The sequence below is a fragment of the Streptomyces lavendulae subsp. lavendulae genome (genome assembly GCF_002803845.1).
GTDB classification, from domain to species: domain Bacteria; phylum Actinomycetota; class Actinomycetes; order Streptomycetales; family Streptomycetaceae; genus Streptomyces; species Streptomyces lavendulae.
Map to the genome: position 1 here is coordinate 4,329,828 of NZ_CP024985.1, position 114,060 is coordinate 4,443,887.

Annotated in this window: 104 protein-coding genes, 3 tRNA genes and 1 pseudogene (1 of these 108 cut by a window edge); 58 read left to right on the plus strand and 50 right to left on the minus strand. The window is 71.5% G+C overall.

The window, feature by feature from the left end:
- Positions 1-35: 35 nt before the first annotated feature.
- Together SLAV_RS18940 and dnaB are read right to left on the minus strand one after the other, a co-directional pair.
- The gene (locus SLAV_RS18940; RefSeq protein WP_030225244.1) at positions 36-1,421 is read right to left on the minus strand and encodes a serine hydrolase domain-containing protein; all 1,386 of its coding nucleotides are present in this window, start codon (positions 1,419-1,421) and stop codon (positions 36-38) included.
- A 10-nt stretch (positions 1,422-1,431) separates the two neighbouring features.
- Positions 1,432-2,895, minus strand: a complete 1,464-nt coding sequence (gene dnaB / locus SLAV_RS18945) for a replicative DNA helicase (protein WP_030225242.1) — start codon at positions 2,893-2,895, stop codon at positions 1,432-1,434.
- A 452-nt stretch (positions 2,896-3,347) separates the two neighbouring features.
- On the opposite strand from dnaB, the gene SLAV_RS18950 reads away from it, so the two are divergent.
- Positions 3,348-4,685, plus strand: a complete 1,338-nt coding sequence (locus tag SLAV_RS18950) for an MATE family efflux transporter (RefSeq protein WP_030225240.1) — start codon at positions 3,348-3,350, stop codon at positions 4,683-4,685.
- A 128-nt stretch (positions 4,686-4,813) separates the two neighbouring features.
- Here SLAV_RS18950 and rplI read toward each other — a convergent pair whose 3' ends face one another.
- From rplI to rpsF, 4 genes are all read right to left on the minus strand, one after another.
- Complete coding sequence (gene rplI, locus SLAV_RS18955; RefSeq protein ID WP_030225238.1) at positions 4,814-5,260, minus strand: 50S ribosomal protein L9; 447 nt, start codon at positions 5,258-5,260, stop codon at positions 4,814-4,816.
- Positions 5,261-5,278: 18 nt separating this feature from the next.
- Entirely contained in the window at positions 5,279-5,515 is a 237-nt protein-coding gene (gene rpsR, locus SLAV_RS18960; protein ID WP_005315025.1) for a 30S ribosomal protein S18, read from the minus strand.
- A 43-nt stretch (positions 5,516-5,558) separates the two neighbouring features.
- Entirely contained in the window at positions 5,559-6,149 is a 591-nt protein-coding gene (locus SLAV_RS18965; protein ID WP_030225236.1) for a single-stranded DNA-binding protein, read from the minus strand.
- A 72-nt stretch (positions 6,150-6,221) separates the two neighbouring features.
- Positions 6,222-6,512: a 30S ribosomal protein S6 gene (rpsF, locus tag SLAV_RS18970; RefSeq protein WP_007265254.1), complete on the minus strand. Its 291-nt coding sequence runs from the start codon at positions 6,510-6,512 to the stop codon at positions 6,222-6,224.
- A gap of 253 nt (positions 6,513-6,765) precedes the next feature.
- Here rpsF and SLAV_RS18975 point away from each other — a divergent pair, with 253 nt between their 5' ends.
- The 3 genes from SLAV_RS18975 to SLAV_RS18985 all read left to right on the plus strand — a co-directional run bounded on the left by SLAV_RS18975 (position 6,766) and on the right by SLAV_RS18985 (position 9,435).
- A complete protein-coding gene (locus tag SLAV_RS18975) occupies positions 6,766-7,086 on the plus strand; it encodes a hypothetical protein (RefSeq protein ID WP_030225231.1) in 321 nt (106 codons plus the stop codon).
- Positions 7,087-7,218: 132 nt separating this feature from the next.
- Complete coding sequence (locus SLAV_RS18980) at positions 7,219-8,337, plus strand: lipid II:glycine glycyltransferase FemX (RefSeq protein ID WP_030225229.1); 1,119 nt, start codon at positions 7,219-7,221, stop codon at positions 8,335-8,337.
- A gap of 66 nt (positions 8,338-8,403) precedes the next feature.
- Positions 8,404-9,435, plus strand: coding sequence for an alanine racemase (locus tag SLAV_RS18985; protein ID WP_030225227.1), 1,032 nt, complete (start codon positions 8,404-8,406; stop codon positions 9,433-9,435).
- A 37-nt stretch (positions 9,436-9,472) separates the two neighbouring features.
- Here SLAV_RS18985 and SLAV_RS18990 read toward each other — a convergent pair whose 3' ends face one another.
- Together SLAV_RS18990 and SLAV_RS18995 are read right to left on the minus strand one after the other, a co-directional pair.
- Complete coding sequence (locus SLAV_RS18990; RefSeq protein WP_030225225.1) at positions 9,473-10,957, minus strand: glycosyltransferase family 87 protein; 1,485 nt, start codon at positions 10,955-10,957, stop codon at positions 9,473-9,475.
- Positions 10,958-11,044: 87 nt separating this feature from the next.
- On the minus strand, positions 11,045-13,651 hold the full coding sequence (locus SLAV_RS18995) for a transglycosylase domain-containing protein (protein ID WP_030225223.1): 2,607 nt from the start codon (positions 13,649-13,651) through the stop codon (positions 11,045-11,047).
- Between the two features lie 270 nt (positions 13,652-13,921).
- Between SLAV_RS18995 and SLAV_RS19000 the strand changes: the two genes are divergently transcribed.
- The 3 genes from SLAV_RS19000 to SLAV_RS19010 all read left to right on the plus strand — a co-directional run bounded on the left by SLAV_RS19000 (position 13,922) and on the right by SLAV_RS19010 (position 17,038).
- Positions 13,922-14,524, plus strand: a complete 603-nt coding sequence (locus tag SLAV_RS19000; RefSeq protein WP_030225222.1) for a PadR family transcriptional regulator — start codon at positions 13,922-13,924, stop codon at positions 14,522-14,524.
- Between the two features lie 50 nt (positions 14,525-14,574).
- Positions 14,575-15,657 carry an inositol-3-phosphate synthase gene (locus SLAV_RS19005; RefSeq protein WP_030225220.1) on the plus strand — a complete coding sequence of 361 codons (1,083 nt, stop codon included), beginning with the start codon at positions 14,575-14,577 and terminating at the stop codon, positions 15,655-15,657.
- Positions 15,658-15,763: 106 nt separating this feature from the next.
- The gene (locus SLAV_RS19010) at positions 15,764-17,038 is read left to right on the plus strand and encodes an MFS transporter (protein WP_030225218.1); all 1,275 of its coding nucleotides are present in this window, start codon (positions 15,764-15,766) and stop codon (positions 17,036-17,038) included.
- 92 nt (positions 17,039-17,130) lie between these two features.
- Here the strand turns inward: SLAV_RS19010 and SLAV_RS19015 are convergent, their stop codons facing one another.
- Positions 17,131-18,591: a CCA tRNA nucleotidyltransferase gene (locus SLAV_RS19015; RefSeq protein WP_030225216.1), complete on the minus strand. Its 1,461-nt coding sequence runs from the start codon at positions 18,589-18,591 to the stop codon at positions 17,131-17,133.
- Between the two features lie 185 nt (positions 18,592-18,776).
- Here SLAV_RS19015 and SLAV_RS19020 point away from each other — a divergent pair, with 185 nt between their 5' ends.
- The 7 genes from SLAV_RS19020 to trxA all read left to right on the plus strand — a co-directional run bounded on the left by SLAV_RS19020 (position 18,777) and on the right by trxA (position 28,315).
- Positions 18,777-21,044, plus strand: a complete 2,268-nt coding sequence (locus tag SLAV_RS19020; protein WP_030225214.1) for a DUF6049 family protein — start codon at positions 18,777-18,779, stop codon at positions 21,042-21,044.
- 46 nt (positions 21,045-21,090) lie between these two features.
- Positions 21,091-23,265 carry a murein biosynthesis integral membrane protein MurJ gene (gene murJ / locus SLAV_RS19025; protein ID WP_030225212.1) on the plus strand — a complete coding sequence of 725 codons (2,175 nt, stop codon included), beginning with the start codon at positions 21,091-21,093 and terminating at the stop codon, positions 23,263-23,265.
- 126 nt (positions 23,266-23,391) lie between these two features.
- Positions 23,392-25,110, plus strand: a complete 1,719-nt coding sequence (locus SLAV_RS19030; protein ID WP_030225210.1) for a protein kinase family protein — start codon at positions 23,392-23,394, stop codon at positions 25,108-25,110.
- Between the two features lie 26 nt (positions 25,111-25,136).
- Positions 25,137-25,847 carry an RNA polymerase sigma factor SigM gene (sigM, locus tag SLAV_RS19035; RefSeq protein WP_030225208.1) on the plus strand — a complete coding sequence of 237 codons (711 nt, stop codon included), beginning with the start codon at positions 25,137-25,139 and terminating at the stop codon, positions 25,845-25,847.
- Complete coding sequence (locus tag SLAV_RS19040) at positions 25,844-26,824, plus strand: anti-sigma factor family protein (RefSeq protein ID WP_030225206.1); 981 nt, start codon at positions 25,844-25,846, stop codon at positions 26,822-26,824. The genes sigM and SLAV_RS19040 overlap by 4 nt, the downstream gene beginning before the upstream one ends.
- A 146-nt stretch (positions 26,825-26,970) precedes the next feature.
- Positions 26,971-27,930, plus strand: a complete 960-nt coding sequence (gene trxB / locus SLAV_RS19045) for a thioredoxin-disulfide reductase (RefSeq protein WP_030225204.1) — start codon at positions 26,971-26,973, stop codon at positions 27,928-27,930.
- 49 nt (positions 27,931-27,979) lie between these two features.
- Entirely contained in the window at positions 27,980-28,315 is a 336-nt protein-coding gene (trxA, locus tag SLAV_RS19050; RefSeq protein ID WP_030225203.1) for a thioredoxin, read from the plus strand.
- 90 nt (positions 28,316-28,405) lie between these two features.
- Here trxA and SLAV_RS19055 read toward each other — a convergent pair whose 3' ends face one another.
- The 9 genes from SLAV_RS19055 to rpmH all read right to left on the minus strand — a co-directional run bounded on the left by SLAV_RS19055 (position 28,406) and on the right by rpmH (position 34,857).
- The gene (locus tag SLAV_RS19055; RefSeq protein ID WP_030225201.1) at positions 28,406-29,029 is read right to left on the minus strand and encodes a GNAT family N-acetyltransferase; all 624 of its coding nucleotides are present in this window, start codon (positions 29,027-29,029) and stop codon (positions 28,406-28,408) included.
- Between the two features lie 78 nt (positions 29,030-29,107).
- Positions 29,108-30,208, minus strand: coding sequence for a ParB/RepB/Spo0J family partition protein (locus SLAV_RS19060; RefSeq protein ID WP_030225199.1), 1,101 nt, complete (start codon positions 30,206-30,208; stop codon positions 29,108-29,110).
- Positions 30,205-31,332: a ParA family protein gene (locus SLAV_RS19065; RefSeq protein ID WP_078950078.1), complete on the minus strand. Its 1,128-nt coding sequence runs from the start codon at positions 31,330-31,332 to the stop codon at positions 30,205-30,207. The genes SLAV_RS19060 and SLAV_RS19065 overlap by 4 nt, the downstream gene beginning before the upstream one ends.
- Before the next feature lie 243 nt (positions 31,333-31,575).
- Positions 31,576-32,292 (minus strand): 16S rRNA (guanine(527)-N(7))-methyltransferase RsmG, encoded by a 717-nt coding sequence (gene rsmG / locus SLAV_RS19070; protein ID WP_030225196.1) that lies wholly within the window; start codon positions 32,290-32,292, stop codon positions 31,576-31,578.
- A gap of 115 nt (positions 32,293-32,407) precedes the next feature.
- Positions 32,408-32,920 (minus strand): Jag family protein, encoded by a 513-nt coding sequence (locus SLAV_RS19075; RefSeq protein WP_030225194.1) that lies wholly within the window; start codon positions 32,918-32,920, stop codon positions 32,408-32,410.
- 15 nt (positions 32,921-32,935) lie between these two features.
- Entirely contained in the window at positions 32,936-34,042 is a 1,107-nt protein-coding gene (yidC, locus tag SLAV_RS19080) for a membrane protein insertase YidC (protein ID WP_030225192.1), read from the minus strand.
- 3 nt (positions 34,043-34,045) lie between these two features.
- Positions 34,046-34,327 (minus strand): membrane protein insertion efficiency factor YidD, encoded by a 282-nt coding sequence (yidD, locus tag SLAV_RS19085; RefSeq protein WP_078950077.1) that lies wholly within the window; start codon positions 34,325-34,327, stop codon positions 34,046-34,048.
- On the minus strand, positions 34,324-34,698 hold the full coding sequence (gene rnpA / locus SLAV_RS19090; protein ID WP_078950076.1) for a ribonuclease P protein component: 375 nt from the start codon (positions 34,696-34,698) through the stop codon (positions 34,324-34,326). The genes yidD and rnpA overlap by 4 nt, the downstream gene beginning before the upstream one ends.
- Before the next feature lie 21 nt (positions 34,699-34,719).
- On the minus strand, positions 34,720-34,857 hold the full coding sequence (gene rpmH, locus SLAV_RS19095; RefSeq protein ID WP_018547628.1) for a 50S ribosomal protein L34: 138 nt from the start codon (positions 34,855-34,857) through the stop codon (positions 34,720-34,722).
- A 401-nt stretch (positions 34,858-35,258) separates the two neighbouring features.
- Here rpmH and dnaA point away from each other — a divergent pair, with 401 nt between their 5' ends.
- From dnaA to SLAV_RS19155, 11 genes are all read left to right on the plus strand, one after another.
- Positions 35,259-37,007, plus strand: a complete 1,749-nt coding sequence (dnaA, locus tag SLAV_RS19100) for a chromosomal replication initiator protein DnaA (RefSeq protein WP_030225191.1) — start codon at positions 35,259-35,261, stop codon at positions 37,005-37,007.
- A gap of 875 nt (positions 37,008-37,882) precedes the next feature.
- The gene (gene dnaN, locus SLAV_RS19110; protein ID WP_030225190.1) at positions 37,883-39,013 is read left to right on the plus strand and encodes a DNA polymerase III subunit beta; all 1,131 of its coding nucleotides are present in this window, start codon (positions 37,883-37,885) and stop codon (positions 39,011-39,013) included.
- A gap of 176 nt (positions 39,014-39,189) precedes the next feature.
- Positions 39,190-40,065 (plus strand): phosphogluconate dehydrogenase (NAD(+)-dependent, decarboxylating), encoded by an 876-nt coding sequence (gene gnd, locus SLAV_RS19115; RefSeq protein WP_030225189.1) that lies wholly within the window; start codon positions 39,190-39,192, stop codon positions 40,063-40,065.
- 85 nt (positions 40,066-40,150) lie between these two features.
- Positions 40,151-41,287 (plus strand): DNA replication/repair protein RecF, encoded by a 1,137-nt coding sequence (gene recF, locus SLAV_RS19120; protein ID WP_030225188.1) that lies wholly within the window; start codon positions 40,151-40,153, stop codon positions 41,285-41,287.
- A complete protein-coding gene (locus SLAV_RS19125) occupies positions 41,284-41,817 on the plus strand; it encodes a DciA family protein (RefSeq protein WP_030225187.1) in 534 nt (177 codons plus the stop codon). The genes recF and SLAV_RS19125 overlap by 4 nt, the downstream gene beginning before the upstream one ends.
- A 454-nt stretch (positions 41,818-42,271) precedes the next feature.
- Positions 42,272-44,293: a DNA topoisomerase (ATP-hydrolyzing) subunit B gene (gene gyrB, locus SLAV_RS19130; RefSeq protein ID WP_030225186.1), complete on the plus strand. Its 2,022-nt coding sequence runs from the start codon at positions 42,272-42,274 to the stop codon at positions 44,291-44,293.
- Positions 44,294-44,334: 41 nt separating this feature from the next.
- Positions 44,335-46,947, plus strand: a complete 2,613-nt coding sequence (gene gyrA, locus SLAV_RS19135; protein ID WP_030225178.1) for a DNA gyrase subunit A — start codon at positions 44,335-44,337, stop codon at positions 46,945-46,947.
- Between the two features lie 2 nt (positions 46,948-46,949).
- The gene (locus tag SLAV_RS19140) at positions 46,950-47,618 is read left to right on the plus strand and encodes a DUF3566 domain-containing protein (protein WP_037686163.1); all 669 of its coding nucleotides are present in this window, start codon (positions 46,950-46,952) and stop codon (positions 47,616-47,618) included.
- 83 nt (positions 47,619-47,701) lie between these two features.
- Positions 47,702-47,775: transfer RNA gene (locus tag SLAV_RS19145), tRNA-Ile, on the plus strand.
- 145 nt (positions 47,776-47,920) lie between these two features.
- Positions 47,921-48,055, plus strand: a complete 135-nt coding sequence (locus tag SLAV_RS42500) for a DLW-39 family protein (protein WP_208809277.1) — start codon at positions 47,921-47,923, stop codon at positions 48,053-48,055.
- A 137-nt stretch (positions 48,056-48,192) separates the two neighbouring features.
- Positions 48,193-49,533 carry a hypothetical protein gene (locus tag SLAV_RS19155; protein ID WP_234333375.1) on the plus strand — a complete coding sequence of 447 codons (1,341 nt, stop codon included), beginning with the start codon at positions 48,193-48,195 and terminating at the stop codon, positions 49,531-49,533.
- Here the strand turns inward: SLAV_RS19155 and SLAV_RS19160 are convergent.
- Both SLAV_RS19160 and SLAV_RS19165 read right to left on the minus strand, forming a co-directional pair.
- Positions 49,530-50,738, minus strand: a complete 1,209-nt coding sequence (locus SLAV_RS19160; protein WP_030225175.1) for a serine/threonine-protein kinase — start codon at positions 50,736-50,738, stop codon at positions 49,530-49,532. The genes SLAV_RS19155 and SLAV_RS19160 overlap by 4 nt on opposite strands.
- Positions 50,739-50,776: 38 nt before the next feature.
- On the minus strand, positions 50,777-51,325 hold the full coding sequence (locus SLAV_RS19165; RefSeq protein ID WP_030225168.1) for a helix-turn-helix domain-containing protein: 549 nt from the start codon (positions 51,323-51,325) through the stop codon (positions 50,777-50,779).
- A gap of 161 nt (positions 51,326-51,486) precedes the next feature.
- On the opposite strand from SLAV_RS19165, the gene SLAV_RS19170 reads away from it, so the two are divergent.
- A tRNA-Ala gene (locus SLAV_RS19170) sits at positions 51,487-51,559 on the plus strand.
- 60 nt (positions 51,560-51,619) lie between these two features.
- Here the strand turns inward: SLAV_RS19170 and SLAV_RS19175 are convergent.
- Entirely contained in the window at positions 51,620-53,071 is a 1,452-nt protein-coding gene (locus SLAV_RS19175; protein WP_030225166.1) for an MFS transporter, read from the minus strand.
- 115 nt (positions 53,072-53,186) lie between these two features.
- Here SLAV_RS19175 and SLAV_RS19180 point away from each other — a divergent pair, with 115 nt between their 5' ends.
- A complete protein-coding gene (locus SLAV_RS19180; RefSeq protein WP_030225164.1) occupies positions 53,187-53,669 on the plus strand; it encodes a MarR family winged helix-turn-helix transcriptional regulator in 483 nt (160 codons plus the stop codon).
- A 153-nt stretch (positions 53,670-53,822) separates the two neighbouring features.
- Positions 53,823-54,395 carry a LysM peptidoglycan-binding domain-containing protein gene (locus tag SLAV_RS19185; protein ID WP_037686160.1) on the plus strand — a complete coding sequence of 191 codons (573 nt, stop codon included), beginning with the start codon at positions 53,823-53,825 and terminating at the stop codon, positions 54,393-54,395.
- A 75-nt stretch (positions 54,396-54,470) separates the two neighbouring features.
- Here SLAV_RS19185 and SLAV_RS19190 read toward each other — a convergent pair whose 3' ends face one another.
- Positions 54,471-55,187: a DUF5324 family protein gene (locus SLAV_RS19190; RefSeq protein ID WP_030225162.1), complete on the minus strand. Its 717-nt coding sequence runs from the start codon at positions 55,185-55,187 to the stop codon at positions 54,471-54,473.
- A gap of 174 nt (positions 55,188-55,361) precedes the next feature.
- On the opposite strand from SLAV_RS19190, the gene SLAV_RS19195 reads away from it, so the two are divergent.
- The gene (locus tag SLAV_RS19195; protein ID WP_030225161.1) at positions 55,362-55,889 is read left to right on the plus strand and encodes a peptidylprolyl isomerase; all 528 of its coding nucleotides are present in this window, start codon (positions 55,362-55,364) and stop codon (positions 55,887-55,889) included.
- Positions 55,890-56,040: 151 nt separating this feature from the next.
- Positions 56,041-56,916, plus strand: a complete 876-nt coding sequence (locus tag SLAV_RS19200) for a rhomboid family intramembrane serine protease (RefSeq protein WP_030225159.1) — start codon at positions 56,041-56,043, stop codon at positions 56,914-56,916.
- 117 nt (positions 56,917-57,033) lie between these two features.
- On the opposite strand, the gene crgA is transcribed toward SLAV_RS19200, so the two are convergent.
- A complete protein-coding gene (gene crgA / locus SLAV_RS19205) occupies positions 57,034-57,288 on the minus strand; it encodes a cell division protein CrgA (protein WP_030225155.1) in 255 nt (84 codons plus the stop codon).
- 91 nt (positions 57,289-57,379) lie between these two features.
- Between crgA and SLAV_RS19210 the strand changes: the two genes are divergently transcribed.
- The 6 genes from SLAV_RS19210 (at position 57,380) to SLAV_RS19230 (ending at position 61,389) form a co-directional block, all read left to right on the plus strand.
- Positions 57,380-58,156 (plus strand): DUF881 domain-containing protein, encoded by a 777-nt coding sequence (locus tag SLAV_RS19210; protein WP_030225153.1) that lies wholly within the window; start codon positions 57,380-57,382, stop codon positions 58,154-58,156.
- Positions 58,125-58,889 carry a class E sortase gene (locus SLAV_RS19215; protein ID WP_030225151.1) on the plus strand — a complete coding sequence of 255 codons (765 nt, stop codon included), beginning with the start codon at positions 58,125-58,127 and terminating at the stop codon, positions 58,887-58,889. Before SLAV_RS19210 ends, SLAV_RS19215 begins: the two co-directional genes overlap by 32 nt.
- Before the next feature lie 111 nt (positions 58,890-59,000).
- Complete coding sequence (locus SLAV_RS41550) at positions 59,001-59,177, plus strand: hypothetical protein (RefSeq protein ID WP_030225149.1); 177 nt, start codon at positions 59,001-59,003, stop codon at positions 59,175-59,177.
- The gene (locus SLAV_RS19220; RefSeq protein ID WP_030225147.1) at positions 59,174-59,812 is read left to right on the plus strand and encodes an aminodeoxychorismate/anthranilate synthase component II; all 639 of its coding nucleotides are present in this window, start codon (positions 59,174-59,176) and stop codon (positions 59,810-59,812) included. Before SLAV_RS41550 ends, SLAV_RS19220 begins: the two co-directional genes overlap by 4 nt.
- Positions 59,809-60,642: a class E sortase gene (locus SLAV_RS19225; protein WP_391384750.1), complete on the plus strand. Its 834-nt coding sequence runs from the start codon at positions 59,809-59,811 to the stop codon at positions 60,640-60,642. Before SLAV_RS19220 ends, SLAV_RS19225 begins: the two co-directional genes overlap by 4 nt.
- A gap of 12 nt (positions 60,643-60,654) precedes the next feature.
- On the plus strand, positions 60,655-61,389 hold the full coding sequence (locus SLAV_RS19230; protein WP_030225143.1) for a class E sortase: 735 nt from the start codon (positions 60,655-60,657) through the stop codon (positions 61,387-61,389).
- A gap of 89 nt (positions 61,390-61,478) precedes the next feature.
- On the opposite strand, the gene pknB is transcribed toward SLAV_RS19230, so the two are convergent.
- The 6 genes from pknB to SLAV_RS19265 form a co-directional block, all read right to left on the minus strand.
- Positions 61,479-63,518 (minus strand): Stk1 family PASTA domain-containing Ser/Thr kinase, encoded by a 2,040-nt coding sequence (gene pknB, locus SLAV_RS19235; protein ID WP_030225142.1) that lies wholly within the window; start codon positions 63,516-63,518, stop codon positions 61,479-61,481.
- 157 nt (positions 63,519-63,675) lie between these two features.
- Complete coding sequence (locus tag SLAV_RS19245) at positions 63,676-65,139, minus strand: peptidoglycan D,D-transpeptidase FtsI family protein (protein ID WP_030225140.1); 1,464 nt, start codon at positions 65,137-65,139, stop codon at positions 63,676-63,678.
- Positions 65,136-66,560 carry an FtsW/RodA/SpoVE family cell cycle protein gene (locus SLAV_RS19250; RefSeq protein WP_030225138.1) on the minus strand — a complete coding sequence of 475 codons (1,425 nt, stop codon included), beginning with the start codon at positions 66,558-66,560 and terminating at the stop codon, positions 65,136-65,138. The genes SLAV_RS19245 and SLAV_RS19250 overlap by 4 nt, the downstream gene beginning before the upstream one ends.
- Before the next feature lie 31 nt (positions 66,561-66,591).
- On the minus strand, positions 66,592-68,052 hold the full coding sequence (locus tag SLAV_RS19255) for a PP2C family protein-serine/threonine phosphatase (RefSeq protein ID WP_030225136.1): 1,461 nt from the start codon (positions 68,050-68,052) through the stop codon (positions 66,592-66,594).
- Between the two features lie 147 nt (positions 68,053-68,199).
- Positions 68,200-68,697, minus strand: coding sequence for an FHA domain-containing protein FhaB/FipA (locus tag SLAV_RS19260; protein ID WP_030225135.1), 498 nt, complete (start codon positions 68,695-68,697; stop codon positions 68,200-68,202).
- Between the two features lie 10 nt (positions 68,698-68,707).
- Positions 68,708-69,517, minus strand: coding sequence for an FHA domain-containing protein (locus tag SLAV_RS19265; protein ID WP_030225134.1), 810 nt, complete (start codon positions 69,515-69,517; stop codon positions 68,708-68,710).
- Between the two features lie 294 nt (positions 69,518-69,811).
- Here SLAV_RS19265 and SLAV_RS19270 point away from each other — a divergent pair.
- From SLAV_RS19270 to SLAV_RS19295, 6 genes are all read left to right on the plus strand, one after another.
- Positions 69,812-69,894 (plus strand) — tRNA-Leu (locus tag SLAV_RS19270).
- Between the two features lie 144 nt (positions 69,895-70,038).
- Complete coding sequence (locus SLAV_RS19275) at positions 70,039-71,733, plus strand: sensor histidine kinase (RefSeq protein WP_030225133.1); 1,695 nt, start codon at positions 70,039-70,041, stop codon at positions 71,731-71,733.
- Positions 71,734-71,753: 20 nt separating this feature from the next.
- Complete coding sequence (locus SLAV_RS19280; RefSeq protein WP_030225131.1) at positions 71,754-72,401, plus strand: response regulator; 648 nt, start codon at positions 71,754-71,756, stop codon at positions 72,399-72,401.
- A gap of 68 nt (positions 72,402-72,469) precedes the next feature.
- Positions 72,470-73,942: a DUF2252 domain-containing protein gene (locus tag SLAV_RS19285; protein WP_030225129.1), complete on the plus strand. Its 1,473-nt coding sequence runs from the start codon at positions 72,470-72,472 to the stop codon at positions 73,940-73,942.
- Positions 73,943-74,086: 144 nt separating this feature from the next.
- Positions 74,087-74,917 (plus strand): J domain-containing protein, encoded by an 831-nt coding sequence (locus SLAV_RS19290; protein ID WP_030225128.1) that lies wholly within the window; start codon positions 74,087-74,089, stop codon positions 74,915-74,917.
- A gap of 59 nt (positions 74,918-74,976) precedes the next feature.
- On the plus strand, positions 74,977-75,321 hold the full coding sequence (locus SLAV_RS19295) for a rhodanese-like domain-containing protein (RefSeq protein WP_030225118.1): 345 nt from the start codon (positions 74,977-74,979) through the stop codon (positions 75,319-75,321).
- Positions 75,322-75,327: 6 nt separating this feature from the next.
- Here SLAV_RS19295 and SLAV_RS19300 read toward each other — a convergent pair whose 3' ends face one another.
- The 6 genes from SLAV_RS19300 to paaA all read right to left on the minus strand — a co-directional run bounded on the left by SLAV_RS19300 (position 75,328) and on the right by paaA (position 80,246).
- Positions 75,328-76,470, minus strand: coding sequence for an acyl-CoA dehydrogenase family protein (locus SLAV_RS19300; protein WP_030225116.1), 1,143 nt, complete (start codon positions 76,468-76,470; stop codon positions 75,328-75,330).
- Between the two features lie 125 nt (positions 76,471-76,595).
- Complete coding sequence (locus SLAV_RS19305; protein WP_051840228.1) at positions 76,596-77,732, minus strand: 2Fe-2S iron-sulfur cluster-binding protein; 1,137 nt, start codon at positions 77,730-77,732, stop codon at positions 76,596-76,598.
- Positions 77,733-78,236 carry a 1,2-phenylacetyl-CoA epoxidase subunit PaaD gene (paaD, locus tag SLAV_RS19310; RefSeq protein ID WP_030225112.1) on the minus strand — a complete coding sequence of 168 codons (504 nt, stop codon included), beginning with the start codon at positions 78,234-78,236 and terminating at the stop codon, positions 77,733-77,735.
- Positions 78,230-78,964 (minus strand): 1,2-phenylacetyl-CoA epoxidase subunit PaaC, encoded by a 735-nt coding sequence (gene paaC / locus SLAV_RS19315; protein ID WP_030225110.1) that lies wholly within the window; start codon positions 78,962-78,964, stop codon positions 78,230-78,232. Before paaC ends, paaD begins: the two co-directional genes overlap by 7 nt.
- Positions 78,961-79,245, minus strand: a complete 285-nt coding sequence (gene paaB, locus SLAV_RS19320) for a 1,2-phenylacetyl-CoA epoxidase subunit PaaB (protein ID WP_030225109.1) — start codon at positions 79,243-79,245, stop codon at positions 78,961-78,963. Before paaB ends, paaC begins: the two co-directional genes overlap by 4 nt.
- A complete protein-coding gene (paaA, locus tag SLAV_RS19325; RefSeq protein ID WP_030225107.1) occupies positions 79,242-80,246 on the minus strand; it encodes a 1,2-phenylacetyl-CoA epoxidase subunit PaaA in 1,005 nt (334 codons plus the stop codon). Before paaA ends, paaB begins: the two co-directional genes overlap by 4 nt.
- A gap of 135 nt (positions 80,247-80,381) precedes the next feature.
- Here paaA and SLAV_RS19330 point away from each other — a divergent pair, with 135 nt between their 5' ends.
- From SLAV_RS19330 to SLAV_RS19350, 5 genes are all read left to right on the plus strand, one after another.
- Positions 80,382-81,056, plus strand: coding sequence for a DUF5819 family protein (locus SLAV_RS19330; protein WP_030225105.1), 675 nt, complete (start codon positions 80,382-80,384; stop codon positions 81,054-81,056).
- Entirely contained in the window at positions 81,044-82,339 is a 1,296-nt protein-coding gene (locus SLAV_RS19335; protein ID WP_051840282.1) for an HTTM domain-containing protein, read from the plus strand. Before SLAV_RS19330 ends, SLAV_RS19335 begins: the two co-directional genes overlap by 13 nt.
- A 10-nt stretch (positions 82,340-82,349) precedes the next feature.
- A complete protein-coding gene (locus SLAV_RS19340) occupies positions 82,350-83,120 on the plus strand; it encodes a TrmH family RNA methyltransferase (RefSeq protein ID WP_030225102.1) in 771 nt (256 codons plus the stop codon).
- A 557-nt stretch (positions 83,121-83,677) separates the two neighbouring features.
- Entirely contained in the window at positions 83,678-83,968 is a 291-nt protein-coding gene (locus SLAV_RS19345; protein ID WP_100660914.1) for a hypothetical protein, read from the plus strand.
- Entirely contained in the window at positions 83,965-84,717 is a 753-nt protein-coding gene (locus tag SLAV_RS19350) for a Crp/Fnr family transcriptional regulator (protein WP_051840227.1), read from the plus strand. Before SLAV_RS19345 ends, SLAV_RS19350 begins: the two co-directional genes overlap by 4 nt.
- 80 nt (positions 84,718-84,797) lie before the next feature.
- Here the strand turns inward: SLAV_RS19350 and paaN are convergent, their stop codons facing one another.
- Positions 84,798-86,480 carry a phenylacetic acid degradation protein PaaN gene (gene paaN, locus SLAV_RS19355; RefSeq protein ID WP_030225096.1) on the minus strand — a complete coding sequence of 561 codons (1,683 nt, stop codon included), beginning with the start codon at positions 86,478-86,480 and terminating at the stop codon, positions 84,798-84,800.
- A gap of 168 nt (positions 86,481-86,648) precedes the next feature.
- On the opposite strand from paaN, the gene SLAV_RS19360 reads away from it, so the two are divergent.
- The 3 genes and pseudogenes from SLAV_RS19360 to SLAV_RS43675 form a co-directional block, all read left to right on the plus strand.
- Complete coding sequence (locus tag SLAV_RS19360) at positions 86,649-88,187, plus strand: 3-hydroxyacyl-CoA dehydrogenase (protein ID WP_037686231.1); 1,539 nt, start codon at positions 86,649-86,651, stop codon at positions 88,185-88,187.
- The gene (locus SLAV_RS19365; protein WP_030225091.1) at positions 88,184-88,771 is read left to right on the plus strand and encodes a TetR/AcrR family transcriptional regulator; all 588 of its coding nucleotides are present in this window, start codon (positions 88,184-88,186) and stop codon (positions 88,769-88,771) included. The genes SLAV_RS19360 and SLAV_RS19365 overlap by 4 nt, the downstream gene beginning before the upstream one ends.
- Before the next feature lie 33 nt (positions 88,772-88,804).
- Positions 88,805-89,041 (plus strand): annotated as a pseudogene (locus SLAV_RS43675) (hypothetical protein); the annotation flags it as partial.
- Positions 89,042-89,103: 62 nt separating this feature from the next.
- Here SLAV_RS43675 and SLAV_RS19375 read toward each other — a convergent pair.
- On the minus strand, positions 89,104-89,685 hold the full coding sequence (locus SLAV_RS19375) for an Lrp/AsnC family transcriptional regulator (RefSeq protein ID WP_078950073.1): 582 nt from the start codon (positions 89,683-89,685) through the stop codon (positions 89,104-89,106).
- Between the two features lie 177 nt (positions 89,686-89,862).
- Here SLAV_RS19375 and pdhA (SLAV_RS19380) point away from each other — a divergent pair, with 177 nt between their 5' ends.
- Genes pdhA (SLAV_RS19380) through SLAV_RS19390 form a run of 3 tightly spaced genes read left to right on the plus strand, consistent with a single transcriptional unit; the run spans position 89,863 to position 93,301 of the window.
- Positions 89,863-90,999: a pyruvate dehydrogenase (acetyl-transferring) E1 component subunit alpha gene (pdhA, locus tag SLAV_RS19380; protein WP_030225088.1), complete on the plus strand. Its 1,137-nt coding sequence runs from the start codon at positions 89,863-89,865 to the stop codon at positions 90,997-90,999.
- Positions 90,996-92,003: an alpha-ketoacid dehydrogenase subunit beta gene (locus tag SLAV_RS19385; protein WP_030225086.1), complete on the plus strand. Its 1,008-nt coding sequence runs from the start codon at positions 90,996-90,998 to the stop codon at positions 92,001-92,003. Before pdhA (SLAV_RS19380) ends, SLAV_RS19385 begins: the two co-directional genes overlap by 4 nt.
- The gene (locus SLAV_RS19390; RefSeq protein ID WP_030225085.1) at positions 92,003-93,301 is read left to right on the plus strand and encodes a dihydrolipoamide acetyltransferase family protein; all 1,299 of its coding nucleotides are present in this window, start codon (positions 92,003-92,005) and stop codon (positions 93,299-93,301) included. The genes SLAV_RS19385 and SLAV_RS19390 overlap by 1 nt, the downstream gene beginning before the upstream one ends.
- A 61-nt stretch (positions 93,302-93,362) precedes the next feature.
- On the opposite strand, the gene SLAV_RS19395 is transcribed toward SLAV_RS19390, so the two are convergent.
- From SLAV_RS19395 to SLAV_RS19445, 11 genes are all read right to left on the minus strand, one after another.
- A complete protein-coding gene (locus SLAV_RS19395) occupies positions 93,363-94,340 on the minus strand; it encodes an NAD(P)H-quinone oxidoreductase (protein WP_030225083.1) in 978 nt (325 codons plus the stop codon).
- 60 nt (positions 94,341-94,400) lie between these two features.
- Positions 94,401-95,498, minus strand: a complete 1,098-nt coding sequence (locus SLAV_RS19400; protein ID WP_051840225.1) for a potassium channel family protein — start codon at positions 95,496-95,498, stop codon at positions 94,401-94,403.
- Positions 95,486-96,769 carry a molybdopterin molybdotransferase MoeA gene (locus SLAV_RS19405; RefSeq protein ID WP_030225079.1) on the minus strand — a complete coding sequence of 428 codons (1,284 nt, stop codon included), beginning with the start codon at positions 96,767-96,769 and terminating at the stop codon, positions 95,486-95,488. Before SLAV_RS19405 ends, SLAV_RS19400 begins: the two co-directional genes overlap by 13 nt.
- The gene (locus SLAV_RS19410) at positions 96,766-97,641 is read right to left on the minus strand and encodes an NTP transferase domain-containing protein (protein ID WP_030225073.1); all 876 of its coding nucleotides are present in this window, start codon (positions 97,639-97,641) and stop codon (positions 96,766-96,768) included. The genes SLAV_RS19405 and SLAV_RS19410 overlap by 4 nt, the downstream gene beginning before the upstream one ends.
- A 264-nt stretch (positions 97,642-97,905) precedes the next feature.
- A complete protein-coding gene (locus SLAV_RS19415; RefSeq protein ID WP_030225071.1) occupies positions 97,906-98,445 on the minus strand; it encodes a bacterial proteasome activator family protein in 540 nt (179 codons plus the stop codon).
- A gap of 82 nt (positions 98,446-98,527) precedes the next feature.
- Positions 98,528-101,389: an FtsX-like permease family protein gene (locus tag SLAV_RS19420; protein WP_455907104.1), complete on the minus strand. Its 2,862-nt coding sequence runs from the start codon at positions 101,387-101,389 to the stop codon at positions 98,528-98,530.
- Positions 101,386-102,177: an ABC transporter ATP-binding protein gene (locus tag SLAV_RS19425; protein ID WP_234333373.1), complete on the minus strand. Its 792-nt coding sequence runs from the start codon at positions 102,175-102,177 to the stop codon at positions 101,386-101,388. The genes SLAV_RS19420 and SLAV_RS19425 overlap by 4 nt, the downstream gene beginning before the upstream one ends.
- Before the next feature lie 26 nt (positions 102,178-102,203).
- Complete coding sequence (locus SLAV_RS19430) at positions 102,204-102,860, minus strand: PadR family transcriptional regulator (protein ID WP_030225063.1); 657 nt, start codon at positions 102,858-102,860, stop codon at positions 102,204-102,206.
- Between the two features lie 72 nt (positions 102,861-102,932).
- Complete coding sequence (locus tag SLAV_RS19435) at positions 102,933-103,520, minus strand: hypothetical protein (protein ID WP_030225061.1); 588 nt, start codon at positions 103,518-103,520, stop codon at positions 102,933-102,935.
- Between the two features lie 189 nt (positions 103,521-103,709).
- Positions 103,710-104,135: a hypothetical protein gene (locus SLAV_RS19440; protein ID WP_030225059.1), complete on the minus strand. Its 426-nt coding sequence runs from the start codon at positions 104,133-104,135 to the stop codon at positions 103,710-103,712.
- 162 nt (positions 104,136-104,297) lie between these two features.
- A complete protein-coding gene (locus SLAV_RS19445) occupies positions 104,298-105,965 on the minus strand; it encodes a protein kinase domain-containing protein (RefSeq protein WP_030225057.1) in 1,668 nt (555 codons plus the stop codon).
- Between the two features lie 226 nt (positions 105,966-106,191).
- On the opposite strand from SLAV_RS19445, the gene SLAV_RS19450 reads away from it, so the two are divergent.
- Complete coding sequence (locus SLAV_RS19450) at positions 106,192-107,805, plus strand: protein kinase domain-containing protein (RefSeq protein ID WP_037686156.1); 1,614 nt, start codon at positions 106,192-106,194, stop codon at positions 107,803-107,805.
- Positions 107,806-107,880: 75 nt separating this feature from the next.
- Here the strand turns inward: SLAV_RS19450 and SLAV_RS19455 are convergent, their stop codons facing one another.
- Complete coding sequence (locus tag SLAV_RS19455) at positions 107,881-108,297, minus strand: pyridoxamine 5'-phosphate oxidase family protein (protein ID WP_030225054.1); 417 nt, start codon at positions 108,295-108,297, stop codon at positions 107,881-107,883.
- Positions 108,298-108,460: 163 nt separating this feature from the next.
- Positions 108,461-109,120, minus strand: coding sequence for a response regulator (locus SLAV_RS19460; protein ID WP_100660916.1), 660 nt, complete (start codon positions 109,118-109,120; stop codon positions 108,461-108,463).
- A gap of 325 nt (positions 109,121-109,445) precedes the next feature.
- Between SLAV_RS19460 and pdhA (SLAV_RS19465) the strand changes: the two genes are divergently transcribed.
- The 4 genes from pdhA (SLAV_RS19465) to SLAV_RS19480 all read left to right on the plus strand — a co-directional run.
- Positions 109,446-110,654, plus strand: a complete 1,209-nt coding sequence (pdhA, locus tag SLAV_RS19465) for a pyruvate dehydrogenase (acetyl-transferring) E1 component subunit alpha (RefSeq protein ID WP_030225051.1) — start codon at positions 109,446-109,448, stop codon at positions 110,652-110,654.
- A 5-nt stretch (positions 110,655-110,659) separates the two neighbouring features.
- Positions 110,660-111,640: an alpha-ketoacid dehydrogenase subunit beta gene (locus tag SLAV_RS19470; protein ID WP_030225049.1), complete on the plus strand. Its 981-nt coding sequence runs from the start codon at positions 110,660-110,662 to the stop codon at positions 111,638-111,640.
- A 13-nt stretch (positions 111,641-111,653) separates the two neighbouring features.
- Positions 111,654-113,132, plus strand: coding sequence for a dihydrolipoamide acetyltransferase family protein (locus SLAV_RS19475; RefSeq protein ID WP_030225047.1), 1,479 nt, complete (start codon positions 111,654-111,656; stop codon positions 113,130-113,132).
- 129 nt (positions 113,133-113,261) lie between these two features.
- Positions 113,262-114,060 carry the 5' portion of a GNAT family N-acetyltransferase gene (locus SLAV_RS19480; protein ID WP_030225045.1) on the plus strand. The gene runs 140 nt beyond the window's last position, so the window shows 799 of its 939 coding nt (coding positions 1-799); its start codon is at positions 113,262-113,264; its stop codon lies off the right edge, out of view.

A 114,060-nucleotide genomic window follows, 5' to 3' on the forward strand; every position in this document is an offset into this window, starting at 1 on the left:
CCGGCCCCGGCCGGCCCCGGACGGCCCCGGTCCCGTCAGCCGATGCCGCGCCAGCCCTGCGGGTCCACCCCGCCGGGCACCGGGGCCTCGGGGTCGTAGGGCTCCCGCGTGAACACGAACGACCCGAGGTCGAGGTGGCTGGGCGATCCGTCGTCCCGCCGGACGGCCCGCAGGGTCTCCCCCGCGTAATAGCCCGTCAGACCCGTCCAGCTGCCGTCGGGTTCTCCGCGGAACCGCGCCGCGCGGCCGGTGACGCCGGCCGGGCCCAGCTCCAGCGAGCCGTCCGCGCGCAGCCGCAGCACGTGCGCCGCCGTGCCCCAGTACCAGATCCCGGCCAGCTCCAGCGGCACCCGGTCGGTCTCCCGGAAGGGCCGCCACGGCTCGGGGAAGCGCGGCTCCGCCTCCGCCACGATCGCGATCAGGTCCATGGCCACGGCCGAAGCGAGCACCCCCGAGGTGCAGTTCGCCAGGACGACCGCCGTCAGGTCCTCCTCCTCGCTCAGCCACAGCCCCGCCACGAATCCCGGCAGCGAGCCGCCGTGGCCGACGAGCCGGCGCCCGTCGCTCACGTTCACCTGGAGGCCCAGCGCGTAGCCGCCGTCGGAGCTGCCGGGGGCGGCGGGGGCGGCCTGGGCACGCATCTCCCGTACGCTCTCCGCGCTCAGCACCCGCTCGTCACCGCGCAGCAGGAAGGCGGCGAACCTCGTCAAGTCCCCGGTGGTGGACCACAGCTGACCGGCCGCGGCCATCACCCCGAGGTCCTCCGCGGGCTCGGGCATCATCAGGTCCGCCCACGGGTGCACCGCCCAGCCGCCGGCGTGCGGTGCGCGCGGTGCGCCGCTCGTCCGGTCCAGCCCCAGCGGCTCCAGCACCTCGGCGCGCAGCACGTCCTCCCACGGCTTCCCGCGGAGCGCCTCGACCAGGGAACCCAGCAGCGTGTAACCGGGGTTCGAGTAGTGGTGGACGCGTCCGGGAGCGTGCTTGAAGGGCTCCTCGCCGAGAACCTCGGCCAGCCCCGGCCGCAGTTCGGCGGAGGAACGCTCCCACCACTGGCCCGGGGTCTCGGCCGCCAGTCCGCCCGTGTGGGCGAGCAGTTGGGCCACGGTCACCTCGTCGGCGCCGGTCCCGGGCAGGTGCCGGCCCAACGGGTCCGAGAGGTCCAGCAGGCCCTCGTCACGCAGCCGCATCACCAGAACGGCCGTGAAGGTCTTGGTGATCGACCCGATCCGGTACTGCACGTCCCCGTCCGGGCCGTGGCCCTCGACCGAGGTCCGGGAGCCCTCCCAGAGCACCTCTCCACCGCGCGAGACGGCCGCCACCAGGGACGGTGAGCGCCCCTCGCTCTGCGCGACGGCGAGGCGGTGCCTCAGCGCGCGCCGGGTGGAGGGGAGCAGTTCCAGATCTTCAGCAAGGGCGTCCATGCCCGGGATGCTACGTGTTGGCCATGTCCACGAACCGCGAATAATGACCTTGGAAGGCCACGGTGATGGTGGCCGTCGGGCCGTTACGGTGCTTGGCCACGATCAGGTCGGCCTCGCCCGCGCGCGGGGACTCCTTCTCGTAGGCGTCCTCGCGGTGCAGCAGGATCACCATGTCGGCGTCCTGCTCGATGGAACCCGATTCACGCAGGTCGGAGACCATCGGCTTCTTGTCGGTGCGCTGTTCGGGACCACGGTTCAGCTGGGACAGCGCGATCACCGGCACCTCCAGCTCCTTGGCCAGCAGCTTGAGGTTTCGGGACATGTCCGAGACCTCCTGCTGACGGCTCTCCGGACGGCGGGAGCCGCCCGACTGCATCAGCTGGAGGTAGTCGATGACGACGAGCGAGAGGTCGTTGCGCTGCTTGAGCCGACGGCACTTGGCACGGATCTCCATCATCGACAGGTTGGGCGAGTCGTCGATGTACAGCGGGGCGGCCGAGACGTCGGGCATCCGCCGGGCGAGCCGGGTCCAGTCGTCGTCGGTCATGGTGCCCGAGCGCATGTGGTGCAGCGCCACCCGGGCCTCGGCCGAGAGCAGACGCATGGCGATCTCGTTGCGGCCCATTTCGAGGGAGAAGATGACGCTCGGCAGGTTGCTCTTGATGGAGCAGGCCCTCGCGAAGTCCAGCGCGAGCGTCGACTTGCCCATGGCGGGACGGGCGGCGATGACGATCATCTGGCCCGGGTGCAGGCCGTTGGTCAGGGAGTCGAGGTCGGTGAAGCCCGTGGGCACCCCGGACATCTGGCCGGAGCGCGAGCCGATCGCCTCGATCTCGTCGAGCGCGCCCTCCATGATGTCGCCGAGCGGGAGGTAGTCCTCGGAGGTCCGCTGCTCGGTGACGGCGTAGATCTCGGCCTGGGCGCTGTTGACGATCTCGTCGACGTCGCCGTCGGCCGCGTATCCCATCTGCGTGATCTTCGTACCGGCCGCGACCAGGCGGCGCAGGACGGCCCGCTCGTGGACGATCTCGGCGTAGTACTCGGCGTTGGCCGCGGTGGGCACGGACTGCACCAGGGTGTGCAGGTACGAGGCCCCGCCGACCTTGCTGATCTCTCCTCGCCGGGTGAGCTCCGCACCGACCGTGATGGGGTCGGCCGGCTCGCCCTTGGCGTACAGGTCGAGGATGGCCTGGTAGATCGTCTCGTGCGAGGGACGGTAGAAGTCGTGGCCCTTGAGGACCTCGACCACGTCGGCGATCGCGTCCTTGGAGAGCAGCATGCCGCCGAGCACCGACTGCTCGGCGTCGAGGTCCTGCGGGGGGACGCGCTCGAAGCCGCCGCCGCCACCGTCCCAGGAGCCGCCCTCGCGGCCCCGGTCCTGCTGGTCGTCCCCGCGGCCGCGGCCCTCGGAGTTACGGCGCGTACGGGCGGGCAGACGGTCACTGGGACCGCTGTCGGCCCAGGGGTCGTCCATGGGCTCGGGCATGCTCACCGGGCCGCCTCCTCCCGTCCGCAACGCGGACCTCGCCGTGTCACTCTTTCTACGACACGGCTCTGACATTTGGGACACCCGGATCGGCGTTCGGCGCGTCGGGCAACGCACAACGGTAGGGCCGCGGACGACGTCAGCCAATCTTGTTATCCACAGGCTGTGTGGATGAGATGTGGACGACCGAGCCAATGCTGTGGGTAACTCACCCGAAGCTGTGCACGGACCGGGGGACGACGCTGTGGACAAAATCACCTGACCCACCCAGTCACCCCGCCTGACCTGCACTTTCTCCTTCCGCAGGCTGTGGGGAAGAAAATTCTTGGCCACTGTCTCAAGATCGCCTCCAACGGGGTGGGAAGAACGCCCAAGTCAGCGCGTCAGTAAGGACTCAAAGACCCTTGCATCCATTACCTGTGGAAGATTAGATTGGGCACATGACACAGGCCCCCACCGCTGAGAAGGCTGCCCCGAGACGGCACGACCGCGAGATCCTCACCCTCGCCGTCCCCGCCTTCGGCGCCCTCGTCGCCGAACCCCTCTTCGTGATGGCCGACAGCGCCATCGTGGGGCACCTCGGCACCCCCCAGCTGGCCGGCCTCGGCATCGCCGCCGCACTGCTCACCACCGCGGTGAGCGTCTTCGTCTTCCTCGCCTACGCCACCACCGCGGCCGTGGCCCGCAGGGTCGGCGCGGGCGACCTCCGGGCCGCCATCCGCCAGGGCATGGACGGCATCTGGCTCGCCCTGCTGCTCGGCGCGGCCGTCGTCGCCGCGGTCCTGCCCGGCGCACCCTGGCTCGTCTCGCTCTTCGGCGCCTCGGACACGGTCGCCCCGTACGCGGAAACGTATCTGCGGATCTCCTCGCTCGGCGTCCCGGCCATGCTCGTGGTGCTGGCCGCCACCGGTGTCATACGCGGACTCCAGGACACCCGTACGCCCCTCTACGTGGCCATCGGCGGGTTCGCGCTCAACGGTGCCCTGAACGTGGCCCTGGTCTACGGCGCGGGCTTCGGCATCGCGGGCTCCGCATGGGGCACCGTCATCGCCCAGTGCGCCATGGCCGCCGCGTACCTCCTCGTGGTCGTCCGGGGCGCCCGCCGCCACCGGGCCTCACTGCGCCCCGACGCGGCCGGCATCCGTGCCTGCGCCCGGGCGGGCGTGCCGCTGCTGGTGCGCACCCTGTCCCTGCGCGCCATCCTGTTGATCGCGACCGCCGTGGCGGCCCGGCTGGGGGATGCCGACATCGCCGCCCACCAGATCCTGCTGTCCCTGTGGAGCCTGCTCGCCTTCGCCCTGGACGCCATCGCGATCGCCGGGCAGGCCATCATCGGCCGCTACCTGGGCGCCGGGGACAGCGCGGGCGCCAGGGCCGTGTGCCGCCGCATGGTCCAGTGGGGCATCGGCACGGGCCTCGTCCTGGGGCTCCTGGTCGTCCTGGCCCGCCCGGTGTTCATCCCGCTCTTCACCGGCGACCCGGCGGTCGAGGACGCCCTGCTGCCCGGCCTGCTCGTGGTGGCCCTGGCCCAGCCGGTCTGCGGGATCGTCTTCGTCCTCGACGGGGTCCTGATGGGCGCCGGCGACGGCCGCTACCTCGCCGGGGCGATGCTGCTGACCCTCGCCGTCTTCACCCCGGCCGCCCTGCTCGTCCCGGCCCTCGGTGGCGGTCTGACCGCACTCTGGTGGGCCATGACCCTGATGATGCTGGTCCGGATGGTCACCCTCCAGCTGCGCGCCCGCTCCGGCCGGTGGCTGGTCACCGGAGCCACCCGCTGACCGAGGGCGCACGTTTCACGTGAAACACCGCCGCGAAACCACGGAGCCACGGGACCACGGGACCACGGGACCACCCGGACATGACGAAGGGCCGCACCCCGGAGGGTGCGGCCCTTCATGCGCTGCCCTTAGGCGGCGACGACCTCGACGCCCACGTTCGCGACGACCTCGGCGTGCAGACGCACGGAGACCTGGTACGAACCGAGGGTCTTGATCGGGGAGCCCAGCTCCACGCGACGCTTGTCGACCTTCGGGCCACCGGACGCCTCGATCGCCGTGGCGATGTCGGCCGGGGTGACGGAACCGAAGAGACGGCCGGCGTCACCCGCGCGGGTGGCCAGACGGACCTTCACGCCCTCAAGCTTGGCCTTGACCTCGTTGGCCTGCTCGATGGTCGCGATCTCGTGGATCTTGCGGGCGCGGCGGATCTGCGCCACGTCCTTCTCGCCACCCTTGGTCCAACGGATCGCGAAGTTCCGCGGGACCAGGTAGTTGCGAGCGTAACCGTCCTTGACGTCGACGACATCGCCGGCGGCACCGAGGCCAGAAACCTCGTGGGTCAGGATGATCTTCATTAGTCGGTCACCCTTTCCTTATCGCGCGGTGGACGTGTAGGGCAGCAGCGCCATCTCACGGCTGTTCTTCACGGCCGTGGCGACGTCACGCTGGTGCTGCGTGCAGTTGCCGGTAACGCGGCGGGCACGGATCTTGCCGCGGTCGGAAATGAACTTCCGCAGCATGTTCGTGTCCTTGTAGTCCACGTACGCGGTCTTGTCCTTGCAGAACGCGCAGACCTTCTTCTTAGGCTTGCGCACAGGCGGCTTCGCCATTGTGTCTCTCCTGTGTGATCAAGAAGTGGGGATGGAGCTGCCCTTAGAAGGGCGGCTCGTCCGAGTAGCCGCCGCCGGAGCCGCCGGAGCTTCCGCCCCAGCCGCCCCCGCCGCCGCCCTGCTGCTGGCCACCGGCCGGCGCGCTGGACGCCCACGGGTCGTCGGAGGGAGCTCCGCCGCCCTGCGGGGCGCCACCGCTGGGGGCTCCGCCCCAGCCGCCGCCACCCTGCTGCTGACCGCCGCCGCCGTATCCACCCTGGCCACCGCGACCGGTGGTCTTGGCGACCTTGGCCGTGGCGTTCTTCAGGCTGGGGCCGACTTCCTCGACGTCCAGCTCGTAGACCGTGCGCTTGACACCCTCACGGTCCTCGTACGACCGCTGCCTCAGCCGGCCCTGCACGATGACGCGCATGCCCCGCTGAAGGGACTCGGCGACGTTCTCGGCCGCCTGCCGCCACACCGAGCAGGTCAGGAACAGGCTTTCGCCGTCCTTCCACTCGTTCGTCTGACGGTCGAAGGTGCGGGGAGTGGACGCGACACGGAACTTCGCGACCGCCGCACCCGAGGGGGTGAAGCGCAGCTCGGGGTCGTCGACGAGATTGCCGACGACCGTGATGACGGTCTCGCCTGCCATGGATGAACCTCTCGGCGGGGATTGCTGCTGGGCTGCTGTGCTACTCGGTCCCGATTACCGCTGAACCGAAGTTCAGTGGGTCTCGGGGCGGAGGACCTTGGTCCGGAGAACCGACTCGTTCAGGTTCATCTGGCGGTCGAGCTCCTTGACGACCGCAGGCTCGGCCTGCAGGTCGAGGACCGAGTAGATGCCCTCGGGCTTCTTCTTGATCTCGTAAGCGAGACGACGACGGCCCCAGGTGTCGACCTTCTCGACCTTTCCGTTGCCCTCACGGACGACGGAGAGGAAGTTCTCGATCAGGGGGGCGACAGCGCGCTCCTCCAGATCGGGGTCGAGGATGACCATCACTTCGTAGTGACGCATGTGGAACCCACCTCCTTTGGACTCAGCGGCCACGGTCGTTCCGTGGCAGGAGGGTCGTGATGCGTGCCGCACGGTGTCCGAGAGCAGACACCGCGCAGACCGTACAGACTACCCCGCCGACTCCTTCCGGTTGAAATCCGGCAGGAGAGGGCCACAATCTGTAAGCACCGGGTGTGCTCGGTGCTATGTCCTCCGGCATCCGCCGGGGGCGGCCCCGCAGCACCGCTCTGCTGCAGCCAGGAGGTGCCTTCCGATGGCACAGGCAATGCGACGCCAGTCCACCCAGTCGATCTCCCTCTTCTCGACCGACGGCAAGCCCCACCCGCTCCAGGACACCCTGGTGGCGGTCACCCTGGTCCTCGGCGCCGTGGCGTTCGTCACTGCGTTCTTCCACAATCTGCACCTGCTCACCTCCTGGACCGGGCTGGTCGGGATCGTGACGGGGCTGTACGGACAGTTCATCTCCGCCACGACACGCGAGCGCTTCGCACTGATCATCGGCCTTGGCGCGTCTGCCATCGGCTTCTTCCTCGGCATGGCACACGGCGGCCTCTTCGGCGGCTGGCTGGGCTGACCGGGGGACCTCCGCGACGGGGCGCCGGCCACACGCCGGCCCGGGCTACGGCCCGTCCCCCAGATGGGTGGCGCACCTGTCGCAGTAGGCTTCGCGCCATAGCCAGCGAAGCCGCCGGAGGAGACACCCCGCATGAGCCTGTCCCTGAGCACCATCAGCCGAGAGCAGCATCTGGCCTACCTCCAGAGCCTGCCCTCGGCTAGCCACTGCCAGGTCCCGGCATGGGCCGACGTCAAGAACGAGTGGCGCTCGGAGAACCTCGGATGGTTCGACAAGTCCGGTGAACTCGTCGGTGCCGCACTGGTGTTGTACCGCCAGCTGCCCAAGGTGAAGCGGTACCTCGCGTACCTCCCCGAGGGCCCGGTCATCAACTGGTATGCCCCGAATCTGGAGGAATGGCTCCAGCCGATGCTGGCGCACCTGAAGCACCAGGGCGCCTTCACGGTGAAGATGGGCCCGCCGGTCGTCATCCGCCGCTGGAACTCCGCCGCCATCAAGGCCGGAATCCAGGACCCGGACGTCAAGCGCCTGCGTGACGTGGAGGCCTCGGTCATCGAGCCCCGCGCCTTCGAGGTGTCCGACAAGCTGCGCCGCATGGGCTGGCAGCAGGCCGAGGACGGCGGCGCCGGCTTCGGTGACGTCCAGCCCCGCTACGTCTTCCAGGTGCCGCTGGCGAACCGTTCGCTGGACGATGTCCTCAAGGGCTTCAACCAGCTGTGGCGCCGCAACATCAAGAAGGCCGAGAAGGCCGGCGTCGAGGTCGTCCAGGGCGGCTACGAGGACCTGCCGACCTGGCAGTACCTCTACGAGATCACCGCCGAGCGCGACAAGTTCCGCCCGCGCCCGCTCAGTTACTTCCAGCGCCAGTGGACGGCCCTCAACTCCGAGGACCCCAACCGGATGCGCCTGTACATCGCCAAGCACGAGGGGGAGCCGCTGGCCGCCGCCACGATGCTCACCGTCGGCCAGCACGTCTGGTACTCGTACGGCGCCTCCGCCAACCACAAGCGTGAGGTCCGGCCCTCGAACGCGATGCAGTGGCGCATGCTGCGCGACTCGTACGCACTCGGCGCGAGCATCTACGACCTGCGCGGCATCAGCGACACGCTGGACGAGAACGACCACCTGTTCGGCCTCATCCAGTTCAAGGTCGGCACGGGCGGAGAGGCCGTCGAGTACGTCGGCGAGTGGGACTTCCCGCTCAACAAGATGCTGCACAAGGCGCTCGACATCTACATGTCGCGCCGCTGACCCCGCCGCATCCACACACACCGCACCGCTGCACCACGCAGCTTTCCAGAGAGGCTCCGGACGGGCATGGCGCTCACGCTCTACGTCGACACCGCGCGCTGGCGTGCGCACCAGAAGCAGATCACCGATCAGTTCCCCGGGCTGATCCCCGTCTGCAAGGGCAACGGATACGGCTTCGGCCACGAGCGGCTGTGCGAGGAGGCGACCCGGATGGGCGCCGACATCCTGGCCGTCGGAACGACGTACGAGGCCGCCAGCATCAAGGACCACTTCGGTGGCGACCTGCTCGTCCTCACCCCGTTCCGGCGGGGTGAGGAGCCGGTCCCGCTGCCGGACCGGGTGATCCGTTCGGTCTCCTCGGTGGACGGGGTCCGCGGTCTGGTCGGCGCCCGCGTGGTCATCGAGTGCATGAGCTCGATGCGCCGCCACGGCATCTCCGAGCAGGACCTGGGCCTGCTCCAGTCGGCGATCGAGGACGTCCGGCTGGAGGGCTTCGCCCTGCACCTGCCCCTGGACCGCCCGGACGGCTCGGACGCCGTCGAGGAGGTCATCGGCTGGATGGACCGGCTGCGCGCGGCCCGGCTGCCGCTGCACACCATGTTCGTCAGCCACCTGCGGGCCGAGGAACTGGGGCGGCTCCAGCAGCAGTTCCCGCAGACCCGCTTCCGGGCCCGCATCGGCACCCGGCTGTGGCTGGGCGACCACGACGCGACCCAGTACCGCGGCGCGGTCCTGGACGTCACGCGGGTGGCCAAGGGCGACCGGTTCGGCTACCGGCAGCAGAAGGCCGCCTCCGACGGCTGGCTGGTCGTGGTCGCGGGCGGCACCTCGCACGGGGTGGGCCTGGAGGCCCCCAAGGCCCTGCACGGGGTGATGCCGCGCGCCAAGGGCGTCGCCCGGGCCGGCCTGGCCACCGTCAACCGGAACCTTTCTCCCTTCGTGTGGGCGGGCAAGCAGCGCTGGTTCGCCGAGCCCCCGCACATGCAGGTGTCGATCCTGTTCGTGCCCTCGGACGCGACCGAGCCGAAGGTCGGCGACGAGCTGGTCGCGCACCTGCGGCACACCACCACGCAGTTCGACCGGGTGCTCGACGCCTGATCCGCACCGGACGGTCCGGCCGGTGCGGCCGGACCGCTCAGTGCCCGGGGTCCGTGCCCCAGTCGACCCGCTGTCCCCCGGAAGGCGCCGCGCACTGCGGCGCCTTCGCCCGTTCCGAGAGCACGAACGCGTCCTCGGCGCCGTCCAGGACGCCTCCGGAGGGGTCGTCCGACCCGTCGCGCCGTACGACGTCCCGTTCGGGCAGCAGGATGTCCCGTACGACGACCGCGCACAGGTAGAGCGTGGCCAGCAGGTGGACGACGATCGCCAGCTGGTAGCCCTCCACCGGCAGGCCCTGGTGCTTGTCCCCGCTGGTCGTGTAGGCCAGGTAGAACCAGATCCCGAGGAAGTACACGATCTCGCCGGCCTGCCAGATCAGGAAGTCCCGCCAGCGCGGCCGGGCCAGCGCGGCGAGCGGGATCAGCCACAGCACGTACTGCGGCGAGTAGACCTTGTTGGCCAGGACGAAGGCGGCGACGACCAGGAAGGCCAGCTGGGCGAAGCGGGGCCGCCTGGGGGCCGTCAGCGTGAGCAGCCCGATCGCCAGGCACAGCAGCAGGGTCAGCCCGGTCGCGTAGGTGTTGGCCCCCTCCAGCGGGTTCCCGGTGCGCTGGGAGATCAGCAGCCACACGGAGCCGAAGTCGATGGGCCGCTCCTGGCTGAAGACGTAGAACCGCTTCCAGCCGTCCCAGGCGAAGTACATGACGGGGCCGTTCACCACGAGCCAGGAGACGGCCGCGCCCAGGGCGGTGGCACCGAAGGCGCGCCACTTCCCGGCGCGCCAGCACAGGACGAACAGCGCCCCGAGCAGCAGCACCGGATAGAGCTTGGCCGCGGTCGCGAGGCCGATGAGGACACCGGCGAGCAACGGGCGGCTGCGCGACCACATCAGCATCGCGACGGCGGCCAGGGCGACGGCCGGCAGGTCCCAGTTGACGGTCGCGTTGAGGGCGAGCGCCGGGGCCAGGGCGACGAGCAGGGCGTCCCAAGGACGTCGGCGGTGGGTACGGGCGACGCACACGGCGATCACCACCGCGCAGGCCATCAGCATGCCCGCGTTGACCATCCAGTACATCTGCTCGCGGTGCTGGATGCTCCCCGAGGAGGGGGTCAGCCATGCGGCGACCTGCATGAAGGCACCGGTGAGCACCGGGTACTCCAGGTACTGCATGCCGCCGTACTTCGGGTCGGCCGCGACGTCGGGGAAGCGGTCGAAGTAGGGCACGAGCCCGTCGGCGAAGCCGCGGGCGGAGTACAGGTGCGGGATGTCGGAGTAGCAGGCGTGCGTGTACTGCGAGCCCGCTCCCCGGAACCACGCCCAGTCGTAGCAGGGCAGCTTCTGCACCATGCCGAGCGCGAACATGCCGATGACGACGAGGACCACGACGCGGACCGGTGCCAGCCAGTGGCCGCCCAGCCGTGCGCGGCGGCCGATGGGGCCGCCGATGAGCTCGCTGCCGGCGGCGGCGACCTCGTCCTGCTGGGTGGGCAGTACGGGACGGTCCTCGTGCACCTTGGTCATGCGCTCATCCTGCCGTACCGGGCCGGACGCGCGGGAGGGCCGCCGCACGGGGTGCGACGGCCCTCCCGGGGTGGGGCGGGTGCGGGATCAGCCCCCGCCACCGATGGTGGCGCCCCAGTTGGTCACTCCGCCGGGCCGGCCGGGCCGGCCGGTGGGGGGTGTCGTGGGCTGTCCGGTGGTGCCGCCGGCGGGGAGGCCGCCGCCGTTGCCGCCGTTGGTGTTGCCGCCGTTGCCGTTCCCGCCGTTGCCCGTGCCCGCGGCCGTCTGGGGGTCGCAGTAGAGCTTCCACGGCTTGCAGGACGGCTTGCCGCCGTCGGACGGGGACGGGGAGACCATCGAGGGGGAGGGCGACACGGAGGCCGAGGGCGAGGCCGAGGGCGAGGGGACCGCCGCCGGGGTGGGCGTCGGGGCGCCGGCCGCGTCCGCGATGACGCCGATGTCCTCGGCCTCCGGGAAGTCCTTGGCCGGGGTGCCCTTGAGGGCCTCGCGCATGTACTCGGTCCAGATCACGGCCGGGATGTCACCACCGTGGATGGAGTCGACGCCGCCCACGTGGTTCATGGACAGCAGCTTGCGGTCCTTGCCCTTGGCGTTCGGGTCGTTGCGGAAGAGCGTCACCGAGGTGGACAGCTGCGGGGTGTAGCCGACGAACCAGGCCGACTTGTTCTGGTCGGTGGTGCCGGTCTTGCCCGCGGCGGGGCGGCCGAGCTTCTTCGCCTTGGTGCCGGTGCCGTTCTCGACGACGTTCTGGAGCACCTTGGTGATGTTGTTCGCGACGGCGTCGTCCATGGCGCGGGCCTCCTTGGGAGGCCCGAAGCCGGGCAGGGTCTTGCCGTCCTTCTGGACCGTCTGCACCGAGTAGGGCTCGCGGTGCGTACCGGACGCGGCGAAGGTGGCGTACGAGTCGGCCATCCGGATGGCGCTCGGGGTCGAGGTGCCCAGGGCGAAGGAGGCGTTGTCGTTCTCGTCCATCGACTCCTCCAGGATGCCGGTGGACTTCGCGACGGAGCGGACCTTGCTGTGGCCGACGTCGAAGACGAGCTGGGCGAACGGCACGTTGATCGACTGCCGCATCGCCTCGTTGAGGGTCACGTAGCCGTGGGCCTCGGGGCTCTCGTTCTTCTGCCGGAAGGGCTTGCCGTCCTTGTCGAGGAGCGGCTTGCCCTCGCGGTTGTTGATCACCGTGAGGTCGTCGGCGTTGTACTTGCTGTCGATCGAGATGCCCGAGCCCTTGGAGTTCTGGGTGCCGTACTCCAGGGCGGCGGCCAGCACGTACGGCTTCCAGGTCGAGCCGACCGGGACGCCGGAGGTGTTGGCGTTGTTGGTGAAGTGCTTCTGGTCGAAGCCGGGGCCGCCGTACAGGGCGACGATCGCGCCGGACTTCACGTCGACCGAGGCCGCGCCGAACTGGACGAAGGTGTCGTACTCGGGGCGGGCCTTCTCGTCGAGGAAGTCGTTGCGGGTGTCCTCCACCGCCTTGACCAGCGCGTCCACCCGGGGCTTCTCGAAGGTGGTGCGGATCGTGTAGCCGCCGAGGGCCATCTTCTCGGCGCTGATGTCGCCGGTCTTCATGACGTACGACTTGGCGACGTCGACGAGGTAGCCGATCTGGCCGGTCAGGCCGCGGCCCTGCGCCAGGTCGACGCGTTCGGGGAAGTCCTTGTACTTGTCCCGCTCGGACTGCTCCATCCGCCCGACCGCGACCTCGCGGTCGAGGACCCAGGCCCAGCGCAGGCGGGCCCGCTTCTCGTTGGCCTCGGGGGTCGCCGCGGCGCCGACGCCGCCGTCCGGGTTGTAGAGGTTGGGGCCCTTGAGCATGGAGGCGAGGAAGGCGCTCTCGGACGGGTTGAGGTCCTTGGCGTCCTTGCCGAAGTAGGCCCGCGCGGCAGCCTGGATGCCGTAGGCGTCCCGGCCGTAGTAGGCGGTGTTCAGGTAGCCGGCGAGGACGGTGTTCTTCTCCTCGGACATGCCCAGCTTGATCGAGATGAAGAGCTCGGTGACCTTGCGCTTCAGGGTCTGCTCGGAGTCCAGGTACATGTTCTTCACGTACTGCTGGGTGATCGTCGAGCCGCCCTGGGTGGATCCGCCGGTGGCCATGTTGACCACGGCACGGGCGATGCCCATCGGGTCGACGCCCTTGTCCGTCTCGAAGGACTCGTTCTCGGCGGCGATCACGGCATTCCGCATCGACACGGGAATCTGGTCGATCGGCACGATCTGGCGGTTCGTGGAACCGCCCGTCGCGACCATCTGGGTGCCGTCGGACCACTCGAAGACGTTGTTCTGCGCCTGGGCCGCCTTGTTCGGGTCGGGCGTCCCCACGCTGGCGATACCGATGCCGGCACCGGCCACGATGACCGCGAAGAAGCCGAGCGCGGTGCCCCCGACCAGCTTCCAGGAGGGCACGAAACGCTTCCAGCCCTCCTTCTCGGCCCGCGGGTAATTGATGAGACGACCGCCCTTGCCCCCCTTCCCACCTGGGCGGCTGCGGCCCGCGGCGCCCCGCTGGGCGGCCCGGCGGGCGTCGGCGCGGCTGCCCGGCGGAGTCTGCCCGGCAGCCGGGCCGAGGGACGAGGCGGTGGGCACGTCCCGCCCGGGGCCGGAGCCCCGTCCGGGGTGCGGCTGGGCAGCCCGGCGGGGGGCGGCGCGGCCGCCACCTTGGGGTTGCGGTGGTTTGCGGCGGTGCTCGCTCATCGAACGACTACTCCTCGGGCAGGCGAGTGGCCTGGAAGCGGCAGATGATTCCGGTTCCCCCGGTGTCTTGCCGCACAGACTACGCACGGTCAAAACCCAACCAGTGCCGAAGTTCACCCCAAATCAGGCAACCTGCGTCGTACGAATTGGTGATGTGACGCCGGTCACCACGTCGCCCCTTGTCGCCGACGGCCACCCGTTCTATCGTCTGGATGTATCGAGCCGATACATCAGCTCGGCATAAACTCAGAGGCAGAGAGGAGCAGGCGGATGAGCAGGCGCTCAGGCATCCTCGAATTCGCCGTCCTCGGCCTGCTTCGCGAATCCCCCATGCACGGGTACGAGCTGCGCAAGCGGCTCAACACCTCACTGGGGGTCTTCAGGGCGTTCAGCTACGGGACTCTCTATCCCTGCCTCAAGACGCTGGTCGCCAACGGCTGGTTGATCGAGGAGCCGGGCAACGCCCCGGAAGACGCCGTCGCCGCTTCACTCGCAGGGCGCCGCGCCAAGATCGTCTACCGGTTGACGGCCGCGGGCAAGCAGCACTTCGAAGAGCTCCTCTCCCACACCGGCCCGGACACCTGGGAGGACGAGTCCTTCGCCGCCCGCTTCGCCTTCTTCGGCCAGACCGAACGAGAAGTGCGGATGCGCGTGCTGGAGGGCCGCCGCAGCCGGCTGGAGGAGCGCCTGGAGAAGATGCGCGCCTCCCTCGCCCGGACACGGGAGCGCCTCGACGACTACACGCTTGAGCTGCAGCGCCACGGAATGGAATCCGTGGAGCGTGAAGTGCGCTGGCTGAACGAGCTCATCGAGAGCGAGCGGGCGGGACGGGACCAGAGACGTCCCGGTCCGCCCGACGAAACTGCAAAGTGAGGCCTGCATCTCGCAGGCCTCGTTCCGAGAACAAACAGGGAGCAACCGGAATGGGTTCGGTTCGCGTAGCCATCGTCGGCGTGGGCAACTGCGCCGCCTCGCTGGTGCAGGGCGTCGAGTACTACAAGGACGCCGACCCGGCGGCCAAGGTCCCCGGTCTGATGCACGTCCAGTTCGGCGACTACCACGTGCGTGACATCGAGTTCGTCGCCGCGTTCGACGTCGACGCGAAGAAGGTCGGCCTCGACCTCTCGGACGCCATCGGCGCCAGCGAGAACAACACCATCAAGATCTGCGACGTCCCGAACGCGGGCGTGACCGTGCAGCGCGGCCACACCCTGGACGGCCTGGGCAAGTACTACCGCCTGACCATCGAGGAGTCCGCCGAGGCCCCGGTCGACGTGGTCCAGGTCCTCAAGGACCGTCAGGTCGACGTCCTGATCTGCTACCTCCCCGTCGGTTCCGAGGACGCGGCGAAGTTCTACGCCCAGTGCGCCATCGACGCCAAGGTCGCCTTCGTCAACGCCCTCCCGGTCTTCATCGCCGGCACCAAGGAGTGGGCGGACAAGTTCACCGAGGCCGGTGTCCCGATCGTCGGCGACGACATCAAGTCGCAGGTCGGCGCCACCATCACGCACCGCGTGATGGCCAAGCTGTTCGAGGACCGCGGTGTCCGTCTTGAGCGCACCATGCAGCTCAACGTCGGCGGCAACATGGACTTCAAGAACATGCTGGAGCGCGACCGCCTGGAGTCGAAGAAGATCTCCAAGACGCAGGCCGTCACCTCGCAGATCCCCGACCGTGAGCTCGGCGAGAAGAACGTCCACATCGGCCCGTCCGACTACGTCGCGTGGCTCGACGACCGCAAGTGGGCCTACGTCCGCCTCGAAGGCCGCGCCTTCGGCGACGTCCCGCTGAACCTTGAGTACAAGCTTGAGGTGTGGGACTCCCCGAACTCCGCCGGTGTCATCATCGACGCTCTGCGCGCCGCGAAGATCGCCAAGGACCGTGGCGTCGGTGGCCCCATCCTGTCGGCCTCCAGCTACTTCATGAAGTCCCCGCCGGTGCAGTACTTCGACGACGAGGCCTACGCGAACGTCGAGAAGTTCATCAAGGGCGAGGTCGAGCGCTAGCCGAAACCCAGGGTCCTGACGGACATCTGGTCTTCGACTGTTCTTCCGCCGAGGGTCCCCGGGCAAATGTGCCCGGGGACCCTCGGCGTGTGTGACCCTTGCCCTCATGGCTGTCGTAGGTGATCTGCGCGTACTCCTGCGCCTGAGGGACTTCCGCAACCTGCTGGCCGTACGGCTGCTCTCCCAGGCCGCCGACGGGGTCTTCCAGGTGGCCCTCGCCACCTACGTGGTCTTCTCCCCGGAGAAGCAGACCTCGCCCGCGGCCATCGCCTCGGCCATGGCCGTCCTGCTGCTGCCCTACTCCGTGGTCGGTCCGTTCGCCGGCGTACTGCTGGACCGGTGGCGCCGCCGGCAGGTGTTCCTCTACGGCAACCTGCTGCGGGCCCTGCTCGCCTGCGTGACCGGCGTGCTGATCGTGGTGCACGCACCCGACTGGCTCTTCTACGCCTCCGCGCTGTCGGTGACCGCCGTCAACCGCTTCGTCCTGGCCGGCCTCTCCGCCTCGCTGCCCAGGGTCGTCGGCCCCGGCCAGCTTGTCACCGCGAACGCCCTCTCTCCCACGGCCGGGACCCTGGCGGCGACCGCCGGTGGCGGGCTCGCCTTCCTCGTGAGGCTGCTCGTCTCCGACTCGAACGCCCTGGTCGTCCTCCTCGGCGCCGCCCTCTACCTGTGCGCGGGCCTGGCCGCCCTGAGGCTGGCCATCGGCCTCCTCGGCCCCGACCACCCTCCGGGCATCGTCCACCCCTCGATGGCCGAAGGGGTCGCCCTCACGGCACGGGGCATGGTCGAGGGGATCCGGCACCTGGCCGCCCGCCGCGAGGCCGCCCAGGCGCTCACCGCGATGACCCTGATGCGGTTCTGCTACGGGGCCCTGTTCGTGATGCTGCTCATGCTCTGCCGCTACGCCTGGTCGGACAACGAGGCCGACGGCCTGGCCCTGCTGGGCACGGCCATCGGGATCTCCGGCGCGGGCTTCTTCGCCGCCGCCGTCGTCACCCCCTGGTGCGTCGGCCGGCTGGGCACCCGTAGGTGGATGGCCCTGTGTGCCGCCGGGGCGGCCGTCCTGGTCCCCGCCCTCGGGCTGGCCTTCGAGCCCGGGCCGATGCTCGTCGCCGCGTTCGTCCTCGGCCTGGCCACCCAGGGAGTCAAGATCTCCACCGACACCGTCGTGCAGTCCCAGGTGGAGGACGACTTCCGCGGGCGGGTCTTCTCCGTCTACGACGTCCTGGTCAACGTGGCCTTCGTCGGCGCGGCCGCCGTGGCCGCCCTGATGCTCCCGGCCGACGGCCGCTCCGCGGCGCTGGTCGTGAGCGTGGCCGTCCTCTACGCCCTCACGGCGCTGATGCTCCGGCGCCGGGTCGATGTTTCACGTGAAACATGAACCCGGACGCCCATGGCGGTCGGCGCCGATGTTTCACGTGAAACATCGGCGCCGACCGCCATGCGGGACGCCCCCGGACGGTGGACCGCAGATCAGCTCTGGGCGGCCCGGGCCTCCTGGGCCTCCCACCACTCCTTGAGGGCCACCACGGCGGCGTCGTGGCCCATCGGGCCGTTCTCCAGCCGCAGCTCCAGCAGGAACGCGTACGCCTTGCCCACCATCGGCCCCGGGCTGATCTCCAGCACCCGCTGGATCTCGTTGCCGTCCAGGTCCGGGCGGATCGCGTCGAGCTCCTCCTGCTCCTGGAGCTGCGCGATCCGCTCCTCCAGACCGTCGTAGGTCCGGGACAGCGCGTTGGCCTTGCGCTTGTTGCGCGTGGTGCAGTCCGACCGGGTCAGCTTGTGCAGCCGCTCCAGCAGCGGGCCCGCGTCGCGCACATAGCGCCGCACCGCCGAGTCCGTCCACTCCCCGTCCCCGTAGCCGTGGAAGCGCAGGTGCAGCTCCACGAGCCGGGACACGTCCTTGACCATGTCGTTGGAGTACTTCAGCGCGGTCATGCGCTTCTTGGTCATCTTGGCGCCCACCACCTCGTGGTGGTGGAAGGAGACACGGCCGTCGCTCTCGAAGCGCCGGGTCCGGGGCTTGCCGATGTCGTGGAGCAGGGCCGCCAGCCGCAGGACGAGGTCCGGGCCGTCCTCCTCCAGCGCGATCGCCTGCTCCAGCACGATCAGCGAGTGGTCGTAGACGTCCTTGTGCCGGTGGTGCTCGTCCCTCTCCAGCCGCAGCGCGGGCAGCTCGGGGAGCACCCGGTCCGCGAGGCCGGTGTCCACGAGCAGGCCCAGGCCTTTGCGGGGGTGTGCGGACAGCAGCAGCTTGTTCAGCTCGCCCTGCACCCGTTCCGCGGAGACGATCTCGATCCGGTCGGACATCTCGCGCATGGCGGCCACCACCTCGGGGGCGACCTCGAAGTCCAGCTGCGCGGCGAACCGGGCCGCGCGCAGCATGCGCAGCGGATCGTCGGAGAAGGACTCCTCCGGGGTGCCCGGGGTCCGCAGCACGCCGGCGGCCAGGTCCTCCAGGCCTCCGTGCGGGTCGACGAACTGCTGCTCCGGCAGGGCCAGGGCCATGGCGTTGACGGTGAAGTCGCGCCGGACCAGGTCCTGCTCGATGGAGTCGCCGTAGGAGACCTCGGGCTTGCGCGAGGTGCGGTCGTACGCCTCCGAGCGGTACGTGGTCACCTCGATCTGGAAGCCGTCCTTCTGCGCGCCGACGGTGCCGAAGGCGATGCCGACGTCCCACACCGAGTCGGCCCACGGCCGGACGATCTTGAGTACGTCCTGGGGGCGGGCATCGGTGGTGAAGTCGAGATCGTTGCCGAGACGCCCGAGCAGCGCGTCGCGGACGGACCCGCCGACCAGGGCGAGGCGGAAGCCCGCCTCCTGGAAGCGGCGGCCGAGCTCGTCGGCGACAGGGGCGACCCGCAGCAGTTCGCTGACCGCGCGGCGCTGCACCTGACTCAGGGCACTGGGGGTGTCTTCATTGGCGTTCGGCACAACAGAAAAGGGTACGTGGCCCGCCCGGCAGGGGCTTCCCCGTTTCCCGGCGCCCCTCCGTTCCGGTACCCCCGGCCCGTGGCGATCATGTGGAGCAAGGCGCGGCACTCGCGCACAGCGCACCTCGTTACCATTCGTGGACGCAGAAACGACGACCACTGACACTTCGAGGGACGGGCGAGCGCGTGGCCGAGGCGGCAGACATCCAAGGGGCGGCTCCCGCCCCTGCCCGGCGCCGGTGGCTGCGGCGGGCGGTCGTCCTGCTGACCGGGACGCCGGTGCTGGCCGCCCTGATCTATGCCCCTGCCCCGCCGGCCCAGGCCGCCGACGGCTCCGTGGACGTCCAGCTGACCGAGGTTTCCCCCAGCGCTCCCGTCAAGAGCGACACGCTCACCATCTCGGGCAGCGTGGTCAACAACAGCCGCGAGACGATCAAGGGCGCCCACGTCGGACTGCGGGTCGGACCCATGCTCGGCGACCGCTCGTCCATCGGCGAGGTGGCCGACCGGAAGGGCTTCCGGCCGGGGGTGGACCCGGGCGAGATCGATTCCGCTTTCGCCGTGAAGTTCGACTCCCTGCCCTCGAAGGTCGACCAGCAGTTCACGATCAAGGTCCCGGTCAACAAGCTCGACCTGGGCGCGGACGGCGTGTACCAGCTCGGCGTCTCCGTGTCCGGTTCGACCGACAGCCGTCCGCACGAGCAGGTCCTGGGCATCCAGCGGACCTTCCTGCCCTGGCAGCCGGACCCGGCCGCGAAGCGCTCCTCCCTCACCTACGTGTGGCCGCTGGTCTCCACCACTCACGTCACCGCCGAGACCGGCTCGGACGAGGTGCAGACCCCCGTCTTCCTCGACGAATCCCTCGCCGACGAGCTGCGGCCCGGCGGCCGCCTGGAGCGGATGGTCTCGCTCGGCAAGGACCTCCCCGTCACCTGGGTCATCGACCCGGACCTGCTCACCACGGTCGACGCCATGGCCAAGGGGTACCGGGTCCGCAGCCCCGACCCCGGCGGCAAGCCGGTGCAGGGCAGGAACAAGGCGCTGGCCGAGCAGTGGCTGAGCTCGCTGGAGACCGCCGTCCAGGGCAAGAAGGTAGTCGCGCTGCCCTTCGCCGACCCCGACATCGCCTCGCTCGCCCACCGCGGCAAGGACGTCTCCGGCACCCTGGGCCAGCTGCGGCCCGCCACCGACAAGGCCAAGCAGGCCGTCGAGACGGTGCTGCACGTCACGCCGTCCACCGACTTCTCCTGGCCCGTGGACGGGGCCATCGACCCGTCGATCGTCAACGTCGCCACGTCGGCCGGCGCGCACAACGTCCTGACCCGCAGCGACAGCCTCCAGGAGACGGGGGCCCTCGGCTACACCCCGAGCGCCGCCCGCCCCATCGGCGCGGGCACCACCGCCGTCGTCGCCGACGCCGACCTGTCCACCGCCTTCGACGGCGACATGGCCCGCGCCGGGAACTCCACGCTGGCCGTCCAGCAGTTCCTCGCCCAGAGCCTCGCCCTCAACCTGCAGAACAGCGAAGAGCCCCGCAGCTACGTGGTCGCGCCCCCGCGCCGGCCCACCGCCAGTCAGGCGGAGTCGATGGCGACCGCCCTGCGCGGTCTCCAGGCGGCCCGCTGGACCCAGCCCTCCGACCTGGAGGCGGCCGCCTCCGCGAAGCCCGACCCCGGGGCGGCGACCCAGGTACCCGGCGCGGGCCAGTACCCCGAGGCGCTGAGCAAGCAGGAACTGCCGGTTTCGGCCTTCGAGCAGATCCGTACGACGCAGAACACCCTCGACCACTTCAAGGTCATCCTCACCGCGCCGGACCGCGTCGAGATCCCCTTCGGGAACACCACCAACCGGGAGATGTCGACCTCCTGGCGCGGCCGCCCGGACGAGGGCCGTGCCTACCGGGACCAGGTCCAGGAGTATCTGATCGGGCTCACGGACAAGGTCAAGGTCGTCCCCAAGTCGGACGCCACCCTGTCCGGGCACAGCGCGACCATCCCGGTCAGCGTCCAGAACAGCCTCGTCCAGGACGTCCACAACCTCGTTCTGCGGGTGAAGTCCGCGAATCCCACCCGTCTGACCATCGGAGACGGCGGCGAGGACGAGCAGGAGGTCAGCGTCCAGGGGGGCCACAGCCAGACGGTAAAGTTCACCGCCAACGCCACGGCGAGCGGCCCTGTCGAGGTCACGGCGCGGCTCTTCACCAAGGACGGCGTGCCGTACGGCAAGGAACGCAGGTTCACCGTCGACGCCACCGAGGTCACTCCCACCGTCATGCTCGTCATCGCGGGCGGTGTGCTCCTCCTGGTCCTGGCGGGCATCAAGATGTACGCCAGCCGCAAGCGCGTCGCCGCGCGCGCGGTCGCCGAGGAGAGCACGCAGCCGAGTGACGTGTCCACGGACACCGGACCGCAAAGCACCGAGGGGTCCGGGACGAGTGAGACAGTGGACCGTTGAGCGATGCCGTGGCCGGTCGGCCTGGGGACGATGAGGTGGGGTTGCGATGAACGCGCCGTACGACGGTGACCGCGCGCAGGGCACTGGTGGGCCGACGCCCCCCCAGGGCACTGCTCCGGGCGCTCCGGTGCCCGGGCAGGTTCCCGCGCCCGCGCCCGCGCCGGACCACGACCCGTATGTCCAGGACGCCTACGACTACGACCCCTACCGGGGGCAGGACCTGTCGGCCCAGGACCCCGTCGCCGAGGTCCTCTACGACCGGGCCTCGCACCCCCCGCCGCCGCCGGGCACCTACCAGGAGCCCGGTCCGCTCTACGCGGCCCCGCAGGCCCCCTCGCACGGGCCCGACCCGCGCGTGTGGGCCCAGACCCCGCCGCCCGAGCCCGACGGCCCCTCCCGCCACCTGCCGTACGGCGACCACGCGACGACGACGCAGTTCGTCGGGGTGGACTCGCTCATGACGGAGGCCGCGGAGGAGCAGCCGGCGGCCGACGCCTTCACCCACCTCTACCGGGACCAGCAGGCCGCCCCGGGCACCCCGGCCCAGGAGGCGCCCGTAGCGGCCCCCGCGCCGAGCAAGCCCGCCGGGCGGGCCTCCAGCCTGCTGAAGTCGAGCGCCCTCATGGCGGCCGGCACGATCGTCTCGCGCATCACCGGCTTCGCCCGCACCCTGGTCATCGCGGGCGCCATCGGCGTCGCCACCCTCAACGACTCCTACCAGGTCGCCAACACCCTGCCGACGATGATCTACGTCCTCGTCGGCGGCGGCGCCCTCAACGCCGTCTTCATCCCACAGCTCGTACGCGCCATGAAGAACGACGAGGACGGCGGCGAGGCCTACGCCAACCGCCTGCTCACCCTCGTCATCACGCTGCTCGGCGCGGTCACCACCGTCTGTGTCCTCGCGGCCCCGCTCTTCATCCGCATGATGTCGCCGACCATCGCCGGCGATCCGAAGCGCCTCGACGTCGCCGTGGCCTTCGCCCACTACTGCCTGCCCACGATGTTCTTCATGGGCGTCCACGTGGTGCTCGGTCAGATCCTCAACGCCCGGGGCCGGTTCGGCGCGATGATGTGGACCCCGGTCCTCAACAACATCGTCGTCATCGCCACCTTCGGCGCCTTCATCTGGGCCTTCGGCGGGTTCACCGCCTCCGGCGTCTCGGAGGCGACCATCACGGCCGAGGGCGTCCGTCTCCTCGGCATCGGCACCCTGCTAGGCCTCGCGGTCCAGTCCCTCGCGATGCTGCCCTACCTGCGCGACGCCGGCTTCAAGCCGCGCCTGCGCTTCGACTGGAAGGGCCACGGCCTCGGCAAGGCCGCCGGACTGGCCAAGTGGACGTTCTTCTTCGTCCTCGCCAACCAGATCGGCCTCGTCGTCGTCACCCAGCTCGCCACCGCGGCCGGCACAGCCGCCGAGAAGCTGGGCCACGGCGGTACCGGCATCACCGCCTACAACTACGCGCTGCTGCTGTGGCAGATGCCGCAGGCCATCATCACCGTCTCCGTCATGACGGCGGTCCTGCCGCGCATCTCCCGCTCCGCCCACGACGGTGACGCCGCCGCGGTCCGCGACGACATCTCCTACGGTCTGCGCACCTCGGCCGTCGCCATCGTGCCCTGCGCCTTCGCCTTCCTCGCGCTCGGCGTCCCGATGGCCACCCTGCTCTACGCCAGCGCAGGCAAGGACGCCGTGAACATCGGCTACGTCCTGATGGCCTTCGGCCTCGGCCTGATCCCGTACTCCGTCCAGTACGTGGTCCTGCGCGGGTTCTACGCCTACGAGGACACCCGGACCCCCTTCTACAACACCGTCATCGTCGCGGCCGTCAACGCCGGTGTCTCCGTCCTCGCCTACTTCGTACTGCCCGCCCGCTGGGCGGTCGTGGGCATGGCCGCCGCGTACGGCCTCGGCTACGTGGTCGGCGTCGGCGTGGCCTGGCGGCGCCTCAAGACCCGTCTCGGCGGCGACCTCGACGGCGCCCACGTGATGCGGACCTACACCCGGCTGATCGGTGCGTGCGTGCCGGCCGCCGCGGTGGCGGGCGGCGTCGCCTACGGCATCACCCACTGGCTGGGCAGCGGAGCCGTCGGTTCCCTCATCTCCCTGGTCGGCGGCGGCATCGCGCTCGGCGCGGTCTTCCTGATCGCCGCGAAGCGGATGAGGATCGAAGAGCTCAACTCCATGGTCGGAATGGTCCGCGGACGACTGGGCCGCTGATGCGAAGACCCGTTGACGGAACCGACCCCGATCGCGTGTCGTGCAGAGCGCCGGACTGTGGGCACAATTGGCATGGCTTCGCAGACTGGCCGACAGCGCGCAACGGATGGGGAGGCAGGGACGACGGTGGCGGAACGTAGCACGGCTGCCGTCGACGTGGCCGACAACAGCGGCGAGCAGCCGCTGACCGCACACGCGGTCAAGGCCACGGCCGACGGGGTGGACACCCAGAACGGACGAGCCGCGGACGGACCCATGCCCGAGAAGGACGGCGAACGCAGAAGTGCGGCCACGGCCGCACCCGAACTCCACAGCGGCCACAAGCTGGCGAGGCGCTACCGGCTGGAGGAGTGCGTCACCCGTCTGGACGGATTCAGCAGCTGGCGGGCGATGGACGAGAAGCTCCGCCGCGCCGTGGGCGTCCACCTGCTCCCGGCCGACCACCCCCGGGCCCGCACCGTACTGGCCGCCGCCCGCTCCTCCGCCCTGCTCGGCGACCCCCGGTTCGTCCAGGTCCTCGACGCCGTGGAGGAGAACGACCTCGTCTACGTCGTCCACGAGTGGCTGCCCGACGCCACCGAGCTCACCGCCCTCCTCGCGGCCGGCCCGCTGGAGCCCCACGAGGCCTACCAGCTGGTCAGCCAGATCTCCCAGGCCATGGCCGCCGCCCACCGCGAGGGCCTGGCCCACCTGCGCCTGACGCCCAGCGCGATACTGCGCACCTCCACCGGCCAGTACCGCATCCGCGGCCTCGCCGTGAACGCCGCCCTGCGCGGCATCACGAGCGAGACCCCGCAGCGGGCGGACACCGAGGCGATCGGCGCACTGCTGTACGCCGCCCTCACCCAGCGCTGGCCGTACGAGGACGACGCCTACGGCCTGCGCGGCCTGCCCAAGGGCGTCGGCCTGCTCGCCCCCGACCAGGTCCGCGCCGGTGTCCACCGGGGCCTCGGCGAGCTCGCCATGCGCGCCCTCGCCAACGACGGCGCCACCGCGTCCCGTCAGGAGCCCGCCTGCACCACGCCGGAGGAGCTCTCCAAGGCCGTGGCCGCGATGCCCCGCATCCGGCCGCCCGAGCCCGCCTTCACGGCCCCTCCGGAGTACCAGCAGACCACCTACCAGCAGGGCAGCTACGGCCGCCAGGCCCCCGTCGGCATGCCCACGGCACCGGTCTCGGTGCCCCTGCCCCCGCCGCCCCCGCTGCAGAGCCGCACGGGCCGCGCCCTCAAGTGGAGCGTCGCCGCCCTCCTGATCGCCGCCCTCGGCCTGGGCAGTTGGCAGCTCGCGGACACCCTCCTCGACCGCGGCAAGCAGGGCACCGGCGAAACCACGCACACCGAGCAGCAGAAGTCGGACGACAGCCCGGAGAAGAAGGACCCCGTCCCGCTCTCGATCAAGGGGGCCGCGGAGTACTACCCCGACGGCACCCCGCAGAACGAGGACGGCGTCTCCAAGACCCTGGACGGGGACTCCTCGACCTACTGGCGCACCAAGAGCTTCGTCGACGGACCCGTGCTCAAGATCAAGGACGGTGTCGGGATCATCTACGACCTCGGTTCCGAGCAAGAGGTCAGCGCCGCTTCGATAGGGCTGAGGTTCTCGGGGGACCACACCACGCTGGCGCTGTACGCGACCGACTCCATGCACCCGGCCAAGCCGGTCAAGGAACCGAAGAAGATCGCGGGCACGACGACGAACGACACCACGGTGAACCTGAGCGCGGAGAAGCCGGTCAAGACGCGCTACGTGCTGCTGTGGATCACCGCCATGCCGAAGGCGCCCTACGACGACTTCAGCAGCGCCGGCTACAAGCAGGGCATCACGGACGTGAAGTTCAAGGGCTGACGCACGCCAGGGGAGGGGGCTCACCGTTGGACGAAGCCGCGGCCGACGACCGCAGCGACCAGGAACTCCTGGCGTCGCACGTCGACGGTGACCCCCACGCCTTCGGTGAGCTCGTACGCCGCCACCGCGACCGGCTGTGGGCCGTCGCGCTGCGCACCCTCGGCGACCGGGAGGAGGCCGCCGACGCCGTCCAGGACGCGCTCGTCTCCGCCTACCGGGCCGCGCACACCTTCCGCGGCGACTCCGCCGTGACCACCTGGCTGCACCGGATCACCGTCAACGCCTGCCTCGACCGCGCCCGCAAGGCAGCCTCCCGTCGGACCTCGCCGCTCGACGACACGGATCGGCTGGAGCGCCTTCTGGAGCCGCACGAGTCCGCCGAGGCCCCCGCGGAGCGCCAGGACCTCCACCGCCAGCTCCTGGCCGCCCTCGGCACCCTCCCGGCCGATCAGCGGGCCGCGCTCGTCCTCGTCGACATGCAGGGATACCCCGTAGCGGAGGCCGCCCGGGTCCTCGGCGTACCCTCCGGCACCGTGAAGAGCCGGTGCGCGCGGGGCCGGGCGAAACTCCTCCCGATGCTCACTCATCTGCGCACGAATGCCGGGGATAACACCGCCGCCGAGCGGGGAAGGAACCGGACGCCGGGGACGTCCGTCCCATCAGCGGCAGATTCCAGGGATTCCGGGCCGAGGGATCCGGACCCAGACGTTGTGAAGGACGGAGGTGGACGACCGTGACCCCGACGACCGGCACTGCCGACACGATCCGGCACCCGGAGGTCTCCGAGATCTCCGACCTGACCGAAGGGCTGCTCTCCCCGTCCCGGACCGCCGAAGTGCGCCGGCACCTCGACGACTGTGCCCTCTGCGCCGACGTCCGTGCCTCCCTCGACGAGATCCGGTCCCTCCTCGGCACCCTCCCGGGGCCGCCCCGGATGCCCTCCGCCGTCGCGGGACGCATCGACGCCGCGTTGGCCGCCGAGGCGCTCCTCGATGCCACCGCCTCCCGCGCCGCCACACCCGCCCCCGAACCCCGCGCCGATGTCGACGCCGGAACCGAGGCCGAGGCCGAGGCCGAGGCCGGTCCGGACGCCGGTGGCGGTGTTTCACGTGAAACACCGCCGCCCACGCCCGGCCGGACCGGGGCCCTGCGGCCCTCCGGTCACCCGTCCGGCCCAACCGGTCCGGGCCGCCGCCGCGCGCGCCGGCGGATCGCCGTCCTCGCGGGCCTGACGGGAGCGGCCGCCTGCGTACTCGGCCTCTACCTGTTCGGCGGCCTCACCGGCACCGGCTCCCACGACAACGCCACCCACGCACCGGCCAGCGCCGCCGCCCGGTCCGCGGAGACCGGCGGGTACACCGCCCAGGGGCTCCGGGGGAACGTCCAGCGGCTCCTCGCCACGGCGAGCCAGGGGCAGACCAACAAGACGATGGGGCTGGACACCACCTCCCCCGAGCAGGCCCCCTCCGACCGGCAGGCAGCGCCGGCGACCGCGCCGGTCCCCCCGTGCGTCCAGCGGTCCACCGGCCGTGCCGAGGCCCCGCTCGCCTCGGAGCGCGGCAGCTACGAGGGCACGCCCGTCTACCTCCTCGTCCTTCCGCATCCGGGTGACCCGTCCCTCGCGGACGCCTACCTCGTACCCGCCGGCTGCGGCGACGATCCGGCGCAGGCGCCCGGAAAGCCTCTTCTGACCAGCACCTATCCCCGTAACTGACGGATTCGGGAGCTGTACCGGGCACGTTCACGGCCCGAGGCGGATCTGAGGGGAATGCTCGCGCCGTAGGATCCGTTGGGTGGGGTGAGAGTCCGCACCGGCCCCCGGTAGGCACCCAGAAGTCCGCAGAGACGAGGAAAGAACCCGTGAGCGACGTACGAAACGTGATCATCATCGGCTCCGGGCCGGCCGGTTACACGGCCGCCCTGTACACCGCACGCGCTTCGCTCAACCCGCTGGTCTTCGAAGGCGCCGTCACCGCCGGTGGCGCGCTGATGAACACCACCGAGGTCGAGAACTTCCCCGGCTTCCAGGACGGGATCATGGGCCCGGACCTCATGGACAACATGCGCGGCCAGGCGGAGCGCTTCGGTGCCGAGCTGGTCCCGGACGACGTCGTCTCCGTGGACCTCACCGGGGAGATCAAGACCGTCACCGACACCGCCGGCACGGTGCACCGCGCCAAGGCCGTCATCGTCACCACCGGTTCCCAGCACCGCAAGCTCGGTCTGCCCAACGAGGACACCCTCTCGGGCCGCGGTGTCTCCTGGTGCGCCACCTGCGACGGGTTCTTCTTCAAGGACCAGGACATCGCCGTGGTCGGCGGCGGCGACACCGCGATGGAGGAGGCGACCTTCCTCTCGCGGTTCGCCAAGTCGGTCACCATCGTCCACCGCCGTGACAGCCTGCGCGCCTCCAAGGCCATGCAGGACCGCGCCTTCGCCGACCCGAAGATCTCCTTCGCCTGGGACAGCGAGGTCGCCGAGATCCACGGCGAGCAGAAGCTCTCCGGCCTCACGCTGCGCAACACCAAGACCGGTGAGACCTCCGAGCTGCCCGTGACCGGCCTCTTCATCGCCGTCGGCCACGACCCGCGCACCGAGCTCTTCACCGGCCAGCTCGACCTGGACGACGAGGGCTACCTCAAGGTGGACGCGCCTTCCACGCGTACCAACGTCACGGGTGTCTTCGGCGCCGGCGACGTCGTGGACCACACCTACCGTCAGGCGATCACGGCGGCCGGCACCGGCTGCTCCGCCGCTCTCGACGCCGAGCGGTTCCTCGCCGCCCTCGCGGACGCCGAGCACGCGACCGCGACCGTCTGATCCCCGCTCCATCCCCACACCCCACACCCCGTATCAAGAGGAGGCCGCTGTGGCTCTCAAGACCGTGACCGACGCCGACTTCGACGCTGAGGTCCTGGCCAGCGACAAGCCCGTCCTGGTGGACTTCTGGGCCGAGTGGTGCGGCCCGTGCCGCCAGATCGCGCCGTCCCTGGAGGCCATCGCGGCGGAGTACGGCGACCAGATCGAGATCGTCAAGCTCAACATCGACCAGAACCCGGCGACGGCCGCCCGCTACGGCGTGATGTCCATCCCGACCCTGAACGTCTACCAGGGCGGCGAGGTCGCCAAGACCATCGTCGGTGCCAAGCCGAAGGCCGCGATCCTGCGCGACCTCTCCGACTTCGTCGAGGTCAAGGCCGTCTGACCCGCGCCGTGTTTCACGTGAAACGGGGCCACCCCTGAAGGGGTGGCCCCGTTTCACGTATGACGAGTCTTTCCGCGCCTCCGCCCGCGGTCACAGCGGACGCAGCACCGGTTCCTTCCGTGCCCGGGCACCGCCGAGCAGCCGGTCCAGGGCCAGTTCCACGTCTTCCTTCCACGACAGCGTCGTGCGCAGTTCCAGGCGCAGCCTCGGGTGGGCAGGATGCGGACGGACCGTCTTGAAGCCCACCGCCAGCAGGTGGTCGGCCGGCAGCAGGCACGCGGGCCTCTCCCAGTGCGCGTCACCGAAGGCCTCGATGGCCTTGAACCCCCGCCTCAACAGGTCCTTGGCGACCGTCTGCACCATCACCCGCCCCAGCCCCTGGCCCTGGTACCCGGGCATGATCCATGCCGTGATCAGCTGGACGGCGTCCGAGGACACCGGGCTGGTCGGGAACGAGGCGGCACGCGGTACGTAGGCCGGCGGTGCGTAGAGCACGAAGCCCACCGGGACCTCGTCCACGTAGACCACCCGGCCGCAGGACCCCCAGTCCAGCAGGACGGCGGAGATCCACCCCTCCTTCTCCAGCTCCGGGGTGCCCGCCTTCACGGCGGCTTCCCCGCTGACGGGATCCAGCTCCCAGAACACGCAGCTCCGGCAACGCCGGGGAAGGTCCTGGAGGTTGTCGAGCGTGAGCGGTACCAACCGACGACCCATGACGGCATGGTAACCACTGCACCCTGCTTCTTCGAGTGTGGACATCGCCCGAAGGAGCAGGGTGCGGAGACGGACGGACTACTCCCCGGAGAGGCCCTGTTCCAGTACCCGGCCCTCGCCCGGCGCCAGGGTGCCCAGGATCCGCTCCAGATCCTCCATCGAAGCGAACTCGACGGTGATCTTGCCCTTCTTCTGCCCCAGGTCCACCTTCACCCGGGTCTCGAACCGGTCCGAGAGGCGGGTCGCCAGCTGACTGAGCGCCGGAGCGACCCGGGTGCCCGCGCGCGGACCCTTCGGCTTCACCGTGCTCGCCGGCTCGGAGCCCATCAGCGTCACGATCTCCTCGACCGCACGCACCGACAGGCCCTCGGCGACGATCCGGTGTGCGAGACGGTCCTGCTGCTCGGAGTCCTCCACCGACAGCAACGCCCGCGCGTGCCCCGCCGACAGGACCCCCGCGGCCACCCGGCGCTGAACGGGTCCGGAGAGCCTCAGCAGGCGCAGGGTGTTCGAGACCTGGGGACGCGAGCGTCCGATCCGGTCCGCCAGCTGGTCGTGCGTGCACTTGAAGTCCTGCAGGAGCTGGTCGTACGCGGCCGCCTCCTCCAGGGGGTTCAGCTGTGCCCGGTGGAGGTTCTCCAGGAGCGCATCCAGCAGCAGCTTGTCGTCGTCCGTGGCCCGGATGATCGAGGGAATCCGCTCCAGCCCCGCCTCACGGCAGGCACGCCAGCGTCGCTCACCCATGATCAGTTCGTACCGGCCCGGGGCCGTCTGCCGTACGACCACCGGCTGGAGCAGACCCACCTCCTGGATGGAGGTCACCAGTTCCGCCAGGGCATCCTCGTCGAAGACCTCACGCGGCTGACGCGGATTCGGCTTGATGGCGTCCAGCGGAAGCTCAGCGAACCTCGCCCCCGCTGCCGGGTCGGCCTCCGCGTTCGCCGGGGCCGGCACCCCGGCCGCCGATGTTTCACGTGAAACATCGGCGGCGACCGCCGAAGGTGCCACCTCCTGCGCCGGCACGGCGATCTTCGCCGCGGCGATGCCCCGCTCGGACGCCAGAGTCGACACCGCCGACGGGGACGTCGCCCCGGCCCCGGCCATGGGCGTCGCTTCCTGGGGAGCCGCCGGGATCAGCGCGCCGAGCCCCCGTCCCAGACCCCTACGTCGCTCACTCACTGGATCCCCTCCGCCATGCTCTGCGTGCTGTTCATGCCCGCGCCCGGATGGGCGTCCTGGGCGTCGTAATGGATTCCGGCTCCCCGTAGGGCCATCTCCCGCGCCGCCTCCAGATAGGAGAGGGCACCGCTGGAGCCCGGGTCGTACGTGAGAACCGTCTGCCCGTAGCTCGGGGCCTCCGAGATGCGCACCGACCGCGGAATGCTGGTGCGCAGCACCTCCTTGCCGAAGTGGGTGCGCACCTCCTCCGCCACCTGGGAGGCGAGCCGCGTCCTGCCGTCGTACATGGTCAGCAGGATCGTCGAGACGTGCAGGTTCGGGTTCAGATGGGCCCGCACCAGGTCGACGTTGCGCAGCAGCTGCCCCAGTCCCTCCAGCGCGTAGTACTCGCACTGGATCGGGATCAGCACCTCCGCGCCCGCGACCATGGCGTTCACGGTCAGCAGGCCCAGGGAGGGCGGGCAGTCGATCAGGATGTAGTCGAGCGGCTGCTCGTAGGCCTGGATGGCCCGCTGGAGGCGGCTTTCGCGGGCCACCAGGGAGACCAGCTCGATCTCCGCGCCGGCCAGGTCGATCGTGGCCGGGGCACAGAACAGCCCTTCCACGTCCACCACGGGCTGGACGACCTCCAGGAGGGGCCTGCTGTCCACGAGCACGTCGTAGATGGAGGGCACTTCCGCGTGGTGGTCGATACCCAGGGCGGTCGAGGCGTTGCCCTGCGGGTCGAGGTCGATCACCAGGACCTTGGCGCCGTGCAGGGCCAGCGAGGCCGCCAGGTTCACGGTCGTCGTGGTCTTGCCGACGCCGCCCTTCTGGTTGGCCACCACCATGATCCGGGTCTGTGCGGGCCGCGGCAGAGCGGCGCCGGTCCGGCCGATCGTCCCGACCGCGAGCTGGGCGGCCTGTTCGACGGGGGTGTCCTCGTGGTCGTCGTTGTCGACGAGGGGCGGAGCCAGGTGGCTCGCCCCGGCAGAAGACGGCGATGTTTCACGTGAAACATCCTCGCCCGGGGATTCAGAGCGGGGACCGGGGACCGGATCGGCCATCGGCCCCGCAAGGTTGGCGTCGGACCGCACGGTGTCACTCTCCTCGGCAGTGGGCTCGCGATGAACAGAGCCTGCCATGTCACCGGGGTCGCGAACCAGCGGGGCCCGTACTCCTGTGGATGAATCCACCGTTGTGGACAACTCCGTACCCCCCGCGCCCTTGCGGGGGCGGGGGGCCGCAGCAGCACGGCCGCGGCTGATGATTCCGTGCAGCAGAGAGCGATGTTTCACGTGAAACACGATGCCCGGACGGAGTCTTCAGGCCGCTACGACACTCCGAAATCCATACCTATAGGGCCCAACAGCCCGAAAGGGACAAGATCAACGGCGTCGGCGGACCCGTCCCACCCGGGCGGCCTTAGCCCGCTTGGCCGCGAACCTCACCCCACCGGGGCTTTCTCCGACCTCCACCCGGACCACCGTGGACAGGGGGTCCACGACGCCCTCTCCCACCTGGAGCACCGAGGTCTTCACCACACCGAGCTTGCTCAGCGCGACCTTCGCCGCCACCAGCTCCTCCTCGGCTGTGTCGCCCTTGAGCGCCAGCATCTCCCCGTACGGACGCAGCAGGGGGACGCCCCAGCCGGCCAGCCGGTCGAGCGGCGCCACGGCACGGGCCGTGACCACGTGCACCGGCTGGACCTTGCCGAGTACCTCTTCGGCCCGGCCGCGCACCACGGTGACGTGGTCCAGCCCCAGCAGCTCCACGGCTTCCTGGAGGAAGTTCGTACGGCGCAGCAGGGGCTCCAACAGGGTGATCTTCAGGTCCCGGCGGACCAGTGCGAGCGGGATGCCGGGCAGACCGGCCCCGGAACCCACGTCGCAGACGGTGACGCCCTGGGGCACCACCTCGGAGAGCACCGCGCAGTTCAGCAGGTGCCGCTCCCAAAGGCGGGGAACCTCACGCGGCCCGATCAGACCGCGCTTGACCCCCGCATCCGCCAGCAGCTCCGCATACCGCACAGCTTCCGGGAAAAACTCACCGAACACCGCGCGCGCCTCTTCGGGCGCCGGGGGAAGCTCAGCTGCCTCCGTCACGGGGACCGTCCTTCCGTACAGAACCGCTCACGCCAATACCGTGCCGTTCACATGTCAGGCTTACAAACATCGGCCCCGCCTGCGACACAGACGGGGCCGACGCACAACGTTCCGGTCAGGCCGGAAGCACAACGACGAAGCGCTGCGGCTCCTCGCCCTCGGACTCGCTCTTGAGACCGGCAGCCGCCACGGCGTCGTGGACGACCTTGCGCTCGAAGGGGGTCATCGGCGCCAGCTTCAGCGGCTCGCCCGAGGACTTCACGTCTTCGGCGGCCTTGGCACCCAGCGCCGCGAGCTCCTCGCGCTTCTTGGCCCGGAAACCGGCGATGTCCAGCATCAGTCGGCTGCGGTCCCCGGTCTCGCGGTGCACGGCGAGGCGGGTCAGCTCCTGCAGAGCCTCCAGGACCTCACCGTCGCGGCCCACGAGCTTCTGCAGGTCGCGGCCGGCGGAGTCGCTCACGATCGACACCGCGGCACGGTCGGCCTCGACGTCCATGTCGATGTCGCCGTCCAGGTCCGCGATGTCCAGCAGACCCTCAAGGTAGTCGGCCGCGATCTCACCCTCCTGCTCCAGGCGGGTCAGGGTGTCGCCACTCTCAGCGGCGGCGGTGGTGGTGCCTTCCGTCACGGGAGGGACTCCTTCTTACTTCTTGGAGGGCTTGCTGGGGGGCGTCTGGCGCTTCGACTTCGTCTGCCGCTTGGGCTGCTGCCGCTTCGTGGCGACACCGCCGCTCGCCGCGTCCGCATCGGCGGTGGCTTCGGAACTCTTCATCACGGAGCCGTCCGCCTGCGCGGCCATGCCCTGCTTCGTCAGCGCGGTGATGAACTTGCGCTCGTTGTCGTTGCGGTCCGGGCCCTTGGCCACGATCGCCGCGACGATCTTCTTCTTGCTCCGGCCCTTGACGTTCCCGTGGGTGGAGACGTGCTTCAGGAGACGGGTCAGGTACTCGTCCTGCGCCTTGCTGCCCGGCGTCGGGTTCTGGTTGATCACGTACATCTGCTGGCCCATGGTCCACACGTTCGTGGTCAGCCAGTAGACGAGGACACCGACGGGGAAGTTGATGCCCATCACCGCGAAGATCAGCGGGAAGATGTACATCAGCATCTTCTGCTGCTGCATGAACGGCGTCTTGACCGAGAGGTCGACGTTCTTCGCCATCAGCTGGCGCTGGGTGTAGAACTGCGACAGCGACATCAGGACGATCATGACGGCGGTCACGATGCGCACGTCGGTGATCGAGGCGCCCAGCGAGGCGGCCTTCTCGGCGCTGTCCGTGAACTTCGCGGCCAGCGGGGCGCCGAAGATGTGCGCCTGGCGGGCGCTCTCCAGCAGGGACTGGTTGATCACGCCGATGGTCTGGCCGTTGGCGATGGCCGAGAGCACGTGGTACAGCGCGAAGAAGAACGGCGACTGCGCGATGATCGGAAGGCACGAGGAGAGCGGGTTGGTACCCGTCTCCTTGTACAGCTTCATCATCTCTTCGGACTGGCGCTGCTTGTCGTTCTTGTAGCGCTCCTGGATCGCCTTCATCTTCGGCTGGAGCGCCTGCATGCCCCGCGTCGCCTTGATCTGCTTCACGAAGAGCGGGATCAGGCAGATACGGATCAGTACCACCAGGGACACGATGGACAGGCCCCAGGCCCATCCACTGTCCGGGCCGAAGATCGCGCCGTACAGCGAGTGGAACTGGACGATGACCCATGACACGGGGGTGGTGATAAAGCTGAACAGACTGGCAATCGTGTCCACTAATCAGGCTCCTTGAGCATTGCGAGATCTACGCAACGCACTGCGCAGCTGCTCGTGCCAACGCGGGCGTTTCCGGGGTGGGACATGATCCACACCACCCGGGGACCACGGATTGCACCGCAGGATCCGCCAGGCGGTCAGAACCGTCCCCTTCACCGCACCATGCCGGTCGATGGCCGTGAACCCGTAGTGCGAACACGACGGGTAATAGCGGCACACCGGCCCGAGCAGCGGACTGATCGTCCACTGGTACAGCTTGATCAAGGCGAGCAGCGGGTACTTCATCGAGCGACGCCTCCCAGTAGCCGCGCCAAGGCGGCGTCCAGGTCACGAGCCAGCTCGTCGACGCCGGCATCACCCGCTCCGGGCAGGGCCCGCACCACCACCAGGCTACCTGCGGGCAACTGCGCCAGCCGGTCGCGGACGAGGTGACGCAGGCGACGCTTGACCCGGTTGCGGACGACCGCTATGCCGACGGCCTTGCTGACGACGAAACCCGCACGCGGCGAGGGATCGATCTCCCCCGGCGCGTGCGGGTCCGTTGCACCGCTGGTACGTAGGTGGACGACGAGGAGCGGGCGTCCTGCCCGCCGACCCCGTCGTACCGCGCTCGCGAAGTCTTCACGCCGCCTCAGCCGATTTTCGGGAGACAGCACAACGTCACGACCTGCGCGTTGTTACGCGGAGAGGGCGGCGCGGCCCTTGCTGCGACGGTTCGCGAGGATCGCGCGACCGGCGCGGGTACGCATCCGCAGACGGAAGCCGTGGGTCTTGGCACGACGGCGGTTGTTCGGCTGGAAGGTGCGCTTGCTCACTCGGGGGCTCCAGAGAATGAATCGTGTGTGGCGTTACATCGCCTGGCTGTCACCGTGCGCCCACGAGGAACTCGCGTGTTCGCCCGAGTGGACACCGCTAAACGATCACAATCAGTGATCTTCGCCCATCGGTAGGCAGGCGGCAGCAGCCATCGACAACTCGACCTCGTTACGGTACGCGCGGCTACGCCATCCGGTCAAACCGAGCCCTCCCTGCCGCACACTGTGCACAGGCTGTGGACAACGACTTGAACCCTACCCACCGGCCTGACTACCGTTGCCTGATCCCGGATTTTTGTCCCGACCGTCCCAAAGAACCACACATTCGTGGGACCGGGACCTGTGAGAGAGCGTGCTCTGTGGCTGACGTACCTGCCGATCTTGCCGCAGTGTGGCCACGCGTGCTGGAGAAGCTGCTCGGGGAGGGTCAGCAGGGCATCGAGCCCAAGGACAAGCAGTGGGTGGAGCGGTGCCAGCCGCTGGCCCTCGTGGCCGACACCGCCCTGCTCGCCGTCCCCAACGAATGGGGCAAGCGGGTCCTCGAAGGCCGCCTCGCCCCGCTCATCAGCGACGCCCTCAGCCGCGAGTGCGGCCGGCCCATCCGGATCGCGATCACGGTGGACGACTCCGCCGGCGAACCCGCGCCCCCGGCGCCGTCGCCTTCGGGCCAGCGCGAGGGCTACGAGCCGTACGGCGGCCAGCGCCCCGGCGGCCACACCGGCCCCGGCGGCGAGGACCAGCTCCCCACCGCCCGCCCGGCCTACCCGGAGTACCAGCAGCAGCGCCCCGAGCCCGGCGCCTGGCCGCGCGGCGGCCAGCAGGACGACTACGGCTGGCAGCAGCCGCGCCTGGGCGGTTTCCCCGAGCGCGATCCCTACGCCTCCCCGCAGCCCGGCTACCTCCAGCAGCAGGAGCCCGGCGGCTACGAACAGAACTCCTACGACCAGGGTTCCTACGAGCAGCAGCAGTACGAGCAGTCCCCGTACGAATCCCAGAAGTACGAACAGCAGAAGTACGAACAGCAGCAGTACGAGCAGCCCGCCCCGCGCCCGGCCCCCGGCCGGCCCGCGCCCCCGCCGGCCCCGTCCGGCGGTTCCACCTCGGGCCCGCTGGAACCGACCGCCCGGCTGAACCCCAAGTACCTCTTCGACACCTTCGTCATCGGCGCCTCCAACCGGTTCGCGCACGCGGCCGCGGTGGCCGTCGCCGAGGCGCCGGCCAAGGCGTACAACCCCCTCTTCATCTACGGGGAGTCAGGCCTCGGCAAGACGCACCTGCTGCACGCCATCGGGCACTACGCGCGCAGCCTCTACCCGGGCACGCGGGTGCGGTACGTGAGCTCGGAGGAGTTCACCAACGAGTTCATCAACTCCATCCGCGACGGCAAGGGCGACGCCTTCCGCAAGCGCTACCGCGAGATGGACATCCTGCTGGTCGACGACATCCAGTTCCTCGCGAGCAAGGAGTCGACGCAGGAGGAGTTCTTCCACACCTTCAACACGCTCCACAACGCCAACAAGCAGATCGTGCTGTCCTCCGACCGGCCGCCCAAGCAGCTCGTCACCCTGGAGGACCGGCTCCGCAACCGCTTCGAGTGGGGCCTGATCACCGACGTCCAGCCGCCCGAGCTGGAGACCCGTATCGCGATCCTGCGCAAGAAGGCGGTCCAGGAGCAGCTCAACGCCCCGCCGGAGGTCCTGGAGTTCATCGCCTCCCGCATCTCGCGCAACATCCGCGAGCTGGAGGGGGCGCTGATCCGCGTCACCGCCTTCGCGAGCCTCAACCGCCAGCCGGTCGACCTGGGACTGGCGGAGGACGTCCTCAAGAACCTGATCCCGGGCGGCGAGGACAGCGCGCCCGAGATCACCGCCTCCGACATCATGGCGGCCACCGCCGACTACTTCGGGCTCACCGTGGACGACCTGTGCGGCTCCTCGCGCAGCCGCGTCCTGGTCACCGCCCGGCAGATCGCCATGTACCTGTGCCGCGAGCTCACGGACCTGTCGCTGCCGAAGATCGGTGCCCAGTTCGGCGGCCGCGACCACACCACCGTCATGCACGCCGACCGCAAGATCCGCGCCCTGATGGCCGAACGCCGCTCCATCTACAACCAGGTCACGGAGCTCACCAACCGCATCAAGAACGGCTGACGCCGGCCCCCGGCAGCGGCGTCAGGGGACTCCGCGACCCCGGGCAAACCCCCAGACAGGGCGCTCCCGGATTGAACCGGGGGCGCCCTTCGTCGTCCGTGCGCCCCCACCTTGTTCGAATACGCCCCCCAGCGAGGAAGTCATCCACAGATTCCCCGACTTTCTTCCGTCCACAGCCTGAGGACAGTTCTCGTCGCCCACAATCTGTCCACAGGAGCGCAGGTTGAGGGGCCATCAGGCCAGGTCAGCCGCCTGTGGAATTGTGAGCAAGGATCATCCACAGCCTGTGGACAGAAAATTCGTCCACAGGCTCATCCACTCCTCTGTCCACCGGAGACCCACAGGTTCCTGCGTCCTGTGCACAGGACGCAGGCGGTTCTCCACACCGTTGTCCACTGTTCGGCAACGAGCCACCCCCGGTCACCGTCGCGAGTGAAAGCCGTCACACGGATGTCGACGTTTGGTGTGTGGACCGCTGGGGAAAAGCTGGGGACACAGCTGTGGAGTAGTACGGGTCACCTGGGGACGGCCTGTGCAGAAGTTTTCGTTCTCCACAGAGACACCGTGTTGTCCACCGGTGCCGCCCACAGGGTGTGGGGATAAAAAACGCGGGCTGACCTGGGAAAACGGGCTTATCCACCGTTTCCACAGGCCCTACTACTACCCCCATGGAGAGTTAGGCCGGTTTCGGTTTTCAAGCAGGCCCTGTGCACAACTCGTCGATCGGCCGTCCCGACGCCTCGCTCCCGACTTGACCGCCAGCCGCGACGAGTGTCGGCGCCGTACGTCAGACTGGTCCCCGGCATCGGTCGAGGCATCGACGAGCCGACGACGAAGGCCGGCAGACGAGCGAGCAACAGCAGGAGGCGGTTCCGGTGAAGATCCGGGTGGAGCGCGACGTACTCGCGGAGGCGGTGGCCTGGGCTGCACGCAGCCTCCCGGCCCGGCCGCCGGTGCCCGTGCTCGCGGGCCTGCTGCTGAAGGCCGAAGAGGGCACCCTGTCCCTCTCCGGCTTCGACTACGAGGTCTCGGCCCGGGTCTCCGTCGAGGCGGACGTCGAGGAGGACGGCACCGTCCTCGTCTCCGGCCGGCTCCTCGCCGACATCTGCCGCGCCCTCCCCAACCGCCCGGTGGAGATTTCCACAGACGGTGTACGGGCGACCGTGGTCTGCGGCTCCTCCCGGTTCACCCTCCACACCCTGCCTGTGGAGGAGTACCCGGCCCTGCCCCAGATGCCGACCGCGACCGGCACCGTGCCCGGCGAGGTCTTCGCCTCCGCCGCCGCCCAGGTCGCCATCGCCGCCGGCCGCGACGACACGCTGCCCGTGCTGACCGGTGTCCGCATCGAGATCGAGGGCGACCGCGTCACCCTGGCCTCCACCGACCGCTACCGCTTCGCGGTCCGCGAGTTCCTGTGGAAGCCGGAGAACCCGGACGCCTCGGCCGTGGCCCTGGTGCCCGCCAAGACCCTCCTGGACACCGCCAAGTCCCTGACCAGCGGCGACACCGTCACCCTGGCGCTCTCCGGCTCCGGCCAGGGCGAGGGCCTCATCGGCTTCGAGGGCGCCGGCCGCCGCACCACCACCCGCCTGCTCGAAGGCGACCTGCCGAAGTACCGCACCCTCTTCCCGACGGAGTTCAACTCCATCGCCGTGATCGAGACCGCGCCCTTCGTCGAGGCCGTCAAGCGCGTCGCCCTGGTGGCGGAGCGCAACACGCCGGTCCGCCTCAGCTTCGAGCAGGGCGTCCTCATCCTGGAGGCCGGGTCCAGCGACGATGCACAGGCTGTGGAACGCGTCGACGCGAAGCTGGAGGGCGACGACATCTCCATCGCCTTCAACCCGACCTTCCTGCTCGACGGCCTGAGCGCGATCGACTCCCCCGCGGCCCAGCTCAGCTTCACCACGTCCACCAAGCCCGCGCTGCTCAGCGGCCGTCCGGCGGTGGACGCGGAGGCCGACGAGGCCTACAAGTACCTGATCATGCCGGTGCGCCTGTCCGGCTGACACCCCGCGCACACCGACGTCGGGCCCGGTCTCGCAGCCTGCGGGACCGGGCCCGACGCCGTGCGGAGCAGGCCCCGCACCACGGCCCGGCGTAGGCTCGGATCCGGTGGGCCACCCCCGAACCCGGGGAGCCCCGGCACAGCCAAAGACGGCCACAACGCGTAAGGAAGCACCTGATGGAGCTCGGTCTCGTCGGTCTCGGCAAGATGGGCGGCAACATGCGCGAGCGCATCCGCCGCGCAGGCCACACCGTCATCGGATACGACCGCAACCCGGACCTCGCGGATGTCCACAGCCTGCGGGAACTTGTGGACAGCCTGCAGTCCCCCCGCGTGGTGTGGGTGATGGTCCCCGCCGGTGCGGCCACGCAGTCCACCGTCGACGAGCTGGCGGAGCTGCTCTCGCCCGGCGACATCGTCGTCGACGGCGGCAACTCGCGCTGGACCGACGACGAGAAGCACGCCGAGGAGCTGAAGGCCAAGGGCATCGGCTTCGTCGACTGCGGTGTCTCCGGCGGCGTCTGGGGCCTGGAGAACGGCTACGCGCTCATGTACGGCGGCGACGAGAAGCACGTCGCCGCGGTCCAGCCGGTCTTCGACGCCCTCAAGCCCGAGGGTGACTTCGGCGCCGTGCACGCCGGCAAGGTCGGCGCGGGCCACTTCGCGAAGATGGTCCACAACGGCATCGAGTACGCCATGATGCAGGCGTACGCCGAGGGCTGGGAGCTCCTGGAGAAGGTGGACTCGGTCACCGACGTCCGCGAGGTGTTCCGGTCCTGGCAGGAGGGGACGGTCATCCGCTCCTGGCTGCTGGACCTCGCCGTGAACGCGCTGGACGAGGACGAGCACCTGGAGCAGCTGCGCGGCTTCGCGCAGGACTCCGGCGAGGGCCGCTGGACCGTCGAGGCCGCGATCGACAACGCGGTGCCGCTGCCGGCGATCACCGCCTCGCTGTTCGCCCGCTTCGCCTCGCGCCAGGACGACTCCCCGCAGATGAAGATGATCGCGGCGCTGCGCAACCAGTTCGGCGGCCACGCGGTCGAGAAGAAGTAGCCCACCGGGCGACACCGCTCCACAGCACGACAGCACGACAGCACCACAGAGCAAGCAGCAGGAAGCCGGGGGAGGTCGGCGCCGTATGCACGTTTCGCATCTCTCGTTGGCCGACTTCCGCTCGTACGCCCGGGCCGAGGTTCCCCTCGCCCCGGGCGTCACCGCTTTCGTGGGCCCCAACGGCCAGGGCAAGACCAACCTCGTCGAGGCCATCGGCTACCTGGCGACCCTGGGCAGCCACCGGGTCTCCTCGGACGCCCCGCTCGTGCGGATGGGCGCGGACCGGGCCGTCGTCCGGGCCGCCGTCACCCAGGGCGAACGCCAGCAGCTCGTGGAGCTGGAACTCAACCCGGGCCGCGCCAACCGGGCCCGCATCAACCGGTCCTCGCAGGTCAGGCCCCGGGACGTGCTGGGGATCGTGCGGACCGTGCTGTTCGCCCCCGAGGACCTGGCCCTGGTCAAGGGCGACCCGGGGGAGCGCCGCCGCTTCCTGGACGAGCTCGTCACGGCCCGCTCCCCGCGCTTGGCGGCGGTCCGCTCCGACTACGAACGGGTCCTCAAGCAGCGCAACACCCTGCTGAAGTCGGCGGCGATGGCGCGCCGGCACGGCGGCCGCTCCATGGACCTGTCCACCCTCGACGTGTGGGACCAGCACCTGGCCCGGGCGGGCGCCGAACTCCTCGCCCAGCGCCTCGACCTGATCGCGACCCTGCTGCCGCTCGCCGACAAGGCCTACGAGCAGCTCGCACCCGGCGGCGGCCCGCTCGGGCTGGCCTACCGGTCCTCGGCCGGGGAACCGGTCGACAGCGGGGAGGCGCGCACCCGCGAGGCGCTCTACGAGGTCCTGCTGGCGGCCCTGGCCGAGGTGCGCAAGCAGGAGATCGAACGCGGCGTCACCCTCGTCGGACCGCACCGGGACGACGTCCTGCTGCGCCTGGGCGACCTGCCCGCGAAGGGGTATGCCAGCCACGGCGAGTCCTGGTCGTACGCACTGGCGCTGCGCCTGGCCTCGTACGAGCTGCTGCGCTCGGAGGGGGCGGAGCCGGTGCTGATCCTGGACGACGTCTTCGCGGAGCTCGACGCGCGCCGCCGGGAACGGCTCGCGGAACTGGTGGCCCCGGGCGAGCAGGTCCTGGTGACGGCGGCGGTGGACGACGACGTTCCGGGGGTGCTGACCGGCACCCGGTTCGCGGTCTCCGGCGGTGAGGTGACCCGGCTGTGAGCACGGGCGGGAACGGACAGGACAAGCCCAGGACCCCGGAGCCGTCCGGGGTGGACCTGGCGCGGCAGGCGCTGGCCGCCGCGCGCGAGCAGGCCCGCGCCCGAGGGAACGCGGTGAGCGGGCGCCAGCGCCACCGGCAGCCGGGCCTGCGCTCCGGCGCCCGTGCCGACGGCCGGGACCCGATGCCGCTGATGGCGGCCCTGGACCGGCTGCGGACGGAACGCGGCTGGGAGATGCCGATCGCGGTGGCCGGGGTGATGGAGCGCTGGGCGGAGATCGTCGGCCCGGAGATCGCCGCGCACTGTGAACCGGAGCGCTACGAGGACCGTGAGCTCCTCGTACGGTGCGACTCCTCGGCCTGGGCCGCCCAGCTGAAGCTGCTGGCCCCGCAGCTGGTGGCGCGGCTCAACGCGGACCTGGGCCAGGGCACGGTCCGGCTGATCAAGGTGCAGGGTCCCGGTGGCCGGCCCAAGCGGCACGGCCCCTGGCGGGCCCCGGGCAGCAGCGGACCCGGGGACACCTGGGGCTGACAGCCCCGGCCCGCCCCGCCCCGGCCCGCCCGGCCCCGAGGCCACGTGCCGGTGCCGCCCGGCCGCCGTCCGTACGGGCCGGCCCCAGGCGGTTTCCGGCCCTTTCCGCCCCGCGCGGGCCCCTTCTCCCCGGCCCCGCGCCCCTCCCGCGCGCCGCCGGACCCGGCCCCGCCGGGTGCGGTGTCCCTCACGGTAGCCGCGGGTTGACAGGCCGAAGCGCTGGATGCCCGCGTGAGCCTCTTGGAGCCCCACCCCGAATATGGGGAGTCGGAGAGAGGAGGTTCAGGGCGGCACATGCGGACTCAGGTACCGGCAAACCCCCATTCATGTCAGTGGTACCGGTAGACTGGAGACAATCCCGCCGGATTCGCGGGGTGACACCGACAAACGCAGACAACGCAGATCGACGCGGCCGCTCCCCCGGCGCACATGCTGGTCCGGAGTACGGGCTGCGCTGTGCCAGAAAGGGCGCTTCGTGGCCGATTCCGGCGACTCCAACGAGAAGAATTACGACGCCAGTGCGATCCAGGTCCTTGAGGGCCTGGACGCGGTCCGCAAGCGGCCGGGTATGTACATCGGCTCGACGGGTGAGCGTGGTCTGCACCACCTCGTCTACGAGGTCGTCGACAACTCGGTCGACGAAGCGCTGGCCGGTCACGCGGACACCATCGACGTCACGATCCTCGCCGACGGCGGGGTGCGCGTGGTCGACAACGGCCGCGGCATCCCGGTCGGCATCGTGCCGTCCGAGGGCAAGCCGGCCGTCGAGGTCGTCCTGACCGTGCTGCACGCGGGCGGCAAGTTCGGCGGCGGCGGCTACGCCGTCTCCGGCGGTCTGCACGGCGTCGGTGTGTCCGTCGTGAACGCCCTGTCGACCAAGGTCGCGGTCGAGGTCAAGACGGACGGCCACCGCTGGACCCAGGACTACAAGCTGGGCGTCCCGACGGCCCCGCTGGCCAAGAACGAGGAGACCGACGAGCACGGCACGTCGGTGACGTTCTGGGCCGACGGCGACATCTTCGAGACCACCGAGTACTCCTTCGAGACGCTGTCGCGGCGCTTCCAGGAGATGGCCTTCCTCAACAAGGGCCTGACCCTGACGCTGACCGACGAGCGCGAGTCGGCGAAGGCCACGGCGGGCGCGGACGACCCGGAAGCGGACGTGGCCGAGCCGCAGGCGCGCACGGTCAAGTACCACTACGAGGGCGGCATCGTCGACTTCGTGAAGTACCTGAACTCGCGCAAGGGCGAGCTGATCCACCCGACCGTCATCGACGTCGAGGCCGAGGACAAGGAGCGCATGCTCTCGGTCGAGATCGCGATGCAGTGGAACTCGCAGTACACGGAGGGGGTCTACTCCTTCGCGAACACGATCCACACGCACGAGGGCGGCACCCACGAGGAGGGCTTCCGCGCGGCGCTGACGGGTCTGGTGAACCGTTACGCGCGCGACAAGAAGCTGCTGCGCGAGAAGGACGACAACCTCGCCGGCGAGGACATCCGCGAGGGTCTGACGGCGATCATCTCGGTCAAGCTGGGCGAGCCCCAGTTCGAGGGCCAGACGAAGACCAAGCTGGGCAACACGGAGGCCAAGACCTTCGTGCAGAAGGTCGTCCACGAGCACCTGAACGACTGGTTCGACCGCAACCCGGTCGAGGCCGCGGACATCATCCGCAAGTCGATCCAGGCGGCCACGGCCCGCGTCGCGGCTCGCAAGGCCCGTGACCTGACCCGCCGCAAGGGTCTGCTGGAGAGCGCCTCGCTGCCGGGCAAGCTGTCCGACTGCCAGTCGAACGACCCGACCAAGTGCGAGATCTTCATCGTCGAGGGTGACTCCGCCGGCGGCTCGGCGAAGTCCGGCCGCAACCCGATGTACCAGGCCATCCTGCCCATCCGCGGCAAGATCCTGAACGTCGAGAAGGCGCGCATCGACAAGATCCTCCAGAACACCGAGGTCCAGGCGCTGATCAGCGCCTTCGGCACCGGTGTGCACGAGGACTTCGACATCGAGAAGCTCCGTTATCACAAGATCATCCTGATGGCGGACGCCGACGTCGACGGCCAGCACATCAACACCCTGCTGCTGACCTTCCTCTTCCGCTTCATGCGGCCGCTGGTCGAGGCCGGGCACGTCTACCTGTCCCGCCCGCCGCTGTACAAGATCAAGTGGGGTCGCGACGACTTCGAGTACGCGTACTCGGACCGCGAGCGCGACGCCCTGGTCGAGCTGGGCAAGCAGAACGGCAAGCGGATCAAGGAAGACTCGATCCAGCGCTTCAAGGGTCTGGGCGAGATGAACGCCGAGGAGCTGCGCGTCACCACCATGGACGTGGACCACCGCGTGCTCGGCCAGGTCACCCTGGACGACGCGGCGCAGGCCGACGACCTGTTCTCGGTGCTGATGGGCGAGGACGTCGAGGCCCGGCGCTCCTTCATCCAGCGCAACGCCAAGGACGTTCGGTTCCTCGACATCTGAGTCGGTCTCCGCTGACCGCTTGAAAGGACTTCTGACCAGCAATGGCCGACGAAACCACCCCCACCGCAGAGAATCCCGCGGAGGAGCAGCCGGTGCTGCGCATCGAGCCCGTCGGGCTCGAAACGGAGATGCAGCGCTCCTACCTCGACTACGCGATGTCCGTCATCGTCTCGCGCGCCCTGCCGGACGTGCGCGACGGCCTCAAGCCGGTGCACCGCCGCGTGCTGTACGCGATGTACGACGGCGGCTACCGGCCCGAGAAGGGCTTCTACAAGTGCGCCCGCGTCGTCGGCGACGTCATGGGCACCTACCACCCGCACGGTGACAGCTCCATCTACGACGCCCTGGTCCGCCTGGCCCAGCCGTGGTCGATGCGCATGCCGCTGGTGGACTCCAACGGCAACTTCGGCTCCCCGGGCAACGACCCGGCGGCCGCGATGCGCTACACCGAGTGCAAGCTGATGCCGCTGGCCATGGAGATGCTCCGGGACATCGACGAGGAGACCGTCGACTTCACGGACAACTACGACGGCCGCAACCAGGAGCCGACCGTCCTGCCGGCCCGCTTCCCGAACCTGCTGGTCAACGGCAGCGCCGGTATCGCGGTCGGCATGGCCACCAACATCCCGCCGCACAACCTGCGCGAGGTCGCGGCCGGCGCCCAGTGGGCGCTGGAGCACCCGGAAGCCACGCACGAGGAGCTGCTCGACGCGCTCCTTGAGCGGATCAAGGGCCCCGACTTCCCCTCGGGCGCGCTGGTCGTGGGCCGCAAGGGCATCGAGGAGGCGTACCGGACCGGGCGCGGCTCCATCACGATGCGCGCGGTGGTGGAGGTCGAGGAGATCCAGAACCGCCAGTGCCTGGTGGTCACGGAACTCCCGTACCAGACCAACCCGGACAACCTCGCGCAGAAGATCGCCGACCTGGTCAAGGACGGCAAGATCGGCGGCATCGCCGACGTCCGCGACGAGACCTCGTCCCGGACGGGCCAGCGCCTGGTGATCGTGCTCAAGCGCGACGCCGTGGCCAAGGTCGTGCTGAACAACCTCTACAAGCACACCGACCTCCAGACGAACTTCGGCGCGAACATGCTGGCGCTGGTGGACGGGGTGCCGCGCACCCTGTCGATCGACGCGTTCATCCGTCACTGGGTGCAGCACCAGATCGAGGTCATCGTCCGGCGCACGAAGTTCCGTCTGCGCAAGGCGGAGGAGCGGGCGCACATCCTGCGCGGTCTGCTCAAGGCGCTGGACGCGATCGACGAGGTCATCGCCCTCATCCGGCGCAGCAACACGGTCGAGATCGCGCGCGAGGGCCTGATGGGCCTCCTGGAGATCGACGAGATCCAGGCGAACGCGATCCTGGAGATGCAGCTGCGCCGCCTGGCGGCCCTGGAGCGGCAGAAGATCGTCGCCGAGCACGACGAACTCCAGGCGAAGATCAACGAGTACAACGCGATCCTGGCCTCGCCGGGGAAGCAGCGTTCGATCGTCAGCGAGGAACTGGCGGCGATCGTCGAGAAGTTCGGCGACGACCGGCGTTCCAAGCTGGTGCCCTTCGACGGCGACATGTCCATGGAGGACCTGATCGCCGAAGAGGACATCGTCGTCACCATCACGCACGGCGGCTACGTCAAGCGCACCAAGACCGAGGACTACCGCTCGCAGAAGCGCGGCGGCAAGGGCGTGCGCGGCACGAAGCTGAAGCAGGACGACCTGGTCGACCACTTCTTCGTCTCCACCACGCACCACTGGCTGCTGTTCTTCACCAACAAGGGCCGCGTCTACCGGTCCAAGGCGTACGAGCTGCCGGACGCCGGCCGCGACGCGCGCGGGCAGCACGTGGCCAACCTGCTGGCCTTCCAGCCGGACGAGAAGATCGCCCAGATCCTCGCGATCCGCGACTACGAGGCGGCGCCCTACCTGATCCTGGCCACCAAGGGCGGCCTGGTGAAGAAGACGGCGCTGAAGGACTACGACTCGCCCCGTTCGGGTGGCGTCATCGCCATCAACCTGCGGGAGACCGAGGACGGCAGCGACGACGAGCTGATCGGCGCCGAGCTGGTGTCCGCCGAGGACGACCTGCTGCTCATCAGCAAGAAGGCGCAGTCGATCCGCTTCACGGCGACCGACGACGCGCTGCGCCCGATGGGACGCGCCACCTCCGGTGTGAAGGGCATGAGCTTCCGCGAGGGCGACGAGCTGCTGTCGATGAGCGTCGTGCGGCCGGGTACCTTCGTCTTCACCGCGACCGACGGCGGCTACGCCAAGCGGACGGCCGTGGACGAGTACCGCGTCCAGGGCCGTGGTGGTCTGGGCATCAAGGCCGCCAAGATCGTGGAGGACCGCGGTTCGCTCGTGGGCGCGCTGGTGGTCGACGAAACGGACGAGATTCTCGCCATCACGCTCGGCGGTGGTGTGATCCGTACGCGCGTCAACGAAGTCAGGGAGACGGGCCGTGACACCATGGGCGTCCAGCTGATCAACCTGGGCAAGCGCGATGCCGTGGTCGGCATCGCTCGGAACGCCGAGGCCGGTCAGGAAGCTGACGAGGTCGACGAGATCGAGACAGAGATCGAGGCCGGGGCAGCCGACGGACAGGCCGCCGAGGCGGCCGGGGGCAGTGAGTCCCCGGCAGGGGAGCACGAGGAGTAAGCGTGAGTGGAGCCACGGGCGCCGGACCGGCCAAGACTGGAGCGAACGGTGCCCGTGGCCCCGCCGCGGACTCCCAGGGGGGACAGGGGGCAACGGTGACGGACACCCGGGGACCGGAGCCTGAGTCGGCGCCGGCCGCGCAGCCGCAGGCGAAGGCGAAGGCCAAGGCGAACGGCAAGCAGAAGGACGGCGCGGGCCAGGAGCGGGGCGCGCAGCCGTACCAGCCCCCGCAGGCCTACGCGGCCCCCAAGGGCCCCGGCGCGCAGCGGGGGCCCAGTCCGGTCGCCCGGACGACGCCGAGGACGCGCAAGGCGCGGCTGCGGGTGGCCAAGGCCGACCCGTGGTCGGTGATGAAGGTCAGCTTCCTGCTGTCGATCGCGCTGGGCGTGTGCACCGTCGTCGCGGCGGCGGTGCTGTGGATGGTCATGGACGCCATGGGCATCTTCTCCACCGTCGGCGGCACGATCAGCGAGGCGACCGGTTCCAACGAGGGCAACGGGTTCGACCTCCAGTCGTTCCTGTCGCTGCCGCGCGTGCTGATCTTCACCTCGGTGATCGCGGTGATCGACGTGGTGCTGATGACGGCTCTGGCGACGCTGGGATCGTTCATCTACAACCTGTCGGCGGGCTTCGTGGGCGGCGTGGAGCTCACGCTCGCCGAGGACGAATGACCTGCGCGGACGCCCCGTAGAGCGCGATTTTGGCTCGACCGCGTCTGTGCGCTAATCTTCAGGAGTCAGCGCGCAGCGCGGATGGGGCTATAGCTCAGTTGGTTAGAGCGCATCCCTGATAAGGATGAGGCCACAGGTTCAAATCCTGTTAGCCCCACAGTGTCGAAGACCCCCAGGCCCATGGCCTGGGGGTCTTTGTCGTTGGGCCATGTGAGGGGTTGCCAGGTAACCGATCGGTATCGGCCGGTGTGTATTGTTGGCCGCCAGAAGTCCCCTACGTCAACGAAAGACGAGGTCGCGCGGTGAAGAAGCTGCTCCTGGTCGCACTGGCCGCCATCGGCGGTCTCCTCGTGTACCGCCAGATCCAGGCGGACCGCGCCGAGCAGGACCTGTGGACGGAGGCAACCGACTCCGTGCCCTCTGGTTCCGGCGTGTGAGACCCGCTTGATTCCATGAAGCCCCGGCTGCCGCTGCTGCCGGGGCTTCGTGCTGTTCCGTCCCGGGAAATCCGTGAAGTTCCGTTCTGCAACGATTTTGCTTGCATTGGCAAAAATCGGGAGGGAGTGGGGTGGACGTGAGCGTGCGGGTGCGTCGGGGACGCGGGGCGGGCGCGGTCGTGCGCCTCGGGCTGGCCGCGGCACTGGTGGCTTTCTGGCTGCCGGGGGCCGCCCGCGCGGCGGCCGGACCCTCCCCGGGCCCGGCCCCGCCGCCGCGCTACCGGGCGGCCGAGGGGGCCCGGCAGGTGCAGGGCGCGCCCTCCACGGCGGACGCCCCGCTGCTGGAGCCCGGGGTGGTCTACGAGGACACCGCGGTCCCCGGCGAACGGGTCTACCGGCTCGGCCTCGACGCCGCCTCCACCGTGTACGTCTCCGCCGTGCTGCGCCCGCCCGCGGGGAGCGCGGTCGGGTATTCCGACGGGGTCGAGGTCGAGGTCATGACCAACGCCGGCCGTGCCTGCCCGTACAACCCGGGCCGCGCCTCCTTCGGCCGCGACCCGGTCCCGCTCGCGGCGGCGGGCCAGCGGCGGCTGGAGGAGGACGCCGAGTGCCAGGGCGCGGGGACGTACTACGCGAAGGTCACCCGGTCGGCCGCGAAGGACTCCGACCGGGCGGCCTGGCCGGTGGAACTGCTCGTGCTGCGCGAACCGGCCCCGGCCGCGGGCAGCGCCCCGGTCTCCCCGCCGCCCGTCCTGCCCTCGCCCTCCCCGGCCCTGCCGGGCACGGACGCGGTCGCCCGCACCGGGGGGACCGGCTTCAACGACGCGCGGGCGCTGGGCTCCGGGGTGTGGCGCGACGACCTGAGGCCCGGACAGACGCGGTTCTACCGGGTCCCGCTGGACTGGGGGCAGCGGCTGGCGGTCGGCGCCGAGATCGCGAAGGCCCGGATGACCCGGCCGTCCGGCTCCGCCCCCGACGGGCTCACGGTCTCGCTGTACGCGCCCTACCGGGGGCTCGTGGATTCCGGGGACACGTCCTACGACGGGCAGCAGGCCGCCGTGACCCTGCCGGGGACGGCGCCGGTGGCGTACGCGAACCGCTTCTCCGACCGGGCGGAGGTCCGGCCGCTGCGGGTGGCGGGCTGGTACTACGTCGCCGTCACCCTGGGCGGGAAGGTGGGGGAGTTCACCGAGGACGCCTCGCCGGTGCCGCTGACGCTACGGGTGGACGTGGGCGGGGTCCGCGCCCCGGAGCCCGCCTACCGGGAGGGGCTGGCGGCGGCGGGCTTCGGGGTCGGCGCCGCCGAGCGGGCCGCCGCGAAGGAGGGGCTCACCGTCCCCGAGGCGGCCGCTCGGGAGGGGGACCGCTCCCAGATGCGGACCGTGGCGGGGGCCGGCTTCGGGACGGGCGCCCTGCTGCTGCTCGGGCTCGGCGGCTGGTTCCTGCTGTCCCGGCGCCACTTCGCCGGCGGAACCTAGATCCGGGTCAGTGCCCAGGTGCCGACCGCGAAGCAGAGCAGGGCCGCCGAGAGGATCGCGGCGGTGGCCGCGGCGGGGGGCGGCGGGATCCGGCGGGGCGGGCGCGCCGGGGCCGGGGGCGGCGGGGAGGACGGGGGTGCCAGGTGGAACCCGTCCGTCTCCTCGGGGCCCCGGCCGGGCGGCGGCCCGAAGGCACCCGCACCCGCGCCCGAGCCCGCGGCGGGCGGCCCGTGCGGGGGCGCCGGGGAAGGGGCGGGCACGGGCTCCGGGGAGGGCACGCGGGAGGGCGCGCGGGAGGGCGCGGGCGCGGGCGGGGAGCTCGGGGCCGAGGGTCCGTCCGGGCCGAAACCGGCGGGGAGCGGGCCGAGTTGGTCGAACACCTCCACCGGATCCTCGTCCGGGTCGGGCGACGGCAGCAACAGGACCGCCTCGGCAAGGGCCTTGCGCGCCCCTGTGGCGGTCCGGAACCGCTTTCCGGGGTCCGGGTGCAGGAGGTTCGAGATCACGTCCCACAGGGGCGCGGGAACGCCTTCAGGGGCTGCGGGAACGCCCTGGGCGGCGAACTGCCCGGACAGGGCGAGGGAGTCGGGCCTGCGGCCCTGCAGCAGGTACAGCGCGACGAGTCCCGCGGCGAAGAGGTCGCAGGGGAAATCGGGCTCGGCGCCCGTCAGTTGCTCGGGGGCGAAGTACCCCGGGGTGCCGACGACCAGATCGGTCCCGGTCAGCCGCGGCTCGCCCTTGCGCATCGAGATGCCGAAGTCGGACAGCCGCAGGTGCGGCCGCCCGGTTCCGGTGGCCTCCAGCAGGATGTTGGCCGGTTTGACGTCGCGGTGGACGACGCCCTCCGCGTGCACCGCCGCCAGCCCCGACAGGAGCTGGTCGAGCAGCGTGCACGCGAACCGGGGCGGCAGGGCCCCGTAGTCCCCGATCAGATGGGCGAGGGAGCCGCCCGCGACGAGGTCCATGGTGAGCAGGACCTTGTCGTCGTCCGCCGCCCAGCCGGCCGGGGCCAGCACGTGCGGGTGGTCGATGCGCAGGGCCTGCTCGCGCACGAAGCGCAGCAGGGCGTGGGCGTCGCCGTGCAGGAGGACCTTCGCGGCCACGTACCGGTGGCGGCGGTGGTCCCAGGCCCGCCAGACGGCGCCCGCGCCACCGCGCCCGATCGGGTCGGCCAGTTCGTACCGGCCGGCGAAGACCTCACCCATCGCTGCGCCCGTCCCCCGTCCCCCGTCACGCGCGTGCGTCAGTTCTGGTGGGCCTCGTAGTGGGCCACCGCCTCCGCGGTGCGGCCCGCGCCGTAGACCCGGAGGAACTCTGCCAGTTCCGGATGGCTGGGTGCGAGGGAATCCGCCGCGTCGATGATGTCGCCGGCCGCGGAGACCGATCGCAGCAGCGACTGGATCTCCCGGACGACCCGCTTGACCGTGGGCGCGCCGGAACTCGTCGTCGTCTGACCGCTGTTGCTGAGGACGGAGCCTCCCTGGGTGTTCTTGATCTCGTCCATCCGGTCGGTGGCCTCGGCCGCGCTGACGCTTCCGTCCGCAACCTGTCCGGCGAGGTCCTGGAGGGCCTGGACCCGCTGGACCACGGCGGGGTTCCCGATCTTGGCGCGCTGCCCGCTCATCAGCTGGGACAGCATCGGCGCCGACAGCCCGAGGACGGCAGCGAGGCGGGCCTGGTTCAGGCCGAGGTCATCTATGAGCCGTCGGAACAGCGCGCCGAGCGGCTCCCCGTACCAACTGCGCTGCAGTTCCCTGGCTCTGGCCGTGGCCTCTTGCTGTACTGCGTCCACTCTGACTACTCCCCTTCGCTGGTGCGAACCTCGCGAGCATCTTACGGAGCGTGGTCGCGGGGCGGGAGTCCCTATCATTTTGCGGGATGCGGGGGTACACCGGGTACTCTGTGCTGCGGAACGGCCGCTCTCTCACCGGGAGGGGTCGCGTCCGGTTGCTCGGGGCCTTAGCTCAGTTGGTAGAGCGCTGCCTTTGCAAGGCAGATGTCAGGAGTTCGAATCTCCTAGGCTCCACATTCAAAGACCCCCTGACCAGCGGAAACGCCGGTCAGGGGGTCTTTTGCGTACCGGGCCTCAGGCGGTGCGGGGGCGGCGCAGGAGGGTGGCCGTCACGGCGGTGGCGGTCAGCAGGAGGGCGGCGCCGAGGGCGAAGGCGAGGTGGTAGCCGCCCGTGAGGGATTCGGCCGGGGTGTGACCCGCCGCGGTCAGGGACCCGGTGCGGGAGGCGGCCAGGGTGGACAGGACGGCGACGCCGAGGGCCATGCCGATCTGCTGGGTGGTGTTGAAGAGCCCCGACGCGAGGCCCGCGTCCCGCTCGTCGGCGCCGGACATCCCCAGGGCGGTGAGCGCCGGCAGGGCCAGGCCGAAGCCGGAGGCCAGCAGCATCACGGGCAGCAGGTCGGTGACGTAGTCCGCGTGCACCGGCAGCCGGGTCAGCAGGCCGAGGCCCGCGGTCAGCAGCCCGAGCCCGGCGAGGAGCACGGCGCGCTCGCCGAAGCGGGCGTTCAGGCGGGCCGAGACGCCGAGCGAGACGGCGCCGATGGACAGGGCGGCGGGCAGCATCGCGAGGCCGGTCTCCGCGGCGCCGTAGCCCCGGACCCGCTGGAGGTAGAGGGCCAGCAGGATCTGGAAGGAGAACAGCGCGGCCACCATCAGCATCTGGACCAGGTTCGCGCCGACCACGGTGCGCGAGCGCAGGACCCGCAGCGGCATCAGGGGGACGCGGGCCCGGGCCTGGCGCACGGTGAAGGCGGCGAGCAGGGCCAGGGAGAGACCGCCGAGGCCGAGGGTGTGCGCGGAGGTCCAGCCGTACGCCTCGACGGTGACGACGGCGTAGATGCCGGTCATCAGTCCGGCGGTGACCAGGACCGCGCCGATGGCGTCGGCTCCGGCGCGCAGGCCGAGGCCGCGGTCGGAGGGCAGCGCGGGGAGGGCGGCGAGCAGGGCGGCGATGCCGATGGGCAGGTTGATGAAGAAGATCCAGTGCCAGTCCAGGGCGTCGGTGAGGACCCCGCCCAGCACCTGGCCCAGGGAGGCTCCGGCGGCTCCGGTGAAGGAGAAGACGGCGATCGCCCGGGTGCGTTCGCGCGTTCCCGTGAACAGGGTGATCAGGATCCCGAGGCTGACGGAGGAGGCCATCGCGCTGCCCACGCCCTGGAGGAAGCGGGCGGCGATCAGCAGGGCGGGCGAACCGGCGAGGCCGGCCAGGAGCGAGGCGGCCGTGAAGACGGCGGTGCCCGCCAGGAACATCCGCTTGCGGCCGATCAGGTCGCCGAGGCGCCCCGCGAGGAGCAGCAGGCTGCCGAAGGCGATCAGGTAGGCGTTGACCACCCAGCTGAGGCCGGCGGGGGTGAAGCCGAGGTCGTTCTGGATGGCCGGCATGGCCACGGTGACGATGCTGCCGTCGAGGACGGTCATGAGCATGCCGGTGGAGAGCACGGCGAGGGCGGTCCAGCGCGAGCGGAGCCGGGGCGCCGGGGGTGCGGGTGTGGGTGTGGGTGCGGTGGCCTGGAGCGTGGCGGGCATCGGTTTCTCCGGTCGCGGTGAGGCGGCAGGTCGTCGTATCCGGCGACTGGTGCGACCGTAGCAGATGGTTTTGTTGCAGACTATATTTCTCGGATCGAATTGCTAGGCTGAGGTCATGACCTCCATGGCGCCCACCGCACGGACCGAGCCCGACCTGTCCTTCCTCCTGGACCACACCAGCCACGTCCTGCGCACCCGCATGGCCGCGGCCCTCGGCGGGATCGGGCTGACGGCCCGGATGCACTGCGTCCTGGTGCACGCCCTGGAGGAGGAGCGCAGCCAGATCCAGCTGGCCGAGATCGGTGACATGGACAAGACGACGATGGTGGTGACCGTCGACGCCCTGGAGAAGGCCGGCCTGGCCGAGCGGCGGCCTTCGAGCACGGACCGCAGGGCCCGGATCATCGCCGTGACCGAGAAGGGGGCCGAGGTCGCCGCCGAGAGCACCAAGATCGTCGACCGGGTGCACGCCGAGGCCCTCGGCCCGCTCTCCGCGACCGACCGCGAGGCCCTCCTGCGCACGCTGAGGCAGCTCGCCGAGGAGGCCCTCGCGACCCCGTCGGAGAGCCCCCGCCCGGCCCGTCGCGCGCGTCAGTAGCCGCCCGGGGCCTCCCCGCGCGGGCGGCTCGGGGGACGTCGCCGGGTGTCCCCCCAACGGCCCCGTCACTGGGCCGTCCGGGCCCCGGTGGCGGACAGTGGAGGGGAGAGGTACCGAGCCCGGGGGGCAACACCACGGCGGAGGCGTACGCACATGGGACTCTTCGACTTCCTGAAGTCCGACAAGAACAAGGAACCCGAGGCCGCCGAGAAGGCGAAGGGGCAGGCGGAGCAGCAGGCCGCGGCGGGGTCCGCGTCCGCCACCACCATGGGCGGCAAGTACACCGACGCCGCGGCGGCCGGCGAGCGGACGGCCGCGACCGCGCCGCACAGGGCCCCGGAGTCCGGGCGGGCCATGCCCAGCCCGACGTCGGCCGCGCACAAGGCGGTACCGGTGTCACCGAAGCCGCCCATGGCTACCCCGCCCCGGCCGCCCGTCGCCGCAGCGCCCCGCACGCCCGCGGCGCCGCCGCCCCCGGTGTCCGGGCGGGCCATGCCCAGCCCGACGTCGGCCGCGCACAAGGCGGTACCGGTCTCGCCCAAGCCGTCACCGACCGCCAAGAAGCGGATGTACACGGTCAAGGAGGGCGACTCGCTCTCCGCGATCGCCCGCCGCGAGCTCGGCAACGAGGCCCGGTGGCGCGAGCTCTACGCCATGAACAGGGCCGTCGTCGGCCCGAACCCCGACATGATCCTGCCGGGCATGGTCCTCACCCTCCCCCACTAGCCGGACGGCGGTGGTGCGGACACGGCAGGGGCCCGGATCCAGGTGATGGATCCGGGCCCCTGCGGGTGTGCGCCGTCAGTGCCGCTCGTCCCCCTCGGAGCCGTTGGGCGCCTTGGTGGGCGGACCCGTCTGCGCCTCGCGCTCCTTCTCCGCCAGTTCGTCGTCGAAGCTGGCCGGTTCGCTGTCGCGGGTGAGTTCGGTGGCCGCCGGGGGCTCCACGAGCCAGTCCGGGTTCGACTGCCGGTCCCACCACTTCCACACCACGAAGGCGGCGCCCGCCACGAGGCCGACGAGCGCGACCCCGCGCAGCGTCCGGTGGCAGCGCGCCCGCCGCTCGTGGCGCCGGACCAGCCGGTGGACCTCCTTGGCCGACACCTGGCCGCGCAGGGCGGCCAGCGCCGCCGTCGAGCGGGCAGCCGCCTCCTCGGCGACCGGCGTGGCCGCCGCCACCGCGCTCTCGATGCGGGGCTGGGTGTAGTCGGCGGCCTGGCGCGCCGCACGGCGCGTCTGCTCGATCGCCTGGGCCGCGGCCCGGTCGACGGGGGGCGGTACGTGGGCGCGCGCCGCCACCATGCGGGGATGCAGATGGGTGTCGTAGGCCGTGCGTGCGTGGAGCGAGGCCTGACCGGCCGCGTACGAGACCTTCGGCGCCAGCCGCTCGTTCGCCTCCTGCGCGTAGTGCACGGCGGTGTTCCGCGCGGTCTCCGCGTACGGCGCCACCGCTTCCGCCGCGTGCCTCACGGTGTCCCTGGCGCTCTCGGCGGCCAGGCGCACGCTGTCGTTGCGTGTCACAGGATCCTCCTCCTCGGTGGCGGACACAGTTCACCTTTCCACCCTTTCTCGGATCATGCCTGCCATCGCGCCGCCGGGCATGCGTGACAGGGCATCCGAGTGGAGGATTTCTGTGCCCGGCTGCCCTCCGTGGGAGGATCGGGACCGACAGTGATGACTATGGAAGGCAGACCCGTGGCCGAGAAGCTCTACGCCACCCTGAAGACCAACCACGGCGACATCGAGATCGAGCTGCTGGAGAACTTCGCGCCCAAGACCGTCCGCAACTTCGTGGAGCTGGCCACGGGCGCCCGCGAGTGGACCCGTCCGACCGACGGCCAGAAGACCACCGCTCCGCTCTACGACGGCACCGTCTTCCACCGCGTCATCAGCGGTTTCATGATCCAGGGCGGCGACCCGCTCGGCAACGGCACCGGCGGCCCGGGCTACCGCTTCGCCGACGAGTTCCACCCCGACCTGGCCTTCACCAAGCCCTACCTGCTCGCGATGGCCAACGCCGGCCCGGGCACCAACGGCTCGCAGTTCTTCATCACGGTCGCGCCCACCGCCTGGCTGACCCGCAAGCACACCATCTTCGGCGAGGTGACCGACCCGGCCAGCCAGAAGGTCGTGGACAAGATCGCGTCGGGCGCCACCAATCCGCGCACCGAGCGCCCCCTGGACGACGTGATCATCCAGTCGGTCGTCGTGGAGCGGCGCTGACCGCGCCGGAGAACCGCCGACGCGTCCCGTCGGCCGGCGCGCGCCCCCGCACCGGCCCGGGAACCTTTGCGCCCCGCCCGTCCGTCCTGGTTGTGTACCCGGACCGGCGGGGCACCTCCCCCGCCGCCCGCGCCGCCGATCGAGGGGACCGATGGACACCGACCGTCTGCCGGGCTGCTACCGCCACCCGGACCGCGACACGGGCATCACCTGCACCCGCTGCGACCGCCCGGTCTGCCCCGAGTGCAGGGTCGACGCCGCGGTCGGCTTCCAGTGCGTGGAATGCGTCCGCGGGGGCTCCGGTACCGGGCACGCCCCCGCCGCGACCGCCCCGCGCACCCTCGCGGGCGGCCGGGTCGCGGCCGATCCCCAGCTCGTCACCAAGATCCTGATCGGGATCAACGTGGCGGTCCTCCTCGCCACGTACGCCGTACCGGGGCTGGCCGTCCAGCTGGAGCTGCTCGGCCGCTACGTCGAGTACTACGGGGCCCCGCTGGAGGGGATCTCCACAGGCCAGTACCACCGGCTGCTGACCTCGGTGTTCCTGCACGTCGAGTGGTGGCACATCTTCAGCAACATGCTGGCCCTGTGGGTGATCGGCGGCCCGCTGGAGGCCGCCCTGGGGCGGGCCCGCTACCTCGCCCTCTACCTGCTGTCGGGGCTGGGCGGCAGCGCCCTCGTGTACCTGCTGACCGCGCCGAACACGCCGACCCTCGGCGCCTCGGGCGCCATCTGCGGGCTCCTCGGCGCCACCGTGGTCCTCGCCCGCCGGTTGCGCTACGAGATGCGGCCGGTCCTGATCACGCTCGGGCTGATGCTGCTGATCACCTTCGTACCGCTGGGCGGCAGCCTGACGGTGTCCTGGCAGGCGCACATCGGCGGCCTGGTGACCGGCGCCCTGGTGGCGCTCGGCATGCTGGCACCCGCCACCGGCAGGAAGCGCATACTGGTACAGGCGGGTACCTGCGCGGCAGTGTTCCTGCTGGCCTTGGTGGTGGTCATGGTCCGGACGGCCGAACTCACCTGATCACACCGGCGTCAACTCTCCACAGAGTTATCCACAGATCTTCTGTCTTTTCCTCAGGTGTGGATGACGCTGTGGATAACTCCTGGGGAGGGCTTGCGCCGCAGCGCTATCCGCGCATTACTTCCACTGCGTGGAGACGCCGAATCCGGCTGCGATAAATCCGAAACCGACCACGATGTTCCAATTGCCCAGGGCCTCGACGGGCAGCTGGGTGTCGGTCACGTAGAAGACGACGATCCACGCGAGACCGATGAGGAAGAACGCCAGCATGACCGGGGCGACCCAGCTGCGGTTCGTCAGCCTGATCGTCTGCGCCTGCTTCGCCGGCGGCGGCGTGTAGTCGTCCTTCTTGCGGATACGTGACTTCGGCACGAGGGGCTCTCCTGTCGATGCGCTGGGGACCTGGCCTGCCCCGGGCGTCCGTTAGCGTAGTGGACCTGTGGCGTTGAAGGAGAAGGGTACGTTGAGCGATTCCGACGACTCCTCCGCGGGTCCCCGTCGCCGGACCGGGGTGGCCCGGCTGCTGACGGCCGCCGTCTTCGCCCTGGCAGGCCTCATCTTCGTCACCAGTTTCAACACCTCCAAGGGTACGAACATCCGGACGGACGCCTCGCTCCTGAAGCTGTCCGACCTGATCCACGAGCGCAGCGCCAACAACGCCGAGCTGGAGAAGACCGCCGCGCTCGCCCGCGACCGGGTGGACGCCCTCGCCGAACGCGACGACGGCAGCACCAGGGCCGAGGACGCCAAACTGGCCGCCCTGCGCACCGCCGCGGGCACCGAGGAGCTCTCCGGCAAGGGGCTGAGCGTCACCCTCAACGACGCGCCGCCGAACGCCACCGCCCGCGTCCCGGGCGTGCCCGAACCCCAGCCCAACGACCTGGTCATCCACCAGCAGGACCTCCAGGCCGTGGTGAACGCCCTGTGGCAGGGCGGCGCCCAGGGCATCGAGGTCATGGGGCAGCGGCTGATCTCCACCAGCGCGGTGCGCTGCGTGGGCAACACCCTGATCCTCCAGGGCCGGGTCTACTCGCCCCCGTACAAGGTGTCCGCCGTCGGTGACCCGGGCGCGTTGCGCAAGGCCCTCGCGGCCTCCCCCGCCCTGCAGAACTACCAGCTGTACGTCAACGCGTACGGGCTCGGCTGGAAAGTGGACGAGGACAAGAGGCTGACACTGCCGGGGTACTCCGGCACAGTGGACCTCCACTATGCGAAGCCGCTGGAGTCCGCCGCGCCCTGACGTCGTACTGCGCCTGGTGGTACGGACGTTCAGCGAGGTGTGCCTGACGGCCGGGACGCTGATCGTGCTGTTCGTGGCCTACGTGCTGCTGTGGACCGGGGTCAAGGCCGACCGGGCCATGGAGGGCGAACGGGACCGGCTGCGCGACCGCTGGGCTGCCGCGGCCGCTACCCAGCCCCCGCCGACCGCCGCCGACCGGCCCCCGCCGACCGCCGCCGCCCAGGCCCCGCCGGCCGCCGCGGCACCCCCGCAGCAGGCCGCGGAGCCGCCGCCGCGGCCCCGTACCGCCGGGCAGGCCTTCGCCGAGATGTACGTGCCCCGCTTCGGCCCCGACTGGAGCAAACCGGTCCTGGAGGGCACGGACCCCGGCGTGCTGAGGAAGGGCCTCGGCCACTACGCGGGCACGGCCGGGCCCGGGGAGGCCGGCAACTTCGCGGTGGCCGGACACCGGCGCACCTACGGGGACCCCTTCAAGGACGTCCCCGAACTCCGTCCGGGGGACGAGGTGATCGTCCGGGACGCCACGCACCGGTACACGTACACCGTCCGCGCCGCACCGCTGCGCACCCTGCCCACCGAGGTCGCGGTCGTCGACCCGGTGCCCGCGCGGTCCCCCTTCACCACCCCGGGCAGATACCTGACGCTGACCACCTGCGATCCCGAATGGGGACACAGCCACCGGCTGGTCGTCTGGGCGGAACTCACCGGAACCGGTCCCGCCGCACCCGGCTGAGCGCAGGGATTGCCCCGGTGACCCCCAACGGCGGGGTCCTGGCCTTTAGGCTGTTGCGGTACCGCCCCCGCGGTGCGTGGAAGATCGTGGACGACGAAGGAAACAGACGGAATGTACGGCTGGATCTGGCGGCACCTGCCGGGCAACGCGTGGGTACGCGCGCTGATCTCTCTCGTACTGATCCTGGCGGTGGTTTTCGTACTGTTCCAGTACGTCTTCCCGTGGGCCGAGCCGCTCCTTCCGTTCAACGACGTGACGGTGGACGAGGGATCGGGAGCGACTCCGTGAGCGCGCGCATTCTGGTTGTCGACAATTACGACAGCTTTGTCTTCAATCTGGTCCAGTACCTCTATCAGCTCGGCGCCGAATGCGAAGTGCTGCGCAACGACGAGGTGGAGCTCGCACACGCCCAGGACGGCTTCGACGGCGTGCTGCTCTCGCCGGGGCCGGGCACGCCGGAGGAGGCGGGCGTCTGCGTCGACATGGTCCGGCACTGCGCGGACACGGGCGTCCCGGTCTTCGGCGTCTGCCTCGGCATGCAGTCCATGGCCGTCGCCTACGGCGGCGTGGTGGGCCGGGCCCCCGAGCTGCTGCACGGAAAGACCTCGCCGGTGGTCCACGAGGGCCTCGGCGTCTTCGCCGGACTGCCCTCGCCCTTCACCGCCACCCGCTACCACTCGCTGGCCGCCGAACCGCTGACCCTGCCGGACGCGCTGGAGGTCACCGCGCGGACCGAGGACGGGATCATCATGGGTCTGCGGCACCGGGAGCACGACGTCGAGGGCGTGCAGTTCCACCCCGAGTCGGTACTGACCGAGTGGGGGCACCGGATGCTCGCGAACTGGCTCGTACGCTGCGGAGACGCCGGAGCGGTCGAGCGGTCGGTGGGACTGGCCCCGGTGGTGGGCAAGGCCGTCGCGTGACGACGGTCGCGCCGTCCGCGCCCACCGAGGGCCGGGCCGCGCGGCGCAAGGCGGACCGGGAGGCCGCGAAGCGCTCGCACGCGCGGGCGCGCAAACGGGGAGGACGGGGACGGCGGCGCGCCCGCCCCCGCTCCGGCGGCCCGGTGGTGGTGCTGAGCCGGGCGGCCGGGGAGCTGTTCATCACGGTGGGCCTGGTGATGCTGCTGTTCGTGACCTACCAGCTCTGGTACACCAACCTGCTCGCCGAACGGACCGCCGACGGGGCCGCCGGCTCGCTGCGCCACACCTGGGAGCAGGCCCCGGGGGCCGGGACGCCCTCGGCGCCGCCGGTGGCGGCCTTCGAGCCGGGACAGGGCTTCGCGATCCTCCACATCCCCAAGCTGGACCTCAAGGTCCCGGTGGCGGAGGGGATCAGCAAGGCGAAGGTGCTGGACCGGGGCATGGTCGGCCACTACGGCGAGGGCGTGCTCAAGACGGCGATGCCGGCCGACAAGCAGGGCAACTTCGCGGTCGCCGGCCACCGCAACACCCACGGCGAACCGTTCCGCTACATCAACAGGCTCGTGCCGGGCGACCCGATCGTGGTGGAGACGAGGGACGCGTACTACACGTACGAGATGACCTCGGCGCTGCCGCAGACCTCCCCGGCGAACGTCTCGGTGATCAAGCCGGTTCCGGAGGGATCCGGATTCACCGGACCGGGCCGGTACATCACGCTGACGACCTGCACCCCCGAGTTCACGAGCACCTACCGGATGATCGTATGGGGCAGGATGATCGACGAACGCCCGCGCAGCCAGGGCGTTCCGCCCGCGCTGACCAGCTCGTAAGGACGACCCGCAGTGTCTCGTGCCCGCCGCCGCTCCGCACCGCCGCCTGCCGATCGCAGTGTGATCGCAGGGTTCCTGAGCCTGCTGGGAGAGCTCCTGATCACGGTGGGCCTGGTCCTGGGCCTGTTCGTGGCCTACTCGCTGTGGTGGACCAACGTCCTCGCGGACCGGCAGGCCTCGGCCCGGGGCGACCAGGTCCGCCAGCAGTGGCAGTCGGCCCCCGCGCAGGCCCCGAACGCGCCCGCCCAGCCGGGCGCCCTCGACACCGGGGACGGCATCGGCTTCCTGCACGTGCCGTCGATGAAGAACGGCGAGGTGCTGGTCAAGCCGGGCACCGCCCCCGACGTCCTCAACGACGGCGTCGCCGGCTACTACACGGACCCGGTGAAGTCGGCGCTGCCCTGGGACGACAAGGGCAACTTCGCGCTCGCCGCGCACCGTGACGGGCACGGGGCGAAGTTCCACAACATCGACAAGGTGAAGAACGGCGACGCGGTCGTCTTCGAGACCCGGGACACCTGGTACGTCTACAAGGTCTTCGCCGAGCTGCGCCAGACCTCGAAGTACAACGTGGACGTGATCAACCCGGTCCCGAAGGAGTCGGGGAAGACGGCTCCGGGCCGGTTCATCACGCTGACGACCTGCACCCCGGTCTACACCTCGAAGTACCGCTACATCGTCTGGGGCGAGCTGGTGCGCACGGAGAAGGTGGACGAGAAGCGCACGCCCCCGGCGGAGCTGCGCTGACCCGCCGCGGCGCCCGCCGCACGCGGAACGGCCCGGCCCCCTCGTTCGCGAGGGGGCCGGGCCGTTTCACGTGGAACAACGCACCGCCGTCAGCGGCGGCCGCCGGTCAGGCCTCCGAAGAAGCCGTCGCCGCCGCCCTGCTGACCGCCCTGGCCCTGGCCCGGCACGGTCTGGAGGTTCACGACGGTGCCGGCCGGCTGCGGGGTCCCCGCCGCCGGGTCGGAGTTGACCACCAGGGCGTTGTCGTCGGTCGGACCCGACAGGACGGCCCCGAAGGTCAGGTTGGCCCGCTTGAGGGCGTCCTTGGCCTGGGCGACGGTCTGCCCGGCCAGCACCGGCACCGCGGTCGGCGCGGTGGCCGCCTTGGCGATGCTGACGTTGACCGGGGTGTCCTTGGGCAGCTCCACCCCGGCGGCGTACTGCTGCTGGACGATCGTCTTCGGCGGGGCTCCGGGGGAGTCGACCTCCGTCGTGCTGCCCAGCTTCAGCTTCGCGGTCTGGAGGAGCTTGACGGCCTCCTCCTTGGTCTTGCCGGAGAGCTCGGGGACGATGCCCTTCGCGACCTCCTTGACCACGGTGAGGGTGATCACCGAACCCTGCTCGGCCTGGCTGCCGGCCTTGGGGTTCTGGTCCGTCACGGTGCCGGGGGTGGCGGTGTCGGACTCGACGAGCTTCTTCTCGACCTGGAACTTCTTGGCCTTCAGCTGCGCCTCGGCCTCCGCGAACGGCAGCCGGAGCACGTCGATCACCGCCACCTTGGGCGCGCCCGAGGACACCTTGACCTTGACCGTGGAGCCCTTGTCGACCTTGGTGTCGGCAGCCGGGCTCTGCGAGCAGACGGCGCCCTTGGGCTGGTCCTCGCAGGGCTCCTCGGCCTCCTTCTCCACGGTCAGCCCCATGTTCTTGCCGCTCTGCTGCGCAGACTCGAAGGTCTGGCCTACCAGCTTGGGCACGGCGGGGCGGTTGTCCGCGGAGGAGTCGAAGAGGGTGCGGCCGATCAGGATCGCGCCGACCAGGACGAGGACGCCGGCGAGGACGAGCAGGATCGTCGAGGCCCGGCTCTTCTTCTGCTGGCGCCGGCCGTGCCCCTGGTCGTAGCCGCCGTGGCCCTGGTCCCCGTACCCGTAGCCGCCGTCGCCCCCGGGGGGCATCGGCGGGAGCATCGAGGTCTGGCCGGCGTCGGGGGAGCGCAGCGCGGTGGTGGCCTGGTCCTGGCCGGGGTGTCCGTAGCCGCCCTGGTCGGGGTAGCCGTAGCCGGCCGCTCCCATGGAGGCGGTGGCGGCCACGGGCTGGCCTTCGAGGCAGGCCTCGATGTCGGCCCGCATCTCGTCGGCGGACTGGTAGCGGTAGTCGGGGTCCTTGACCAGGGCCTTCAGGACGATGGCGTCCATCACGGGCGTGATCTCGGGGTCGAAGTTCGACGGAGGCTGGGGCTCCTCGCGCACGTGCTGGTAGGCCACGGCCACGGGGGAGTCGCCGACGAACGGCGGCCGGACGCAGAGCAGCTCGTAGAGCAGGCAGCCGGCGGAGTACAGGTCGGAGCGCGCGTCGACCTGCTCGCCCTTGGCCTGCTCCGGGGAGAGGTACTGGGCGGTGCCGATCACGGCGGCCGTCTGCGTCATCGTCATGCCGGAGTCGCCCATGGCGCGGGCGATGCCGAAGTCCATGACCTTGACCTGACCGGTGCGGGTCAGCATGACGTTGGCGGGCTTGATGTCGCGGTGCACGATGCCGGCGCGGTGCGAGTACTCCAGCGCCTGCAGGATGCCGATGCACATTTCGAGGGTGCGCTCGGGCAGCAGCTTGCGGCCCGAGTGCAGCAGCTCGCGCAGGGTCGAGCCGTCGACGTACTCCATCACGATGTACGGGATGGAGATGTTGTCGACGTAGTCCTCGCCGGTGTCGTACACGGCGACGATCGCCGGGTGGTTCAGCGACGCGGCCGACTGGGCCTCGCGGCGGAACCGGGCCTGGAAGGACGGGTCGCGGGCGAGGTCGGCGCGCAGGGTCTTGACGGCGACGGTACGGCCGAGCCGGGTGTCGTGACCGAGGTAGACCTCGGCCATGCCACCACGGCCGAGCACGTGGCTCAGCTCGTACCGGCCGCCGAGGCGACGCGGCTCTTCCATAACGTTTGCAGCCCTCTCCGTCAGTCCCGACCGCACCCGTGTGTGGTCCGGCGGTGTGCTGTTCGCGGCAAGGCTACCGGCCGATCGTCGGTGATCGGTTCGTGACCACAGGCTGATATCGGACCGGTACCGAGCGCTCGGATCCTGTCTCCGCTTCTCATCCCTTGTTCTTCAGCACGGCTTCCATGACCGCCTTGGCGACCGGGGCCGCCAGGCCGCCGCCGGTGATGTCCTCGCGGTCTGCGGCGCTGTCCTCGATGACGACGGCCACGGCGACCGGGGAGGTCCCGTCGGGGTTCTCGGCGTAGGAGATGAACCAGGCGTAGGGGCGCTTGGCGTTCTTCTCGCCGTGCTGGGCTGTGCCGGTCTTGCCGCCGACGGTGACGCCCTTGATCTTGGCGGTGGTGCCGGTGCCGTTCTCGACGACGTTGACCATCATCTGCTGGATCTTCTGCGCGTTCGCGGGGGAGACCGGACGGCTCATCTCCTGCGGCTCGTGCTTCTCGATCGTGTCGAGGTTCGGCGCGGTCAGCTGCTCGACCATGTACGGCTTCATCAGCTTGCCGTCGTTGGCGATGGCCGCGGTGACCATGGCCATCTGGAGCGGGGTCGCGGCGGTGTTGAACTGGCCGATGGAGCTCTGGGCATTGCCGTCCTTGCCCATGGTCTTGTCGTAGACGCTCGCGAACGCGCGGACCGGGATGTCGATCTTGTCGTTGTTGAAGCCGAACTTCTGGGCGGTCTCGACCATCTTGTCGCGGCCGACCTTGTCGCCCATGTTCGCGAAGACCGAGTTGCAGGAGACCTGGAGCGCGAAGTTCAGCGTCGCCTTCTCGCAGCCGCTCGCGTGGTTGACCATCGGGGTCTTGGTGCCCGGCAGGATGTACGGCTCGGGGGTGTCCGTGGGGGCGTTGATGTCGCTCACCACGCCGTTCTCCAGCGCGGCCGCGGCGGTGACCACCTTGAAGGTGGAGCCCGGCGGGTAGGTCTCGCGCAGGGCGCGGTTGACGAGGTTCTTGTCCTCGCTGTCCTTCAGCGCGACCCAGGCCTTCTCGTCGGTCTTGGAGTTGCCGGCGAAGGTGGACGGGTCGTACGAGGGGGTGCTGACGAGGGCCAGGATGGCGCCGGTGCGCGGGTCGATCGCGGCGACGGCGCCCTTCTTGGTGCCCAGCTTCTCGTAGGCGGCCTTCTGGGCGGCGGCGTTCAGGGTGGTGACGACGTTGCCGCCCTGCTTCTTCTCGCCGGTGAACATGCCGATGGTGCGGTCGAAGAAGAGCCGGTCGTCGTTGCCGGTGAGGATGCCGTCGTCGAGGGACTCCAGCTGCGTGGAGCCGAAGGCCTGCGAGGCGTAGCCGGTGACGGGCGCCCACAGGGGTCCGTCGAGGTAGGTGCGCTTGAACTTGTAGTCGCTGCCGTCGGTGACGGCGGAGCCGGTGATGGGCTGGCCCTGGACGATGATGTTGCCGCGCTCGGTGGCGTACTGGGCGATCTGGACCCGGCGGTTCTCCTTGCGGGTGCTGAGTTCCTCGGCCTGGACGTACTGCAGCCAGTTGGTCCGGATCAGCAGGGCGAGGACGAGCAGCCCGCAGAACAGCGAGATGCGGCGCAGGGGCTTGTTCATGACGGGCGGACCACCTGGGTCATCTCGGAGTCGGGGGACGGGGCGGGGGCCGGGGCAGGTCGGCGTGCGGTGTCGCTGATCCGGATGAGGATGGCGATGAGCACCCAGTTCGCGAGGACGGAGGAACCGCCGGAGGCGAGGAAGGGCATGGTCATGCCGGTGAGGGGGATGAGGCCCATGACTCCGCCGGCGACGACGAAGATCTGCAGGGCGAAGGCGCCGGAGAGGCCGACGGCGAAGAGCTTGCCGAAGGGGTCGCGGGCGGCGAGGGCGGTGCGGACGCCCCGCTCGATGATCAGCCCGTAGAGCAGGAGGAAGGCCATGACGCCGGTGAGGCCGAGTTCCTCGCCGACGGTGGAGAAGATGAAGTCGGAGTTGGCGGCGAACCCGATGAGGTCGGAGTTGCCCTGTCCCCAGCCGGTGCCGAGGACCCCGCCGGAACCGAAGCTCATGATCGACTGGCCGACCTGCTCGCAGGCGCCGGAGGTGCTGTAGCAGGCGAACGGGTCCAGCCAGGCGGTGACGCGGACCTTGACGTGGCTGGCGAAGGTGCCGACGACCACGGCGCCGCCGACCGACATCAGCAGACCGATGACGATCCAGCTGGTCCGCTCGGTGGCCACGTACAGCATGATCACGAACATGCCGAAGAAGAGCAGCGAGGTGCCGAGGTCGTTCTCGAAGACGAGGACGAGCAGGCTCACCGCCCAGATCATCAGGATCGGGCCGAGGTCACGGCCGCGCGGCAGGTAGAGGCCCATGAAGCGGCGGCTGGCCAGGGCCAGGGCGTCGCGCTTCACCATCAGGTAGCCGGCGAAGAAGATGGCGATGACGATCTTCGCGAACTCACCGGGCTGGATCGAGAAGCCACCGACGCTGATCCAGATCTTGGCGCCGAAGACGTCCGCTCCCAGACCCGGGACGACGGGCAGGATCAGCAGGATCAGCGCGCCCGCCATGGAGATGTAGGTGAACCGCTGGAGCACGCGGTGGTCCTTGAGGACCAGCAGCACGACCGCGAACAGGGCGAGGGCCAGCCCCGTGTACATCATCTGCCGCGGCGCCGACTCCGAGAAGGTGCCGAAGCTGCGCTTGGCGAGGTTCTGCAGGCGCTCGGACTGGTCGAGCCGCCAGATCAGGACGACGCCCAGGCCGTTGAGCAGGGTGGCGATCGGCAGCAGCAGCGGGTCGGCGTACTTGGCGTAGCGCCGTACGACGAGGTGGCCGATGCCGGCGAGGACGGCGAAGCCGAGCCCGTAGAGGAACATGCCCGGGGGCAGCTCGCCGTGGATCGCCAGGCCCACGTTGGCGTAGGCGAAGATCGGGATGACCACGGCGAAGGCGAGCAGCAGGAGCTCGGTGTTCCGCCGGCTCGGCGCCTCGATGGCGCCGATGGTGGTCGTGTTGGTGACAACGCTCATGGTGTGGCAGGCCCCCTGTGCCCGCGTATGTCTACTGCTTTTCGCACTGGCCGACGAGAGCTTGCTCCGCGGGAGTCAGGCTGGGGCCGGGCGTCTGGTTGTTCTGCGCTTCCGCGGCGCGGCGGGCTTCGTCCTTCTTGCAGGCGGACACCTGGGTACCGAGATCTTCGATCTTCTTGCGGGCCCCGTCGATGCTGCCTTCGCTGATGGTGGCCTCGACCTGCTTGCGCTTGAAGGACGGCAGGTACTTCAGTTCGATGTCGGGGTGATCCGTCTCCACCTGCGAGAGGTGGATCCAGGCCAGGTTCTGGCTGATGCCGCGGTAGAGCGCGACGTGGTCACCCTTGACGCCGACGTAGTACTGGGTCTGCGTCCAGCGGTGCGCGGCGTAGAGCCCGCCGCCCACGACACCGGCCACCAGCAGCAGGATCAGCGTGCGCGTGGTCCACTTGCGCCCTTTGCTGCGCCGCCTGCGCGGGTGGTCGTACGTGTCCTCGTACGGGGCTTCGGCCTCGTAGCCTTCGGGTTCGCCGAAGTTGCCGTATCCGCCGCCGCCCTGGCCCTGGTCGGGGTATCCGTAGCCGGGGGCCTCGCCGCTGCCGGGAGGACCGAAGGCGCCCGCCGGCGGCGGGGCCTGGCGGCCGAGGCCGGAGGCCCGGCCGGCCGGGGTCTGCATGGCGTTGCCGTCGAAGAGCTGGTGCTGGTTCTCGGCGACCGCGCCGATGACGACCGGGGTGTCGCTCAGCTGGGCGGCGAGGGTGTCGCCGCTGTCGGTGTCGAGGACGTCCGCGACGATGCAGGTGATGTTGTCCGGACCGCCGCCGCGCAGGGCGAGCTGGATCAGCGTCTGCACGGTCTCGTGCGGGCCGTGGTAGTCGGCGAGGGTCTCTTCCAGGGTCTGGTGGGAGACCACGCCGGAGAGGCCGTCGGAACAGATCAGGTAGCGGTCACCGGCCCGGACCTCGCGGATGGAGAGGTCGGGCTCCACGACGTCACCGCTGCCGAGCGCCCGCATCAGGAGGGAGCGCTGCGGGTGGGTGGTGGCTTCCTCTTCGGTGATCCGGCCCTCGTCGACGAGCCGCTGCACCCAGGTGTGGTCCTGCGTGATCTGGGTGAGGACGCCGTCGCGCAGGAGGTAGGCGCGGGAGTCGCCGACGTGGACGAGACCGAGCCGGCGGCCCGTCCACAGGAGGGCCGTGAGCGTGGTGCCCATGCCTTCGAGCTGGGGGTCCTCCTCGACCATGACGCGCAGCTGGTCGTTGGCCCGCTGCACGGCACTGCCGAGGGCGGTGAGGATGTCGGAGCCCGGGACGTCGTCGTCGAGCTGCACGAGGGAGGAGATGACCTCGGAGCTGGCCACCTCGCCGGCGGCCTGGCCGCCCATGCCGTCGGCGACGGCGAGGAGCCGGGGACCGGCGTAGCCGGAGTCCTCGTTGCCCTCGCGGATCATCCCCTTGTGCGATCCGGCGGCGAACCGCAGGGACAGACTCATGCGCACCTGCCCTGTCGACGATGCCTCGGGGTACAACCGGTCTCGACGAGCCACACTGCCCACCCTCCGGTCGGGAGCGCGCGCGGGTCCGGGTCCCCGGTGGGACGGACCGCCGCGGCTCGCTCGCTCCGCTCGCTCATTCTCGTACTACTTCCGCAGCTCGATGACGGTCTTGCCGATGCGGATCGGGGCGCCCGGCGGAATGGGCGTCGGGGTGGTCAGCCGGGTCCGGTCGAGATAGGTGCCGTTCGTGGACCCGAGATCCTCGACGATCCACTGGCCGTCACGGTCGGGGTAGATCCTGGCATGCCGGCTGGAGGCGTAGTCGTCGTCCAGCACGATCGTCGAGTCGTGGGCGCGGCCCAGCGTGATCGTCTGGCCGGCGAGGGCCACCGTGGTTCCCGTGAGGGTGCCCTCGGAGACGACCAGCTTGGTCGGCGCACCGCGGCGCTGGCGCTGCTGCGGGGGCGCGGACTGCCGCCCCGGCTGCTGCGGAGCGGCCGGGGCCCCTCCGCGGCGGGAGCCGCGCTGCGTGACTCTCGTACCGAAGAGATCACTGCGGATGACCTGAACGGCCACGATGACGAACAGCCACAGAACGGCCAGGAAACCCAACCGCATGACCGTCAGGGTCAGCTCTGACATTGCCCCCGCTTCACCCTTCGGCTTGCCGGTAAATGATGGTGGTGCTGCCCACGACGATCCGCGAGCCGTCGCGGAGCGTAGCGCGGGTGGTGTGCTGCCCGTCCACCACGATGCCGTTGGTGGACCCGAGATCCTGGATCGTCGGGGGTGTTCCGGTCCGGATCTCACAGTGCCGGCGCGAGACGCCGGGGTCGTCGATCCGCACATCGGCCTCGGTGCTGCGGCCGAGTACGAGCGTGGGGCGCGAGATCTGGTGGCGGGTGCCGTTGATCTCGATCCAACGCCGGGTGGTGCCCGGTACGCCGGGAGGTACGGGACCCCCGCCGGCGCGTGCGCCCGGTCCGCCCGGAGGCGGTCCGGACGGCATGGGCGGGGCGGCGACCGGCGGGTAGCCGTAACCGCCCTGCTGCTGGCCCTGGGGGGCCTGCGGCGCGTCCTGGGAGGTGCTGGAGGCGAGGGTGCGACTGCGGACCCGGTACAGACCGGTGTCGAGGTCGTCCGCCTTCTCCAGGTGGACCTTGATGGGGCCCATGAAGCTGTAGCGCTGCTGCTTGGCGTAGTCGCGGACGAGGCCCGCGAGCTCGTCGCCGAGCTGGCCGGAGTACGGGCTGAGGCGCTCGTAGTCGCCGGTGCTGAGCTCCACGATGAAGTCGTTGGGCACGACGGTCCGCTCGCGGTTCCAGATGGTGGCGTTGTTGTCGCACTCCCGCTGGAGGGCTCCGGCGATCTCCACCGGCTGGACCTCGGACTTGAACACCTTGGCGAAGGTGCCGTTCACCAGACCTTCGAGTCGCTGCTCGAACCGCTTCAGAACTCCCATGGGGCACCTCCTCCGTCGTTGTCGCCCTGTACTGCTTACTGATCGTATCCACGCGTGGCGGATTCGGCTGGTTCCCCTTCGGTCCCGTGTACAGGAGTGTTGGTACTCACAAGGGATCGTAGGGGCGCTCCAGGGACAGTGTCCCGCACCCGGAGGGGAGTCCGGGAGGGGCCGGTCCCGGAGGACGTGAGGGGGGTCCGGGAAAGGGATGTGAATCCACCCCGGATGACGTGCTAATCTTTCGTTCGTCGCCAGGGGAACGGCCCGAAAGGGAAGTCCACTGGGGAGCTGCTCGGGCGAGTGGCGGAACGGCAGACGCGCTGGCTTCAGGTGCCAGTGTCCTTCGGGACGTGGGGGTTCAAATCCCCCCTCGCCCACATCGGGAGAACCCCCGCTTCGGAGAAATCCGGAGCGGGGGTTCTTCGTTGTGCCCGCGCGCACCGCGGCGGCCGACTTTCGTCGGGCGGGACGCGACGAAAGTCGGCGGACGGGCGCGCGGATCGGTGTCTAGGGTCGGTCGGGTGGATGCCAAGGCGGGAGTACGGGCGGGCTGGGAGTGGCTGAAGGGGCCTGAGCCCTGGTCGGGGCGCGCCTTCGCGGGGGACCTGACGATCGCCGCCGTACTGGCCCTGCTCGGCCTGGGCGTCGACGAACTCAGCAACAGCTCCGGCCAGAAGATGGTCCTCGGGGTGCTGGCCATCGTGGCGCTCATGCTGCTGCGGCGCAGGCTGCCGGCGGCCACCCTGGTGCTGGGGGCGGCGGCGAGCGCGTTCCTGCCCGGTGTGTTCCTGGTGACGGTCGTGCTGGGCTGGTCGGCGGGCCGGCGGATCGTCGGCGTGGGGCGGGCCCTGACGGCCTTCGTGCTGGCCTTCCTCGCCGAGGTCGGCCTCGGCCTGTACGACCAGTGGTCCCAGACGCGGCCGCTGCTGATCGTCGTCTTCTCCACCCTGTTGTTCCTGGCGGCGACCGTCATGCCCGGTCTGGCCAGCCGGTACTGGTACCAGCGCCGGACGCTGCTGAGCGCGCTCCAGGAGCGCAACGACCAACTGCTGCGCGAGCGGACGATGGTGGCCGGGCAGGCCCGGCTGCGGGAGCGCCAGCGGATCGCCCAGGACATGCACGACAGCCTGGGCCACCAGCTGGCGCTGATCTCGGTGCACACCGGGGCGCTGGAGGTGGACCCCGCCCTGACCGACCGCCAGCGCGAGGCCGTCGGGGTGCTGCGGCAGGCCTCCGTCGCGGCGATGCACGAGCTGCGCGAGGTCGTCGGGATCCTGCGGGACGGGGTGGAGGCTCCGCCCGTGGTGGAGGAGGCCCAGCCGGCGGCGCGGGGGGTCGCCGGGATCGCCGGGATCGTGGAGGCGGCGCGGGCTGCGGGGACCGACGTACGGCTCGGCACGGCCGGCCGGCCCCGGCCGCTGGTCGCGGCCTGCGACCACGCGGCGTACCGGATCGTGCAGGAGGCGCTGACCAACGCCTACAAGCACGCGCCCGGGGCGGCGATCACCGTGGAGCTGCGCTACGAGGACGATTCGCTGGTCGTGGAGATCGCCAACGGTCCGGCGGCCGCCCCGGGGCCCGGCGAGGTGATCTCCGGCGGGCAGGGGCTGACGGGGCTGCGGGAACGGGCCCGGCTGGTCGGCGGCATGGTGCACGCGGGCGCCACCGAGGGCGGTGGCTTCCGGGTGGCCGGTGTGCTGCCGTACGGGACGGAGCCGGCGGGGGTGGCCGAGGAGGACGTGGCCGACGACTTCGGGCAGCGTTCCCAGGCCCGTGCCTCGGTACGGCGCACCGCGCCGCCGATGGACTGGGCGGCGGTGGACCGTGAACTGGCCGTGCCGGTGCGCAGCCGGACCGGGGGCGTCGCGATGGGCTGCGGGATAGCCGTCGCGGCGGTGGTGCTGCTGATCATCGTGCTGGGGGCCGGGATGACGCTGCTGCTGGGCAGCGTGAACAAGGCGATGATCAGCAAGGAGGAGTACGACTCCGTCAGCGTGGGCGATTCGGAGAAGTCCGTCCGCGACCGGCTGCCGGACGGGGACAGCGTCCTGACCACGGGGCTGGACCGCAAGGGGCCGCCCCGGCCGGAGGGCACGGACTGTCTGGCCCTGCTGTCGACGGAGGACTCCTCGACGTTGACCAACGACTCGGTTTTCCGGTTCTGCTTCCGGGGCGGCAAGCTCGTGGACAAGCAGGCGTACGAGGTCAAGCAGTAGGAGCGCGGGTGACAGCCAAGGTGATCCGAGTGGTGATCGCTGACGACGAGCCGCTGATCCGGGCCGGGATCAGGATGATCCTGACCTCGGCGCCGGACATCGAGGTCGTCGCGGAGGGGGCCAACGGCCGGGAGGCGGTGGAGCTGGCCCGCTCGCACGCCCCGGACGTGATGCTCCTGGACATCCAGATGCCCGTGATGGACGGACTGACCGCGCTGGGGGAGCTGGGCCGGGCGGCACCGGGCGTGCGGGCGCTGATCCTGACCACCTTCGGGGAGAAGGAGAACGTGCTGCGGGCGCTCGGCGAGGGCGGTGCGGGCTTCCTGCTGAAGGACTCGGCGCCGGGCGAGCTGATCGGAGCGGTCCGGGCGGCCGCCGCCGGGGACGCCTACCTCTCCCCCGCCGCGACCCGGCACGTCGTGGACCAGCTGGCGACCGGGCGGGCCGCCGGGCGCGGCGAGGCGGCCCGGCGGCGGGTGGACGGGCTCAGCGAGCGGGAGCGCGGTGTGCTGGCACTGCTCGGGGAGGGGCTGTCCAACGCGGACGCGGGCCGCAGGCTGCACATGAGCGAGGCGACGGTGAAGACGTACGTGAGCCGGATCCTGGCCAAGCTGGAGTGCGAGAACCGGGTTCAGGCGGCCCTGCTGGCCAGGGACGCCGGGCTGTAGGTACCGTTCGGGCCGACTTGATCGGCGACCGATGCCGATGGGGCGCGAACAGTGCGGGGGCAGCGCGGATGGTGACGGTACCGAAGCAGCAGACGGGCGACGTGGCGGACGCGGGATCCGTGGACGGTGCGGCCGGTGCGGCGGCGGGACGGGGAAGCGGGCGGATACCCCGCGTCGAGGGCTTCGCGTCGAGGGCCCTGCCGGGCTCCGCGAAGGAGGCCGGGAAGGCGCTGCGGGCGCGGGTGCCGCGGGCGGTCCAGGCGCACTTCGAGGTTCCCGCCGGGCGCCCCGACGCGGTGCGCGCGGTGGAGGAGTCCAACGTCGGCCGCGTCGCCGAGCTGACCCCGATACGCGTGGGCCGGATGGCCGCCAACCCCTTCGCGTTCCTGCGCGGGGCGGCCGGCCTGATGGCCCACGACCTGTCCGCCGGGCCGGTCACCGGGGTGGGCGCGCAGCTCTGCGGAGACGCGCACGCGGCGAACTTCGGTCTCTACGGGGACGCCCGCGGGCGCCTGGTCATGGACCTCAACGACTTCGACGAGACCGTGTTCGGCCCGTGGGAGTGGGACGTCAAGCGGCTGGCGGCCTCCCTGGTGCTCGCCGGGCGCGTGGCCGGAGCGGACGAGGACACCTGCCGGGCGGCCGCCCGGGACGCGGTGGGCGCGTACCGGCGGACCATGCGGCTGCTGGCCAAGCTGCCCGCCCTGGACGCGTGGAACGCCATCGCCGACGAGGAACTGGTCTCGCACACCGATGCCCGCGACCTGCTGGGCACGCTGGAGCGGGTCTCGGAGAAGGCCCGCAACAACACCTCCGCCCGGTTCGCCGCCAAGTCGACCGAGGCCGGGGAGGACGGCGCCCGCCGTTTCGTGGACGCGCTGCCCGTGCTGCGCCGGGTCGGCGACGGTGAGGCCGCGGCCGTGGCCGCCTCCCTGGGCCCGTACCTGAAGACCCTCTCGGGGGACCGGCTCCCGCTGCTGGCCCGGTACGCGGTCCAGGACGTGGCGTTCCGGGTGGTGGGCACCGGAAGCGTGGGCACCCGGTCGTACGTGGTGCTGCTGCAGGACCACCGGGGTGAGCCGCTGGTGCTCCAGGTGAAGGAGGCGCGGCCGTCGGTGCTGCTGCCGCACCTGCCGGGGCTGGGCTTCCACGCGCCGCAGGAGGAGCACGAGGGCCGCCGGGTGGTGGCCGGGCAGAAGATGATGCAGGTGGTCTCCGACATCCTGCTGGGCTGGACCACGGTGGAGGGCCGGCCCTTCCAGGTCCGTCAGTTCCGCAACCGCAAGGGCAGCGTGGACCCGGCGGCGCTGGCCGTCGACCAGATCGACGACTACGGCCGGATGACCGGCGCCCTGCTGGCGCGGGCGCACGCGCACAGCGCGGATCCGCGGGTGCTGGCCGGGTACTGCGGCAAGAACGAGGAACTGGACGAGGCCGTCGCCACCTTCGCGGTGGCCTACGCCGATCGCAGCGAGGCCGACCACGCGGACCTGCTGGCGGCGGTCAGGGCGGGGCGGATAGCGGCGGAGTTCGGCGTCTGAGGGGCGGAGGGCCGCCGTGTTTCAGGTGGGCCGTGCTTCAGGTGAGCCGTGTTTCAGGTGAGCTGTGTTTCACGTGAGCTGTGTTTCACGTGAGCTGTGTTTCACGTGAAACATGGCGCGCCGCGCTGGCCGTAGGCTGGCCGGGTGAGCGAGCAGACCGAGCAGACAGTTCCCGAAGAGCCCGCCGCCTCCGGTGACGAGCGGCCCGAGGCGCGGCTCGACCGGGCCGTGCGGGCCGCCGAGCAGGCGCTGATCGAGTTCGAGATCGCCGTGGAGACCTTCCGGGTGGAGGTCGAGAACTTCTCCCGGCTCCACCACCAGAAGCTCGGCCCGATGTACTCGCGGCTGGACGAGCTGGACGCGCTGATCGCGGAGGCGAAGGCGGCCCGCAGCGGCGACCCCGAGGACCTGCGGCTGGCGCGCGAGGCGCGGGCGCTGGTCATGCCGATGCCCGGCGTGGAGGAGCTGTTCCACGACTGGCTGGACTCGGACGGCATCTCCGACGACGCGTCCGCGATGCTGACCGACCGCTCCGTGAGGCCGCCGGAGCGCGTGCGGCCCTCGGAGGAGGTGCGCCGGCTGTACCGGGAGCTGGTCCGCCGGGCGCACCCGGACCTGGCCCAGGACGAGGAGGAGCGGGCCCGCCGGGACGCCTTCATCGTGCGGGTCAACGCCGCCTACGGGCGGGGCGAGGAAGGGCTGCTGCGGGAGCTGGCCGAGGAGTGGGCGGCCGGGCCCGTGCCGCAGGCCCCGCGGCCGAGCGAGAGCGAGGAGCTCTACGCCCGGCTGGAGTGGCTGGCACGGCGCAAGGAAATGCTGTCGATGGTGGCCGGGGAGCTGGAGGACAGCGCGATCGGGGCGATGCTGCGGATGGCACCCGACGACCCCGACCGGCTGCTGGAGGAGATCGCGGAGCAGCTGCTCGCGCAGGTCTCCGAGCGCGAGGCGGAGCTGGCGGCCTTCGGGACCCCCTAGTGGTGCGCGGGTTCCGATAGGTTGGCGGGCGAGACCCGCGAAGAGAGAAGGCGACAGTTATGAACCTCGGACCGCTTCCCTCGGTGGACGCCGCCTCGGTGCCGGCCGAAGGCTTTGTCCTGGACGTCCGTGAGGACGACGAATGGGCGGCCGGGCACGTCGAGGGTGCGCTGCACATCCCGATGAGCGACTTCGTCGCCCGCTTCGGCGAGCTGACCGAGGCCATCGAGGACGGCCGCCGGGTCCACGTGATGTGCCGGGTCGGCGGGCGCTCCGCGCAGGTGACCCAGTACCTGGTGCGCCAGGAGATCGACGCCGTGAACGTCGACGGCGGGATGCAGGCGTGGGAGGGCGCGGGGCGCCCGATGGTGACGGACAACGGGAACCCGGCCTTCGTGCTCTAGGTCCGCTCAGGCGAGGGGGTGGGCGGCCAGCAGGTCGCCCAGTGCCTCCTCGTGCGCCGCGGCAGGGCCCAGCTGGAGCTCCAGCTGCTTGGCCCAGGCGTGGTAGCGGTGCAGCGGGTAGTCGGTGTCGGCGCCGAAGCCGCCGTGGAGGTGCTGCGCGGTCTGTACGACCCGGCGCACGCCCTCCGAGGCCCAGATCTTGGCGACGGCGACATCGCCGGAGGCGGGCAGCGGGCCGCCCGCGCCGTCCGTCGCCGCGTCGAGCCGCCAGGCGGCCTGCCAGAGGGTGACCTCCATGGCGCGCAGGTCGATGTAGCGGTCGGCGGCCTGGACCGCGACGGCCTGGAAGGTGGCGACCGGGAACCCGAACTGTTCGCGCTTGCTCGTGTACCGGCTGGTCATGGTGAGCACCTTCTCGCCGAGTCCGAGGGCGAGGGCGCAGGTGCCGGTGGTCAGGATCCGGTGGAGCCGGTCCCAGGCCCCGGGGGCGTCGATCACATGGGCGGCGGGGACGCGGACCCCGTCCAGGGTGAGTTCGGCGAAGCGTTCCCCGCTGGTGGAGTACTGGTCGGCGAGCGTGAGCCCGGCGGTGTCGCGCGGGACGAGCGCGAGGACGGCCTCGCCGTTCCCGCCGTGGGCGGGTACCGCGATCCAGTCGGCGCTGTGCGCCCACGGGACCGAGGTCTGGAGCCCGTCCAGGACCCATGTGCCCTCCTCGCGGCGGGCGGTGACGGCCAGTTCGGCGGGATCGTGGCCGGTGCGGCCGTGGGCGGCGACGGTCAGTACGAGCGCGCCGCGCCCGGCGTCGGCCAGCAGGGCGGCGGCCAGTTCGGGGCCGCCGTGGGCCTGGACGGTCATGGCCGTGGCGCAGTGTTCCAGGAGCGGGACCCGGGCCAGTACCCGGCCGGCCTCGCGCAGCACGAGGCACAGGGCGATGACGTCCAGGCCGGCCCCGCCGTGTTCCTCGGCGAGGACGAGGCCCAGCAGGTCGGAGCCGGCCAGTGTGGCCCACAGGGGCCGGTCGAACTCCTCCGCGACGGCGCCCGGGGTGAGTGCGGGGCTGGGCACGCGGTCGGGGGCGACGTCCGCGAAGACGGCCTTCGCCGCCTCGACCGCGGCCTGCTGTTCCTCGGTGAAGGTGAAGTCCACTGCCTGTCCTCCCGCGCGCACCGGATCCCGGTCGTGTCCGTTCAGATCTGACGGTGCGTCAAGATAGAACACGGCGTGGGAAAAACACAGCCCGTCGGGGGATCCGGAGGCGGGGGCGGGCAGGGTCAGCGGTCGAAGTCGATCTCCACTTCCTCGGAGACCGCGTGGGACTGGCAGGCCAGCACGAACCCGGCCTCGGTCTCCTCCTCCTCCAGCGCGAAGTTGCGCTCCATCCGCACCTCGCCCGTGACGAGGAACGCCCGGCAGGTGCCGCACACCCCGCCCTTGCAGGCGTACGGGGCGTCCGCGCGGCCCCGCAGCACGGCGTCCAGCAGGGACTCGCCGTCCTGCACCGGCCAGGTGCCGGAGCGGCCGTCGAGCCGGGCGGTGACCCGGCCGTGGGCGGGCGCCGCGCTCGTGGGGGCCGGGACGGCCGGGGTGGTGTCCTCGACGTGGAAGACCTCCTCGTGCACCCGGGTCCGGGCGACGCCGAGGGCGCCCAGGGCCCGCTCCGCGCCCTCCACCAGTCCGTACGGCCCGCACAGGTACCAGCCCGTGACCTCGGGGACCGGCAGCAGCGCGGGCAGCAGGGAAGTCAGCCGCGCCTCGTCGAGCCGGCCCGAGGGCAGACCGGCCTCCTGCTCCTCGCGGGAGAGCGCGGTGACCAGCTGGAAGCGGTCGGGGTAACGGTCCTTGAGGTCGGCGACCTCCTCCAGGAACATCGTCGACGCGGCCGTGCGGTCGCCGCGCACCAGGCAGAACCGGGCGTCGGGCCGGGCCGCCAGCAGGGTGGCCGCGATCGACAGGACCGGGGTGATGCCGCTGCCGCCGACGATCGCCGCGTAGTGCGCCCCGGCCGGGGCGGCGGCCGGGTCCAGGGTGAACCGTCCGGCCGGGACCATCACGTCCAGCTCGTCCCCGGCGGCGATCTCCTTGTGCGCGAAGGTGGAGAACTCGCCCCCCTCGACCAGCCGCACCCCGACCCGCAGCACCGCCGGGCCCGGTCCGTCGGCGGCCGGGGCGGGGGAGCAGATCGAATAGGTGCGGCGGACCTCCGCGCCCTCCCCGGCGGTCCGGCGCAGCGTGAGGTGCTGGCCGGGCGCGTGCCGGTACTCGGCGCGCAGCTCCTCGGGGACGGACAGGGTCAGCGCCACCGAGTCGTCCGTCAGCCGGTCGACCGCGGCCACCGTCAGCCGGTGGAACGCGCCGTGGCGGGCGGGGCGCGGGCTGCCGGCGGGTGCCGGGGGCACTGACACGGCCATCTACAGCTCCTTGAAGTGGTCGAACGGTTCGCGGCAGGCCACGCAGCGGCGCAGCGCCTTGCACGCGGTGGAGGAGAAACGGCTGAGCAGCTCGGTGTCGGTGGATCCGCAGTTCGGGCAGCGGACCGACAGGGTGAGCGGCACCGGTCCGCCGGCCGAGTGCGGGCGGGGCGGGGCGATGCCGAACTCGGCCAGCTTGCGGCGGCCCTCGGCGGTGATGTCGTCCGTCGACCAGGCGGGGGACAGGACGGTGGTCACGCGGACGTCGGGTATGCCGTGGCCGGTCAGGGCCCGCTCGATGTCGGCGGACATGGCCTCGATGGCCGGGCAGCCGGTGTAGGTGGGCGTGAGGGTGACCTCCACGTGCCCGTCCTCGTGCATCGTGACGCCGCGCATGACGCCCAGCTCGGCGAGGGTGAGCACCGGCAGCTCCGGATCGGGCACGGAGCCTGCCAGCTCGGCCAGCTCCGCCTCCAGACGGGTCTGCGCGGCGGCGGTCACCACGACGCCCCCGGGTGGCTGCGGTGCAGGTGCTGCATCTCCGCGAGCAGCCGCCCGAACGGTTCGGTGTGCAGGCCCTGGCGGCCCGCCCCGGCGGCCCAGGCGCCCGTACGGGGTCCCTCGGGCAGGGCGAGGCCGGCCCGGTCCAGTACGGCGCCCAGGGCGGCCAGCCAGCGGGTCTCCAGGGCGGCCGGGTCCACGTCCAGGCCGTCGACCGGCTGGAACATCTCCCCGGTGAACCTCCACAGCGCGTCCAGCGCGGCCCGCATCCGGGACCGGCTCTCCTCGGTGCCGTCGCCGAGGCGCAGCGTCCACTGCTCGGCGTGGTCCCGGTGGTAGGCGGTCTCCTTCACGGCCTTGGCCGCCAGCGGGGCGAACGGGCCGTTCCCGGCGGCGAGCTCGGTGTAGAGCTCGTGCTGGTAGAGGGAGAAGTAGAGCTGGCGGGCGATGGTGTGGGCGAAGTCGCCGTTGGGCTGCTCGACCAGCTGGAGGTTGCGGAAGGAGCGCTCCTCGCGCAGGAAGGCCAGCTCGTCCTCGTCGCCCGCCATGGACAGCAGGATGCGGGCCTGCCCGAGCAGGTCGAGCGCGATGTTGGCGAGCGCGACCTCCTCCTCCAGGACGGGGGCGTGGCCCGCCCACTCGCCGAGGCGGTGGGAGAGGATCAGCGCGTCGTCGCCGAGGGCCAGGACGGCCGCGGTGGCGGTGGTGCTCTCGGTGCCGGTGCTGCTCACAGGTGACGCACCCCCTCGGGGATCTCGTAGAAGGTGGGGTGCCGGTAGGGCTTGTCGGCGGACGGGGCGAAGAACGGGTCCCGCTCGTCCGGGGAGGAGGCGACGATCTCGGTGGAGGGCACGACCCAGATCGAGATGCCCTCGCCGCGCCGCGTGTAGAGGTCGCGGGCGTTGCGCAGGGCCATTTCCGCGTCGGGGGCGTGCAGGCTGCCCGCGTGCGTGTGCGAGAGGCCGCGGCGCGAGCGCACGAACACCTCCCACAGGGGCCAGTTCTGCGTCATGCCTGTACCTCTCGTCCGGTGCTGGTGTGCTTCTCGGCGTACGCCGCGGCCGCGTCGCGGACCCAGGCGCCTTCCTCGTGCGCCGTGCGACGCTGGTTGATCCGCTGTTCGTTGCAGGGGCCGTTGCCCTTGAGGACGTCCCAGAACTCGGCCCAGTCGATGGCGCCGAAGTCGTGGTGGCCGCGCTCCTCGTTCCACTTGATGTCGGGGTCCGGCAGGGTCAGGCCGAGCGACTCGGCCTGGGGGACGGCGATGTCGACGAAGCGCTGGCGCAGCTCGTCGTTGGAGTGGCGCTTGATCCGCCAGGCCATCGACTGCGCCGAGTGCGCCGACTCGTCGTCCGGCGGGCCGAACATCATGAGCGAGGGCCACCACCAGCGGTCGACGGCGTCCTGGGCCATGGCGTGCTGGGCCTCGGTGCCCCGGGAGAGGGCGAGGAGCAGCTCGTACCCCTGGCGCTGGTGGAAGGACTCCTCCTTGCAGATCCGGACCATCGCGCGGGCGTAGGGGCCGTAGGAGCAGCGGCAGATCGGCACCTGGTTGGTGATCGCCGCGCCGTCCACGAGCCAGCCGATCGCGCCGACGTCCGCCCAGGTCAGGGTGGGGTAGTTGAAGATCGAGGAGTACTTCTGCTTCCCCGCGTGCAGCTTGTCGAGGAGCTCGTCGCGGCTGGTCCCGAGGGTTTCGGCGGCGCTGTAGAGGTAGAGGCCGTGGCCGGCCTCGTCCTGGACCTTGGCCATCAGGATCGCCTTGCGGCGCAGGGAGGGCGCACGGGTGATCCAGTTGGCCTCGGGCTGCATGCCGATGATCTCGGAGTGGGCGTGCTGGGCCATCTGGCGGACCAGTGAGGCGCGGTACTCGTCGGGCATCCAGTCGCGCGGTTCCACGCGCTCCTCCGCCGCCACGGCGGCGTCGAAGGACGCCCGCAGCTGATCCGCGAGGTCCCCGGACCGCGCGTCCGCTGTGCTTGACGTGCCCGTTTCCGGGGTCACTGCGACCATCCCGGCCCCCTGTCAGAGTGTGCCGTCCGCCCGACCGACCGATCGTTCGGTTCATTCGCTTCAATGGTGAGACGGCGGCCCGTAGGGTGTCAACCTCTGTGGGCAACCCTGTGGACGCCGGATGATCGGGGCGGGATGGATTCGAACGAGCACGAGCCCGTGGAAGGAGCCCCTCCGGGGCCGCGGAAGGCGCCCCCCGCACGGCCCGGGATCGCCGGGCTGTCCGCCCCGTACCGCGTCCTGGCGGCCCTCGCCCTCGGGGCCGTGGCCGTCGCCGCCTGCACCCACCTGGCGCTCGTCTTCCTGCACGTCGCCCCGTCCAACACGGTCAGCAAGCGCAACGCGGCGCTGATCGACGGCTGGATCTACCCCGAGTTCGAACAGAACTGGAAGCTCTTCGCGCCCAACCCCCTCCAGCAGAACATCGCCGTCGAGGTCCGCGCCCAGGTCCGCACCGGCGGCGGCGAGCTCGTCACCAGCGGCTGGCGCGACCTGTCCGCCGAGGACGGCGCCGCCATCCGGCACAATCCGCTGCCGAGCCACACCGAACAGAACGAGCTCCGCCGGGCCTGGGACTTCTTCACCGGCTCCCACGACGACAACGACAAGCCGACCGGCGAGCGCGGCGCGCTGTCCGAGGAGTACCTGCGGCGCATCGCGCTGGAGCGGCTCGCCCCCGTCTACCGCGACGGCCGGATCCTGCGCGTCCAGCTGCGCTCGGCGACCCGGTCCGTACCCGCGCCGGGCTGGAGCGACGAGAAGACCGACACCCAGACGTACTACCGGGAGCTGCCGTGGTGGACCGTGTGAGACGGGCGCTCGCGAAGGTCACCGGGCAGGCGCTGGGCCCGTACCAGAGCGCCGTGGTCCGCATCGGCTTCGCCGGGACCTGGCTGTTCTTCCTCCTGTGCGAGTTCCCGGACCGGCACCGGCTCTACGGGCCCGACGGGCCGTGGAGCTGGCGGCTGGCGGAGCGGCTGGTGGCCTCCAACGACGCCTTCACCGTGCTGCTGTGGTCCGGCTCCGCCTTCTGGTTCGAGCTCGTCTACGCCGTCGCCCTGCTCGCGAGCGCGCTGCTGGTGCTGGGCTGGCGGACCCGGGCGACGTCCGTCGTCTTCATGGTCGGCGTGCTGTCGCTGCAGAACCGCAGCGTGTTCATGGGCGACGGCGGGGACAACGTCATCCACCTCATGGCCGTCTACCTGGTCCTGACGCGCTGCGCGCAGGTGTGGTCGCTCGACGCGCGGCGGGCCCGCCGGCGGGGCTCGGCCTCGGCCGGGGCGGCGGGGCCGGTGCTCTGGGGGGTGCTGGGCGCGGTCCTCGCCTACGGGGCGGTGACCGGGCGGTTCGGCGCCGGCTGGCTCGCGGCCTTCGCGGCGCTGTGGGCGGGCCCGGCGCTGTGGTGGGCCGCCGACCGGCACGAGCGGTCGGGAGCGGGCCGGGGAGAGCACGAGCGGTCGGGAGAGGCGGACGGGGAGCCGGCCGCGAGGCGGGCCGGGGAGGGGCGGGCCTTCCTCGACGTGCTGGCGAACCTGCTGCACAACGCCGGAATGCTGGTGATCATGGCCGAGGTGTGCCTGATCTACGCGACGGCCGGCTGGTACAAGATCCAGGGTTCGCGGTGGCAGGACGGGACCGCGCTGTACTACCCCCTCCGGCTGGACTACTTCGCGCCGTGGCCGGAGCTCTCGGACGTGCTCGCGGGGAGCGGGGTGCTGGTGATGCTGCTGTCGTACGGGACGGTGGCGGTGCAGGTGGCGTTCCCGTTCACGCTGTTCAACCGGCGGGTCAAGAACGTGCTGCTGGCGCTGATGATGCTGGAGCACGCGGGGATCGCGGTGCTGCTGGGACTGCCGTTCTTCTCGATGGCGATGATCGCCGCCGACGCGGTGTTCCTGCCGACGGCGTTCCTGGTGTGGGCGGGGGCGACGGTCGCGCGGACCCGGCTCCCCGGCCGCCTGTCGCCCGGCCCCCGGACCGGGCCGGGACCGGGCCCCTCGCCCGGCCCCCGGACCCCCCGGCCCCGGACGCCGGCGGGGTCGGAACCGGTGGAGCGGGACGGCGGGGTCGGGGCGGGCGGCGCAGGCTCGTAAGGTCGGCGGTATGAGTGAGCAGCGGGAATTCGGTGAGGCCGGCCGGGAGTGGCGGGAAGCGGTCGGGCGGGACGGGGTGGTGCTGCTCGACGGGTTCCACGCCCTGAAGCACGCCCTGCGCTTCGGCGCCGAGGTGCTGCTGGCCGTCGCCGACGACCCCGCCGCGGTACGGGCGCTCGCCGACGGGCTGGCCCCCGACGTGGCCCCCGAGGTGGCCCGGCTGGTGCGGCCCGGCGCGCTCAAGGAGCTGCTCCCCCGCGTGCACCCCACCGGCGTGGCCGCCCTCGCCGTGCGCCCCGACCGGGACGCCGGACGGGCCGCCCTCGCCACGGTTCCCCGCCCGGCTCCGATCGTGCTGCTCGACAACCCGCGCAACCTCGGCAACGTCGGGGCGGTCGTCCGGCTCGCCGCCGGTTTCGGCGCCACCGGCGTGGTGACCCGGGGCGACCTCGACCCCTGGCACCCCAACGTGGTCCGGGCCGGGGCGGGACTGCACTACGCCACCACCGTGGACCGGATGGAGCTGGAGGAGCTCCCCTCCGGGCCGGTGTACGCGCTCGACCCGGAGGGCGAGGACATCCGTTCCCTCACGCTCCCGGACGACGCCCTGCTCGCCTTCGGCTCGGAACGCCACGGCATCTCGCCGGAGTTGCGCGCCCGCGCCGACCACCTGGTGTCCCTGCCGATGCGCCCGCAGGTCTCCAGCTACAACCTGGCCACCAGCGTGGCCATGACCCTCTTCCACTGGGGCGGACCCCACCAGGGAGCTACGGACGGGTAGCGCATGGCCGGAAAAGGCGCACGGGATGTGGTCGGGCGGGGGTCCGGGGGACCACCCCGCAACCTCCGCCCGACCGCTGCGCTGCACCTACCAGGCTCAACTCAGCTCGACGTATCTAACGACAGGGCCTCGGCGAAGATTCCCTCACCTTAGGGAGAGGGCGCGGTAACGGCCAGGAAATTCCCCAGAACTGGGGCATGCACCGGCGTTCGAGTACGCATTTCGACACTCCGTTGGCCGGAATTCGGTGTACGGCACCACGGAATTCAGGAAGTGTCCGCGGCACTCGGTGTCAGGCCGGCGGGCGGCGGTCCGGGCGCCCGGGAGGGTTCCAAGACCGGACAACATGTGCGCCCACCTGGGGGCAAGTCGCCCTGAAATCAAACAGGATGATCGATTCCGTGATCATAGGGAGACGTTACGTGATGACCGGTGGCGTCCGTTATTCTCCCTTCGGAGTACATGGGCCGCGCCCTCACCAAGCGCTTTGTGCCCGCGCCTGCCAAAAAGCTGCACCTACCAATCAAACTGAATCGGCAAGTAAAAGGGATGCTCATATGCTTCTCCTCAGCGCTGTCATGATCACGGGCCTGGTGGCCGCCGTCCTCGGGGCCACCGTCTGGCGCCTCACCTCCACCCCGCGCTGGATCCCCGCCGTCATCGGCTCGGTCGGCGGCGTCCTGCTCGCACTGCCCCCGGTCTTCGCCTCGCTCCAGCCGGCCGGCCCGCACCCGGCCGCTCCGGAGGCCTACGCGACCGTCGCGCCCGCGGCTCCCCGGGTGCCCGTCGCTCCCCCGGCGTCGCCGGCCTCGCCGGGCGGTGCACACGCGAGTACGCCCGTCCTGTGACCCCGGCCCGCCGCTTCAAGCGGCACGAACTGGGCTTCGGCGACTACCCGTTCTTCCGGTCGCTGAGCACCGAGCTGTGCCAGGAGATCTTCCAGGCGTCCCGCGTCCGCCAGTACGGGCGCGGGGCGCGCATCCGGGGCATGACGTTCCGGGGCGGGGATTCGGTCCACATCGTCCTCAACGACACCGGCATCGTGTCGGAGGAGCTCGTGCACCACGAGGCGTCGACGCTGCGCTTCCGGCACCAGGGCCATGTCCTCGGCGACCTCGACGTGTTCGCCTCGTCCAGGGCGCCCCTCGCCCTGGCGGTGACGACCACGGTCACGATGGCCGTACCGATGAACGTGATGCGGTCGATGGTGGGCAAGCACCCCACCCTCATGCGGGCGGTGAGCGTGGCGATCACGGAGCGCCTGCGCACCGGCGACCGGGTCTACGGGATGTTCGCGCGGCCCGCCGAACAGCGCCTGTGCGGGCTCTTCCTGGAGCTGCTGGACAAGTCCGGCTTCATGACGGAGGACGGCTACCGGGTCGAGGGGCCCTCGCAGCAGGACCTGGCCCAGGCGCTCATGCTCTCCCGCGCCACCGTCGAGAACGCGCTGCGCTCGCTGCGCGCCAAGCGGGCGGTGCGGACCTCGTACCGCTCCTTCACCTTCCCCGACCTCAAGCTCCTGGAGAAGATCGAGGCGTCCGGCGGGGCCCCCGCTCCCGCCACCGCGTCCGCCGCCGGCCCCGCGGAGTACGCCTGAGGCGGCCCGGCCGGCCCCGGGGTCGCGGACCCGGGCCCCGGAGCGGGGCCGCGGGCGGTGACCGCGGGGCCGTCGGCGGGCTACGCCTGGCGGCGGACCTCCACCACGCGGAAGCGGTTCGCGACGAAGGCGCCGTCACACAGGGCGGCGTTCGCCGCGGGGTTGCCGCCCGAGCCGTGGAAGTCGGAGAAGGCCGCGGTCTGGTTCACGTAGACCCCGCCCGTGAGGTTGAGGGACAGCTGCGCCGACTCCTCCAGGCAGACCTCCTCGATGGCCCGCTCGGTGTCCGGGGAGGTCGTGTACGCGCCCACCGTCATCGCGCCCTTCTCCCGCACCGTGCGGCGCAGCAGGTCGAGGGCGTCCGCCGTGGAGTCGACGGCCACCGCGAAGGAGACGGGGCCGAAGCACTCCGAGAGGTACGCGGCCTCCGGGTCGGGCTTGGAGGCGTCCAGCTTGACCATCACCGGGGTGCGGACGACCGCGTCCGGGAACTCGGGGTTGACCACCTCGCGGGAGGCGAGGGCGACCTCGCCCAGCCCGGCGGCCGCCTCCAGGCGGGCCTTGACGTCCGGGTTGACGAGGGCGCCCAGCAGCGCGTTGGCGCGGGCGTCGTCACCCAGCAGGCCGCCGACGGAGGCCGCGAGGTCGGCGACGACCTCGTCGTACGTCTTGTGCCCGGCGTCCGTCGCGATGCCGTCGCGCGGGATCAGCAGGTTCTGCGGGGTGGTGCACATCTGGCCGCTGTAGAGGGACAGCGAGAAGGCCAGGTTGGACAGCATCCCCTTGTAGTCGGAGGTCGAGTCGACGATGACGGTGTTGACGCCCGCCTTCTCCGTGTAGACCTGCGCCTGGCGGGCGTGGGTCTCCAGCCAGTCGCCGAACTCGGTGGACCCGGTGTAGTCGATCAGCTTGATCTCCGGGCGGACCGCGAGGGTCTTGGCGATGCCCTCGCCCGGCCGCTCGACGGCGAGGGCCACCAGGTTCGGGTCGAAGCCCGCCTCGGCGAGGACCTCGCGGGCGACCTGCACGGTCAGCGCCAGCGGGAGCACGGCGCGCGGGTGCGGCTTGACCAGGACGGCGTTGCCGGTGGCCAGGGAGGCGAACAGGCCCGGGTAGCCGTTCCAGGTGGGGAAGGTGTTGCAGCCGATCATCAGGGCGATGCCGCGCGGGACCGCCGTGAAGGTCTTGCCGAGCTCCAGGGGCTCGCGCTTGCCCTGCGGCTTCGACCAGTCGGCCTGCCCCGGGACGCGGGTCTGCTCCTCGTACGCGTAGGCGACGGCCTCCAGGCCGCGGTCCTGCGCGTGGGGGCCGCCCGCCTGGAAGGCCATCATGAAGGCCTGGCCGCTGGTGTGCATGACCGCGTGCGCGAACTCGTGGGTGCGGGCGGAGATGCGGGCGAGGATCTCGACGGAGACCAGGGCGCGGGTCTCGGGACCGGCGTCCCGCCAGGCGGCGATGCCGGCCTTCATCGCGGGCAGCAGCACGTCGGGGTCGACGTGCGGGTACTCCACGCCCAGCTCCGGGCCGTACGGGGACACCTCCCCGCCCGTCCAGCCGTCGGTGCCGGGCTGGCCGAGGTCGAAGCGGGTTCCGCGGACGGCCTCGAAGGCGGCGAGGCCGTCGGCCGGGGCGGTCTCCCCGTAGGCCTTGGGGTGCTCGGGGTGCGGGGACCAGTAGGCCCGGCTTCGGATGGCGGCGAGCGCCTGATCCAGGGTGTTCCGGTGCTTCTCGGTCAGCTGGGTGAGGGTGAGCTCGGCGGCCATCAGGGACCAACTCCTCGTTGAGCCGGGCAGGATCAGGCTGGTTCGCAGGCTGAGATCGATGCGGGGGCGGGTGAAGAAGAGCAGACTGGAGCTAGAGTAACCGAACGATCGGTCGGGACAAGAGGGCCCGGCGGACCTGTGGACAACCCGGTGCGGGAGGATCAGGACATGACAGCAATCGAGCGGTCCGGCACTGTGGCGGTCATCGGCGCCGGAACCATGGGACAGGGCATCGCCCAGGTGGCCCTTCTCGCAGGTCACCGCGTGCTGATCCACGACATCGACCACGACCTCGCCGCCGCCGGGGCCGCCCTCGTGCGCGAGCGCGTCGAGCGGATGGCCGCGAAGGGCCGTCTGGATCGCGCCGGGGCCGAGGACGCGATCGGCCGGATCGCCGCCGCCGACGGCCTCGCCGCCCTCGCGGACGCTGCGCTCGTCATCGAAGCGGTCGTCGAGGACGTCTCCGTCAAGCGGGCCCTGTTCGCCTCGGTCGAAGCGGTGGTCGCGCAGGACGCCCTGCTGGCGACCAACACCTCCTCGCTCTCCGTCACCGAGCTCGCCGCCGGCCTCGCCCACCCCGGCCGCTTCCTCGGCCTGCACTTCTTCAACCCGGCCCCGCTGCTCCCGCTCGTCGAGGTGGTCAGCGGTTTCGCGACCGATCCCGCCGCCGCCGAGCGCGCGTACGACACGGTCCTGAGCTGGGGGAAGACGCCCGTCCGCTGCGCCGACACCCCGGGCTTCATCGTCAACCGGATCGCCCGCCCCTTCTACGCCGAGGCCTTCGCGGTGTACGAGGAGCAGGGCGCCGACCCGGCCACCATCGACGCCGTCCTGCGCGAGAGCGGCGGCTTCAAGATGGGCCCCTTCCAGCTGACCGACCTGATCGGCCAGGACGTCAACGAGGCCGTCACCCGCTCGGTCTGGGAGTCGTTCTTCCGGAGCCCCAAGTTCACCCCCTCGCTCGCGCAGCGCCGGCTGGTCCAGTCGGGCCGCCTCGGCCGCAAGTCCGGACAGGGCTGGTTCCCGTACGGGGAGGGCGCCGAGGTGCCCGCGCCGCACACGGCCGGCCCCGAGGAGGCGCCGGACAAGGTCACGATCGTCGGCGACCTCGGTCCGGCGGCGGAGCTGGCGGAGCTCCTGGAGGAGGCCGGGATCGCGGTCACGGCCACCGGTCAGGGGGGTCCGTACATCCAGCTGCCCGGAGAGGGCCAGCTGGTGCTCGCGGACGGCAAGACCGCGGTCGAGTTCGCCGACGTCGTCTACTTCGACCTCGCGCTCGACTACCGCGGCGCCACCCGGATCGCGCTCTCCGCCAGCGAGGACACCACCGAGCGGACCCTCGCCGAGGCGATCGGCCTCTTCCAGCGGCTCGGCAAGCAGGTCTCCGTCATCGGCGACGTCCCCGGCATGATCGTCGCCCGGACGGTCGCGATGCTGATCGACCTCACCGCCGACGCCCTGGCGCGCGGCGTGGCCACCGCGGAAGACATCGACACCGCGATGCGGCTCGGCGTCAACTACCCGCTGGGGCCGGCCGAATGGCACGACCGGCTCGGCCGCGACTGGGCGTACGACCTGCTGCACCACCTGGACGAGCGCTGTCCGGGTGGCCGCTACGCGCCCTCGCTGGCCCTGTTCAAGCTCGGATACGCGGAAGGCGCTGACGGCGGGGACGACGAGGCGGACGAGGCGGAGGAGACCGGATGACCACCGCGAGGCGGGACACGTACACCCCGGAGACGCTGCTGACCGTCGCGGTCCAGGTCTTCAACGAGCGCGGCTACGACGGCACCTCCATGGAGCACCTCTCCAAGGCCGCGGGCATCTCCAAGTCCTCGATCTACCACCACGTCGCGGGCAAGGAGGAGCTGCTGCGCCGGGCCGTCAGCCGGGCCCTGGACGGGCTCTTCGCGGTCCTGGAGGAGCCCGGGGCGGTACGGGGGCCCGCGGTCGCGCGCGTCGAGTACGTCACGCGCCGGACGGTCGAGGTCCTGGTCGCCGAGCTGCCGTACGTCACCCTCCTGCTGCGCGTGCGCGGCAACACCCGGACCGAGCGCTGGGCCCTGGAGCGGCGCCGCGAGTTCGACCACCAGGTGGCCGAGCTCCTCAAGGCCGCCGCGGCCGACGGGGACCTGCGCGCGGACGTCGACATCCGGCTGGCCACCCGCCTGCTCTTCGGCATGGTGAACTCCCTGGTCGAGTGGTACCGCCCGCACCCGGGCACCACCCCCGACCAGCTGGCCGACGCCGTGGTCAGCATGGCCCTGGACGGCCTGCGCACAGCGCGGTAATCCGCGTGCGCGGGGCCCGTACGGGTTGCGAGCATGCGGAGCCCGCACCCGCACCCGCACCCCGCCCCGCCGCTGCCCACCCTGACCGGCCGCAGGTCGCCCTGGGTCACCTTCACCCCGTCGGCCGACCCCTGGGTCGCCGCCGCCGGGGCGGAGCTGCGGGCCGCGGGCGGGATCGTCCTGCGGCTGGACGGCGAGGAGCTGCACGAGGCGGGCTGCCTGCACCGGGCGTTCGCCCGTGAGCTGGGCTTCCCCGGCTGCTACGGGCACAACTGGGACGCAGTGGCCGGGCGGGGACCCCGTATGGCCGCCCGTCGGGTAGGGGAGCGCGGTCAGTCCTCGCCGAGCGCGGGCGGCGGGCCCGTGACGGGGGGCTGGTTCGGGCCCTGGTCCAGGAGGTCCGTCTCCTCGAAGACCAGCAGGGTGCGGGTGGAGAGCACCTCCGGGATGGCCTGGAGACGGGTGAGGACCAGTTCGCGCAGGGTCCGGTTGTCCGGGGTGTGGACCAGCAGCAGGACGTCGAAATCCCCGCTGACCAGGGCGATGTGGGCCGCGCCCGGGAGCTCGCGCAACTGCTCGCGCACCGTCCGCCAGGAGTTCTGGACGATCTTCAGGGTGATATAGGCGGAAGCGCCCTGACCTGCGCGTTCGTGGTTCACGCGGGCCGTGAAGCCGCGGATCACCCCGTCGTCGATCAGCCGGTTGATCCGGGCGTAGGCATTGGCCCGGGAGACGTGCACCTGCTCGGCCACCGACCGTATCGACGCGCGGCCGTCCGCCTGGAGCAGCCGCATGATCGACCGGTCGATCGGATCCAGGGGACGCGGTGGGACGGCCGGTACCGGTGTGGCCCCCGGGGTGCTCCCCGGCGGGACCGGTGCGGAGCCCGCTCCGGCCATTTGTTCATCCGGCATTGGCCACTGCCTCCCTCTCCTGGACGTCCTGCACCCATCCCAGGGGTCCGCCGCCACTTTGTCCACAGCCTGGAGCCGCCTGTAGCCAAATTGCGTCGACGACCGAACAATCGGTAGGTGAGGCGCCTCACACCCGGGGCGTCCCTGCCCGCTTCCCACGAGGAGGTGTACGCCGCCATGACGGTCCAAGAGCTGCCCGGTGCCGGTGCGTCCCACCGTGCCACCCCGCCGCCCGCCTGGAGGCCCCGTACGGAGGCCGCCCCGCTGCTTCCGGACCCCGAGCCCTACCGGGTGCTGGGCACCGAGGCGGCCGCCTCGCTCGACCCCGAGCTGATGCGCCGGTACTACGCCGAGCTGGTGCGCGGCCGCCGCTACAACGCGCAGGCCACCGCACTGACCCGGCAGGGCCGTCTCGCCGTGTACCCCTCCACCGTCGGACAGGAGGCCGCCGAGATCGCGGCCGCCCTGGTCCTGGAGGAGCAGGACTGGCTCTTCCCGAGCTACCGGGACACCCTCGCGGCCGTGGCCCGCGGGCTGGACCCCGTACAGGCGCTGACGCTGCTGCGCGGCGACTGGCACACCGGGTACGACCCGCGCGAGCACCGGATCGCCCCCCTGTGCACCCCGCTCGCCACCCAGCTGCCGCACGCGGTGGGCCTGGCGCACGCCGCCCGCCTGCGCGGGGACGAGGTCGTCGCGCTGGCCATGGTCGGCGACGGCGGCACCAGCGAGGGCGACTTCCACGAGGCGCTGAACTTCGCGGCCGTCTGGCAGGCCCCGGTGGTCTTCCTGGTCCAGAACAACGGCTTCGCGATATCCGTCCCCCTCGCCAAGCAGACGGCCGCCCCGACCCTGGCCCACAAGGCCGTGGGCTACGGGATGCCCGGCCGGCTGGTCGACGGCAACGACGTCGCCGCCCTCCACGAGGTCCTCACCGAGGCCGTCCAGCGGGCGCGCGCCGGCGGCGGGCCGACCCTGATCGAGGCCGTCACCTACCGGATGGAGGCCCACACGAACGCCGACGACGCGACCCGCTACCGCTCGGACGCCGAGGTGGAGGCCTGGAAGGCGCACGACCCGGTGCAGCTGCTGGAGAACGAGCTGACCGCCCGCGGGATCCTCGACGAGCAGGGGATCCAGGAGGCCCGCGACGCCGCCGAGGCGATGGCGGCGGACCTCCGCGAGGGGATGAACGCCGACCCGGTCCTCGACCCGATGGACCTCTTCGCACACGTCTACGCGGAGCAGACCGGCCGGCTGCGCGAGCAGGCGGACCAGCTGCGCGCCGAACTGGAAGCCGAGGGCGACGCATGAGCACGGTGACCCGGCCCGGGGTCAAGCCCGCGACGATGGCCCAGGCGCTGACCCGGGCCATGCGCGACGCGATGGCCGAGGACCCGACCGTCCACGTCATGGGCGAGGACGTCGGCGCGCTCGGCGGGGTCTTCCGGATCACGGACGGGCTCGCGAAGGAGTTCGGCGAGGACCGCTGCACGGACACGCCGCTCGCCGAGGCGGGGATCCTCGGCGCGGCGGTGGGCATGGCCATGTACGGGCTGCGGCCGGTCGTGGAGATGCAGTTCGACGCGTTCGCCTACCCGGCCTTCGAGCAGCTCATCTCGCACGTCGCGAAGATGCGCAACCGCACCCGGGGCGCGATGCCGCTGCCGATCACCATCCGGGTGCCGTACGGCGGCGGCATCGGCGGCGTCGAGCACCACTGCGACTCCTCCGAGGCGTACTACACGGCCACCCCCGGCCTGCACGTGGTGACCCCGGCGACCGTCGAGGACGCGTACGGGCTGCTGCGGGCCTCCATCGCGAGCGACGACCCGGTGGTCTTCCTGGAGCCCAAGCGGCTCTACTGGTCGAAGGCGCAGTGGTCGCCGGAGGCCCCGGCGGCGGTCCCGGGCATCGGCAAGGCCCTGGTCCGGCGGGCGGGCACGAGCGCGACCCTGATCACCTACGGTCCTTCGGTGCCGGTCTGCCTGGAGGCGGCCGAGGCGGCCCGCGAGGAGGGCTGGGACCTGGAGGTCGTCGACCTGCGCTCGCTGGTGCCCTTCGACGAGGAGACCGTCGTGGCCTCCGTGCGGCGGACCGGGCGTGCGGTCGTGGTCCACGAGGCGGCCGGCTTCGGCGGGCCCGGTGCGGAGATCGCCGCGCGGGTGACCGAGCGGTGCTTCCACCACCTGGAGGCGCCGGTGCTGCGGGTGACGGGCTTCGACATCCCGTATCCGCCGCCGATGCTGGAGAAGCACCACCTGCCCGGAGTGGAACGGATCCTGGACGCCGTGGCCCGGCTGCAGTGGGAGAACTGATGCCGCAGGTACTGGAGTTCAAGCTGCCCGACCTCGGTGAGGGGCTGACCGAGGCGGAGATCGTGCGCTGGCTGGTCGCCGTGGGCGACGTCGTCGAGATCGACCAGCCGGTGGTCGAGGTGGAGACCGCCAAGGCGATGGTCGAGGTGCCGTGCCCCTACGGGGGCGTGGTCACCGCGCGCTTCGGCGAGGAGGGTACGGAGCTTCCGGTGGGGGCTCCGCTGATCACCGTCGCGGTGGGGTCGGTGACGGAGCCCGCCCAGGCCGCGGAGGCCGAAGCCGAGGGCTCCGGCAACGTGCCCCGGCCCCTGATCGGTTACGGCACGGACCATTCGCGCCCAGCGCGTCGGCGACGGGTGCGACCCGTCACCGCCGCCGTGTCGGCTCCTCCCGTCGTCGCGGTTGCGGCGGCCGCCCCGGCTCCGGCCGGGCCGGTGCCCGTCATCTCGCCGCTGGTGCGCAAGCTGGCCCGGGACAACGGCATCGACCTGCGGGCGCTGCGCGGGAGCGGGCCCGAGGGCCTGATCCTGCGGGCCGACGTGGAGGCGGCGCTGCGCCCGGCGGCCCCCGCGGCGGCTCCGGCTCCCGTGGCGGCGGCCGCCGCCGCCCAGGGCGAGCGGATCCCCCTCAAGGGGCTCCGGGGCGCCGTGGCGGAGAAGCTCTCGCGCAGCCGGCGCGAGATCCCCGAGGCCACCTGCTGGGTCGACGCGGACGCCACCGAGCTCATGGCGGCGCGGGCCGCGATGAACGCGGTGGACGGCCCGAAGATCTCGGTGCTCGCCCTGCTGGCCCGGATCTGCACGGCCGCGCTGGCCAAGTACCCCGAGCTGAACTCCACCGTGGACCTCGCGGCGAACGAGATCGTCCGGCTCCCGGCCGTGCACCTCGGCTTCGCCGCCCAGACCGAGCGCGGGCTGATGGTCCCGGTCGTCCGGGACGCCCAGACGCGCAGCCCCGAGTCCCTGTCGGCGGAGTTCGCACGGCTGACGGAGCTGGCGCGGGCGGGCAAGCTGGCCCCGGCGGACCTCACGGGCGGCACGTTCACCCTGAACAACTACGGGGTGTTCGGGGTCGACGGCTCCACGCCGATCATCAACCACCCCGAGGCGGCGATGCTCGGAGTGGGCCGGATCATCCCGAAGCCGTGGGTGTACCGGGGGGAGCTGGCCGTGCGTCAGGTCGTCCAGCTGTCGCTCACGTTCGACCACCGGGTCTGCGACGGCGGTGCCGCGGGCGGGTTCCTGCGCTACGTGGCCGACTGCGTCGAGAACCCGGCGGTGCTCCTGAGGGGGCTGTAGGGACCACCCCCGCCCACCGTCCCGGGGCCCTGCCCCGGGACGGTGGTCCGGAGTCGGGGGGTCAGGTCGTCAGCAGGAGCTTGCCCACGTGGGCGCTGGATTCCAGGACGCGGTGGGCCTCGGAGGCACGGGACATCGGGTACGTCGCGTGGACCACCGGGCGGACGCGGCCCGAGGCGATGAGGGGCCACACGTGCTCCCGTACGGCGGCCACGATGGCCGCCTTCTCCTCCAGCGGCCGGGTCCGCAGCGAGGTCGCCGTGATCGCCGCCCGCTTCGCCAGCAGCGCGCCCAGGTTCACCTCGGCCTTCACCCCGCCCTGGAGCCCGATGATCGCCAGGCGGCCGTTCACGGCCAGCGCGTCCAGGTTCCGCGCCAGGTACTTCGCGCCCATGATGTCCAGGATCACGTCCGCCCCGGCCCCGCCCGTCGCGGCCCGCAGCTCCTCCACGAAGTCCTGCTCGCGGTAGTCGACCAGGACGTCCGCGCCCAGCTCCGCGCAGCGCGCCAGCTTCTCCTTGCCGCCCGCCGTGACCGCCACCCGCGCCCCGACGGCCTTGCCCAGCTGGATCGCCATCGTGCCGATCCCGCTGGACCCGCCGTGCACCAGCAGGGTCTCGCCGGGACGCAGCCCGGCGACCATGAACACGTTGGACCACACGGTGCAGACGACCTCGGGCAGCGCGGCGGCCGCCACCAGGTCCACCCCGGCGGGCACCGGCAGGAGCTGGCCCACCGGGACGGCCACGCGCTCCGCGTACCCGCCGCCGGCCAGCAGCGCGCACACCTCGTCGCCCACCGACCAGCCGGACACCCCCGGCCCCAGGGCGACGATCCGCCCGGAACACTCCAGGCCCGGGTGGCGCGAGGCGCCGGGCGGAGGATCGTAGAACCCCTGCCGCTGAAGGACGTCGGCGCGGTTCACGGCGCTCGCCGCGACCTCGACGAGCACCTCCCCCTCGCCCGCCACCGGATCGGGTACCTCGGCCCAGACGAGGGCCTCGGGGCCGCCGGGCTGCTCGATGGTGATCGCATGCATGGCCCGGAATCTACGCGACCCGGCGCCCCCCGCCCAGTACGGACGGGGCCGATGCCCCGGTCAGTCCGCCGGGCCCAGCCTGACCTGATGGGCCGTCGGCGCGGCGCGCACGATGGTGATCAGCCGGTCCGTCAGCTGGAGCGGGCTCGCGTGCGGATCGTCGTAGGCGAGGAGCCGGTGCCCGCGCAGCACGCTGACCACCAGGTCCTCCGTCTCCCGCACCCCGCGCCCGACTTCGGCCTTGCGGACGGGCCGTTCGATCAGGTCCAGGCCGCTGCCCTGGTGGATCAGGTCCTCCATCACGGTGCCCGCGCTCGGACTCAGCACGGACAGGCCCAGGAGCCGCCCGGCCGCGCTCGCGCTCGTGATGACCGCGTCCGCGCCGGACTGCTTCAGCAGCGGGGCGTTCTCCTCCTCGCGGACCGCCGCGACGATCTTCGCCCCCCGGTTGAGCTGGCGGGCCGTCAGTGTCACGAGGACCGCCGTGTCGTCGCGCTGCGTGGCGATGACGATCTGACGGGCCTTCTGGATCTCGGCCCGCAGCAGGACGTCGGAGCGGGTGGCGTCGCCGACGACCCCCGTGAACCCCTCCGCGTTGGCGGTGTCGATCACCTTGGAGCTGGGGTCGACGATGACGATCTGTTCCTTCTGGATGCCGGTGGCCAGCAGCGTCTGCAGGGCCGAGCGGCCCTTGGTGCCGAAGCCGACGACGACCGTGTGCTCGCGCAAGTTCTTCCTCCAGCGGCTCAGCCGCCACTCTTCGCGGGTGCGTTCCGTCAGCACCTCCAGCGTGGTGCCGACCAGGATGATCAGGAACAGCACGCGCAGCGGGGTGATCACCAGGATGTTGATCAGCCGCGCGCTGTCGCTGTACGGGACGATGTCGCCGTAGCCCGTCGTCGACAGGGTCACGGTCGCGTAGTAGAAGCAGTCGAGGAGGTCGACCTGGTCGTTGGCGTTGTCGTGGTAGCCGCCGCGGTCCAGCCAGACGACCAGGACCGTCAGGAGCAGCACGAACAGCGCCATCAGCAGGCGTTTCCCGACCTGGCGCAGCGGTTTCTCGACCACACGCCTGGGGAGCTTGATCCGGCGCGCGGCGAGCTTCTCGTCCGCGCCCCGGGCCATGGCGTCGTCGCCGTGCAGTTTCACGTGAAACATCCCCCCGAGGCCCAGGGCAGGTCGAGGACCTCCACGTCCTGCCCGGAGCGCACACCGTGGGGCGGTACGACGGCCAGCGCGTCGGCGGCGGCCACTCCGCGGAGCATCGCCGGGCCGTTGTAGTGCAGCGGTACGGCGTGCTCGTCGGTCAGCAGCACCGGCACCAGCCGGGTGTCGTACGGGTGGCCGTGGACGTCGCCCTCGACGGACACCGTGTAGCGGGGCCGCTGGCGGCGGCCGGCGAGGGCCCGCAGCAGCGGCTCGGCGAGGGTCAGCAGCCCGGAGACCGCGGCCAGCGGATTGCCGGGCAGCCCGACCACGTGGCGGCCGTCCGTCCGGTCGCCCAGGCGGGCCAGCAGCATCGGATGGCCCGGCCGCACGGCGACCCCGTCGACGAGCAGTTCGGCCCCGGCGCGCTCCAGGACGGGGTGCACGTGGTCGACGGGGCCCGAGGCGGTGCCGCCGGTGGTGACGATCAGGTCCGCGGTGGACCCGGTGACCGCGGCGAGCAGGGCCTCGGCCCCGTCCGGGTCGTCGCCGAGCCGGCGCGTGGAGACGACCTCGGCACCGAGCCGGGTCAGCCACGGCCCGAGCATGGGGCTGAGGGCGTCCCGGATCAGGCCGTCGTGGGGAAGGCCCTCGGTGAGGAGCTCGTCGCCCAGCACCAGGACCTCGACCCGGGGGCGGGGCCGGGTGAGCAGTTCGTCGTACCCGGCGGCCGCGGCGAGGCCGAGGACGGCCGGGGTGACGAGGGAGCCGGCGGGCAGCAGCAGGTCGCCGGAGCGGCATTCCTGGCCGCGCGGGCGGATGTCCTGTCCGGTGCTGACGGGCCGGGCGGCGTAGAGCTGGGTGCCGGACTCGCGGGCGTGCTCGCTGCGGATGACGGCGCTGGTGTCGACGGGGATCCGGGCGCCGGTGGCGATCCGTACCGCCTCGCCGTCGGCGAGGGGGGCGGGCGGCTCCGCCCCGGCCAGGACCCCCTCGCCGGGGCGGATGCTCCAGGGGCCGGGCCCGGCGACGGCCCAGCCGTCCATGGCGGAGGTGTCGAAGGACGGCAGGTCGCCGAGGGCGTCGAGGGGGGCGGCCAGCACCTCGCCGTGCGCGTCCGCGAGGGCGACCCGGTGCGTGCGGGCCCGGACGCCCGTGCCCGCCCGGGCGGCGGTCTCCCGCGCGCGCTGCCAGGGGGCGGCGCGGTGGCCACCGCCGTCGGGGGTGCGGCTGACCAGTGCAAGGGCCTCGTCCAGGGCGCCGTCGGCGTCGGTACGGGTCATCCGGAGCCGTTCTCCTCGGGGTGTGGGGGCTGGGCCTCGGCGGCCCAGCGCAGGGCCAGTTCGGAGACCTTGCGGGAGGCTTCGGCCACGGCCCGGGCGGGGTCGGCGCCCGCGGCCTCCGCGCGCGCGGCCGCGTAGCCGACCAGGAAGGTCGTCAGCGGGGCGGCGGGCCGGGCGACGCCGTGGGCGGCGTCACGGGCGACGTCGAGCAGGGTGGTGATGTCGACGTCGACGTCGATGCCGAGTTCGTCCTTGGCGGCGGTGATCCATTGCTCCAGCACGCTTCCATGCTCCCTGATCCGGGCGCGGGCCGCCGCCAGGTCTTCCCAGGTGTCGCAGTCGAAGGAGGCGAGGGGGTCGGCCGCGGTGACGGCGGTCAGCCGCAGCTCGGCGGTGAGCGCGCGCAGCGGGAGTCCGCGGAGGTGGCCGTGTTCGGCGGCGAGCAGGGCCGCCTCGCGGCGCAGCGGTTCGGCGCGGTAGGCGGCGACCAGGGGCTGGTCGCGGCCCTCGGGGTCCCTCAGCAGGGCCCCGTCCCCCGGGCCGCGCGACGCGGCGGCGAGCAGGGTCCGGACGGTGTCCGGGTCCAGGAAGGGCAGGTCGGCGGAGAGTACGAGGACCAGCTCGGCGGTGGTGGCCCGCAGCCCGGCCTCCAGCGCGGCCACGGGGCCGCCGCCGGGCGGGTCCTCCAGAGCCCAGCGGACGGGGCGTGCGGTGGGCCTGCGGGTGCCGACCACGACGGTGGCGGTGGCGTCCGCGCAGGCGGTCAGGACGCGGTCGAGGAGGGGGCGGCCGCCGACGGGGAGGGCGGGCTTGTCGGCCCCGCCGAGGCGCCGGGCGGCGCCGCCGGCCAGGACGATGGCGTCGTAGGTCATGCCCTTGAGTATGGGGGTGGCGTGGGGGCCGGGCGGGGGTCCGCTTACCCGGGCCTTAATCGGGCCGGCCGGGGTCGGCGGTTCCGCTGCGCGGCCCCTCCCCGCCCCACCCTTCGCCCGTTCCCCGGGGCTGCGCCCCGGACCCCGCTCGGGGCTGCGCCCCGGACGGTGCCGCCCGGGGGCTGCGCCCCGGGGCGGTGCCGCCGGGGGCGGGAACGGTGACTGGGCCGGAACGGGGAGGCGTTCCTACCCCGTTGGGGGTGGTTACAGGTACGGGCCCGAGCGGATCGCGCCGTGGGGGCCGTCTTCGTCCTCGTCGTGCGGGGCGCCCGCCGGAAGGGCGCGCCGCATCTGCTCCAGCTGCGCCCGCGCCGCCATCTGCTGTGCGAACAGGGCCGTCTGGATCCCGTGGAAGAGGCCCTCCAGCCAGCCCACCAACTGCGCCTGCGCGATCCGCAGTTCCGCCTCGGAAGGGATCGCCTCCTCCGTGAAGGGGAGGGACAGGCGCTCCAGTTCCTCGACCAACTCCGGCGCGAGGCCGTCCTCAAGTTCCTTCACCGAGGCGGCGTGGATGTCCTTGAGCCGGACCCGGCTCGCCTCGTCGAGGGGTGCGGCGCGCACCTCTTCCAGGAGTTGTTTGATCATGCTGCCGATCCGCATGACCTTGGCAGGCTGTTCGACCATCTCCGTCACCGGGACCTCGCGCGACTCGTCATCGGCGCCGCCGACCGCCGTCCCGTCCTGTCCCACGATCAGGACGTGCGGGGGACTGTCCTGCGACCGTTCACTCCTCGGCATCTCCATGCCGTCATTCTCTCGCACACCGTCCTACTCACACGGTGTGCCCCCGTACGGGCGTGATCCACCCTGTACGGGGGCCGCAACCTCAGCCCGCCGCCCGGCGGGCCAGTGCGCCGTTCGAACGCGTGACGAGGGCCGCCAGGAGGGCCGCGCCGAGCGGGACCAGGACCAGCAGTCCGGCGATGGTGTCCCACGGCAGCGCGATCGGCACGTAGATGTCGGCGTCGCGCGCCGTGGCGTAGCCCAGCTCGATGCCGTGCTGCACCAGGCGGCGCTGTTCGTTCTCCTGGGTGAGCCGCAGTCCGACCGCGGGCAGGATGCCCGCCGCGGAGCCGAGCACCACGCCCATCAGGGCGACCACCCCGCACTGGAAGCCGCTGAGCGTCCGGCGCACCCGGGGGGCCGCGCCGACCGCGGCCAGCGTCTTCAGGTCGGCCTCGGAGTCCGCCTGGGCCAGGCCGGTCGCGATGCCGGCCGCGCCGATGGTGACCAGGCCCGCGAAGACGCTGAGCGCGAGGACGCCCACCGTGCTCTGCTCCTGGTAACCCGACTCGATCCTGACCTGGGCGTCGGCGCCCAACCGGTCGATGTCCCCGTCGAGCCGCTGCCGCTGTTCGCCGGTGGCCTTCCCGTCGAGGGTGAAGTACGAGCCGACGGGGGCGGTGGCGATGCCGGCGGCCTTGGCGGCGGCGGGCGGGACCACCAGGTGCACGCCCCAGGCGTTCGTTCCGGCCGGGGCCGTGTGGACCGTGAGCCGCTTGTCCTCGCCGGGCGGATCGGCGCGCTTTTCGAGGGCCGCGTCGGCCGCCGCCGGGTCGGTGACGATCCGCAGGGTGACCTTGCCGTCCTTGACGATGCGCGGGTCGAAGGCCACGGCCCGGCCGTCCTTCAGCGCCGCCACGGAGCCGGGGTCGGTGACCGCCAGCACGGACATCAGCTTCTCGTCGGCGACGACGGTCTCGGGGAGGTGGTTGAACTCCGGTATCGCACAGCGCGGGTCCTGCCGCAGCCGCTTGGCCTCGTCCGGGGGGAAGGAGGCGGGCCCGTGTTCGGCCTCGTTGAGCGGGCAGCGCTGTTCCTTCGGGGTGATGACCTCGACCCGGCCGCAGCCCGGTTCCGAGGAGCCCTGGGAGCAGCCCGGGTTGCCGACGACGAGCCGCTGCGCGTCGGCCCGTACGGCCAGCGGCAGGTCCTTCGCGAGGGTGTCGCGCAGGGCCGGTACGTCCTTGTGGCCGCGGTTGTCGCCGGCTATCAGGTAGCCGGACCCGGAGGGGAGTTCGGCGGTGTACTCGTGGCGGGCCTGGACGTCCTTGCTGTGCTGGTACGTGGAGACGGCCACGGTTCCGGCGACGGCGGCCAGGACGGCGGCCACGGCGGGTGCCGTACGCCCCCGGTTGCGGACGGCGTCGCGCAGGGCGAGCCGGGGTGACAGCGGCAGCATCCGGCCCAGCCGCCCGAAGAGCCCGACCAGCACCGGGGTGAGGGCGACGACGCCCAGCTCGGCGAGGGCGCTGCCGCCCGAGACGAAGGTGGGGCTGACCCGGTACTCGGCCCCGTAGAGGGCGATCGCGACGCCGGCGGCGATGGCGAGCAGGCCGATGACGGGCAGCACCCGGCCGGCCCGGCGGACGCCGCGGCGGCCGGTGAGGGAGGCGAGCACGGTCTGCCGGGAGGCGGTGACGGCGGGGGCGATCGCGGACAGCAGGCCGGTCAGCACCGCGAGCAGGGCGATCCCGAGGAGCTCCGCCGGGCGAACGCCGAAGCCGCCGAACCGGCTGCCGATCTGCTCTTCGAGCACCGGCCGCAGCCCGAGGGTCAGGGCCGTTCCGATCGCGGTGCCGGCGAGGGCGGCGACGGCGCCGATCACCAGGCCGCCGGAGAGGACGACGGCGCGGATGTGCCGGCGGTCGCCGCCGTTGGCGCCGACCAGGCCGAGCTGGCGGCGCGAGCGCCGGGCGCCGACCGCGAAGGCGGGTCCGGCGAGCAGGCAGATCTCCAGCATGGTCAGGGCCACGACGGTGGCCAGGACGGCCCGTTCGGTGACCTTGCCCCCGCCGCCGTCCTGGGTGTAGCGGTCCTTGGGCTCCTGCTTGAACAAGGGCACTTCGGAGTCGGCGGGCGGCCGCAGGGTCACGGCGCGGGAGTTGACCAGGGCGCCCTTGGCGTTGGCCGCCGTGACCGCGTTCCACGTGAAACCCTCGCCGCCGATGGAGACGAGGTAGGAGGTGTAGGTGTGGAGTCCGGTCCCGGAGTCGGCCCGCAGGGCCCGGTCCAGCGGGGTGAACAAGGTCCCGGGGAGGGCCAGGAGTTCGGCGCGCCGCAGCTCGGACGGGAGCTCGTAGGCGCCCACGATGCGGTAGGAGGAGGGGGAGCCGCGCGGGGTGGCCGCGGAGCCGACGTGCAGCCCGGACTCCTTCAGGAAGCTGTTGGTGGCGATGACCTCGCCGGGCCCCTGCGGCAGCCGGCCGCGGTCGAGCGTGATCAGGCCGCGGGTCAGCGGGTTGTGCACGTCCAGTTCGCGTAGTTCGGTCATGAGCAGCCCGTGGACGGTGTGCACCTTGATGCTGCCCTTGCCGTCCTCGGCGACCTGGGCGCCGGCCGGGATCGCGGCCTTCAGCGAGGACTGCTTCTTCTCCGGGTCGGGCCGGTACTTGTCGTAGCCGCCGACGGGGGCGTAGCGCTCGCCGTCGGGGTGCTGGAGGATCGGGCCGTCGAGGCCGGTCTCGGAGAACCGGGCGTCGGCGGCGCCGATCTGACGGGTCAGCCGCTGCTCGGTGGTGAGCTCGGAGCTGCGCAGGGTGAGGTCGGCGGCGCTCACCCCGACGATCGGCAGGGCGATCATCGAGAGGACCAGGACGCTGCGGCCCTTGGCGCGCCAGGCGTCGCGGCGGGCGATGCGCAGGGCCGCGACCCAGGGGTGGTACCAGGATCCGAACAGGGAACTCACAGGCCGGCCGCCCGCCCGGAGAGCAGCGAGTCGGCCCGGCTGCGCAGGGTTTCGTCGACGACGCTGCCGTCGCGCAGGAAGACGACCCGGTCGGCCCAGGCGGCGAACCGGGGTTCGTGGGTGACAAGGATGCCGGCGGCGCCCGCGTCGCAGCGGGAGCGCAGCAGGGCGAGGACGGATTCGCCAGTCTCGGAGTCGAGGGCGCCGGTGGGTTCGTCGGCGAGGACCAGCCGGCGGTTGCCGACCAGGGCGCGGGCGAGGGCGACGCGCTGCTGCTGGCCGCCGGACATCTCGTCGGGGAAGCGGTCGGCGAGGGGACGCAGGTTGATCTCGTCCAGGGAGGCGAGGGCGGCGGCGCGGGCCTTGCGGGCGGAGGTGCCGTCGAGTTCGAGGGGCAGGGCCACGTTCTCGGCGGCGGTGAGGGCCGGGATGAGGTTGTAGTCCTGGAAGACGTAGCCGATGCTGCGGCGGCGCAGGGCGGCGAGCTGTCGGCGTCCCGCGGTGGTGATGTCCATGCCTTCGACGATCACGTGGCCGCTGGTGGGGGTGTCGAGTCCGCCCGCGAGGGTGAGCAGGGTGGACTTCCCGGAGCCGGAGGGGCCCATGACGGCGACGAGTTCTCCGGCGTGGACGCTCAGGTCGATCCCGCGCAGGGCGTGCACCTCGGTGGCGCCGCTGCCGTGGGTGCGGACGAGCCGGTCGAGCCGGAGCACGGGCTGGGAGGCGGACCGGGGCGCGGAGTGGCCCCCGGTCCGGGGTATGGCATGGGAACGGTGCTGGTCAGGCATGAAAGATCCCCCTGGGAGGGTGTGGTTCAGCCGCGCCGGGTACGGGCGCTGCGGGACCGGACGGCGGTGGTGTCTGCGGCGGGGCCGGTGGCCGGGGGCGCCGCGGGGGCGGCCGGCGGTGCGGGCTCGGCGGCGGCGCGGGCGGCCAGCCGGACCAGCCGGGACTCGGAGTGGTCGAGCCAGCGGGCCTCGGCCTCGGTCTGGAAGATGAGCTGTTCCAGCACCAGCAGCCAGGCCAGGTCGTCGCGTTCGTCGGCGCGGCCGCCCTCGATGGCGGTGATGGCCTGGGCCTTGAGCCGCGTGTAGTCCTGCATCGCCTGGATGGTGGCGTGCCGCTGGGACTGGATGACGGCGCGGATGTCCACGCCGGGGGCGCCGACGGCCATGGCGAGCTTGATGGAGAGCTCGTCTCGGGGCGGGTTGGTGCGGTCGACGGGGCGCTCGTACCACTCGCGGAGTTCGCTGCGGCCGGTGTCGGTGATGGCGTAGAGGGTGTGCCCGGCGGCGTCCTCACCGCCGGGGGCGACGAGTCCGTCGCGCTCCAGGCGGCTGAGGGTCGTGTACACCTGCCCGACGTTGAGCGGCCAGGTGGAGCCGGTGCGGGATTCGAATTCGGAACGCAGCTGGGACCCGTAGCGGGGCCCCCGTTCCAGCAGGGCGAGAAGCCCGTGACGGATCGACATACTGAGTATGTATACCGCTACATACTCAGTATGTATACCCGGTATGGCGTGTCGGGGGCCCCGGACGCGGGGCTAGCGCCCCTGGCGCAGCCGCACGCCCATGTACCCCAGGCCCAGTCCCATCAGGGCCAGTCCGGTGCCGAGCGGCAGCATGTGCGCGGCCAGGTCGGCGGCCCGTCCGTTGGCCTCCGTGCCGATCGCGGCGGACGCGGAGGGGTGGCCCGGGCCGGGGCTGCGGGGGGAGGTCCGGGGAGGGGTCTGGGGGGAGGTCCGGGAAGGGTTCCGGGCGGGGTCCGGGGTGGCGCCGGGCGGCAGGTGCGGGGAGGCCGGGGGCTCCGGGCGCTGGGGTCTCGGGCGGGCCGGGTGCGCCGCGTGGGGGGCTGCGGCGAACTCGGCGGCGGGGGGTTCCGTGGCGGGCCGCCCGGGGTGCTCCCGGCCGACGCCCGCCGCACTGCCGGCGAGCTCCTCGTACGCCTCTTCCGGTACTTCGGCCACCGCGGCGGCGGCCTTCGCCGCGGCGGTGGCGGCCGCGCGCGCGGCCGCCACCGCCGCCGGGGCCAGGGCGGGGGGCGGCGGTCCCGCGGGCGCGGCGGCCAGCAGGGCGACGCCGGCCAGTACGGCCCCGGCGGTCCAGCGCGGCGCGCGCGGGCGTCGAGTCACGGGGAGCCCCTCCCCTTCCGTGCGGCCGGGACGCGGGGACGCCGGGGCGGCGGGACCGAGGCGTCGGGATCGAGGCGTCGGAATGACGTCCTCAGATTTACATAGTGGGGCAAAACCGGCATCCCGGGCCGTCCATGAGGGTGGCCCGGGGGTGGAGGTCAGTCCTTCGGCGGTGCCCCGACGGCGGCCCTACCGCGAGGGATTGGCCAGCGAGGCGGATCCGCACAGCTGCCGGTAGCCGCGGTCGTCGAAGGCGGCGGCCTCCACGCCGACGCGGGAGATGCCCCGGGCGTCGTCCAGCGAGGTGGTCCAGCTCTGGCTGCTGCCCGAACCGTTGGAGTTCAGGCGCCACGGCCAGTACCGGGTGTGCCCGGCGCCGTCGAGCGTGTAGAGGCGCACGCCCGCGATCCGGGAGTCGTCGGCGGTGTCGACGGCGGTCAGCCGCAGCTCGCGCAGGGCGCCCCGGCCGGCCCAGGTCCAGGTGGCACTGCCGTATGCCCCCGGGGAGGAGCAGTCGGAGGTAACGGAAGCGGCGGCGGACGCGGGGGCGGCGAGCAGGGCGGCGACGGCGGTGGCCACGGCCGAGACGGTCAGCGAACGGGAGACGGTGCGCAAGGGTTCCTCCATCGTGTGGTGGAGGAACCCTCCCGTGGACGCGTCACCGGCGCACCGAGGCGCACCGGCGCACCGAGGCGCACCGGCGCACCGAGGCGCACGACCGCTTCCCGAGGCGCACGACCGCTCCGGGAAGCCGACCGGCCGGTGCGCTCCGGGGTTCTACTGCGGGTCGCCGGTGGAGACGACCAGGGTGAACTCCGTGCCCTCCTTGGCGACGTCCGTGCCCGCCGCCGGCAGCTGCTCCAGGACGGTGTCCTGGCCGTAGACCGCCTCGTCGCGGTCCTGGAGGGTGAACCTCCAGCCCGCGGCCTGGATGCACTCCTTCACCGAGCGCAGGTTCTTGTAACGGAAGTCCGGCGCCACGACCTTCGAGGCGTCCTTGTAGGACTTCGTGGGGCTCTTGCACTTCTCCAGGTCGATCGTGCGCGAGGTGTCCGGCCCCTTGTGGCCCGCCACCGCGGGGGCGGACGCCGACTTCGACGAATCCGGAGCGGCCGTGCCGCCGTTGTCGCCCTCGTCGCCGCCCATGTTCCACACCGCGATCAGGCCGCCGATGGCCAGCAGGGCCACCGCGATCGCCCCGACCACCACCGGCGTGTTCCGCTTCCCGCCGCCCGAGGAGGAGGCAGAAGGGGCCGGGGAGATGGTGAACGGCGGTGGGGTCTGCGGCGCGTACTGCTGCTGCGGGGCCGGCGTCGGCGCCGCGGTGTGCGGGTACGCGTAGCCGCCCTGCGCGTGCTGCTGCGGCGGGGGCGTCGGCGCGTACGGGGACGGCGGCGGGGTCTGCGCGCCCGGGTACGGCTGCTGGAGCGACTGCGCCGGCGGCGCCTGGAACCCGGAGTCCACCGGCGGGAACACGGCCGAGCCGACGCCCGCCCCGCTGCCGCCCGGGGCGGCGCCCGGGACGATGACCGGAGCCCCGGTCTGACCGGCCGACAGGACCCGCGAGATCTCGTCCCGCATGGCCGAGGCCGTCGGGAAGCGCTCGTTCGGGTTCTTCTTCAGGGCCCGCGCCACCAGGGCGTCCATGGCCGGGGTGATCGACCGGTTGATGCTCGACGGAGCGACCGGCTCCTCCTGGACGTGCGCGTACGCGATCGCCAGCGGGGAGTCCGCCTCGAACGGGATCCGGCCCGTCAGCAGCTGGAACAGCATGATGCCGACCGAATACAGGTCGGACCGGGCGTCCACGCCACGGCCCAGCGCCTGCTCCGGCGAGAGGTACTGCGGGGTGCCGACGACCATGCCGGTCTGGGTCATCGAGGTGACCCCCGACTGCATGGCCCGCGCGATGCCGAAGTCCATGACCTTGACCACGCCGCGCTTGGTCATCATCACGTTGCCGGGCTTGATGTCGCGGTGGACCAGGCCCATCTCGTGGCTGGTCTCCAGCGCGGCCAGCACGTCGGCCGTCACCTTCAGCGCCTTGTCGGCCGGCATCGCCCCGTACTGGCGGACGTCCGCGTCGAGGACGGAGCCGAGCGGCTGCCCCTCCACGTACTCCATGACGATGTACGGCATGACCGTGCCGTCGGCGCCGGAGGAGCCGAACGTCACCTCGCCCTCGCCGGTGTCGAAGACCGAGACGATATTGGTGTGCGACAGTTTCGCAACAGCCTGCGCCTCACGCCGGAACCGCTCGCGGAAGGACGCTTCGCGGCCGAGTTCGCTGTGCAGGGTCTTGATGGCGACCTGGCGGTCGAGCGCGGAGTCGTACGCGAGGTAGACCGAGGCCATGCCTCCCTCGCCCAGCAAATCCCTTAGCTGGTAACGGCCACCGGCCAGGGAGCCGCCTGCGTACCGGCCCTGTGTGGCGTCCTGGCTCATGACTGTTGCTTCCCCTCGGGCTGTGTCCCTACGCGTCTGGCTGAGCGCATGTCGCGCCCAGTCTGCCGGAGGGCAAGCACACGTCAAGCCGGTGCCCGCTGCGTGACCATGGGGCCACAGGGTGTCTGTGTCCGAACGGTGACCGGTTCGGAGGCTGTAGCGTTCATCGGAGCACCCGATGAGGACCCACCGCTAGAGCGGACGAGAGAGACGACGGCGAGGACTGATGGCACCCGAACCCGAGGGAAACGGCGCCGGGATGGCCGACGGTCCTGAGCACTGGGGCGCCGGCGGCCTGGTGGGCGACGGACGTTACCGTCTCACCCACCGGCTGGGCCGCGGCGGCATGGCGGAGGTCTTCGCCGCCGAGGACGTGCGGCTGGGCCGCACCGTGGCCGTGAAGCTGCTGCGCGCGGACCTCGCCGAGGACCCGGTCTCCAAGGCCCGCTTCACGCGTGAGGCACAGTCGGTCGCCGGGCTGAACCACCACGCGGTGGTCGCCGTGTACGACTCGGGCGAGGACCAGGTCGGCCCGAACGTCGTCCCCTACATCGTGATGGAGCTGGTCGAGGGCCGCACCATCCGGGACCTGCTGATCAGCGCCGAGGCCCCCGGGCCCGAGCAGGCGCTCATCATCGTCTCGGGCGTGCTGGAGGCGCTGGCCTACTCGCACCAGCACGGCATCGTGCACCGCGACATCAAGCCCGCCAACGTCATCATCACCCACACCGGCGCGGTGAAGGTGATGGACTTCGGCATCGCCCGCGCCCTGCACGGCGCGCAGTCGACGATGACCCAGACCGGCATGGTCATGGGAACCCCGCAGTACCTGTCGCCGGAACAGGCCCTCGGCAAGGCCGTGGACCACCGCAGCGACCTGTACGCGACCGGCTGCCTGCTCTACGAACTCCTCGCGCTGCGGCCCCCCTTCACCGGTGAGACCCCGCTGTCGGTGGTCTACCAGCACGTCCAGGACGCGCCGGTCCCGCCGTCGCAGCTGCCCGAGGGCCACTCGATCCCGCAGGAACTCGACGGCCTGGTCATGCGGTCGCTGGCCAAGGACCCCGACGACCGCTTCCAGAGCGCCGAGGAGATGCGCGGGCTCGTCCAGTACGCGCTCCAGATGCTCCAGGACCAGGGACCGAACACCGGCACCTGGAACACCGGCCCCGTCACCATGTCGCTCCCGCACGGCCAGCCGGGCGGCGCGGCCACCACGGCCATGCCCGCGGGCGGCAACGGCGGCCCGCGCCCGCAGTACAACGCGCACGCCACGACCTCGCAGTTCCAGCAGCCGATGGTGCCCCCGCTCAACCCCGACGACGGCACCGCCTTCCCCGGCGGCGGCGGTCACGGCGGTCCGGGCAACGGCCACGGCGGGTACGGCGGCGGCTACGACGGCGGTTACGACGGCCGTCGCAGCGGCAAGTGGAAGGTGTGGGTGTTCGCGCTGCTCGCGGTCCTCGCCATCGCCGGCGGTGTCGCGTACGCGGTGAAGAACGGCGTGGCCGGCGGCGGTGGCGGTGGCGGCGGGAAGCCGGGCACCAGCCAGAGCTCCCCGGGCACCACCCAGAGCAGCCCGAACTCGACGCCGGACACCCCGTCGAACCCGCCGAGCACCGACTCCGGCGGCTCGCGCGAGGAGACGTTCACGCCGACGCCGACGCGCACCAAGTACACGCCGACGACCAGCCCGACGGCGTCCACCGCCACCACCCCGCCGCCGGACACGAAGTCCCCGACGACGCCGCAGACGACGCCGCCGACCAAGCCGCCGACCACGCCGCCGACCAAGCCGCCGGCCTCCGGCGGTGGTGAGAACCCGGTCAGCGAGCCGTAGCAGCGGGGCGTACGGACGTACGAGAAGGGCCCGGCGGAATTCATTCCGCCGGGCCCTTCTTCATGAATGCGCTGATCAGAGCACGTGCTGGTACTGCCGGTCCAGATTCCCCGCAAGCGTGTGCACGGTGACGAGCTGGGGTTCGATTCTCATGTAGACCGGGTCGAACACCGCGCCGTCCACGAAATGCGGACCCGGCCCGAATAGTTCCAGTTCCGCCGTGGTCGGTTCGACGATCCGCGCGGTCCCGGTGAACTGCACCGACCACAGGTGCGGGTCACGGGAATTGAAGTTGTCCGCCCCGTACGAGACGACACTGCCGTTGCACGCGTGGTGGTGGCCGAAACCGGCGTGCATCCTCAGCACGACCTCGCCGTCCACCGCGATGTGGCGGGCCAGGGCGAGGAAGGGCAGCGCGCGCATGCTGGTGGCGACCCGCCCGTAGGGCACGCGGCGCAGCAGTTCGATGGCGTGGAGTTCCTCCGGTGACATGGGGACCACTCTCCGGCACCGACGGTACGCCGGGGAAGGGGATCCGGCCCCGATGATCGGGGACGTTGGTCCCGAATGACACGGCCCGCACCGTGGCACACGGGCACACCGGCGCGCCGGCGGCTCGAAGGGCGGTAGGGCCGGGCCGGAGGTCCGCCGGAGCCTAGCGCTTCTCGGCCTGGAGGCGCGCCACGTACGCGGCGGCCTGGGAACGGCGCTCCATGCCCAGCTTCGACAGCAGGCTGGAGACGTAGTTCTTGATGGTCTTCTCCGCGAGGTGCAGCCGCTCCCCGATGACGCGGTTCGTCAGGCCCTCGCCGATCAGGTCGAGGATCTTGCGCTCCTGCTCGGTGAGGTTCGACAGGCGGTCGTCGCCCTTGCCGTTCTTGCCGTCGCGCAGCCGCTCCAGCACCCGCGCGGTCGCGACCGGGTCCAGCAGCGACTTGCCGGCCGCCACGTCCCGTACGGCGCTGAGCAGCTCGTTCCCCCGGATGGCCTTCAGGACGTAACCCGAGGCACCGGCCATGATCGCGTCGAAGAGGGCCTCGTCATCGGCGAACGAGGTCAGCATCAGGCACTTGATGTCCTCGTTCTGGGAGCGCACCTCGGGGCAGACCTCGACGCCGCTGCCGTCCGGGAGCCGGACATCGAGCACGGCCACGTCGGGGCGGGTCGCCGGGATGCGCACCAGCGCGTCCGCCGCCGTACCGGCCTCGCCGACGATCTCGATGTCGTCTTCTACCGACAAGAGCTCATGAACGCCCCGACGTACCACTTCGTGGTCGTCCAGGAGGAATACCTTGATTTTTCCGTCTTCGCGCACAAAGTCATCTTCACACACTCACCCCTTCCCTGCCGGAGTTACCCGGGATAACGTGCCGTTGTTCCGGCCCCCTGCAAGGCTGTGACCAGTCGTTGTTCCCGCAGCCGCCGATTTACTTGGATATCCAAGCAAAATCGCAGGTCAAGTGGGGTTTCGCAGTTATGCGACGCACTGGGTAACGTGCATTGCGCAGGGCACTCGCCGGGGCACCTGTCACGCCTGAATCCCGTACGTGCCGTGCACCCACCCCGTGCGCGGGTACGGATACAGGTGAGCCGCACTGGTCCCCGGAGAACCCGGGTGCCGGACCGACGGAGGAGCACACGTGACCGTGGAGAGCACTGCCGCGCGCAAGCCGCGACGCAGCAGCGGCACCAAGCGGGCGGCAGGCGCGGCGAGCGCCCGCAAGACCGCCGCTGCCACCGCACAGCCGCACGACGCCGAACCTCAGCTCGTACAGCTGCTGACGCCCGAAGGTGAACGGGTCGACGCCGGGGACCACCCCGACGTCGCGGAGTTCGCGCACTTCGTCGCGGACATCACCACCGAGGACCTGCGCGGGCTCTACCGCGACATGGTCCTGACCCGCCGCTTCGACGGTGAGGCGACCGCTCTCCAGCGCCAGGGCGAGCTGGGCCTGTGGGCCTCGCTGCTCGGCCAGGAGGCCGCGCAGATCGGCTCCGGCCGGGCCCTGCGCGACGACGACTACGTCTTCCCGACCTACCGCGAGCACGGTGTGGCCTGGTGTCGCGGGGTCGACCCGACGAACCTGCTCGGCATGTTCCGCGGCGTGAACCACGGTGGCTGGGACCCGACCACCAACAACTTCCACCTGTACACGATCGTGATCGGCTCGCAGACGCTGCACGCCACCGGCTACGCCATGGGCGTGGCCAAGGACGGCGCCGACTCCGCGGTCATCGCGTACTTCGGCGACGGCGCGTCCAGCCAGGGCGACGTCATGGAGGCGTTCAACTTCGCCGCCGTGTACAACTCGCCCGTCGTGTTCTTCTGCCAGAACAACCAGTGGGCGATCTCCGAGCCGACCGAGCGCCAGATGCGCGTGCCGCTCTACCAGCGCGCACAGGGCTTCGGCTTCCCCGGCATCCGCGTCGACGGCAACGACGTCCTCGCCTGCCTCGCGGTCACCCGCTGGGCCCTGGACCGGGCCCGCCGGGGCGAGGGCCCGACCCTGGTCGAGGCGTTCACGTACCGCATGGGCGCGCACACCACCTCCGACGACCCGACCAAGTACCGGCGGGACGAGGAGACGGCGGCCTGGGAGGCCAAGGACCCGATCCTGCGCCTGAAGGCCCACCTGCTCGCCTCCGGCGGCGCCGACGAGGCCTTCTTCGCGGAGCTGGAGGCCGAGAGCGAGACGCTCGGCAAGCGCGTCCGCGAGGTCGTGCGCTCCATGCCCGACCCCGACACCATGGCGATCTTCGAGAACGTCTACGCGGACGGGCACGCGCTCGTCGACGAGGAGCGCGCGCAGTTCGCCGCCTACCTCGCGTCCTTCGAGGGTGGGGAGTGACCACCATGGCCATCGAGAAGATGTCGATCGCGAAGGCGCTCAACGAGTCGCTGCGCAAAGCCATGGAGACGGACCCCAAGGTCCTGATCATGGGCGAGGACGTCGGCAAGCTGGGCGGTGTCTTCCGCATCACCGACGGACTCCAGAAGGACTTCGGCGAGGAGCGGGTCATCGACACCCCGCTCGCCGAGTCGGGCATCGTCGGCACCGCCATCGGCCTGGCCCTGCGGGGGTACCGGCCGGTCGTCGAGATCCAGTTCGACGGTTTCGTCTTCCCCGCGTACGACCAGATCGTCACGCAGCTCGCGAAGATGCACGCACGCGCCCTCGGCAAGATCAAGCTGCCGGTCGTCATCCGCATCCCCTACGCGGGCGGCATCGGCGCGGTCGAGCACCACAGCGAGTCCCCGGAGGCGCTCTTCGCGCACGTCCCGGGCCTGAAGGTGGTCTCGCCCTCCAACGCCAGCGACGCCTACTGGATGCTCCAGCAGGCGATCCTCAGCGACGACCCGGTGATCTTCTTCGAGCCGAAGCGGCGCTACTGGGACAAGGGCGAGGTCGACGTCGACGCCATCCCCGGCGAGCTGCACAAGGCGCGCGTCACCCGCTCCGGCACCGACCTGACCCTGGCGGCCTACGGCCCCATGGTGAAGGTCTGCATGGAGGCGGCGGCCGCGGCGGCCGAGGAGGGCAAGTCGGTGGAGGTCGTCGACCTGCGCTCGATGTCCCCCGTCGACTTCGACGGGCTGCAGGCCTCGGTGGAGCGCACCCGCCGGCTCGTGGTCGTCCACGAGGCGCCGGTGTTCCTGGGCGTGGGCGCGGAGATCGCCGCCCGCATCACGGAGCGGTGCTTCTACCACCTGGAGGCCCCCGTGCTGCGCGTGGGCGGGTTCCACGCCCCGTACCCGCCGGCCCGCCTGGAGGACGAGTACCTGCCGGGCCTGGACAGGGTGCTCGACGCCGTCGACCGCTCGCTGGCGTACTGAGGAGAGCCCCGCCATGACGATCCGCGAATTCAAGATGCCCGACGTGGGCGAGGGCCTGACCGAGGCCGAGATCCTCAAGTGGTACGTCCAGCCGGGTGACACCGTCACCGACGGGCAGGTCGTCTGCGAGGTCGAGACCGCGAAGGCGGCCGTGGAGCTGCCGATCCCCTTCGACGGGGTGGTGCACGCCCTGCTCTTCGAGGAGGGCGTGACGGTCGACGTCGGCCAGGTGATCATCTCGGTCGAGACGGCTCCGGGTGCGGGCGACGCGGCGGAGACCGCCGTGGCCGCCCCGGCCGAGGCGGCTCCGGCCGCCGCCGTCGCGGTCGCCGCCGAGGAGGAGCCGGCCGCCGAGGGGCGCCAGCCGGTCCTGGTCGGCTACGGGGTCTCCACGGCCTCCACCAAGCGCCGCCCCCGCAAGGCCGCCGCGGGCACGCCCGCGGCCAACGGCACCGGCGCCCCGGCGCCCGCCGTGGCCGCGCGGAACGGCAGCGCGGCCCCGGCCGCCGCGGCCGCCCCCGTGGCTCCTGCCGCTCCGGCCGTCGCCGTCCCGGCGCAGCCGGACGGGGAGCGCCCGCTGGCCAAGCCGCCGGTGCGCAAGCTCGCCAAGGACCTCGGCATCGACCTGGCCTCGGTGGTCCCCACCGGTGACGGCGGGATCGTGACCCGCGAGGACGTGCACGCCGCCGCCGCGGCCGCGATCGCCCCGGCGCCCGCGGTCGTCGTCCCGGCTCCGGCCGCCGCCGAGGCGCCCGTGCCCGTACCCGTACCGCAGGCCGTGGAGGCCTCGGCGCGGGAGACCCGGATCCCGGTCAAGGGCGTCCGCAAGGTCACGGCCCAGGCGATGGTCAACTCCGCGTTCACCGCGCCGCACGTCACCGAGTTCATCACGCTCGACGTGACCCGGACGATGAAGCTGGTCCAGGAGCTCAAGGAGGACCCGGACCTCCAGGGTCTGCGGATCAACCCGCTGCTCCTGATCGCGAAGGCCGTGCTCGTCGCGATCCGCCGCAACCCGGACGTCAACGCGTCCTGGGACGAGGCGGCCCAGGAGATCGTGCTCAAGCACTACGTCAACCTGGGCATCGCGGCGGCCACCCCGCGCGGGCTGATCGTCCCGAACATCAAGGACGCGCACGCCAAGACCCTCGGCGAGCTGTCGACGGCCCTGTCCGAGCTGGTCGCCACGGCCCGCGACGGCAAGACCTCCCCGGCCGACATGCAGAACGGCACCATCACCATCACCAACGTGGGCGTCTTCGGCGTCGACACCGGTACGCCCATCCTGAACCCGGGCGAGTCCGCGATCCTGGCGGTCGGCGCGATCAAGCTCCAGCCGTGGGTCCACAAGGGCAAGGTGAAGGCGCGTCAGGTCACCACCCTGGCGCTGTCGTTCGACCACCGTCTGATCGACGGCGAGCTCGGGTCCCGCTTCCTGGCCGACATCGCGGCCGTCCTGGAGCACCCGCGCCGGCTGATCACCTGGTCGTAGCGGTTTCGCGGCACGCCTTCCGAGGGGCCGGTCCGGCGCACGCACGTGCGCGGGACCGGCCCCTCGCATTCCGCTTCAGCACCGGCGAAATGCCTGGTCAGCGGGGTCGGGGCGTGTGATCATCGCCGGGTGATCCTTCGCGCTGCCACCGCAGACCCCACCGCCCTGGACCGTGCCGTCGCCTACCCGGCCGACGGCCCCGTCGCCGCCCTGACCGCGGAGCGGATCCGCCAGGAGCTCGCCTCGGACCGGATCCGCCCCGAGTGGATCTGGTCCGCCGAGGACGAGGACGGGGAGCTGCTCGCCCGCGCCCTGTGGTGGGGGCGCGCCGACAGCGAGCGGCCCGTCGCGCTCGACTGCCTCCAGGTCCGCGAGGGCGTGGCCGACCCGGCCGGCCTCGCCGCGGACCTCCTGGCGGCCGGCCACGCGGCCTTCGGCAAGGCCCCCGGCTACAACATCTCACTGCCCCGCGCCTGGCGGTCCGACCCGGCGCTCGCCGCGGCGGTCGCCTGGCGGCGGGAGGCCGCGCGGCGGGCCGGTCTGACGCAGGAGGTCGAGCGCCTGCGCTACGAGTGGACCCCGGCCGCCGGAACTGCCGACCCCACCGGGCGCCTCGTCTTCCGCGAGGGCACCGACGAGGAGTTCCTCGACGTCTTCGCCCGGCTCTCCCGGGGCAGCCTCGACGTGAACACCCGCCAAGAACTGGCCGTGATGACGGAGGAGGAGTTCGCCAAGGACGACTTCGCCTTCTACCTCGACTGTCCCGGCGAGCGCTCCTGGTGGCGCCTGGCCCACCTCCCCGACGGCACCCTCGCCGGGATGGCGATCCCCTCCGCGACCCCCTACCACCGCAACGTCGGCTACCTCGGCGTCGTCCCGGAGCAGCGCGGCAAGGGCCTGATCGACGAGGTCCTCGGCGAGATCACCC

What these genes read in the sequence shown, in the direction of transcription:
- SLAV_RS19430 (WP_030225063.1), bottom strand. Translation starts at nt 102,860, where the DNA reads ATGTCGATCCGTCACGGGCTTCTCGCCCTGCTGGAACGGGGGCCCCGC.
- SLAV_RS18950 (WP_030225240.1), top strand. Translation starts at nt 3,348, where the DNA reads ATGACACAGGCCCCCACCGCTGAGAAGGCTGCCCCGAGACGGCACGAC.
- SLAV_RS18995 (WP_030225223.1), bottom strand. Translation starts at nt 13,651, where the DNA reads ATGAGCGAGCACCGCCGCAAACCACCGCAACCCCAAGGTGGCGGCCGC.
- SLAV_RS19415 (WP_030225071.1), bottom strand. Translation starts at nt 98,445, where the DNA reads ATGGAGATGCCGAGGAGTGAACGGTCGCAGGACAGTCCCCCGCACGTC.
- SLAV_RS19405 (WP_030225079.1), bottom strand. Translation starts at nt 96,769, where the DNA reads ATGACCCGTACCGACGCCGACGGCGCCCTGGACGAGGCCCTTGCACTG.
- SLAV_RS19200 (WP_030225159.1), top strand. Translation starts at nt 56,041, where the DNA reads ATGGACACCGACCGTCTGCCGGGCTGCTACCGCCACCCGGACCGCGAC.
- paaA (WP_030225107.1), bottom strand. Translation starts at nt 80,246, where the DNA reads ATGGTCGCAGTGACCCCGGAAACGGGCACGTCAAGCACAGCGGACGCG.
- rplI (WP_030225238.1), bottom strand. Translation starts at nt 5,260, where the DNA reads ATGAAGATCATCCTGACCCACGAGGTTTCTGGCCTCGGTGCCGCCGGC.
- SLAV_RS19390 (WP_030225085.1), top strand. Translation starts at nt 92,003, where the DNA reads ATGCCGCAGGTACTGGAGTTCAAGCTGCCCGACCTCGGTGAGGGGCTG.
- SLAV_RS19395 (WP_030225083.1), bottom strand. Translation starts at nt 94,340, where the DNA reads ATGCATGCGATCACCATCGAGCAGCCCGGCGGCCCCGAGGCCCTCGTC.
- SLAV_RS19185 (WP_037686160.1), top strand. Translation starts at nt 53,823, where the DNA reads ATGGGACTCTTCGACTTCCTGAAGTCCGACAAGAACAAGGAACCCGAG.
- SLAV_RS19445 (WP_030225057.1), bottom strand. Translation starts at nt 105,965, where the DNA reads ATGAGCCAGGACGCCACACAGGGCCGGTACGCAGGCGGCTCCCTGGCC.
- SLAV_RS19260 (WP_030225135.1), bottom strand. Translation starts at nt 68,697, where the DNA reads ATGTCAGAGCTGACCCTGACGGTCATGCGGTTGGGTTTCCTGGCCGTT.
- SLAV_RS19340 (WP_030225102.1), top strand. Translation starts at nt 82,350, where the DNA reads ATGAGTGAGCAGCGGGAATTCGGTGAGGCCGGCCGGGAGTGGCGGGAA.
- SLAV_RS19000 (WP_030225222.1), top strand. Translation starts at nt 13,922, where the DNA reads ATGAGCAGGCGCTCAGGCATCCTCGAATTCGCCGTCCTCGGCCTGCTT.
- SLAV_RS41550 (WP_030225149.1), top strand. Translation starts at nt 59,001, where the DNA reads ATGTACGGCTGGATCTGGCGGCACCTGCCGGGCAACGCGTGGGTACGC.
- SLAV_RS19360 (WP_037686231.1), top strand. Translation starts at nt 86,649, where the DNA reads ATGACAGCAATCGAGCGGTCCGGCACTGTGGCGGTCATCGGCGCCGGA.
- SLAV_RS19295 (WP_030225118.1), top strand. Translation starts at nt 74,977, where the DNA reads ATGAACCTCGGACCGCTTCCCTCGGTGGACGCCGCCTCGGTGCCGGCC.
- SLAV_RS19065 (WP_078950078.1), bottom strand. Translation starts at nt 31,332, where the DNA reads ATGGCAGGCTCTGTTCATCGCGAGCCCACTGCCGAGGAGAGTGACACC.
- paaB (WP_030225109.1), bottom strand. Translation starts at nt 79,245, where the DNA reads ATGACGCAGAACTGGCCCCTGTGGGAGGTGTTCGTGCGCTCGCGCCGC.
- pknB (WP_030225142.1), bottom strand. Translation starts at nt 63,518, where the DNA reads ATGGAAGAGCCGCGTCGCCTCGGCGGCCGGTACGAGCTGAGCCACGTG.
- SLAV_RS18980 (WP_030225229.1), top strand. Translation starts at nt 7,219, where the DNA reads ATGAGCCTGTCCCTGAGCACCATCAGCCGAGAGCAGCATCTGGCCTAC.
- SLAV_RS19330 (WP_030225105.1), top strand. Translation starts at nt 80,382, where the DNA reads ATGGATTCGAACGAGCACGAGCCCGTGGAAGGAGCCCCTCCGGGGCCG.
- SLAV_RS19055 (WP_030225201.1), bottom strand. Translation starts at nt 29,029, where the DNA reads ATGGGTCGTCGGTTGGTACCGCTCACGCTCGACAACCTCCAGGACCTT.
- yidD (WP_078950077.1), bottom strand. Translation starts at nt 34,327, where the DNA reads ATGAAGTACCCGCTGCTCGCCTTGATCAAGCTGTACCAGTGGACGATC.
- SLAV_RS19345 (WP_100660914.1), top strand. Translation starts at nt 83,678, where the DNA reads ATGCTTCTCCTCAGCGCTGTCATGATCACGGGCCTGGTGGCCGCCGTC.
- SLAV_RS18965 (WP_030225236.1), bottom strand. Translation starts at nt 6,149, where the DNA reads ATGGCAGGCGAGACCGTCATCACGGTCGTCGGCAATCTCGTCGACGAC.
- SLAV_RS18990 (WP_030225225.1), bottom strand. Translation starts at nt 10,957, where the DNA reads ATGACCAAGGTGCACGAGGACCGTCCCGTACTGCCCACCCAGCAGGAC.
- dnaB (WP_030225242.1), bottom strand. Translation starts at nt 2,895, where the DNA reads ATGGACGACCCCTGGGCCGACAGCGGTCCCAGTGACCGTCTGCCCGCC.
- rpsF (WP_007265254.1), bottom strand. Translation starts at nt 6,512, where the DNA reads ATGCGTCACTACGAAGTGATGGTCATCCTCGACCCCGATCTGGAGGAG.
- SLAV_RS19285 (WP_030225129.1), top strand. Translation starts at nt 72,470, where the DNA reads ATGGTGACGGTACCGAAGCAGCAGACGGGCGACGTGGCGGACGCGGGA.
- gnd (WP_030225189.1), top strand. Translation starts at nt 39,190, where the DNA reads ATGGAGCTCGGTCTCGTCGGTCTCGGCAAGATGGGCGGCAACATGCGC.
- SLAV_RS18940 (WP_030225244.1), bottom strand. Translation starts at nt 1,421, where the DNA reads ATGGACGCCCTTGCTGAAGATCTGGAACTGCTCCCCTCCACCCGGCGC.
- paaN (WP_030225096.1), bottom strand. Translation starts at nt 86,480, where the DNA reads ATGGCCGCCGAGCTCACCCTCACCCAGCTGACCGAGAAGCACCGGAAC.
- SLAV_RS19425 (WP_234333373.1), bottom strand. Translation starts at nt 102,177, where the DNA reads ATGCCTGACCAGCACCGTTCCCATGCCATACCCCGGACCGGGGGCCAC.
- pdhA (WP_030225088.1), top strand. Translation starts at nt 89,863, where the DNA reads ATGACGGTCCAAGAGCTGCCCGGTGCCGGTGCGTCCCACCGTGCCACC.
- SLAV_RS19250 (WP_030225138.1), bottom strand. Translation starts at nt 66,560, where the DNA reads ATGAGCGTTGTCACCAACACGACCACCATCGGCGCCATCGAGGCGCCG.
- SLAV_RS19375 (WP_078950073.1), bottom strand. Translation starts at nt 89,685, where the DNA reads ATGCCGGATGAACAAATGGCCGGAGCGGGCTCCGCACCGGTCCCGCCG.
- SLAV_RS18975 (WP_030225231.1), top strand. Translation starts at nt 6,766, where the DNA reads ATGGCACAGGCAATGCGACGCCAGTCCACCCAGTCGATCTCCCTCTTC.
- SLAV_RS19385 (WP_030225086.1), top strand. Translation starts at nt 90,996, where the DNA reads ATGAGCACGGTGACCCGGCCCGGGGTCAAGCCCGCGACGATGGCCCAG.
- recF (WP_030225188.1), top strand. Translation starts at nt 40,151, where the DNA reads ATGCACGTTTCGCATCTCTCGTTGGCCGACTTCCGCTCGTACGCCCGG.
- gyrA (WP_030225178.1), top strand. Translation starts at nt 44,335, where the DNA reads ATGGCCGACGAAACCACCCCCACCGCAGAGAATCCCGCGGAGGAGCAG.
- SLAV_RS19215 (WP_030225151.1), top strand. Translation starts at nt 58,125, where the DNA reads ATGCGAAGCCGCTGGAGTCCGCCGCGCCCTGACGTCGTACTGCGCCTG.
- SLAV_RS19160 (WP_030225175.1), bottom strand. Translation starts at nt 50,738, where the DNA reads ATGGGTGAGGTCTTCGCCGGCCGGTACGAACTGGCCGACCCGATCGGG.
- SLAV_RS18985 (WP_030225227.1), top strand. Translation starts at nt 8,404, where the DNA reads ATGGCGCTCACGCTCTACGTCGACACCGCGCGCTGGCGTGCGCACCAG.
- SLAV_RS19175 (WP_030225166.1), bottom strand. Translation starts at nt 53,071, where the DNA reads ATGCCCGCCACGCTCCAGGCCACCGCACCCACACCCACACCCGCACCC.
- rpsR (WP_005315025.1), bottom strand. Translation starts at nt 5,515, where the DNA reads ATGGCGAAGCCGCCTGTGCGCAAGCCTAAGAAGAAGGTCTGCGCGTTC.
- SLAV_RS19255 (WP_030225136.1), bottom strand. Translation starts at nt 68,052, where the DNA reads ATGAGTCTGTCCCTGCGGTTCGCCGCCGGATCGCACAAGGGGATGATC.
- SLAV_RS19305 (WP_051840228.1), bottom strand. Translation starts at nt 77,732, where the DNA reads ATGGCCGTGTCAGTGCCCCCGGCACCCGCCGGCAGCCCGCGCCCCGCC.
- SLAV_RS19450 (WP_037686156.1), top strand. Translation starts at nt 106,192, where the DNA reads ATGGCACCCGAACCCGAGGGAAACGGCGCCGGGATGGCCGACGGTCCT.
- SLAV_RS19005 (WP_030225220.1), top strand. Translation starts at nt 14,575, where the DNA reads ATGGGTTCGGTTCGCGTAGCCATCGTCGGCGTGGGCAACTGCGCCGCC.
- murJ (WP_030225212.1), top strand. Translation starts at nt 21,091, where the DNA reads ATGAACGCGCCGTACGACGGTGACCGCGCGCAGGGCACTGGTGGGCCG.
- SLAV_RS19180 (WP_030225164.1), top strand. Translation starts at nt 53,187, where the DNA reads ATGACCTCCATGGCGCCCACCGCACGGACCGAGCCCGACCTGTCCTTC.
- SLAV_RS19475 (WP_030225047.1), top strand. Translation starts at nt 111,654, where the DNA reads ATGACGATCCGCGAATTCAAGATGCCCGACGTGGGCGAGGGCCTGACC.
- SLAV_RS19470 (WP_030225049.1), top strand. Translation starts at nt 110,660, where the DNA reads ATGGCCATCGAGAAGATGTCGATCGCGAAGGCGCTCAACGAGTCGCTG.
- SLAV_RS19410 (WP_030225073.1), bottom strand. Translation starts at nt 97,641, where the DNA reads ATGACCTACGACGCCATCGTCCTGGCCGGCGGCGCCGCCCGGCGCCTC.
- SLAV_RS19455 (WP_030225054.1), bottom strand. Translation starts at nt 108,297, where the DNA reads ATGTCACCGGAGGAACTCCACGCCATCGAACTGCTGCGCCGCGTGCCC.
- SLAV_RS19010 (WP_030225218.1), top strand. Translation starts at nt 15,764, where the DNA reads ATGGCTGTCGTAGGTGATCTGCGCGTACTCCTGCGCCTGAGGGACTTC.
- SLAV_RS19365 (WP_030225091.1), top strand. Translation starts at nt 88,184, where the DNA reads ATGACCACCGCGAGGCGGGACACGTACACCCCGGAGACGCTGCTGACC.
- SLAV_RS19265 (WP_030225134.1), bottom strand. Translation starts at nt 69,517, where the DNA reads ATGGGAGTTCTGAAGCGGTTCGAGCAGCGACTCGAAGGTCTGGTGAAC.
- SLAV_RS19400 (WP_051840225.1), bottom strand. Translation starts at nt 95,498, where the DNA reads ATGTTTCACGTGAAACTGCACGGCGACGACGCCATGGCCCGGGGCGCG.
- SLAV_RS19245 (WP_030225140.1), bottom strand. Translation starts at nt 65,139, where the DNA reads ATGAACAAGCCCCTGCGCCGCATCTCGCTGTTCTGCGGGCTGCTCGTC.